This window comes from Gabonibacter chumensis (genome assembly GCF_024741215.1).
In the GTDB taxonomy this organism is placed as follows: domain Bacteria; phylum Bacteroidota; class Bacteroidia; order Bacteroidales; family Marinifilaceae; genus Gabonibacter; species Gabonibacter massiliensis.
The window spans coordinates 1-115,343 of record NZ_JANSKB010000003.1; the positions used below are offsets into that span (position 1 = coordinate 1).

Here is a 115,343-nt window from a genome sequence, read left to right on the forward strand (position 1 = left end):
TGGAGCCGAGCAAACCGTAAATACCGTTCTTGGTGATCTCGAAATTGATATCCCGGATCGCCCACTGGATCGTGTAACGATGAGACAAATTTTCTACTTTTACAATCGATTCTTCCATACAATAGATTTACTTTAATATATAACTCACGTGTTATTCGTTTCGAGAAAAACGATAAACTTTTCACAAAAAATCAACACAAAATCAATTATTTATTATTCAACAACTTATGCATCTTATACAACATATACTCGTAAGGCGACTTGGTAGCATCGGTACTTGTTCGTCTACCGCCTTTTCATTACCATGCGCTCGATAACGCTACTCGTCCATTAACCGATCTGCCGTTCTCTCCGAAGATCAGCAATAATGCTATAAACAGGAGAGAATACTTATCGATCATCCTCATAATTATTGATTTTACACAATACACACACACGACGCATAAAAACGTCCCGCATTTTAAAATTTTGGATGTAGATTTTAAATCCACATCCAAAACAAATACTCATTAATAACGATCAAATACTAAGTTAAAGTAACCACCCCACTTCCAGGAGACACTTTTAATATTCCCCAATCCTGATACCTCGTGTTGAATACCGACGGCACCGGGATCCGGAGAACCCAAGATTTCGGCATCGGTAGCATTGATCAGGTAGAAATAACCCTTATCCGTGGCAACTCCCAACAGATAGTCGCCACCGGATGACGGACTCTCCATCAAATGGGTTATATTACCGCCGTCCGGAAGAGAAGCATATAACTTCACCGCTTTCGTGCTCATGTCGTAGAAATACAACCGGTTGCCCTCTCCGAAATAGAGGTAAGAAGCTTTACGCAATTTCCAAAATACGGTATTATCGGAAATTTTATCGCTACCGGCAAATTCTTCCTGAGAAGCATTCGTTACACTCAGGCTATTCATCCCTCCGGATAACTTATACGTTTGCATCAAATACTTACCCGTACTTTCCTGTTTCAAAATATTCACGTAATTCGTCCCGTCCGTGAAATCTCCGCAATAGAGTAATTTATACCCCTCCAGATTCAAAATATCGACAAACGTGGTCGGATCAATCGGATTAATAATATCCATTTTTCCTCCCAAATAGGAGTTTCCGGAGTTGAAACTCGTGTAGCAAGCTACAAACCTCTTATGAAGCTGGTCGTATCCCAAAATAAAGTTAGCCGCGTATACGTTAATATTGAAAAATTCGGAAATATCCGCTCCTCCACCGGGGAAATAAACAGCCACGTCCATAAACATCTGTTCATGTTTCATTTCTGTAGAGTTTGCATTTTTCCTCCAATAAAGTTTTCCGTCGGTTCCTAACACGAAATCACAATACCCGCCCCGGATAAACTGTTTGGCTTCGAACCCGACAGGATAAGCCCCTCCGGGGAATTCATCCTTAATTTCCAATACTTTCGAGAAATCCAAACCGTTCAACACGCTGGCCCTTCCTCCTTCATAAATCACAACGACCTCATCTTCCTCGTTGCCAACTACATATACATCAGATCTCACAGGAACTTCGGAAGCCAAAGGATCATTCGGATGCAACTGTGAGTACAAATCGATAAAATCGGTCCAATAATAATGAGTTTTATTATCGTCGTCTTTCCAGGAATCGCGACGAACAAAATTCAAATTGGTTTTACCGCCATTCTCACTTAAAATAAACCAACCCTTCAAATAAGGAGATTGTACCGTTACCGAAGTTTGATAGCGGGTGACCACTCCGGTCGCTTTTTCCGTAACATACAAATAACAAGGAAAATTACCGCACTCATCCGGGGTGTATTCCAACACCCGGGTCTTAGCTATGGTATCGCCACCCCAGGTATGCACCCAAACAAAATCGAACGCATTCTCGGTCGTATCCCGTTCCGGGTATTTCCAGGTTATTTTAGGAGTTATCTTCACGGACTCGCCTAAAACAACGGTTGTTTTCGTTTCTGCAGCAACCGTGGCAATTGTAATCTTGTTGTAATCCACGAGATCATAATTTCCCTTATCTTCATAACAAGCGGCCAATAAAGACGCCCACAATGCTATAATTACTATTCTTATTTTCATAATTCAAATCTTTAAAATCATCCACCTATCAGATTAACCGTCATTTCTGTTCCGTCCTCTTCCCTTACCGTACGATTGTTATCTTTCTCCCTCAACAGATAGTTTTTAAATATAATCGTGTAATAACGCAATTCATCCGCATTATTTGGGTCCAAATCCGCAACACCGGTCTCCTGAATAAACAAGGTGTACTTTTTATCCGAATAATCTCCAAGGTAACTACCAGTCACGGTCGAATTCCACCAATCCGGTTTGGATACCCTATTGGTGACATAAAGGATGTTTCCCAAGCAATCCGTTTGCCCCAACATGAAATCAGGCGTCGCTTCCAATTTTAAAGCCAATCTCAAAGCCTCGGTTTTAAGTTCGTCCGTTTTCTTAAACGTAACCCAACAGGTATCGATTACCTTTCCGGCCTTCATTACAAAACTGGCAGGCAAATCATAATTAGCAGTCGTAGCGTTCGTGTATTCGTCGGCCACTGTAACCTTATAACTCCGGTCCCGTGTGGAGGGCTTGCCTATAACCTCGACAACCACAGGAAAACGCAATTGATTATCGTTCGGGTAAGCTAAAAAAGAGCATGTCGAAGAATCAGTAAGACGTTTGACGAACTGAATATAATCGCTGGAGTCGTATAGCATGATGTCATCCCTGTTACAAGAGAGAGTCATCCCAAAACAAACGACTACAAGTAATAACGTGTATATTTTTTTCATAGTTTCTGCATTAGAATTGATAATCTGTTTCGCTTTGCGGTAATGGGACAGTCCATTTTTCCGAACTCATCTTTATATTTTCCTCTCCGTTAAAAATATCCCGGTTCAACCGTTTAAACATATAGAAGGTCTGTCCCATGGTCAAGGTCTCCCGGATAATATCCGTCACTAACCTCTCTTTCAGTTGGTCTGCAGCTATCGTTTCCGGAATAGTCGTTTTAGCTCCTCTTTTTTGTCTGATCGTATTCAACAACCCGACAGCATCAGCAATCTGATTTTTATTGATCATACACTCGATCAAGATATGGTACATCTCCGGGAAACTGATAATCGGAAGGTAAGGACCTTGATTCTCTGCTGTAGAAGTAGCCGTATAAGAAGTTCCGGCAGGTCTGATCCAGGTCAGATACCTCTGGTAACCATACCGATTGTAATATCCGACCAATCGATAATCATCTTCATCCCCCTTGAATAGATCTGACATATTTTTCATACGAAAAGCATAGTTACTCGTTCCGATCGTACTCTCCCAATTCTCATAATTATTATTATTGGAGAAAGCCATAAAGATCTCGTCCGGTTTTTTCGGATAAATATAATCTTTGTCCGTTATCAAACCCAAATAAGAAGCAGAGGTCCATTGAAACCAGTTCCGTTTATGAAAACTATAACAGATCGATGCATTCTTGTAAGCATTATCCTCATCTCCCATGTACAGGTATATACGTGCCAACAAAGCCGTAGCACCCCAGTAATTCATCCGATGGCCGCGATAGCTGAAAAAGTCGTTTGGCGGAGCAGTCGTCCAGGAACCCGTTTGACGTAAGCGAGCGGAAGTCGATTTACACCAGGATGCGCAAAAAACGGTATCCACTTTAGTCAAAAGAGCCTTGGCACGTTCCATATCCTCGATGATCAAAGCCTTTACCTCTTCGGCATTTTTGTGCACCGGTTGATGATCAGGATAGGTGGTCACGTAAGGAATCGTTGTTCCGCTATAATTCGTAACAGGTGCCGGTGCAAAAAGACGATAGATATCGAAGTGCAACATGGCGCGAACACCGTACATTTCTCCCAATATCATGTCTCTCTCGATACTTCCGAGTTCGAAGAAAGTCGTATCTTTCCCTTCCACGTGCTGAATGATATCGTTACAAGCCGCAATAGTATTATAGGCTTTACTCCAGATCTGTTCCGTAACGTCTTCGGCGTTCTCCCAATCGAATTGAGCCGCGTAATATAAAGAGGTCGGCAGATAAGTCGTACTGCTGGTCTCATAATTATGTCCGATAGCACTGGCAAACCCCCATGTCAAATTCTTACCGTACAAATCGGTAGAAGACAATGACTTGTAAACACCGTTTACCGCCATTCTTACTCCCGTAATATCCGAGTACAAATCCTCTTCGACAAGTTCCGTGTCGGACGTTACATCCAAGAAATCATTACAAGAGGTCAAAAACCCGAGTAATAGTATAAAAATCCATATTCTTTTCATAATCTCTCTTTGTTAGCATTAAAAACTGGCATTTAACGTGAACGTAAAGGTGCGGGCAAAAGGATAGGATAATCCCATCTCCTGCTTTATCGTAGAGAACGTCTTTATATCTTTCATGTTAAATTGTAATCTTAACATACTGAAACCAATCCTGTTGATCAAAGTCGGATTAAAGTCATAAGCTAAAGATAAAGAGTTGAAAGTCAGATAATTATTTTTTTGAACGAACCGAGAAGTGGCACGCGTCACGTAATACCGATCCTGAATAGCTTTCAACGGGGTCACGTCTCCCACCTGCTGCCATCTATCGGTCCATACGCGCCGATCCGCATTATAATCATTCAAATTCACGTTTTCAACATTATCGACTAAGGTTTGGTTGTATTTATCCCCTCCCCATTCATACAAGAACGTAGTATACAACGTGAATCGTTGATAACGGACATTCACTCCGAACGCACCTTGAGCGGTGGGCTCTTCGTCTCCGATTACCTGTTGCTCTTGAGGACTCCAGTCGTAAGTAATGGTACCGTCTCGTTTTTGATATATTTCTTTACCGTTTGCCGGATTAATACCCAAAGATTTCATTCCGTAAATAGCTGTCAATGAAGCTCCTTCTTCGTATTTCAAAAGAGGTTTGGCATACTCTTTATTGCTATTGCTCATCTGTAATACCCAAGAACCCGTATAATTTTCATGATTATACTCCTCGTAATAATCATTCACCCGCTCGTTATACTGTTTCAGATAATCCGAAATTTTGGTAATCCTATTCTTGTTATGAGATAAGTTCGCGAAAAGATTCACATCCAAATTTTTCGAAGTATAAGCGCGTACATTCAACACAACATCCACTCCCTTGTTTTGAATCTCTCCCATGTTATCCATGTAAGTCTTAAACCCGGAAGAAGAAGGAAGAGAAACCTCGGTAATACCGTCTTTGGTTGTTTTGTTGTAATAATCGATATCGAATTGAATCCGGTCATTCCACAAGCCTACTTCTGCACCGATACTCCACGAAAGCGTTCTTTCCCAAGTCAAATCTTTATTACCCATTGCCATCGGAGCCGCACCGATTCCAGTCGGATACCAGTCGTCCAACATCACATCCCAAACATTTTTCGCCATATAGGGTTGGAAATTAGCCTTACCGGTCTCTCCCACGTTTCCTTTCAATTTCAATAAGGAGACAAAGTTAAGCTGTTTCATAAAATCGTAATTGTGCATGTTTATTCCGGCACCGGCCGACCAGAAAGGAGCCCATTTACGATCCGCTCCGAATTCGGAAGACCCGTCGAAACGATAGGATCCATCCAAAAGGTAAATGTTATTGTAACTGTAGTTGAACGTGGCGAAACCACCTAACAACCGCGTCTCGTTATCCGAAAAAGAAGGCTTCGTCACGACTTCATAAGCGTAAGCAGGCTCATGTCGGTCAGCATCCGGAAAACCTCTGTAATGAGAATTCGAATACTCATCCTTAGTCGTACGGAGGTTAATACCCATACTGAAATTTATATTGTGCTTCCCGATAGACCTGTTGTAAGCACCGAACAAGTTAAGGTTTAACGTATTGGTACTGGTCTCCGACAAATATAAATCTCCTTTTTTGAAAAGATCTTCCCTACCGTAAGTTCCGGAAAGAGGATCCGTGAAAGAAGAGGTATTAGCTTCCTTAAGTGTCAGCGCCAACTGTCCTTTAATTAACAAATAATCGTTGATATACCAATTTAAAGAGAGATTATTGGTCCACTCTTTATAGCCGTTCTTGCTAAAATTACCGAGTACGGCCTCGTACAAAGGATTTTTGGAGCTACCGCCATAGTTCCCCCACTGAGTCGTATTCTGAAGCATCTCTCCGGTCTCTTCATCTGCCCATAAGTCATAGGGCTGTTTACTGGTGTAATCCCTGAAGTTACCGTAAGGAGAATCTTTCGCCTTCACCACGTCGTAATTGATCTGATTCTTTATTTGCAACCCTTTGTAACGATAATCCAACGTCAATCCGGCTCCGACACGATTACGATAGGATTCCTTCATAACCCCGTTTTGTTTGTCGTAACGCAATTCGACACCGAAACGGATACTTTCGGTACCGCCCTCTACATACACGCTGTGTTTATGATTCACCTCCGTGGTCAACGGTTGAGATAACCAATAATTATCGATACCCCGTAAAATCCGATTTCTTTTCTCTATATAATATCCCATCAAAGAGTTTAACTCGGACTCTTCACTTACGGAACCCAAGTTTTGTAACCTCGGTTGAAATAATCCGGCAGCCCACTCTGCAGCCAGTTTCTCCTCCGCATTCATCAAATCGTAACTACTCAAATCCGGAGCCGTGATATCCAAATTTCCGTTATAAGAGATACGCATTTCCCCCGGAGCGGGAGGAACCGTTTCGATCACAATTACACCGTTAGCCGCACGAGAACCGTAAATAGCAGTAGCAGCCGCATCCTTCAAAATATTGATATCCTTTATTCTATTTAAATCGAGGTCATACACTTTTTCCACGCTTACCTCAAATCCGTCCAAAATAAAGATAGGCAAGTTCGGGTTCGTAGACAACGCAAATTCGGAAACATCCCCGGCTTGCAATTTATCCAGCTCTTTCACTTGCGAAATTCCGGACCGACCGCGCACGTAAAATTCCGGCAACGTATTCGGATCGGATCCCATCTCGTTGTTTTTCACGATTCTCAAAGAGGGATCAAACACCTGAAGCAAATCCATCACGTTGCTGGTTCCCACCTTCATCAACTCCTCTCTCTTTACCTGAGTAACCGAACCGGTAAAACTGGATTTCTTCACGTTCGCGTAACCCGTTACAATAACATCCTCCAACTTCACATCCTCCTCCTTCATCACGACATTGACCGTATCTTTCCCCGCGTACTTAATCTCCTGAGTTTCCATTCCGATAAAAGAAAAAACCAATGAAAAATCCTTCATCTCAGGCAAGGTCAACACGTAATTTCCATCGGCAGTCGTAGATACTCCCAAAGTTGTCCCTTTTACCACAACCGTTACACCGGGAACAGGATTTTTCTTTTCATCCGTTACTTTTCCCTGAATTCTAATTTGCTTCTCTGTAGTCGCTTGTACACTCACTCGAGAGACAACAACCACCTGTTCACCCGAAATTTTATAGGTATATTTCGTCCCCTCAAATACCTTATCCAATACCTTGTCTAAGGTTTCATTCGTTACGGAGACCGAAATTTTTCCCAATGCTTTTTCCTGCTCGTCGTTATAAAAAAATTTGTACGAGGTCTGTTTCTTTATTTCCTGAAACAACATGGAAAGAGAAACATCTTTCAAATCCAAGGTCACCCGCTGGGGTTCGATCGGATTACCTTTTGCCGAAAAGCACAATAAATTTGTCCATAAGAAAGCCAATAAAAATATCCAACAGACATTTTTTACCGACGCGGACAGAGAATACCGCTTTTTTTTCATAATTTTGTAAAGTTAAGTTTATATTAAATACACGCTTAACATCAGGAGTATCTAAATGTGTTGGCGCACGACGGATACTCCTTTTGTTATCTGCTCAAAAAAATTCTACCTTTTTCCATAGAATAAGAAATATTCAGATTTTCACAAATAGTCTCAATAGCATGCTGGACATTCTCCCTGTCAAATTCTCCGCTAAACGACTGAGTAAAGACCACTCCGGTATTATTTTGAATATCTATACCATACCAACGCTCCAATTTCCGGACAAGATTGTCAAACGATTCGTTATCGATCACTAAAACACCATCCTTCCATCGTACCTTATTAGCAGCATCCACCTTCAGAATCTCGAATTTGCCGCTATTCGTATGAAAAAGGAATTTCTGGTCGGGATAAATCGTTTCGATACAATTACCCGCATATACCCTCACACACCCCTCCATGAGAGTTGTACTCACTTCGTCCTTATCCCCGTATGTATTGACTTCGAAAGAGGTCCCCAACACTTCGGTTTTTATCTCTTGAGCAACGACAATAAAAGGACGAGTCGAGTCTTTTACCACCTCAAAGTAGAGATTTCCCTGAACCTCAACCTCCCGGTTCACGTTACTGAAACAAACCGGATAACGCAATGAACTCTCCGAATTGAGCCATACTTTCGTCCCGTCCGACAACTGTACGAAAAAACGCTCTCCCGCACGCACGCTAATCTCATGATAGATTAATTCGGCAGAATCGATAAACCCCGAAGTATCTTGCCTCTCGTACACGATTCTTCGTTGATTTATTGTATGTAGCTGGGCTGATGTCCCTATTTCTTTTATCGCCAACAAAGAATCCTGCATCACGTCGATCTCCCTTCCGTCAGATAAGGTCAGGACAACCGCTTTATCCCGTCCTACCTTCACCATCTTCTCGGGCATCGTATCTCTATGCAACCAAATGACCGAAACGACACCTATCAATCCAATCACGATCACCGCTGCCACCTGCCACAACACCCGTCTCAGTTGTCGCTTCCGCCGCAAAGATTTTTCCATAAAAAGACGATAATCTTCTAATCCGATCTCTAATAATCTCCCATTGGCATGTATCCCCGAAGTCAAATGCCATATTTTTTTGAATTTTTCGAAATACTTCCGGTTTTCTTCCTCGCTTATCCACTGGAAAAAGGAAATAATCTCCTTCCGATCCGCTCGATTCGACAAAATACGAACCAACAACCGATCTATATTCAAATTTTTGAACTCCATCTTTTCTGTCTTCATACCCCAAAGACAGTTAAAAATGATTTTACCCCCAATGAAAAAAAGAAAAAAAACAAATCAACTGCAGCAACCAATCCAAATCATTTCTTAACTTACTCAAGGCTATAGACATATGACGTTCCACGGTCTTTTCAGAAATATTTAACCGCTCGGCAATTTCCCTGTTTTTCAATCCTTCTACCTTACTCAATAAAAATACTTCCCGGCATCTCTCCGGTAAAGAGTCTATAGCCTCCTGCAATGCCCGGCCGATATCGGACGACCATAATTCCATCTCAACCTCCGGCGACTGTATGATAGTAGAAAAATAGAAATCCGACAATTGTTCCCGTTCGTATTTCTTTATATTTTTCTTATGAGCCAACGTATTCAAGCTACCGTAATAAACCGATTTAAAAAGATAGGCCTTAACGGAAAGAGTAATTACCAACACGGCCCGGCCTTCCCAGATCTTATAGTATACCTGTTGAACCACATCCCGGGCTGTTTCCACATCATTTAACAAACGATCAGCATAATTTAATAACGCATCGTAATACGTGGTGTAGATATACACGAAAGCTGAAATCGTACCCTTTCTCAAAGAACATTGCAGTTCCTTATCATCTGAATAACTGTTAATCATCCAACTATCTATAAACGTGAATTCACATTTGACACACAAATAACCTTTGAGCTGACCCTTTTGTTTTTCTTTTCCTAAAAATTTATTCCGGATTGAGAATTCAAAAATAAATATATATTATAAATATCCAAAGAATGCAATATAAAAAAGTAAGGTCATGAATAACCCTACTTGCAATAAATGAATAAGCTCAGAAAAACAATTACCAACTGTTAACTATTTTCAGCTTTTTTTCCATGAGGGTATAATTCGTCCGCCTTAACTTGTATATCACCAGTTACCATTTTTTAGAAAATAGTTCGAGCAACCGATTCATTTTCACGGGTTTTGCAAAGAAGGCATTACATCCCGCCTCAATAGCACTAACTCGATCGGAATCAAAAGCATTAGCCGTAAGAGCCACAATCGGAATTTAGGTATTGAATTCACGGATTTTGCGTGTGCTGTATGCCTTACAGCTTGATGATGATCTTCTATGGCTGGCCAAAGAAGATAAATTGGGAAAAGCGTTACAGGATTTGAGTTTGAAGACAAGGAAACGAGCCTCGAAAAAGGGATAAAACTCATGTTTTCCTACACATAAATCGAAAATGGTTCTATTAGGATAAAAACAAGACTTGAAATTTTGTATTATGCTGTAAAATCATTATGTTCGCATTGCATAATAAATGAGACATATGAAATTCGTTGATAGAATAGATGAAGCAGCACGTCTGAAGGATGCTCTTGCGAGAGAGAAGTCCTCGTTAGTCGTAATGTACGGTCGCAGACGATTGGGAAAATCGACACTTATCAAAAGGATGTTGTCGAATACGGATGTTTATTTCCTCGCCGACCGTTCTGAAGGCCAACATCAGAGAGCGTTACTTGCTAAAGTAATAGCACAAGTGTTTCCGGATTTCGATAAGTTAACATATCCGGACTGGGAATCTATGTTTCGTGCGGTCAATTATCGAACAGACAAACGTTTTACTCTATGCTTGGATGAATTTCCGTATCTTGTGGAACAATCTCCTGAACTGCCGTCTGTGTTGCAGAAATTTGTTGATGAGAAGCTGTTGAAGTATGACCTTGTGCTTTGTGGCTCGTCACAAAATATGATGTATGGGTTATTCCTTGATTCTACTGCGCCTCTATATGGTCGTGCTGATGAGATAATGAGGCTTGCGCCGATACGTTTGCCGTATATTCAGGACGCTTTGAGTCTTGATGCGATGGATGCCATTGAAGAGTATTCCGTATGGGGAGGTGTACCGCGTTACTGGGAATTAAGGGAAAACAGAAGTTCGCTTGATGATGCATTGTGGCACAATATCCTTTCTGTAAATGGAACACTTTACGAGGAACCAGTCAAACTCTTTCAGGATGATGTGAAGGATATTGTCAAGACTTCGACAATAATGTCTTATATTGGGACTGGTGCAAATCGTCTTTCTGAGATTGCTGGACGATGCAATGAACCGGCAACTAATTTGTCGCGACCATTGAAGAAGCTTGTAGATCTCGGATTCTTGGAAAAAGATGTTCCATTCGGGATTGATGAAAAAAATGCGAAAAAGAGTCTCTATAAGATAGCCGATCCGTTTATGGCATTCTACTATCAGTTTGTTGTTCCGAATCGCTCGTTCATTGAACTTGGTCGTCGCTTGCCCATTGAACAGGCTTTGAACGCTCATTTCTCTGAGTATGTGAGTATGCAATGGGAAAAACTATGCCGAGATGCTGTAACAGGTAATCTTGTGGGTGGAGTGGTTTATGGTAAGGCAAAACGCTGGTGGGGTTCTGTTCTCAATGAAGACAAGAAGCCTGAACAAGTCGAATTTGATGTAATGGCAGAATCGCTTGATAAAAAATATTTGTTAGTTGGCAAATGTAAATGGACAACTCAAGAGAATGGCAAACAGCTAACAGCCGAACTTCTCCGCAAAGCTAATCTGTTGCTATTTGCCAAGAACTATACCATCGTTCCGATGCTGTTCCTTAAGAATGCTCCGAAAGATGATGTAGGAAATGCCATGTTGCCGGAAAATGTTGTTGAGTTAATGAGATAAAGAAATAACAAATTCGTGATTTGCAGATGTTGGATTTTAGAAAACAATTTCAAGAGATTATAGAACAATCCTATATTCCTTTCAATATAGATAAAACTGCGACTTCTGACGTATGGAGTAATATTTATAAGTTAGTACTTCCTAATATACCGAAAAAACTTTTTAGATATCATAGAATAGACGATAATGGCTATACTATTGAATCATTTAAATTTGAAACTATTTCATTATGCCATGCAGGAATGTTTCCGGATAAGTATATATTTATATATAGATCAAGATAAGATTCACAAAGCTCTAAAAGTTGCATTGAAAGATGCATTACGTATAACATTGTCGCATATAACACAGAAATCCCCTGATATAAGGGCGGAAAAAGCGACGAAAATATGTTATTATAGAGAATGCGGATATACGGATGAACAAATTATAGATAAAATATTGACAGATGATTATGTTGATTTTTGCAATAATATTGGGGCTGCGATAAAAAAACAAGAATCGCATTTTAGATATCCAAGAAATAGTGCAAAAATTGCCTGTTTTACAGAAAGTGTACAGTCTAAGTATATGTGGGATAGATATGCAGATGGATATAAGGGGTTTGCATTAGAATATGATCTCAGACAGTGCATTTTTAAATATAATTCCTTAGGAATGAATGTTAATCTCTTTCCTGTGATTTATACAGATTTAAGGCCGGACGTTACATTAGATGAGGGAAATATTCATACTTACGAATATTTCAAGCAAATTGGAGATAAAAATTGGTTAAACTTTTTGTCGTCTATAATATCTGTTAATCAATTATATTGGTATCGAGTTTATCTTTATAAGGACAGAAAAGAATACGAGCACGAACATGAATGGAGAATGATTTACTATAATTTAGAAGATGAGAATGATTATGTTGCAATTCCGGATGTTGGATGCTTGAAAGCAATCTATTATGGTCCAGATATATCACAAAAGGATAAGCAAGAATTGAATCAGATTGCAGTTAAAAAAGGACTAAAAGAGTATGATGTTGATCTTGACGCAGGTAGCCGTAGATATGATTTAAGAGTAACAGCAATTAAATAGGAATATTCTTTGCGCAAAAAAGAACTGATCAACAACCTGAAAGTTGTGCCATCTCAATTATTTATAGTACCTTTGTTTTATTTTGCAGGCAAAGGTATTTTTGATTTATACAATGGCTGAAGAAAAGATATACAACGCATTGGAAGTAAAAGAGGAAACAGTGGAAAGCAAAAGCGAAGATTGGATTTGTCATTCGCAGGCTATAGCAGCAATCATGTCGAACCGAATGGGAGAGCTTGGCATGACACAGCGAGTGCTGGCTGAGAAAATGAATTGTACTCAGCAATATGTCTCTAAAGTGTTGAAAGGTCGAGAGAATTTGTCATTGGAAACTTTGTGCAAAATAGAAAGTGCATTAGACATCAAGATACTGCAAGCCGGAATAAATAAGTAATAATACCATAACAGGGCACGGGAATATGTCAATACAGAGCGAAGCGGCATTGGAAGCCGGACTGATAGCCACACTTCGGCAAATGGACTACGAGTATGTCCAAATTACCGAAGAAGATAATCTTTATGCCAATTTCAAACGGCAGTTGGAGATTCACAACAAAAAACAACTGGCGGAAGTTGGTCGTAACTCATTTACGGATGAAGAGTTTGAGAAGATATTGATATATCTGGAAGGTGGCACTCGCTTTGAAAAGACTAAGAAACTTCGAGACCTATATCCGCTTGATACGGCGAATGGACTGCGCATTTGGGTGGAATTCCTTAATCGTACCCAATGGTGTCAAAATGAGTTCCAGGTGTCGAACCAAATCACGGTGGAAGGGAGAAAGAAATGTCGCTATGATGTGACGATTCTTATCAATGGTCTCCCTTTGGTTCAGATTGAATTGAAACGTCGAGGTGTAGAGCTCAAACAGGCATACAATCAGATACAACGCTATCACAAGACATCCTTTCATGGGTTGTTTGACTATATTCAGCTGTTTGTCATTTCCAATGGTGTAAACACTCGTTATTTCGCCAATAATCCCAATGGCGGATATAAGTTCACATTTAACTGGACGGATGCAGCCAATCATCCATTTAATGAATTGGATAAGTTTGCTGTCTTTTTCTTGGAAAAATGTACGCTTGGCAAAATCATAGGAAAATATATCGTGCTACACGAGGGCGACAAGTGCTTGATGGTGCTTCGTCCTTATCAGTTCTATGCCGTAGAGAAGATTCTGGATCGTGTGCAGAACTCTAACGATAACGGCTATATCTGGCATACAACAGGAGCCGGAAAGACATTGACTTCTTTTAAGGCTGCACAACTTGTATCGGAATTGGACGATGTGGATAAGGTTATGTTTGTTGTTGACCGACACGACCTCGATACTCAGACACAATCGGAATATGAGGCATTTGAGCCGGGTGCAGTGGATAGTACTGACAATACAGACGAGCTTGTGAAGCGGCTTCAAAGCAATTCCAAGGTTATCATCACTACCATTCAGAAACTCAATGCCGCAGTCAGCAAGACGTGGTACAGCAACAAGATTGAAACCATTCGTCATTCACGTATCGTGATGATATTTGATGAGTGCCACCGCAGTCATTTTGGGAATAGTCACAAGAAGATTATGAAGTTCTTTGACAATGCTCAAATATTCGGTTTTACGGGAACGCCTATCTTTACCGAAAATGCGGTGGATGGACATACTACTAAAGAGATATTCGGAAATTGTCTGCATAAATATCTTATTAAAGATGCAATAGCGGATGAAAACGTGCTTGGTTTCCTCGTAGAGTATTATCATGGCAACGAAGTTGTTGACAATGACAACCAAACTCGTATGGAGGAAATTGCAAAATTCATCCTTAACAATTTCAACAAGTCTACATTCGACGGAGAATTTGATGCCTTGTTTGCTGTGCAATCCGTGCCGATGCTTATGCGCTATTACAAGATTTTCAAATCGTTGAATCCCAAAATTCGTATTGGTGCTGTGTTTACCTACGCTGCCAATAACAGTCAGGACGATGAACAGACAGGTATGGGTACAGGGCAGTATGTAAAAGAGGGTGTGGGTGATGCAGATGAACTGCAAGCCATCATGGACGATTATAATGAAAACTTCGGCACATCCTTTACTACAGAAAATTTCCGTGCCTACTATGATGACATCAATCTGCGCATGAAAAAGAAGAAAGCGGATATGAAACCGCTTGACCTTTGTCTTGTTGTAGGTATGTTCCTTACAGGTTTCGACAGTAAAAAACTGAATACGCTTTACGTGGATAAGAATATGGAATATCACGGTTTGCTGCAAGCGTTCAGTCGTACCAACCGAGTATTGAACGAGAAGAAGCGTTTTGGTAAAATCGTTTGTTTCCGTGATTTGAAAAACAACGTTGATACAGCGATCAAATTGTTCAGCAACTCAGATAATCCCGAAGATATAGTACGCCCACCGTTTGAGGATGTAAAAAAGGAATATAAATACTTGGCAACAGAGTTCCTGAAAAAATATCCTACTCCCGGAAGTATAGATCTTCTTCAAAGCGAAAATGACAAGAAACATTTTGTGCTTGCATTTCGTGATATTATCCGTAAACATGCGGAAATCCAGATATACGAAGATTATAGCGAGGAGGCGGAAGACCTCGGTATGACTGAACAGCAATTCAACGACTATAAGAGTAAGTATCTTGACATTACGGTCGGGTTTATTGAACCGCCTGTGACCCCATCAGTCATTGCGGAAGATCCTGTCCCATATGGGAACAATCAAGGATTGGAAGATATAGATTTCTGCCTTGAGCTTTTGCATAGCGACATTATCAATGTGGCATATATTCTTGAACTCATTGCGGAACTTGATCCATATCGTGCTGATTATGCGCAGCGCCGTCAGAATATCATTGACACGATGATTAAAGATGCTGAAATGCGTAGCAAAGCCAAACTTATTGATGGTTTCATTCAAAAGAATGTGGATGATGATAAGGAGAACTTCATGATGCAGCGAGGCAAGGTTGACGGAACAAGCGATTTGGAAGAACGGTTGAACCGCTATATTGCTGTTGAGAGAGAAAATGCTGTTAAGTCATTGGCTGAGGAAGAGGAAATATCATCATCGGTATTGAATCACTTCCTAAAAGAATATGATTACCTGCAAAAAGAGCAGCCGGAAATCATACAAAAGGCATTGAAAGAAAAGCATCTCGGATTGATTAAGACGAGAAAAGCATTGACGAGGATTTTAGACAGATTGCGTAATATTATACATACTTTCAGTTGGGATTAAAAGGAATAGAGATATGGTAAAGACAAACGAACCGGGATATGTGTATATCTTGACTAATCCAAGTTTTCGTGAGGATTGGGTCAAAATTGGTAAAAGTGCACGACCTGTTGACATACGTTCTAAGGAACTTGACAATACGGCGGTTCCATTACCTTTTGAGATTTATGCGACCATTCATACGGTCAAATATAACGATGTTGAAAAGCATGTACATAAAACTATTGATCGATTGACGGATTTGCGTATTCGTCAGAACCGAGAGTTTTTCAATGTACCGCCGCAAGTAGCTTTAGATATATTCAATGACATAGCCAAGATGATTGATGATGCAGTTGTTACGGTCTATGTTGATAATAAACCTATTTGTCATAATGAAAAAGAATCATTGCCTGTCGCACATAAACGAACTGTAAAGCGAGGACGTTTCAAATTCAGTATGGTAGGTATTAAAATAGGGGAATGCGTTACCTTTATTCCTACGAATACGGAAGTTAAAGTGGCAAGCGATGATTCCGTTGAATACGAAGGTCGTATTTATAAATTGTCCCCTTTTGTCGGTACATTTATGCCAGAAGAAAAACGAAATATGTCAGGTGCATATCAAGGGGCAAAATATTTCTCATATAAAGGGAATGTGTTAGATGACCTTAGAAGCATAATAGAGAGCAATATACCATTGCCGGAAAGTGATGTAATACAGAATAATATTGAGTAATAAAGATATGAGCGAAGAACTGCAACAAAAACTCCGTGACCAGCTTTGGGAGGTCGCAAACCGTTTGCGAGGCAATATGTCGGCAAGCGACTTTATGTATTTTACATTAGGTTTCATTTTCTATAAATACTTATCGGAGAAAATAGAGAAGTATGCTAACAATGCCTTAGTGGATGATGAAATAACCTTTAAGGAATTGTGGGAAATGGATGATACCGATGCGGTCGAGTTACAAGAGGAAGTAAAGAACCAATGCTTAGAAAATATAGGCTACTTCATAGAACCGAAATTTTTGTTTTCGTCCGTAATAGAGGCCATTAAGCGGAAAGAAAACATTTTACCAATGCTTGAACGTTCATTGAAGCGTATCGAAGACAGCACTCTTGGACAGGACAGCGAAGAAGATTTTGGCGGATTGTTTTCAGATATTGACTTGGCTTCACCTAAATTGGGTAAAACTTCCGATGATAAAAATACACTCGTCAGCAATGTGCTTCTCGCATTGGACGATATAGACTTTGGTGTAGAGGCATCACAGGAAATTGACATCTTGGGTGATGCTTACGAATATATGATTTCGCAGTTTGCGGCAGGAGCCGGAAAGAAAGCCGGAGAGTTCTATACTCCGCAGGAAGTCAGCCGTATCTTGGCTGAGATTGTTTCCATCGGACACAAGCGTTTGCGCAATGTATATGATCCGACTTGCGGCAGTGGCTCGTTGCTTCTTCGTGCTGCAAGTATTGGAAATGCTGTTGATATTTACGGACAGGAAAAGAATCCGACGACCTACAACCTTGCTCGAATGAATATGTTGCTTCACGGTATCAGATTCAGTAACTTCAAGATTGAAAACGGCGATACGCTTGAATGGGATGCCTTTGGAGACATTCAGTTTGATGCAGTGGTCGCAAATCCTCCTTTCTCTGCCGAATGGAGTGCTGCCGACAAATTCAATACCGATGACCGTTTCAGCAAAGCAGGGCGACTTGCGCCAAAGAAGACAGCAGATTATGCTTTTATTCTACATATGATCTATCACTTGAACGAAGGTGGTACGATGGCTTGTGTCGCTCCGCATGGTGTTTTGTTCCGTGGTAATGCTGAGGGTGTAATACGCCGCTTCCTGATAGAAAAGAAAAACTATATCGATGCTATTATCGGTTTGCCGGCTAATATTTTCTATGGCACAAGTATTCCTACTTGTATCCTTGTGATGAAGAAATGCCGTAAGGAAGATGATAACATCCTGTTCATCGATGCGAGCAAAGAGTTTGAGAAAGTCAAGACACAAAACAAACTACGTAAAGAACATATCGACAAGATTGTTGACACATATCGCGAGCGAAAAGAAATAGAAAAGTACAGCCATCTTGCCACTTTACAGGAAGTTGCTGATAACGACTATAATCTGAATATCCCTCGTTATGTAGATACCTTTGAAGAGGAAGAACCTATTGATATTAAAGCTGTAATGGCAGAAATCAAAGAGCTGGAAGCCAAACGTACCAAACTCGATAAGGAGATTGAAGTATATCTGAAAGAATTGGGACTGGTTGAATAGTAGTGTTATGGCAGAGATAGACAACATACCTGAAATGCGTCCTTCATTCGACAATATCCGTCGTCACGATGAGAACGAAAATGAATATTGGAGTTCACGTGACCTCTGCGTTGCTATGGGCTATTCGGCTTATTGGAAATTCCAAAAAGTCGTAGACAAAGCAATCAAAGTAGCTGGCGAAAAAGGCATGAATGTGGATGACCATTTCAACCAAGCGGTTGATATGGTGAAGATAGGTAGTGGCTCATTCCGTAAAGTCAGTATCTTCCGCTTGTCTCGTATGGCATGTATGATTATTGCTGAAAATGCCGATGCAAAAAAAGTATTGGTACAACAGGCAAGAGATTACTTTTCTCAAACCATATCTACCAACGAATTGGTGTTAAATTCGTTTAGTTCCAATCTATTACTATATAAAACCGCACAAGGTGAAGTTCGAGTAGAAGTAATATTCAATAGCGAAACATTTTGGATGTCGCAAAAGCGCATGGCGGACTTATTTGGCGTGGATGTACGAACCATCAACTATCATCTTGGACAGATTTATGAATCCGGTGAACTTACCAAAGAGGCAACTATCCGAAAAATTGGGATAGTTCAATCGGAGGGAGAACGGGATGTGGAGCGTACTCCGTTGTTCTATAATTTGGATGCCATCATAGCGGTAGGTTATCGTGTCAATAGCTATCAAGCCACACAGTTTCGTATTTGGGCTACATCTGTCTTGAAAGAATTTGTCATTAAGGGGTATATACTTGATGATGAACGCCTAAAAGAAGGGAAGCATTTTGGCAAAGATTATTTTGATGATTTGCTGGAGCGTATTCGTGAAATACGCACATCAGAGCGAAGATATTATCAAAAGATAACAGACATCTATGCGGAATGCAGTGCCGATTACGATCCGAAATCGGATTGTACCCAATTGTTCTTCAAGATGGTGCAAAATATGATGCACTTGGCTGTAACTAATCGTACCGCTGCCGAAATTGTATATGAACGTGCCGACTCTGAAATGCCCCACATGGGATTGACCACTTGGAAGAAAACTCCCGATGGTAGAGTCCAAAAGTCCGATACGATTGTGGCAAAGAACTATTTGTCAGATAAAGAGGTTTCCGAACTCAACGGCATAACTAACGCATTCCTTGAATTTGCAGAGCTTCGTGCACAACGTCACATCATCACGACGATGGAAGACTGGAAGCAACGTCTTGAACAGTTTCTTGTCACAATGGATTATAAAGCACAAGATACAGCTGGCAAAGTTTCACAAGAAGCAGCACGAGAGAAGGCGTATGGTGAGTACGAGAAATATAAAGTGATTCAAGACCATTCTTTTATCTCTGATTTCGACCGGTTTAATAATGGTGACAAATTGTTGCCGTTTGATATTAACCCTGATAAAGAATCATGATTATGGCAAATAATAACGAAAATAAAGTCCTCAATGTTCCAACTTTGCGTTTTCCTGAGTTTGAAGGGAAGTGGAAGCGAGCTAAAGTATCTGACATTTTATATTTCTATTCCACGAACTCACTATCATGGGAACAATTGGATTATGACTGTGGTAAAATCAAAAACTTGCATTATGGTTTGATTCATAAAGGAGTGCCAACCATGGTAGATGCAGCTAACGACAGTCTTCCCTACATCAAAGAAGGTGCTGTACCTAAATCATACACTTTCTTCAAAGAGGGAGATGTAGCATTTGCAGATGCTTCGGAAGACACGAACGATGTAGCCAAAGCCATTGAAATGGTTAATTGCGCTAATCAGCAAATTGTTTCAGGGCTACACACAATCCATGGACGGGATAATTCCAATTTGACTATTGTTGGCTATAAAGGTTATGCATTTGCTTCTAATTCATTTCACAAACAGATTAGAAGAATTGCTCAAGGCACAAAGGTGTTTTCTATAAGTATTCGTAATTTCGATGAAGTATATATCGGAATTCCTTCGAAAGAAGAACAAACCAAAATTGCAAAACTGTTAATAGCCATAGACAAGCGGATTGCTACCCAAATCAAAATCATTGAGGATTTGAAGAAACTAATGTCTGCAATTAGTTTGAATGTGCTTTACTCTGATACTTGGGAACAATTCAAAATCAAAGATATAGCAAAGATAGGACGTGGTAGAGTTATTAGCTCCATAGAAATTAGCCAGCAAAAGAATCCTACATATCCAGTATACTCCTCTCAAACATCAAATGATGGTATTATGGGCTACCTTGACGATTATATGTTTGAGGGTGAATACGTCAGTTGGACAACTGACGGTGCAAATGCAGGAACAGTATTTTATCGTGATGGAAAATTTAATTGCACTAACGTTTGTGGTTTGTTAAAACTCAGAAAAGGGTTTGATACTCATTTTGTTTCATTGGTTTTGGCAGAAGCTACAAATAAATATGTCTCTATAAATTTAGCTAATCCAAAACTTATGAACAATACAATGGGAAACATTCAAATACGTCTGCCAAAATTGGATGAACAGAAAAGAATTTCCATCATTTTCAGGAAGTTACAAAAACTATTGACCACACATAATAGTTTACTCGCCGAGTATACAAAGCAGAAACAATATTTACTCTCGCAAATGTTTATATGAACATTTGCGAGAGCAGGTATTGCTTCTGTTGATTGTATTGGTTAAGTATGAGTGATTCGTTATCAAGTTTTACATCGATACTTTGTAACATAGAAGCAATCTTAATGTTGTGACGATACTCATAATCAGGTATCATTATTCCACGAACAATATCGGCATTGATATTGCTTTGTGTTCCTGTTTCAAGATACTTATGAATATGCCTGCGCTTAAAATAGGACAAATAGTAATATAGATAATCTAACAGAGATATGTCTTTCAATAGCATTGAAAACATTGCTTGGCTTGTAGCTATGGGAACTTGATTTATGGTGACTAGCCCTACAGAAGCATACATTGACATAATTAAGCTATGTTTCGGTACTATCCAAGCTGAAGAATTGTCTAACCCGTTTTGACTTATATGGTTTTCTGTCTGCCAAATATACTTACCTTGTTTAGTAATGTCGTTGATACTTAAAAAAGGTATATCTCCGTCATAGAACTTCTTATTTGTAGATGTGGGTGTCCCTCCAGCTTTTCCTTTAACAAAGTAAGAATTTAATCTATTCCATACTATTGGTTCTTGAGAGAATAATTTTGCACTTATTGCAGACATTACTGATGCCAANATTGCAGACATTACTGATGCCAAATCCTTAATTAAAGGAATTGGACGTTCATGTGTTGTATTTACAGATAATATCGGGAAATGGGTGACACTCAAAGACATATGTCATATCACCACGGGAAAGCTAGATGCAAATGCTATGGTAGAAGGAGGAAAATACCCTTTTTATACATGTGCTGAAATTCCATTTGCGATTAATGAATATGCCTTTGATACTGAAGCATTACTTATTTCAGGTAATGGTGCAAATCTTGGCTATATCAACTATTATAACGGACGTTTCAATGCTTATCAACGTACTTATGTATTGGATGCTTTTACTGAAAATATTCATTTTGTCAAATGCGTACTAAAGGTAATGCTGCCTAAAAGAATAGCTATCGAAAAAAGCACAAGTAATACTCCTTACATTGTCATGTCGACTTTGGCTGAGATGAAAATCTTCTTGCCATCAAAAAAATGTCAAAATCATATAGCGAACCTAATGTGCAATTTGGAAATAAAGCTACATCAACAAACTACGATTCTCAAAAATTTTCGTCATATTAAATCATATCTACTCCAACAGATGTTTATATAAACATCTGTCTCAACAGATACTGCTTTTGCTGGTTGAACAATGTAATAAGTTCTTGTTCCAATAAGAGTTTGCTCTCCAATTTGCCAAGCACATTTGCAATACGCTTTTGTTCGGTAAGTGGAGGGCAATATATTTTCGCATTACCATAGTCTTTGAAGTAGATATGCGGTATGGCCATTCCTGTTTTGTACGGTTGAAAGTTGAACACTGACAGCGCAAAGTACAGATATCGCAAATCATTGTTGCCTATGACTGTAAGATAGTTGAGTGTGCCAATTACCGAAAATTTGCCTTGTACGTAGGTAACTGTACCAACACCCGAACCGTCCTTGATTACTAGTATCGCATCACCGTTCATTTGTGGCACATCTGTATAACCGACTAATCCATTTGCACCAAATACTTTATACAATCCATTAGATGAAACCTCGCTTTCTTGAAGTGTTGAGCTATGACACGCTAAACATTTAGAAATTGTAGTATTCGGCTTTCCTTTAATCGTTAGTGTAACCGTAAGTCCTTTAATTAAGGACTGTAGCTTGTCAATGATTTTGTTTTGGGTAGAAATACGTTCGTCCAACAAATGTAGCAAATGGCTGATTTTATTCTGTTCTTCTATATTTGGAGTTGAAAAAATATATTTCAATATCTGCTCTTTGTCCCCGCGTGGCATTTTCACGCCTTTAGCTCCAGACATAACGTAATTGATAAAAGTATCATTTGCCATTATGTAATGTAGAAATGAAGAAGAAATAGATTTGGCTCTAAACACGAACACATCCGCACTACACCCTCCATCACTGCTTGCTGCCCAAACTTTACGCAGGTAAGGACGGATATTGGATAGTAACACATCTCCTTTTTGATAGTGTATTACATTTGTGTTGTTTGGAACAGATGATGCTTGATTAATGCCACCAAAATCCGGATTCATATTTTCTGTTGAGACATAATTGTTTCTGGTGAGTTTATCTGCACCAATTCGTTCCTTTACGAAAGTTGTTACCTCACCCAAAGAAGATCTCTTCCATTCATCCGTAAACTCTGGGAATCTCAGATTTGGAACATTATCTATTATATTTCTCTAATTATTAGAACTATTGATTTTAAGATTATGATTCAGAAGACAATTAGAGAAATTTCGGAAGCATGGCGAGAGGACAAGCGTCCATATGTGAAGCAATCAACATTTGCCGCCTATATGTTGATTCTGGAAAACCATCTTTTGCCATATTTTGGCGAGAGTGAGGCGTTAAGTGAGAAAACGGTACAAGATTTTGTACTACAAAAACTCAATGGTGGCATGAGTGTAAAATCGGTAAAGGATATTCTTATCGTGCTCAAAATGGTGATGAAGTTCGGAGTAAAACACGAGTGGATGAACTATTCAGAATGGGACATAAAATATCCTACAACTGAAAAGAACAAAGAGTTGGAGGTGTTGACTGTAGCCCATCACAAAAAAATATTGGACTATATCCGTCAAAATTTCACATTTCGTAATTTGGGCATTTATATTAGTTTAAGCACTGGGCTTCGTATTGGCGAAGTTTGTGCTCTGCGCTGGAGTGACATCAATGTAGATAGCGGAACTATCAGCGTTCAGCGTACCATAGAGCGTATTTATATTATTGAAGGTGAAAAGAAATATACTGAGCTGATTATCAATACGCCTAAAACAAAGAACTCCTGCCGTGAAATTCCTATGAGCAAGGAGTTGCTTGCTTTGGTGAAACCACTGAAAAAAGTGGTAAATGCGGATTACTACATACTCACCAATGAACCCTCGCCCACAGAACCACGAACATATCGCAATTATTACAAGCGGTTGATGGAGCAACTTGGTATTCCCAAATTAAAGTTTCATGGGCTTCGCCATAGCTTTGCTACACGCTGTATAGAAAGCAATTGCGACTATAAAACAGTCAGTGTATTGCTGGGACATTCAAATATCAGCACCACGCTCAATCTTTATGTCCATCCAAATATGGAACAGAAAAAGCGTTGCATCGCCAAGATGTTCAAGTCGCTTGGCAAATAACATTTTACTGGTGAGTGTAGTTTTGAATAATTAACGATGATACCCCAAGTATAGTCTCAACCGAATAAGCTATCATCGGTTGAGACTCTTTCATTTTTACTTATCCAAAATTTTCGGTATGATTATCACCATGGCAATTCCTATAATAGCAATAAGGGTACAGTAGGCAACAGCTTTCCAAATCAGACTTGAATGTAATAGTTCGGCATTGACTATAATCATGCTGACGAAAAAAGAAAATAGGTCTACCAGTATGATAATCAAGATATAAAATGTCGTATATGGTATGAAAATATGGTTGTCGACCTTACAGATTTTCCGTTCAGTTTCATTACATTTGTATTGAATCTGATGAAGGAATTTATCAAGGACGATCTGCCCGAATTTTTCGGCTTGTTCCTGCGTTTCTTGGGTAATAACCAATTTATATTCCCGTATAGATTTTAGTAAAATTACCAGATTTACACTCATTTCATGCACATTGTCATTCAAGCTGACAAGTTCTTTTATATTCAGGTTGAGTAACTGTTTCTCTTCCTATAGAAATTCATTCTTGGGAATGGCTTTTATGGCTTCCGCTTCAGCCATTTCTGCGGAAAAGTCGAATTTCTTTTTCATGTTCAGTCATCGTTTTAATCCGGTTTTCGGTTCCTTTCCCAATAGGCGACTGGCAGCACGAGCGCATCTGCGTGCCCATTGTAAATCATCCTCGTCCATGTCTCTCTACGGAAGATCACTTTGTAAACTTTCACCGTCAGTTAACTGAATTTTTGACAATCATGATGAAATTATATATTATTGCTCAATATGTATAATATAATGTTTTAATTTGCTTTTGCTTTTAATTATTATATTTATCAACATATTTACTATCAATACATTATACAAGTTACTTTCCGATGCAAAAATTCTTAAAAATATTACCCAAAACTTCGTCGGTGGTAATTTCGCCGGTGATTTCGCCGAGGTAGTGGAGACATTCCCGGATATCCTGGGAAATGAATTCGCCGCTTAGGGTGGTATCGAGAGCGGTGGTAACTCGGCGAATAGCTTCGAGAGCGTGTATAAGGGCTTCGTAATGCCGAACATTACTGACAATGACATTGCCAAGAGCTTCCGTATTGACGGAGGAGGTCAACCAACGGACAAGGGCATCCATATTATAACCTTTCTTAGCAGAAATGGGAAGAATCGGTTCGCCGGAAATCTGAGTCTCTATCTCCTCCTTAACGGCATCCAGTACCTCCGTCTGATCCATTTTATTTAATAGAATCAATAATTTAGCACCGGGAGAGAGACGTTCTTTCACCTGCCGGTAGTAAGGAATAAACTGGTCGCTACTCCGGTTTACATCCTGCAAAAGCAATACGACTTTCGCCTGGGCAATTTTAGCAAAGGTACGTTCGATACCGAGACTTTCAACCGTGTCGGAAGTATGACGTATACCGGCTGTATCGATAAAACGGAATAGCATACCGCTTAAACTTATGGTATCTTCTATTACATCGCGAGTCGTTCCCTCTATATCAGAAACGATGGCCCGGTCTTCTTTCAGCAAAGCATTCAAAAGCGTACTTTTCCCGACATTGGTATTCCCTACAATGGCCACCGGAATGCCGTTTTTAATGACATTCCCGAGTGAAAAGGAGTTGCACAACTCGGCAATCATATTTTCTATTTTTACGGCAATAGCACGAAGTTCCGCCCGATCGGCAAACTCCACGTCCTCCTCCGAAAAATCAAGCTCTAACTCCAAAAGGGAGGTGATATGAAGCAATTCCGCACGCAATTTTATCAACTCCTTTGAAAACCCGCCCCGCATCTGATTCAACGCCATTTTATGAGCGGCAGAAGAAGAGGAAGCGATCAGATCGGCCACCGCTTCCGCCTGCGACAAATCCATTTTCCCGTTCAAAAAAGCCCGCTGCGTAAACTCGCCGGGACGAGCTAAACGAGCTCCACGGGAAACAAGCAACTGCAATATTCGCTGTTGAATATACACGGAACCATGACAGGATATCTCCACCGAATCTTCACCGGTAAACGAATGAGGTGCGTGAAAAACAGAGAGTAAAACTTCATCCACCAACTCCGTACCTTCCATTACACGCCCGAAATGTACGGTGTTAGGCTGTACGTCTGTCAATTTCTTAGCGGAAGGCGACAGAAAAATTCGGTCACATAAAGCGATAGCCCCTTCTCCCGACAACCGTATAACTGCAATAGCACCGCTTCCCGGTGCCGTTGCAACGGCACATATTACACTCTTATCAGTCATAATCTCTCTTTTCCGCAAAGATACGTTTTTTCACCGGAAGAGAAATAGCGGAAGTACAGTTTCCGGTTTCCAATCAAAAAAACATATATGGAGTCCGTAATTACAAAATTACCGAGATTAAATCATTGCAACAAAATCACAGAACCTTTATCTCACTCACGCGGTCATTTAATACTCTTTTCCCTCATCCCAAACCCATTTTATCGCATCGGCATACACTACCTGATTGTCCGAACTTCCCTTATCACTAAGCACGACAGAGGACACACCGGAGGAGAAATAGAACCGCCCCAAAGACAACCAGCCTCTCCCGGAGAAAGGTATCTCTATTTCCACTTCTGACTCTTTATCCTCGTGACTAACGGTATAGTATTGCTTTATAGATTCCGCCTTTCCCGTTCTTGTAATCATCGAAGCAGATATAACAGAGGCGCCACTTCCTTTGTATTGATATTGAGTTAACTGCATATTATCCGGAATATAGGCAAAAACTTCATAGTATCCCGCTTTATCTATTTGCACAGACCACTCGGCCTTACTGTTCCCCTCCCCGCTCTTCTTCATCCAACCGCTACGCACATATCCCCCGTATAGATCCGAATGAGTGACGAGCATCCACTTATTGGTAGCCATAAAATTATTGTATCTGATTTCGGATGTATCGGCGCTTTTAAACCATTTACGTATTGAACTATCGGAAGAAGAATCCGATATCCGGAATTCTTTCGAATCATTATCCACGATCAACTCCCCTGCTTCGGGCATAAAACGGGCAGTATCTATCCTTTTTTCTCCTTCTGAAGGCTCTTTCGTTTTTTGCCGATAATTCCGAGGAATGGTTATTATAGCGGGAATATTTCTGGAAATATTGGTATTCAATGTAGCCGACATGATATTGCCTTCACATATAACAACAATTTCTTTGGCCTCCTTAGATCTTACCAATACATTTTTACTCTTACTATTGTCATTCGTTTGACCGGCATTCATTATAACTACTCCACCCACGTTTTTCAACCGCGAGGGCATAACAACATAGTTAAGGGTAACCACTCCGTCCACATCACTATCGTTATATACACTTGCCTGGATACGATATCTCCTGTGACCGCGATCTTTATCTTTTGTTTCGATCTCTTCAATAAGACAATCCCGGATCAAAAACGCGGGTATTCGATCTACCGTATACCATTCGGGTAATACTTCCAGCCAATCCATCTTAAAATGCTTTACAAATTCCCGGTTAAAATCGGAAAAATCCACTTGCCGGTATTTATGTTGCTCCATATACCCGTTGATAAACTTTATCAATTCGGCAGAAGGCACGACCCTACCTAAATATTGTTTTTGCAAAACCGTCGCTTTCATACTTAACACCTGACGCAACACGTCCGAAGGGATCTCCGGATCTTCAAGGGCCTCTTTTACGCTATGATTCTCAAGATAACGAACGGCTCTCCAGTAGGAACTGCTATATACCGGGGTAAATTGCTGCTGTCCCTCTTCCGGTTTCATCAAACCATTCAATATCAAATTCATTACCGGATAATCGGAGGAGTATAAATAACCCGAATAACTAAAAAACATGGGAGAAATATCAAACAGATTACCGTTTAATCTATACCCTTTTATCCCACCTTTCCGGGGAAGACGCCTCATCAAAGGATTTCCTTCTCCGAACCATCCGTATTCACCCATAAACGTATTTCGAATAAATTGTTCAACCCACAAGCGTTCCATGGCGACCCAATCCAATTCCGTCCCTTTCATCATCCGTACGTTATTAGCGTAAGATCTGCTGGACCCTTTAAAATTCATACTGAAGAATCCCACGCCACGTTCCGGCAAAAAAACCATTTCCGGTTGAACTTGTTCGCTCCCTCCTCTTTCATCCCGATAATAAGAGGTGAAAGAAGCCGGGGCTTCTATGGCCATAAAACGGCGATAAGGATACCTACGGCCCTTTGCATCTTCTATCTTGACTTTCATATCGGATAATATCGATTTCATTGAGTCTTGCACATGACTTATATAGGCCATAAAATCATCATGCCTTTTCGCCACGTAAAGTTCAAAAGAGACCGAATCCGCTGTTAACGAGTATTTCTTATACGAACCGATACACAAGGATAATCCCGGCAAAGGGTTTTCGTTTCGAAAAATAAGTGTATCGCCGGATGGTTCCGGATCACCCTGAGACAATATCGTTTTCTCTCCCCAACCGACAACCTTTAAAACATAAGAGGCAAAATTTTTCTGAACATCATACCTATTCGTCAAATTCACAGGAGAAATACTAACCGGATACCACAAGCATTCCGGTGTCAGAAGCGTGTAATCCGGTTCGACCATCGCATACTTTTTCCCGGAGCGAAAAAGAGAGGAGCCTATGGTTCTGCTGTCGAATACCAGTTCGTCCGGCTGGTCGACATAGCAAATCGACTCGTCTATCCGTCCTCCGTAATCCAAAACATACCTCACGCTATCTCCACTTTCTATTTTGTCGTCCAAGATTAATACCTGATGATCCCTGGAAAAAGAGACCTCTTTTCCCTCTTTTAATATCTTGTCTACCTTCAATCCGGGGTTTAGGTACAATAGCACAGCACTCACCTCCCGATCATGAGGGTTTACCAATTGCATCTCCGTTGTCGCCTCTATGCGATCCCCCTTTTGTTTATAAACCAAAACCTGAGACTTTTGAGTCAACTTAGGGCGTGCTTCGTACCGGTTATAACTCCTCCGGTACTCTTCCCGGTCATGCATGGATCTCCGCGTAGAGGAAAACAGGACAAACCAACAACATACACCGAGCACAACCAGTATTGTCGCAATCATCCGTTGCTTCATTCTGAGTCCCGGACGATTTGGGATTCGCTGTAAAAAAGCAATCGAATAACCGATACAGCCCATTCCCAAGAATAACCACGTCAAACGTTGCCAAACTACAAAGCCCGACTCTGGATACCCCGCTATATCGGAATAGGTATTCGGAATGGTCGTACCTAAAAAATCATAAAATCCCCGATGAATATTGCTTAAATAAAACAGGGTCAGAAAAACAAACCCAAGCATAAAAAGAGTTGTCAATGCTTTATTACGCAAGATGCTTACTGTTAAAAAGGTTAATCCTAAGATAAACACCAAGGAAGGAAACAGAAACAATACCCAATATAAAGGATACAAGAAAGCATTAAAGGGAGCATCACTGAAAAAAAGGTTTACCATGACTCCCAAAAGCAGAGAGACAATTGCTAATCCCATGAATACTCTAACACTTCCCCAAACTTTCCCTATTACATAATCCGCATTACTCATCGGACGAGCATGGAGAATCTCCATCGTGTCCACTTTACGGGTTTTATTTAAAAGCTCTCCCGCCAAAAAGATAACAGTTATCGACAACGTGATACCGAAAAGATAGACATTCATATAAGGAACGTAAGAAGACAACGCGATTTGATTCCATGATGTCCATCGTACCATATTCCCCTGTACCAACAGCTGAAAAAAGGTAATCCCCACCAAAGAAAGAATGGCCAGCATCCTGAACAACCAGGAGCGTCTCAGTATCTTTGCCTCGTAACGGGCTACGGTATTTATATTATGAATATTCATATTTGTATGTATAGTTTAGAAGCTTATCCCAAAGTAAAATTCGATATCTATTTTTCTCCTTCATAAACCCATTTCACCGCATCAGCATATATCACCTGATCCGGAGTACAATTCTTATCCGTCAGAATAACCGACGCCTCTCCGGGAGAAAAGTAAAAACGTCCTAATGATAACCACTCCCGTTGAACAAAAGGAATTTCCAACTCCACCTCCGACTCGCTTCCATCATGACGAACGAGATACAGCTGTTTTATCGGTGTTTGTTTCTGAATCCCGAAAACAACACTATGGGATGCTTTGATTTGAACCAAAGACAACTGATTGGGGATATAGGCAAAAACTTCATAGTATCCGGCCTTTTCTATCCGCGTAGACCACTCCACTCTGGAGCTACCGTCTCCCCCTTCTTTCCTCCAACCACTTCGTATATGTCCCCCGTAAAAACCGTCATGAACGCTAAGGATCCACTCTTCAGCAAAAGTCGCTTTATAAAAATCTTTGTATTTCGTTGTATCGCTCGTTTTAAACCATCTGCGCAATTGATTACCGGAAGGTACGTTTAAAACACGAAAGCCGCTCGACTCGTTATCCACGATTAGTTCCCCCTCCTTCGGGAAAAAACGGGAAAGATCTATATCTTTTATACCCGAAGAGGTTTCCCGTGTTTCCCTACCAGAACCATAAGGAGAAAGGGAAATAACGGAAGGAAGATTCCCGGAAATATTCATATTCAATGAAACTTGCGCCAATTGTCCTTCGCACAGAATAATAATCTCTTTAGCCTTCCCGGCCTCCACCAAAACGTTTTGGCTCCGGTTATTCATATCTTCGCTGGTATATGCCATCATTACCGTTCCGGCCTCCATTTTGGGCATTAGGGAATAATTGAGCGAAACTACTCCATCCACATCACTATTATTATATATACTCGCTCGAATGCGATAACGCCTCTTGCTATAGTCCGGTTCTTTCATATCCCCTTCAACCGTCTCAACAAAGCACTCTCTGATTATATATGAAGGAACCCGATTGACCGTATACCATTCCGGTAATACTTTCAGCCAGTCAATCCCGAAACGTTTAATAAAGTCTTCGTTAAAACGGACAAACTCGACCTGTTTGTATTTATGCTCATCAAAATACTGCTTGATAAAATCATTGAATTCTTTCTGATCTATCGTCAAGCCAAAATATTGTAGTTGTAATATTAAAGCTTTTAAGTTAACAATCTGATATAAAACATCGGAAGTAAGCTCGGAATTCTCCAGAGCATCCTTTATACTATGATTCTTCAGATAATGCATTGCTTTTTTATAGGAAGTACTATATGTTGAATAAGCCGTCCCCTGTGATTTTCCCCGTTTTAACTGACCGTTCAATATGATATTCATAATCGGATATTCTGAAGAATAGATATAAGTTACATAATTGGAGAATAATGGAGAAATATCATATTGGTTTCCATTCAACTCGTAGTCAAAACTCATCTTACTTAGCATAAAACGTCTTTTAAGGGGATTCCCTTCCATAGAACTACCGTATTCGCTCATAAATGCACTTTGGACAAATTGTTTGAACGCCTGACGCTCGCCATCCAACATCGACCCCATCGTCTTATTCACTTTTTGCATCCAGGCATACCCTTCCAATGTTTTCTTAAAATTCATACCCCAGAATCCGACACCCCGCTCCGGCAAAAAAGCCATTTCCGGTTGTATTCGCTCACTCCCTCCCCGTTCATTCCGATAATACGAAGCGAAAGAAGAGGGACTTTCTATTACGATAAAACGACGATAGGGATATTTACGATTCATTTTCTCTTCCGTTTTATATTTCAAATCCGACAAAACAGACGCCATCGAATCTTGTATTTCGGTAAAACTGGACATAAAATCATCGTGTCCCTCCGCTATATAAAGCTCAAAAGAAACCGAATCCGCCGTCACCGCATACTTTTTATAAGAACCTATACACAGGGAAATTCCCGGCAAACGATATTCATCCTGGAAAATCAATGTATCACCCGAAGTTTCCCGCACACCTTGGGACAATACCGTCTTATCTCCCATTCCCACCACGTTCAAGCGATAGTCCGCAAAATTTTTCTGAATATCGTATCCGTTTTTCAGGTTTACCGGAGGTATCGATACCGGATACCAAAGACATTCCGGAGTCAATAAGGTGTAATCTTCTCCCACGAGAGCGTATCTCTTTCCTGAACGAAATATAGAAGAACCCGTCGTACGGGTATCGAAGATATATTTATCATCCACATCCAAATAACATATCGAACCGTCGATTCGTCCCGCGTATTCCAAAGCAAGTAAAAGAGAATCACCGGGAGCAACCCTCTCCTTTATTTCAATTACCTGATTATCCCTTAAAAAAGATAACTCTTGACTTCCCTTTGTCAAACGTTTTACCTCCAAGCCGGGATTCAAATATAGTACGACGGAACCAACCTCCCTGTCATGTAGGTTTACGAGTTTCAAGAAAGCTCGTACCTCTATTCCGTCTCCTTCCTGGCGATAGGTTATCGTTTCCCTATCAAGCGTCAATTTATCACCTGCATGATACCGATCGTAACTCGCCCGATAGGCGGAACGTCTCTCTCTCTCCTGATAATTAGAAAAATACAACATTAAACCGCATACGACACTCACGAATACGAACAAAGTCGAAAGACCGTGTTGTATTATTCTGCGCCCCGGACGATTCGGAATTCGTCGTAATAAAGTAACCGAATAGCCTGTAAGTCCCATCCCGAGTGATAACCAAACCAAACGTTGTAGTAATACCGAGCCCAGATTGGGGTAGCCTGTCAGATCCGAAAATGTATTGGGTATCGTCGAACCCAAAAAATCATAAAGCCCCTGCCCTCTTTCACTCAGATAAAAGATCGTCAAGAACACGTAACCCAATAAAAATAATATCGTCAATGCTTTATTACGAACAACACTCGTAATCCAAAAAGTCAATCCCAAGATAAATACCAACGAGGGAAACAAAAAAACAATCCAGTAAAAAAGATAGATAGACCCGTTAAAAGGAGCATCGCTAAGAAAAAGATTGACAATTCCTCCCAACAACAAGGATATCAAGGCCAAACCCATAAATACACGAATAATTCCCCAGCTCTTGCCGATAACATAATCAGCATTACTCATAGACCGAGCATATATGATCTCCATCGTGTCCAACTTACGATCTCTGTTCAAAAGCTCTCCACCCAAAAATACCACTGTCACGGCCATTGCCATGCCAAACAGATACAGGTTCATATAGGGAATGTAGGAAGACATGGCAATCAGATTCCATGAAGTCCAAAAAGTTAACTTCCCTTGAATCATGATTTGAAAAGCAATGACACCTACAAGAGAAAGTACAGCCAATACCCTGAACAACCAAGAGCGTTTTAAAATTTTTGCCTCGTAACGGGCAACCGTGTTGATGTTAGAAAAGTTCATAATCGTGCATTATTTTTAGGATTTCACCAAAAATAACGTTTTAATTATTAATACTTTGATAAAGAAAAGTTAATATGCAAAATTATCGATGATTTTCACAAAACACTATAAAATATTGTTTTTCTGTATATTACTAAATACAAATACAGCTATGATAAAAAAGAACTATTCAATTTGTTAAATTTACAAAATAATATCTACCAGATTTCGCTCACCAACTCTTTATTAAAACATCACTACTCTCCAAATGTTTTTCTTGTCTGCTCTTTCGTTACGAAAGAGTAATCATACTTCCATATCCCTGAGCTAAAAATAAGACCCGTATCTGCGATTTAACAAATTATCATACTCATAGAATATCTCCAGAATCGAATTCATAATTATACCCCATCTCTTCGTATATTCGATCCTCTCCGTATTTTACCCAATTATAATGCCAACAGACAAGAAAAATTCTACAAATAATAGATCATACTGGTTTCAGTCCAAAGAACATTCAAAATCGCATTAAAATATTTTACTTTTCGGGTACCTTATTTTCTCCGTTAAAAACCCACTTCACGGCATCCGCATATATAATCTGGTCATCGGCACTTCCTTGATCTGTCAGCACGACAGAGGCTTCTCCCGATGAGAAATAAAAACGTCCCAAAGAAACCCAGTCCTCCAACGATACGATCGCCGCCGAAACTTCCGTTTCCAGCCCATCATGCCGTACAATGTAATTTTGTCTCAACTCTCTATCCGAAATTGACGAGGGAATAAAAAAACCTCCCGGCAATCTCTCCACCCGTTGCAAACTAACGTATTTTGGTATATGGACTAAAACTTCATAATATCCGGATTTCTCTATTTTCACCGACCACTTCGCTTTAGATGCCCCACTCCCGCAATTTTTCATCCAACCGCTCCTTACCCGTCTCCCGTAGAAACCATAATGTGTCACTAGCGACCACACCCCCGACGCCATCATAACATTATACGTGTCATAAGTATCCGCAAAAGAAACAGGTTTCAACCATCCAGGCGTACGATCTCCCGTCGCTGCCTGCCATATGCTGAATCCCCCCGATTCGTTATCTACAATCCATTCTCCCTCCCGTGGGAAAAAACGGGAGACATCAATATCTCGTACCCCTGGGTCTGCTTCATGTGTCACCTTCCCAGAATATTCTATAGGGATTAAGGCCGGTATATTCCCGGAAAGAATCGTGTTCAAAAAAACCGATGTAGGCTTGCCTTCCGTTACGATAACAATTTCTTTCGCCTTTTTAGCTTCTATTAAAACGTTTTTCGTATACACCGACATCATTTTACTGTTACTCCCCATTTTCGGCCATTTCGCATAAGTCAATACAACCGCCCCCTCCACCTCACTTTCGTTATAGACATCCACATGGATTCGGTAACGCCGATCCACCGAACTCCTATCTTCCTTCTCTGCAATCTCTTCCACGCATGCATCTTGGATCATGAAAGAGGGTATCCGCTTTACCGTGTACCATTCCGGTAGTACTCTCCACCAGCTTATCCCGAATCGTTCCATAAATGCTTTGTCAAAAGAGGTAAAATCAATTTTCTCAAATTTATGATCCTCCCAATATTGTCTTATAAACGCATTAAAATCAAAATAAGAGACTGTCAGCCCCAGATAGCTTTCTCTCAAAGCAACAGATTTTAATTTTATAAGTTGATATAAAACATCGGACGTGACTTCCGGATCTCTTAAAGCTTCCTTCAAACTATGACTTTTAAGATAATTTACGGCCAATTGATATGAACGACTACCGACTTCGAGATTATCGATCCAACCCAATTGCACCGTATCCGCCCCGTTCAACAAACTATTTAACACGGCATCCAAGATCGGGTATTCCCGTGAATACAATTGATTCACATGATTATAAAACAACGGAGTAAGAGTAAACGGACTGCCACTTAACGTATAACTACCGTAAGAATAGGGCAAGAAAAGTCTCATCAACGGGTTTTCCTCCATAAAACTACCGTATTCCGATATAAATATATGATTTAATAATTGTGTCAATACACTCCTCTCTACATTTTCCATCTTTTCCTCATTCGTTATTTTCCGGTATGTCTGCTTATTTTTCGCCAAATCCATGTTTCTGAAACCGACACCCCTTTCCGGTAAAAAGACCATCTCGGGCTGTACCTTTCCACCACCTCCTCTCTCGCTTTGGAAATAAGCGGCAAAAGCAACCGGAGTCTCCACAATCATGAAACGTTCATAAGGATACTTTCTATTATTTTTCTTTTCAATTTTATCCCTAAACTCACGTATGATACCAGTCATAGAATCCTTTACCCAATTAAAATGTTCCATAAAATCATCATGTCCCTCCACGACAAAAAATTCATAGGAAACGGAGTCCACCCGCATTTGATAACGCTTGTAATCGCCGATACACAAAGATATTCCGGGCAACCGATGTTCATTCCTAAAAATTAACGTGTCGTTCGACTCGATCCGGTCCCCTTGCGACAAAACCGTGCGATCGGTCTCCCCTACTACCTTCAAACCGTATTTCGTGAAGTTTTTTTCCACCGCATAAACATCGGACGGATTTACCGGGGGAACTGAAACCGGATACCAAATACACTCCGGAGTGAGTAAAGTATACTCTTTCTCTAATATAGCGTATCTCTTACCAGAACGAAAAAGCTCAGAGCCGATATTCCATGTATTCGCCACGTAATCGTCACATAATTGAAGATAACAAATAGATTCATCTATTCTTCCGGAATATTCTACTTCCAAGTCCAATAAACCTTTTCCTTCCACCGCCTCATTAAGCACGATCACTTGATTATCCCTGTAGAAATCAACTCTCTCACCGTCTATGCATATCCGGCTAACCCGCAAACCGGGATTCAAGTATAGAAGCACCGGATTCACCGTTTCCTTGTATTCATTTTTTAAACGAAGTCGTGTCTTTACCGTCAACTGGTCCTCCTCTTGTCGATAAGTAATAACTTGATTACACTGCGTCAATTTACGATTCGAACGGTATTTCTCGTAAGTCGCTCTGTAGTCGTCCCGGAGAGTGACATTTCGATATTGCCGCATGCATAACGAAAAACCACAAATAAGCCCCAGTACAACAATAAATGTCGACACACCGAGGCCAGCAACACGCCCCGTTCGAATCGGAATGCACTTAAAAAAAACACCGGAATAACCGATAAATCCCATACCCAAAAACAACCAACTCAAACGTTGTAACATGACACCACCTAAATCCGAATAACCCGAAATATCCGATAACGTGACAGGCACACCCCCTCCTAAAAAATTGAAAAGCCCCTGGCAGTAGTCGTCCAAATAATATAGAGTAATAAAGATATATGACAACAACTCTAAAACAAGTAACGGTTTATCTGAAACCAAACCTGTACATAAAAAAGTAAGACCAATAATAAACACCAGGGAAGGGAACAAAAACACGATCCAGTAAAACAAATACATCCACCCGTTAAAAGGAGCATTTGTGAAAAAAATGTTTATAATAGCTCCCGATAAAAGGGATAACAAAGATAAAGCCATAAAGACCTGAATCATCCCACAAGCTTTACCGATCATGTAATCCGCATTACTCAATGAACAAACACACGCAGTCTCTATCCTATTCCGATCCTTATCCCACAGAATAACAGTAAAAAAAACAACAAGCACAGCCTGAACGATGCCGAATAAATAAACATTAAAATAAGGAACATAGGAAGATAACGCAATCGTATTCCATGAAGTCCATTGCCTTATATTACCTTGCACCAGCACCTGAAAAGTTGAAACACCCACTAAAGAGAATGAAGCAAGTAATAGAAATGACCAAGTACGCCTTAATATTTTTGCTTCATAATGAGCGACTCTTTTGATGTTAGAAAAGTTCATACCCGTACATTTTATTCATGAATTTGTCAAAAATAACGTTTAAATCACAAACATCATGACAAGATAAAGTTAACATTATTAATTATATATGATCTTATATAAAAATCATATATCAGTTTCTTAATCTCTTTCAAGCGTTGCCAACTAATCACGGAAACACCCGATCACAAAATCCTTTTATACAATCGTAAATAAATAACCCTCTGTGCCCGTCCCCGTGTGCTATAGAGTAAAGCTAATATCCCAAATTTTCAAGGAGTTTTTCGGAAGGCTCCAACGGCTTATTTTTCTGTCGGTTATCAAAATCCATATGCTCTTTGTAAAAAAGAATCGTTTCATCCGTTAAATTTGTAAAAAGCCCGTCTACTAAATTTCGCTTTCCGACCCCCGTTAAATCATATTCATTTTCCAAGTATTTTCTCATCTGCTCCTTCGTGTCGAAAGAGTACGCGTGTATTTGCATTCCCGAACTAAAAACAAGAGCGGCCATCCAGGGCTTTAACAAGTCATCGTACTTATTCGGTTCGCCCCCGATACTGGGGCCTATAATTACGGCCCCCTGTTTAATCGCGTAATCGACCCACTTCGCGTAAGTCTTCGGATCATCACTCTTCATATCGGAATCCCCTAACCACAAGAGCTGACAGGTAGGGATCAAACGGGGAAAAGCTTCCCGCAATTTTCGCAACGATTCCTGAGAAAAAGTCTGCAAAATTACGCGTGCCGGAGTATTGGCAATCCCCACTTTTCCTTCCACTATTTCAATCGATTTCAGAGAATCCTTATCGACGGCATACCATCCCAACCGCTCCAATTCATTTCGCAAATCCCGTTCTATTCCGGGAAACAAGCGAGGTTCTTTGGTCTCCGGGTAGATTCCGGGACGATTCCCGCTATCTGCCGGATCTTTCTCGTACTGCATGATAATTTTCCCATTTTCTTTCCGGTAAAGACGCTTTCCGGTCGCATCCCGCAATATTCGGTTCCCCTCCGCAATACGGATTACATCTTCCAAGGTTAAAATATCCAATCCGGAAAAACCTCTCCTTGCCCGTTCCGGATAGGCCTTATTAAACCAGCTCCCGGCATCCAGCGTCAATAACTCTTCCAAGGTAAATTCAGATACCGGAGCATTTTTCCGCTCCGGGAATTTCTCGGCTATATCCGTTGTCCGTTGCAAATTTTCATCGTGCAAGGCTAACAAATACCCGTCTTTTGTCCGTTGTATATCACACTCCAAATAATCACCTCCCGCATTCCGAGCCCAACGCATGGCTGCCTCCGTCTCTTCCGGGGCCCAATAGGTCGTACCACGGTGTGAAATAACAATATCACGGGGCAGATATGCCAATACCTCTTTCTGCTCTCCGGATAAGGAAGTAAAACCCTTCGATGCGGAAGAACAGGAAACAACAGGAGTAAATAAAACAAGCATAACCGATAACATTAGAAATAAATTCATCTTTATCCGAATTTGTTCCAAACAAAGATATTTTATTTTTACGAATCTCACTCACGTCAAGTTCAGTCATCGTATAATTTATGATTCAGAACCTACTATCATTTTTGTACAATCGAAACATCGAATTGGCACGTTTACCCCGTCCCCAAGTACTAAGAAGAAAGTGCCTTCTCGTAAAGAGAAGACACTAACCCGACAAAAACACACCACAACTCTTTTATTGAAAAATAATTACAAATTAATCAGATATCTATTTTATTTAATTTCTTACTCACTAAATCCTTTAATCACAGCATCTTTTCATTCTTTAATCGTCAAGCGCTGCCAATTTATTTTTTATAAACGCTTGCATCTGGGGGCTCTTCAATTGAATGGCTAAAAGATAGGCTTGATTGTAACACTCTTTTGCCTTCTCTTTATCTTTCAATATAAGGTAACAATCCCCCATGGTGGTAATCACCTGTCCCTGGTTATCCGGCCCAAGTTTATAACCTAACAATTTTTGTAACCATTGGATACATTGTTCGGCTGCATTTTTGGTAATTTTCCCTCGCGTAGGCCCCATCAGATTCATCACCGTCCCATAGTATTCGTTCGGACCGGCATCCTCCCCCATCCGTTCCAAAAAAGCATTTTTAATTTTCACGTAAGCATCCGGATCTTTTTTAGCATAAATCTGGTAGAGGGCATCGGCCTCACTCGTCAATACGTCATATACCGGAATCTTACGAGTTTTTACCAGATCAAAAAACGGTTTCAGATCTCCGTTTACCCGATCGATCTCCTCTTTATACCCCAAATCTCCTTTCATGGCCAGTTCATTGATCAAAGAACTCTCGTAAGTCACGATATAGTTAGCCAAGATCTCCAAGGGGATTACAGCCTTAAACTCCTCCATACGCTTTACGATAAGATTGAAAACGGTATTATTTTTTTCTATTTTCTGATTGTAGGCGGTCACAATCCTGAAATCTTCGGTATTAATCAAATCGGCGGGATCTTTAACTTTTACATAGGAATCAAACAACTTTTCCACCCGACTTTTCCATAACTCGGCCTCCTTTCCTTGCTTCCCCCGTACAAAATCCGGAGCTTCCAACAAAATGGATTGTTGAACGGTCAGATCGCTTTTGTTCTTTTTATACTGTTCCCACAAGGCTTCAAAAACAGGAGCTTCTCCCAGGGCCTCCTTCGCGTCACGCAACAAACGGGTTGCCGGTATCAATCCCATCACCCGTTTTAACTCGTTACCTTCTTTATCCAGAAAAACCATAGTCGGCATCCCCGTAATCTTGTATTTTTTAGCCAACTCTTTCTCTTTATCCACATCTACTTTACAGGAAACGAAGCGAGTATTGAAATAATCACCCAATTTCTTATCCGGAAACACCTCGGCTGACAACTGCTTACACGGGCCGCACCAGGTTGCCATAAAATCGACAAAAATAGCCTTATTTTCTTTCTGGGCCTTTATTAAAGCGGCATCCAAGCCCCCCTCTATAAATTCAATACCCTGCCCGAAGGCTGATGCGGCCAGAAAAGCAACTACCGCCGTCAAATAACATTTTATCCATTTCATTCTTTTATTTTTTAGCGTATATGATGCTGTCCGTCAATTTCGCAGATAGCATCATACGATTATTAGTATTCAAAACATTAAGGCTCGACGATAAAGGTAAAAGCATTATTTACCACCTGAGTATAACCGGGATTGGTCAACCGTACGGAAATCACGTAACGCCCCGGAACAGCATCGTTATCGATAGGAAATAGCATCGTACCGGCTCCTCGGATCGACAAATTTTCTTTAAAATAACGAATAGCTTCCTCTCCAGCAGTCGAAGTGATGTTCTCGATCGAAAAAACGATCAACTCGGTACCCTCGTACCCCTGCATAGCCAGACTAACCCAAGGAGCCCGACTTTCAATACGAATAGAATCCAATTGCGGGTCCAATGTTTTGCGGATCACCATGGTATCCGGAAGATATCCGGCATCTTCCGTTAGAAGGTAGCCGATCGTTTTCTGGTGACAACTGCATATCAGGAGCAACAAGGCACTCCCTATGATTAACTTCATCTTCATATCTCTTTTCCATTTAAATTAAAATTACATATCTCCTAAAGTAAAACCGTAATAAAGAGAGTGCACCACGCAATGATCCGGTTCTATATTGCTGGAGGCTATAAAAATACGTTTCCAACTGTAAACCGTGAATCCCTGTATCTGCTTCGCTCCTTTTTCCGGCAAACCGCCATACGTCCCGCGGATCGTAAACAACCACACCGTCTGGCCGCTCAGCGTCGTGTAATCATCACCCCCGGTTCCCACTCCTATAGGCTCTCCCTGCTCTGTAGGGCGTCCCGCCGGAATATCGTCCAAATAGATCTTTCCTTTAAGCAAATGCTTCAATAACACGTCTTCACACCATTCCGGATCCAAATCGGATACCTGCTCATACCCGTTTTGTATCAAATACCGACGAACGGAGTGATTGGTCGGTCCTAAAAAAGTAATCTCCGGAAACTCCGGGTCTTTTCCCTCGAAAATACGAACCATACGAGGTCCTGCACGACGAACTAAAAGTACCGTGGAATCCCAATCATACGCATTCGCTTCCATGTACTCCAACAGGCTTCCGTTAAAACGCCCGTTACTCAATCCCGTGTCGATATAGTTATCCTTCAGGCAGGAAGCCATCAATACAACGACACTTATTAATCCTAACAAACGATATATTTTTTTCATAATTTATTACTGTATCAATTTATTACTGTATCAATTTATTCCAATACGTATTCTGTCGCATCAAATTATTGTTCACGAAAGCTCCGCCAAATACGGGATAATAAAGTGCGCCGTCTTTCAACTCTTCATCCGTCAACCTTCTATACGTTCCCGATAACTCCCGCCGCACGTAATCCCAACCGTTTCGCACCGCATCGTAATAGCGATGATCCTCAAAAATCAGCTCTTTTTCCCGTTCTTTGAAAATAGCATATTGTAAATCTCCTTCCGCAACCGAATAGTCGTGATTTCGATTTCCGTATGCCCGTTCCCGTATCCGGTTCAGATCTTCGGCCGCACCGGCTTTCCCCTGCCGAGCTCTACATTCAGCCCTTAACAATACGATATCAGCCAATCTCCAGATTACCTTATTCATATCCAACCCGCTGAACATCGGTTCGGCTTCATAATCATTCTGTTTGTAATAGGGAGTACGAAATTTATTCACGAATGCCTTTTCGATCATTCTGTTGTCATATAATCGAATGATATCGGACGGCAAGGTATCCACGGAAGAGGTATCGATCGGGATCGAATCCTGGGGCCAATCCGTTGAATCTTGCAAACCACCAGTCGTGTCCGAAGCCCGGGCAAGCACCCGGTATTTCCCTCCTAACGAAGCTAAGTTAATTTTAAAGAAAGGCTTTTCGTTCAAGTCTCTTTCCCCGGAATAATGTGCCTCGATTTTACCGTCAACACGTTTCAAGTAAATCGTATCGGCATCCAATGCCCAAAACCAGCTATCGCGGCGTAAATCTTCCCAATCATACATATCGTTTACGGTCGTTTTAAAAATTTCCGCGTAATAAACCCAATTCGGTTCAGTCTCCCGATCCAAACGAACCGGCCAACCGACATATTGCGTACCGAAATAGGGAGCACGCTCCATCCCTTCCTGTATGGAACGGAATATCTCAAAAATACTCTCTTTACTATTGCGATACATTGTTTTCTCCGCCACGAGTTCGGGATTCGACTCCAAATCATAAAAACCGACCTTTCCGTCAATGATCATGGAACAATACTCTTCCGCTTTTTCCCAATATTCCGGTTCATTTAAAACTCCCGCCCGCCAGGCACAAATATGAGCCAATAAAGCGGCGACAGCTCCCTTCGATCCGTATTGCTTCAAAATACGGGGATTTCCGGCATAATCCTTCAACTCTTCAAAAATCGGCAAATCCATGGCTTTCAATGCTAACTCTTCGGCTTCCTTCAGCACCTCCGCTACAGGGCTTTTAGCCAACGGGGTATATTTTTCTCCCCTGATAATAGGCACCTCACCCCAATCCCGTGCCAGAAAAAAATAACAGAGTGCTTTCGCAAAATAGCATTGTAACAAATAAGGTTTCAATTTCTCTTGCGAAAACGGGAAACGATGCGCGTTATCCAGAATTAAATTCGCCTTATCGATCGCATAGTAAAAAGAGGTCCATACAGAATTTTTATAAGTATCCGGACGCAAATTCAAAGCATTGTAATAATCCGGAAAACTGGTAGTATCCATAATTGCTCCCGCTATCGCGTGAAACCCGGGACCACCTAACAAACAGGTTCTGACCTGATCCATCAGGGCATTTAACAAAAATTCCGCATCCTGTTCCGAATCAAAGTAATTGTTGAAGGTGACGGAATTTTCCGGTCTCACGTCTAACATCCCCGTGCACCCCCAACAACAGGAAAGCACGATCAATCCGATCCCTATGTATTTTTTCATCATGTATTAAAAATTAAGCGTTAAACCTAAAGTCCATTTTCGAGGTAAAGGATAAGCCGTCCCACCATCCAATCCGCTATAAATATCCACCACTTCCGGATTTCCGCCGGAGTAATTACTCCAATAGAACAGATTTTCGCCGGTAGCAAAAAAGCGAGCCCCGGAAAAACCGATTTTTTCCATCACTTTTTTAGGCATATTATATCCTATGGTCAACTGTTTCAAACTAAACAAATTTACCCGCTCCATTTTAGAACGTACCTGGGGATAATACGGTCGACCTATCGCCGGCATATCCGTTTGATCCCCTTCTTTCTGCCAGAAGGTCAGTTTCCTTACATCCGCAAACACGGGCCCGTCCGTATCCGACAAAGAAGCATTTCGCATATTGATCATCTTGCGCCCCAAGGAATAATTGAATAAAATATTCAGATCGAAATCTTTATAGGTCAACTCGTTTACCCACCCTCCATACACCAAGGGCAAAGCCGATCCCAAATAATACATATCCTTCGGCTGTATATCGTAATCTCCGCTCGCATCCGAGATCCGCTGGGTACCGAGCAAACCGCTGACACCCGTGTAAGCTCCGACGCCACCTAAAAACAATTTATTTCCTTTAATATCGGTATAAACGGGTACCTCTCCCTCATTTTGATAATACCCCGTATCGTTAAAAGCGTAAATAGATCCCAAGGGACGCCCGATTACAAAACCGCTATATCCTCCCCCGATATCTTTACCGGTATAAGTCTTTTCCAATCGACTCCAATCCCTGGAAACATTCAGTTTCATACGCCATCCCAATTTGCTGGATCGTAAAATATGCGCTAACAATTCCAATTCGATTCCCTCGTTGGAGACCTCCATCGCATTCTCATCCCGATCTTCCGCACCCCATAAAGTTCCGGGAAGGATCACTTTGTACAAAAGGGAGCTGGTATACTTAAAATAGTAATCCATTTTCACGCTCAAACGGTAATCGAACATATCCAAATCCAAACCGATATTGTACTGACTGGATTTTTCCCAAGTCAAATTAGGACTAACGGGCTTACCTTGAATTACGGAAGGATTACCGTTAAAAGAAGTACCTGTCACAAATAAACCGTAAGCCATATACTCACTCGTGAATATTTGTCCGGAAGTCCCGTAGCTGCCGCGCAGTTTTCCCCAGTTTAACCAATAGGCCCACCGCATAAAAGGTTCTTCCGAAAAGGCCCATCCCAGAGCAAAAGAGGGAAAATTGGCCCAACGGTGATTCTCGCCGAAAGTGGAAGATCCGTCCCGACGGAAACCGACCTCGACCAAGTAACGTTGTTTGTAATTATACCCCAAACGCCCGAAATAACTGACCATGGTCTTTTCCCTGAAATCCGAATTATAGGAAGTCGTTGCTCTCCAGTCGGGATTTGTTTCGGTTCCATAATTGAATATAGGATTATAAGGAGGCGAATAATAATAGATCTTATCACTTGGCCCCCGCTTCCCGAAACCGGCGATCAGAAATTGTTGCTCTTTGTTTACGTTCAATCCTATTAAAAGATCGAAATTATGAGCCTCGTTGATGCTCTCTCTCCAATGCAACAACTCTTCCGTTTCCAACCGTACCGCTCTCCCGATCGAGCCATCCGACATGTTCTCTTTCTCGTCCGGATTCAATACGGAAGGTTTAAACTGATTTTTATTTCCCTGGGCATAATCCACGCTTCCGGAAGCCGATAAGGTTATCCCTTTCCAAACGTTGTACTGTACCAACATGCTGGCCATAGCCCGGTAATCATCTGTTCTGTCTCTCTGTAGATTGATATTTTTCAATAGTTCATCCTCCGCCAGCCCATCGTTCGGAAGAGTCGTACTCTGTTTCGACGGATCCACGGTAATCCCCTCGTACCGTCTCGTTCCTCCCATCCCATTATCCCTGCTGATACTACGATCCACGTAGGAAAGCATCACCCGGGCATCCACCCGTATCTTTTTCGTCGGTTGGGTTTGTAGATTGATCAACATATTGGCCCGCGAATAGTCAGAATTCAGCATGATTCCTTTTTCGTCGTACCATCCGGCCCCGATCATATACTGAAACCGTTCCGATCCGCCGGAAACCTGTAAATTGGCATTGACTACTTTTGCGGTACGGAAAATATGTTTCCACCAATTGGTCGAGTTATTATAAAACGGATTCAAACTATCTTGCAATACGGGGTTACCCAAAAGATCCGGTCTACCGTCTACCCACCATCCGTCATAAGTCCCTCCGCTTAAATACACCGACTCGTAAGAAGAAGGATAGTACGTCAATTGTTTGTTCCAATCATAACCGGTTGCCAGCTTATTTCGCATTACCTGATTACGAAACCATCGCTCCATACGGCCGCCTACTTGTAACGGATATTCCTGTACCTGAGAAACAGAATAAGAGATATTCGCCGTAAATTTGGTTGTACCGGCCTTTCCTTTTTTAGTCGTGATCAAGATGACCCCGTTACCGGCCCGGGAACCATAAATGGAGGCGGCAGCAGCATCTTTCAAAACCTCCACGGATTCAATCATGGCCGGATCCAAATCGGCCAACGTATTCGTTCCCGTAACGGGTGAAACAAAGGAGTGCATCGGGACCCCATCGACGACCCACAAAGGTTGTCCGTCACTGGCCCCGTCGACCAATAAGGAATTAAATCCCCGCACGGCAATAACCGAAGCACTGCCCGGTGCTCCAGATTGTTGAATGATATTGACTCCCGCCAAACGTCCCTGCAACATATTCACGATACTGGCCGTCGGTAATTCCTTCATCTCCTCAGCCTTCACGGAAGAGATCGCCCCTATGACCTCCCTTTTATTCTGCGTTCCGTAGGCCCGAACCACCACTTCTTCTAAGGCGGCCACATCCTCTTCCATAACAACGCGAAGCGTATCGTTTTTTTCAGTGAAATCGACCTTCTGTTTTTTATAACCGATAAAAGAGAACTCCAACGTTCCTTTCAAAACGGGTAAGGTAATGGCAAACCACCCCTTCGTATCCGTCGACGTTCCTAAACTCGTGCCGAGGAGTCTTACCGTAACTCCCGGCAAAAGTTCATCCTTTTTATCCCGTACCCACCCCCGGATCGTAACCGACTTTTTTTCATCTTTCGCAACAGCCTTGATAACAAAGACTCCTTCAATTCGCTCGTAATCGAAGGCCGTACCCGACAAAACTCGTCGCAACGCATCTTCAACAGGTACATCTTTCAAAACGATATCCTTACAGGTAATTCCGCGAAGACCGCTCACGTTATAGAGAATCTTTACTCCCGTTTGATCCTTAATCCGGGTCAATACTTCGATCAACGTGGAAGACTTTACATCGAGGGTTACGGTCTCGTGTTGGGAATAGACGGCAGCCGATGTCGAAATCGTCAACCATACCATCAGAATAAGACTCAATTTCATCACTAAAATTGTTTTTTTCCATTTAGCCGGCAATTTCCATCGGTCCGGTAAATTTTTTTTCATAAATTTGTCATTCATGTTACATGTTTTTAAGATATGTAATAAGGGAGGATGCGAAACAAAGTTGGTAGCTTGGGATTCGTATCCTCTGTTTTTTATTTTTTCCCGACCTTTATCCTATTCCCGACCCATTCGAAACGCACGTTCGCTCCGGCCTCGAAAAACTGAAAAAAGGTTTCGATGCGACTGTATTTATCCAAATTTCCACTAAACACCAGCTGTTTCAATTGCTCATCCTCAAACACGATGTCGACATCATACCAGCGAGACAAGGTTTTCATTATCTCCTCCAAAGTTTCATTTTCAAAAGAGAGCAAATTCTGCCTCCACGACACGTAGTTTTGAACCTTTACTTTACGAATGTCCGCTACACTTTCTCCCTCCCTATAACTCAACTGTTCGGCAGGAACAAGCTTTACCTCCCCGATCCGTTCGTTTGAAAAAGAGATGGCACCCTCGACCAAGGTAGCAGCAATCCGGTGCTCTTCCGCATAACACTTCAAATTGAATCGAGTCCCATACACTCGCACGTCCCCGATACCCGTTTTCACGATAAACGGTGAAGTCGAATCGGAAACCACTTCGAAAAAAGCCTCTCCTGTCAACTCAACCACCCGCTGATTCCCGGTAAAAACGACAGGATAGCGAAGACGGGTATCCGCATTCATCCAAACCTGTGTTCCATCAACCAAGGTGACACAATACTCTCCTCCCCGGGGAACAGACAAGCTATTATAAGAATGGACATCTGTTTCCGTCAAACGAGGGAGTTCCCCGTAAACAACCCCTGTCGAATCAACGACGACGGAGACCTCTCCTTTTTCCTTAAATTGATAAAAACTCTTACCCAACTCTACGCTATTTCCTCCGGACAGAGTTAAAACGGCCCTTCTCTCTCCAGGTTTTACCGGAGAATAGAACCGCTGTTCTGCCCGTCTCAACGCGGACCTCTTTTTTTCGGGCACGGAAACCAACGCCAGCATACCTATAACGATAAAACAAGCCGCGGCAACACTACCGACAAGTACATGTTTCATATACCTTTTTTTCGACCGGATTTTTAAATTACGACAGGCTTTCCTATAATCATACCGTTGTCTTGCCGCGTATTCTTTTTCAAAAAATTTCCGAACCTTCAAATGTTCCGCAACATCCCGAACATTATCAGGATAATTTTCCTCCGCATTATGTTCTCTCAATCGGTCTATTAAGCAACCTACGATTCGTATAGAGTTGGCATGTATATCTTCCCATTTCATCTTAAAATGACTTAAAATGTACAAACAAACACGCCGAACCCGAAAACGGGTGACAAAAAATCAAAAAAAGTGATCTATTATTTTAGAATCAGGCAAGATAATTGTTCGCAACGTTTCTTAATCTCGCAAATAATAAGAGGAAAACGGATGTAAAAACTTTTCCCAAATGCTCCCGAATGGCCTGATAAGCCCTCCTCTTTTGTGTCTTCACCGTATTTTCGCTAATAGATAACCGCCCTGCAATTTCTCTCACGGTAGCTCCCTCCAAGGCACCGAACAAAATTTCCTTTTGTTGACCCGAAAGCAGAGACAATACCTCGTGAAAACGGGAAATAGTCTCTTCCTCCAAAGCCATCTCCTTCCCCTTTTCCTCATCGACAATCTGCCGGTCGACCCATATTCTATGAATCGCATCAGACGACTTTTTATCCCGGATATAATTTAACGCCCCGTTATAAGTGAAACGATACATATAAGTAGTAATCGCCTTTATATCCGAAAAATCAAAAGAGGAATTCCACAATTTGATAAAACCGTTTTGAACAATATCCTCGGCCGCAACCGAATCTCCGGTAAGTTTAGCGGCATAACTGCATAAAGGAGCATAGTAATAACGATACAACTCTTCCCAAGCCGCATCCTCCTTATGATTTACTCCATGCAAAAATTGAAGGTTATCGATCATTGTTTTACCGCTATAGGGCAAAAATAGAAAAAAATCGAATGTTATTTATAAAATAAACAAATAAAATACCAAATAAGTCTAATATTGGAGCAGTCTCATAAAAAAGATTATTTTACATACCCTTTCAAAACCAATTTTAATGAAGCATGCCGAGGATCGTTACAGATCACGGTGACGGTCTTACGCTGCATTCCGCGTCTGCCTTCCGAATCAAAAACAACATTCATTCTTACGCTTTCACCCGGAGAGATTATCCTTTTTTCAGGAACAGCTGCCGTACACCCGCAAGTCGTTTCTATTTTACGTATAATCAAATCTTTATCTCCTTCATTTCTCAACACGAAAGCCGCCTCAACTTTTTCACCTTGGACGATAGTATCAACATCGACCTCCTTTTTATCCGCTACAATTTTAGGTAGTGACAATTTCCCTGTCGACACCGTATCAAAATGTTCGATCACGTTCGCCTCAAGCGAAACTCCCTGATTCGGATCTACCAGCACCCCATCGATTGAAAAACGTAAAAAGGTAAAAAAATACCCCAATTGACTATCTTTTGTCATTTGTACAACGACAAGCAAGGTATCCTGCCCCCGTGCCGCAATTTCCGCATCGCCCGACTGCCATTCCTGAAGAGTTCCTCCCGACATCCTACATTGCACTCCCGCGGTATATCCCCATCCCCCCAAACGGATCGTCTTCTCCGTGGGATTATGGACAATAATCGTATCCCGGTACTCCTCGTTCCAATAGATATCTCCCAGCTCCAGTTTATCCGTACTGAAACACAATTTGCCAACCGGATTTACACAGGCCGGACGTTTCCCCGAAGAACAAGCCGTTAATCCGGCAAATATTACCACTAAAACAAAAACAAAATTTCTCATACCGAAATAACGTTATCCGACAAATATAAGATTTTTACCCTAACACTCAACGTAATTTATGGCGATTAAAATGCGGTCCGGCTTTAAATTGGAAAAATAAAAGGGAAAGAACCGTCAGGCAGGCACCGAAGAAATAGGCATGACTAAAACCTCTAAAAGCCTGAGCGATAGAACCACCACACATTAACCCGACTCCAATACCCACATCCCAACTGGTCAAATAGGTGGAAGTAGCCGTTCCCCGCTGATTATTAGATGCTAAATTAACGAACAGGGTATTGAAGGCCGGAAACATCGTCCCAAACGACACCCCTTGCATAAAAGCAATAAAGAAAAACAGTCCAGAAGTCACCCGGGCATTCCATTTCATCATCTCTTCGCAGGCAGACAAGGCAAAAAGACTTATACCGGCCAAATACATTCCTAATAAAATAATTTGTATTATCCGACCCTTGTCTACCTGTTTTCCTGAAAAAATCCGGGAAACAGCCAAACCGACCGCCATAAAGGTAAAATAGAGTCCCGAATTACCTTGAATGCCGATCTCTTCGGCATACATGGCCACGTAACTGGTTGTCATACCATAAGGAATAGAAAGCAACAGAAGTGAAATCCCGGCAGGCAGTCCTTTTACTAAAAAAAAACGATCGAGAGAAAGAGGCTCCCGTTTAACCGGCTGTTTATAGGGAGTTTTAACCAACCCCGCCATCACAAAACCTAAACCTCCGGAAATCAGAGAGCAGGCAAAAATAACCTCATAAGGACAATGACCATGCATAAATAACCCGACCATAGGCCCAAAACTCATGGCGATATTATTGGCCAGACCGTAATAACCTAATCCCTCCCCTCTCCGAAAAGAAGGAAGAATATCAATAACGATCGTATTACCCGCCACCGAAACCATGCCGAAAGCCAGACCGTGAATAATCCGGAGCAAAATAAAAAGAAAGAGAGCGGTCGCTATCATATATCCCCCGAAAATCAAGGTAAAAATAAAATACGACAACAGGTATAAAGGTTTACGGCTAAACGTATCCAGCATATACCCTGAAAAAGGACGAATAGATAAACAGGCTATTGTATAACACGATAAAATAAAACCGATCATGGATTTACCAGCCATAAACTCCTCTCTCAGATAGAACGGCAACACGGGCAATAACAAATAGAAGGCAAAAAACAGCAAAAAATTAGCAGCAAGAATATGACAGAACCCCGCTGAAAAAAGTTTATCTCTTACCATAAGAACCTTTTAATTACAAACCAATATCTTCAACATTCTTATCTACAAAATTATAAAAAAAGAGACGGGTAACGGGCAATTTTACAAGATTATTCTAAAAATAGAAAAACAAAACATACGAAATATATCTATCTATAAAACAATTATTTACGCCTCGTGTTCACCTCCATCGAAAAAGAGTTTAAAATAGATAATAAATTAATAAAATAGTTTCTTTTTCAATACAAATTCGTATTTTTGTGTTATAAAACTACAAAATCAATACTTATTTATCTGTGTGAGGTATGTCTAAAATCAATTCTATTTTTCGGAGCGTATTTATAAATAAACCGTTTTTCTGCATTTTCATACTTTGTATGTATATCTCTACTTCTTTTGCTCAAAAAAACGCTCCATCCAAAAACGATTATATTCTGATAATTAACAGTTACACGGAAACGACCCCATGGAGTTCTTTTATCATTGATCCCATCATACAAATGGTATCCAAGAATCAAAAGTTGGATATATACATCGAACATATGAATATGTTTGTTGTCAACAAGCAGGAAGAATTAAATGAATTTACAGAACTTCTTTTTTCCGAATATTCGGAAAAACGTCCAAAACTTTTAGTCGTGGTAGGGAATTTTGCTTTACTCCTGAAAGACGAAATCCGAAATAGATGGAGAGATATCCCCCTTATCGTTTGTGCGGAACAGGACTACCTTGGAACACCGGAAAATTATTTGAACAAAACCATCATTAAACCCGAAGACAGAGTTTCTCTCGCTTCATTGGTCGACGAATATAACCTCACGTTACTCTATTCAAGACTATACCCCAAAGAAAATATAGATTTAATGAATGAAATGCTTCCCGATATGCAGAAGCTATTGATTCTCATGGACAAAAGGTATGTCAATCAACAAATCCAATGGGAAATATCCGAAATATTAAAAAAACATTATCCTCGCGTAGAATACAAAACCATATATGCCGAAGAAACAAGCATAAATCAACTTCTCGACACTTTAAAACTGGTAAACAAAGCGACCACTGGAGTCTTATTTTCTTCCTGGTTCCATGCTCAGCAATTTAACAGAAGAACACTCTTAATGATTAACTCCTTCCAAATCATATCCAACTCCTCCGTTCCCATTTTTACTTTGAGAAACGCCTTCATGAAACACGGGGGAATGATCGGAGGGTATATGTATGACGACACTGATTTTGAAAACCAATTGATAAAAACGATATCCGAAGTCCTAACGGGTACACAACCGAAAGACATTCCCTTTTATTACCCGGTAAAAGCAGCCCCTACGTTCAATTACAACACGTTACTCCTGAAAGGCATATCTCCCGACATTTGTCCTCCCGACAGCGTGTTTTATAACAAACCGGTAACTTTCTGGGAACAATACAAATACCTCCTGATCGGAATAATCGTATTCCTCGTCGTTACTTTATTGTTTTTAATTCAACAAGGTCGTATTATCGTACTGAACAGATTAAAAGAGATGCAGCAAAAAGAGATCGAATACGCCTCCGATTATCTGAATCTCTTCAATAACATGCCAATTCTTTACATGAAAGAGAAGATCATTTTAGACGAGGAAAACAACCCGGTCGATTCCGTCTTTGTTGAAGTAAATCGATTTTTCGAAAAAAGTTTCGGAGATAAAAAAAGCATTATCGGCAAAAAAGTCAGCGAGCTTTTCCCCGAGTCCCTCGCCACGTTTATACCGTTCTTCAAAATAGCGATAACAGAAAGAAGAACCATCACGTTCCCCTATTATTTCGAGGGAATCGGCATTTTCTATGACGTGGTTATAAGTTACTCCAACAAGCCGGATACCATCGATATTTTTTGCCTGGACAGCACGGAACTCCATCAGGCTCAAGAAAAACTCAGATCAACGAACCATAAGCTGGCAATGGCTTTGGAAGTAGCCAATATCGTTCCATGGAAATGGAACCTACGTAAAAAAACCATACTCTGCGATGTGAATCGTCCCATAGAGTTAAGCAACGTAAAGCATAATATCAACGAAGATCATCTATCCGTACCGGATTCTCAATATTTTTCCAAAATCATTAAAGAAGACCGCGAAAGAGTCAAAAAAACCTATCAATCTCTGATTGAAGGGAAAATTGACAAGATCAAAGAAGAGTACCGGGTGGTAACTTCCGACCATAACGGGCATCGAATCGACTGGGTCGAAGCACAAGCGACCGTGGATTCCAGGGATGAAAAAGGAGCACCCTTAACATTAGTAGGCTCTTCACTCGTGATCACAGAACGCAAAAAAATGGAGCAAGAGCTGATATCCGCGAAAGACCGGGCCGAAGAATCCAATCGTCTGAAGTCTGCATTTCTGGCAAACATGAGCCACGAAATCCGTACACCTCTGAATGCTATCGTCGGTTTTTCCGGTATATTGGCAACCCTTGAAGAAGAAAAGGAGAAACAGGAATACGTCAATATCATAGAAAACAACAATGAACTGTTACTGCAACTGATCAGTGACATTCTCGATCTTTCCAAGATCGAAGCAGGAACATTAGATTTTATCTATTCGGATATCGAGTTAAACAAACTCATGGGCACTTTGGAACAAACTCAATTTTCCAAAATAAACCCGGAAGCCGTTAAATTGCAGTTCGAACCGGGATTGCCCGCGTGTGAAATCAACACGGAAAAAAACAGGCTCACCCAGGTATTGACGAATTTACTCGCGAATGCCATCAAATTTACCACTGCGGGAAGTATTCGATTCGGCTACGAAATTCAGGATAAGTTTCTCTATTTTTATGTATCGGACACGGGCTGCGGAATCGCCAAGGAACAAAAAGAAAAAATATTCGACCGTTTCGTAAAACTCAACACCTTTGCCCAGGGAACGGGACTCGGGCTGTCCATTTGTCAGGTCATCGTTCAGCATATGGGAGGAACTATCGGTGTTGAATCGGAAGAAGGAAAAGGCTCCAAGTTTTGGTTTACCGTTCCCTACCATCCGGTAACGATAAATAAGAAACAGGAACAAACGGTAGAGCCTGTAAAAATAGAAAAGAGTAAATTGACAATCATGGTTGCGGAGGATGATCCGAGCAATTACAAGCTTTTCGAATCGATCCTCCGGTCCGAATACCATATCGTCCATGCTTGGAACGGCAAAGAAGCAGTGGAACTATTCAAAAAACACCATCCTAACATCATCCTCATGGACATTAACATGCCTGAAATGAACGGTTACGATGCGACACGCGAAATCCGTAAATTATCCACACAAGTTCCGATCATTGCGGTGACCGCTTTTGCTTACGCTTCCGACGAACAAAAGATCATGTCGAACGGTTTCGACGGCTATATGGCAAAACCGATTAATGCCAAACAGTTGAAATCGCAGTTAGCAAGCATCTTACAGGAGAGAATCATATTTTTATAGATACCCGATATTTTTTTACACCGTATCCTAAAACGAGCAGAATGAAAAAGAAAAACAAAATACCGCAAAAACTCACCCGGCAAATATTTTTCCAATATACGCTACCGATGATGTGTATATTACTCCTGTGGAATGAATACGGAGAAATGAAACTATCCGTGTCATATCTTTTTTTATTCATTATCGAATTTATCGTCGGGACAGGCATCGCTTATATACTGGCTGTCAGTTGGGCAAATCAAATCTCCAGAAGATATTTACCCAAAAAATAATACATCCACGTTAAGTCTATTCTTTACAAACGATCCATTCAATTAGGTTTACGAAACAAGTAATACCCTATGATAATAACAGTCGTTAACGCCTCCGACAACGGCATAGATAACCAGATTCCGACAATACCCATCCACTCCGGCAAAAATATAAAACTCAGGACAAGAAAAATAAAACCGCGTAACAAAGCGAACAAGGTAGCGGGTTTCACTCTCTCGAGACTCTGATAATAACCGATCGAAGCCAAATTGACAATAAAACATACAAATCCCATGGCGAAATACGGAAACCCTTCCGTGGCAATACGGGCAGCCGCATTATCGGAAGCGAGGAAAAATCCGACTAACACGTTCGGATAAAACATAAAAACAATCATAACCACCGTACCACAGGCAACCGCTGTGACAAGAGAAATTTTCCCGGCCAATACAGCCCGTCCCACATTCCCCATACCAAAATTATAACTGATGATAGGTTGCGCCGATTGGGCAATAGCATTACCAACCATAAACACGAATGGGGCATAATAACAAGCAATGCCGAACGCCCCTACTCCATCGTCCCCCAAATAATGCATAAATACCTGATTCCCCGTAAACATAAGCATTGCCAAGGTCGCCTCTCCCAATAAAGAGGAAAAACCGATACGGCATTGATAACCGATGTTCCGCAGTGAGAGCCGTAAACTTTTACGACTTCGTTTGACAGGATATAACCGTAAATGACGGGCAAAAAACAGTAAATAAGAGATCGCTATAAGTCCGCCTACCGTGATACTTATTGCCGTGGCAAAAGCGGCTCCCATCACTCCCCACCCCAAAGGAAAGATGAATAGCCAGTCCAAAACGACATTAATCAAAGCCGATATGACACTACACCACATGGCTAATTTAGGAGCGCCGTCCAACCGAATAACAAACAAAGAAACAGCTATCCACATTTGAAAAATCAACGACGGGACAAACCATAACAAATAATCCGTCACCATCGGCAGCAAATGTTCGGACGAACCGAGCAAATAAGCTGTTTGTCGCGGGAAAATCAGGATCAGTACGGAAGGTACCAAAGTAGCGATCGTTACGAATAACAGAGCTTGGGTTACATTCAAACGGGCAGCTTTCACTTTGCCTTTCGACAAATGGATGGAAGCAACAACCGAACTTCCGCCCCCTGCCATAAGACCTATCCCCGTAAAAAGCATCAGCATGGGTATACAAATATTGACAGCAGCGATTCCGTCACTCCCCACGCCTTGCCCGACAAAAATTCCATCTGCAACAGTAACCGCCGACATACTGAGCATCCCCAATAAGGTAGGTATAAACAACCTGCCGAATAATGTCGAAATTTTCAATGTCTCCAAATTAATAGCATCTCTTTCCATACTTCTATTGACTTTAGTTACTATCTACCCGCCCGGAGCACATAAAAATACCGGATAAGTCGATTGGTTTTACCCAGTCATCTTATCCGGCATTCTATTATGCCCTCCGATGAGGATTACAAAACTCTCTTTGGTTTTATATCGGATGCAAAGGTAAGAGTTTTCTCCGATTGTCCAATATTTTGAAAAATTTCCATCCGCTTCCATTCAAAAAAGTTATCTTATACCCGTAAAAAGGGAGACTCAATAATCAGGTAAGTATATAAAAGTAAATCGTGCTTGTAATATTACCTGCCAAACTCTATCTTTACATCAAAAGACAAGGAACCAACAGGTATCAATTAGCGTAATAAGAAATAAAAAACAAAATATAGAAATAACATGAAAGTATTATTGATTAACGGTAGTCCAAAAAAGAACGGGAATACCTATATCGCATTATCCGAGGTCGCTGCTGCCTTAGAAGCAGCTGGCATCGAAACGGAAATCGTTTCCATCGGAACCAAAGCCGTACAAGGTTGCATCGCTTGCAATAAATGTAAGGAATTAGGCAGGTGCGTATTCAAAGATGAACTGTATAACAGTATTAGGGCAAAACTCGGAGAAGCAGACGGAATCGTTATCGGATCTCCGACCTACTATGCCGGACCTAACGGTTCTTTATGCGCCCTATTAGACCGCTTGTTCTATTCTTGCGGCGATCTGTTGAAATACAAACCCTCTGCCTCCGTCGCAGTCTGCCGTCGCGGAGGAGCAAGCGCCACCTATGACCGTTTAAATAAATACTTCACTATAAACAATATGCCTGTAGTCTCTTCTCAATATTGGAATAGCGTTCACGGTATGTTGCCCGGAGAAGCCTCTCTGGATGCGGAAGGTCTGCAAACCATGAGGACACTGGGAAATAACATGGCCTGGCTACTTAAAAGTATTGAAAACGGGAAACAGGAAATACCGAAAAAAGAACCCGCAATAATGACCAATTTTATACGATAAAACAATAAATGCAAACCCCTTGTATACAAAAAGCTTACAAGGGGTCGATTGCATAATGTGATCCGGTTGGGATTCGAACCCAAGACCTACGGCTTAGAAGGCCGTTGCTCTATCCAGCTGAGCTACCGAACCGTTGTCGTTTCTATTTTGACGGTGCAAATATAGGGGTTTTCAAGATAAATACAAATTTTGCCGAATGCTTTTTCATAAAAAATAATAGATGCAAAATAATCCTTTATTTACTAACCTATTAATGGTTCGAAACGTAATATTAGAAATAATTGTGATTTTGCAAAAAAGAAATAAAAGCAGTACATTTGAATACATATTAATGACATATTAAAATCAAAAACAATGGCAAAAATAACATTACAAGGACACAGTATCAACACGAAAGGAAACCTACCCGCGGTAGGTACGGTCGCTCCTGAATTTTCATTGGTTAAAACGGATCTATCGGAACTTTCTTCTGATAGTTTAAAAGGCAAACGGATCGTATTGAATATATTCCCCAGTTTGGATACAAGCGTATGCGCCACCTCTGTTCGTACCTTTAACAAATTGGCAGCCGAAATGGACAACACCGTCGTTTTGGCGATTTCTAAAGACCTTCCGTTCGCTCACGCCCGTTTCTGCACGACGGAAGGCATCGATAAGGTTATTCCGCTTTCTGCATTCAGAAGTTGTTGCTTCGGCGACCGATACGGAGTTGAAATGACCGATGGCCCTTTGGCCGGTCTCTTAGCCCGCACAGTAGTAATCATCGATGAAAACGGAAAAATCATATACGAAGAGTTAGTACCCGAAATCGCACAGGAACCCAATTACGATAAGGCATTAGCAAGTTTAAAATAAACTTTTCAAAAATACTAACACGCGGGACCTGCGAATCATTCACACGTCCCGCATTCATTTTCGACATATCGATACAAAAAAACGAGCAAATGGAAGCATATGAATAATCAATGCACAGATTTTAATCCTATAACCCCTATCAGTATCAATGATACAAACAGAAGTTTGAATAAATTTACGGCATCCTGAAAAAAGAGGATTCCTATAAAGACAGTCCCTACAGCGCCAATCCCCGTCCAGATAACATAAGCAGTACCGATAGGAATCGTCTTTTGTGCCAGATAGAGAAAAAATCCGCTCGCACCCATCGAAATAACAGAGAAAGCGATGAAAAAGCAGAAATATTTTTCATGTGTACTCGCTAATTTAAATCCCAAAGGCCATCCTATTTCTAATATTCCGGCTACTAATAATAACATCCATGCCATATCCGACCCATTACTATTTCAGCAAAGTTACGGGATTAACGGAGGAAATGAATTGATAAAAATCAATTAAATATAAAATAGTTATATTTGCAATACAAAACGGTCGTACATGAACATAACATCATTTTCCAAGGCCATAGAAGATAAGCTCAAGCTTATTGGCGAAGAGATTTCCTACCCCAAAGGACATATCCTATTCAATAGCAACAGAGTGGAACGCAACATATACATCATACGGCAAGGCACTGCAAGAGCTTTTATTGAAACAGACGGGAAAGAAATCACGATCTGGTTCGGGCAAGAACACGATATAATTCTGTCTGCCAACGGATACGTAAACGGAAAAAGCGGATACGAGACAATGGAACTATTAGAAGATTCCGTTTTATTTAAAATAAATCTGATTTCATTAGCTAAGCTGTATCAATCAGATATTGAAATGTGTAACTGGGCACGACAGTTGATCGAGAAAGAGTTTGTCCGTACAGAACACCATCTCATTTCCATATTATCTCAACCCGCATCAGAACGCTACTCACAACTTTTACATGAAAAACCTGAAATCTTACAACGGGTAAAATTACGACACATTGCCTCTTATTTAGGAATAACATCCGAACATCTAAGTCGAATACGCGCAAAGAAATTCTGATTCAATCAACCTAAATCCTTAAAAAACAGTGAATAAATCACCGCTTTTTTATCTATTCCTTATCTCTTCAATAACCATTTCTATCGCTTTCATCGTCGCTTTTCCGATATTCCGTTCACGGGTAAAGGAAAAAGCATACTTACGTGCAATCGTTCTTTCCGGAGTCGCAAATCCGATCCAGACCGTACCTACCGGTTTTTCCGGAGTTCCTCCGGTCGGACCGGCTATTCCCGAAGTAGAAACGGCATAATCCGTTTCCATAAGACGACGTACGCCTTCCGCCATCTGCACCACGACCTGTTCGCTAACAGCCCCGTAAGCATCAATAGCATGAGGATCGACTCCTAACACCCGCTCCTTTACCTCGTTGGCATAAGCTACGACGCACCCTTTAAAATAAGCCGACGCTCCGGCAACTGACGTAATCTGTTGGGCTACATTTCCTCCCGTACAACTTTCCGCGGTAGCAATAGTCTTTCCCTTTATTAACAGTAATTCTCCCAACTCTCTCTCCATACAATCTTCTTCCCCGATCGTAAAGCGTAACCCTTGTAACACCTCTTTTAAAGTCTCAAAAAAAAGATCCAGATTATATACCCCCTCTCCCTTGGCCGTCAAACGCAATTTAATAAAGCCGGGAGAGGGTAAATAAGCTAATCCCAACCCTTTCGGCAATTTTTCCTCCCAGCTTTCCAAACGAATCGCCAGCTCCGATTCCGGAATATCGTACACCTTCAGCATTCTGTATTCCAGCATTAAATGAGGATACCTTTTCCTCAATTCCGGAATAACAGTACGGGTCATCAGGTCCTCCATTTCAAAAGGAACTCCAGGCAACGAGATCAAAACTTTGCGGTCCCGCTCAAACCACATTCCGGAAGCGGTCCCCTTATGATTAAGCAATATTTTACAATTTTCGGGCAAAAAAGCCTGCCCTCTATTATTTTCATTCATCCTCATCCCTCCGTTTCGCAATAATTTCTCGATCCAGGAATAAACCTCTTCATTCAACACCAGATGCGTATCGAAATACTCCGCCAACACCTTTTTGGTAACATCATCTTTCGTCGGCCCCAGTCCGCCTGTAACGACAACTAACTCTGCATGCCGCATCGCGTAATCGATCCATTCCCTGATCTTATCTCCCTGATCGGGAACAGACAATATATCCACCACCTCCGCTCCAAGACGGGTCAACTGTTTCGCGATATATTGCGAATTGGTATCTAATATCTGTCCCAACAAAATCTCATCCCCGATAGTAATAACAATTGCATCCATATGATTTGAAATTTGAAAACAAACCGGATCTCATCCGTTCTGTTTATATTATACATGATCGTTTATTTTTGAAATCGCATCAATCCTTTTCAAAAGCGAGGGATGCGAATAATAGACAAATTCGTATAACGGATGAGGTGTCAAATTACTCAACGCTTTCACCGAAATTTTTTTTAAACCGGAAATCAATTCATTTCCATTATAACTTACGGCAGCATAAGCATCCGCCTCGTACTCGTTCTTACGCGACCAGCTATTCATGGCAATCCCTAAAACCGTGCTGATCGGAGAATAGAGAATAGCAAACGCGACTACCCCTAATTGAAAATAAGCCCGGTCTCCCCCAAGGGCCAGGGACAAAGAAGTATTATTCACGAAAAAAGAAAAAAGCCCCAGCATAACTCCCATCTCCAAAACGGATACGAACATACCCTTTAAGGTATGTCTCTTTTTATAATGTCCTATCTCATGAGCCAATACGGCCACGATCTCTTCTTCTGTCAATTCTTTGATCAACGTATCATACAAAACGACCCTTTTTTTGGGACCGACACCTGTAAAATAGGCATTGGCTTTCGTGGAACGTTTCGATCCGTCGATCACGTAAATATTATCCAATTTAAACCCTACCCTTTCAGCATACGATTGGATCTTATCCCGCAAGCCTCCCTCTTCCAACGGGGTTTGTTTATTAAACAACGGAACAATCAACTGAGAATAAAACAAAGACATAAATAAAGAGAAGAGAGTAATACCTCCCCAGGCATACAACCAAAAATATACTCCGGCCCACGTGTAGAACCAGGTAATCAAAACCAACACGACTCCCCCCATTAACAGCGAAATACATATTCCTTTTAATTTATCCGTCCAAAAAAGAGTTTTTGTAGAAGTATTAAAACCATATTTCTCTTCGATCTTGAAGGTTGCATAATAATCAAAAGGAATATTCAATACCGAGGCTACCAAAGACACTCCCAATATAAATATAGCCGTCTGTCCTATGACGCTCCCCGTCAGGGATACTACCCAACCGTTATACCACCCGAAACCGCCTAATACCAAAAAAGAGATCATAACTACAAAATCGAATACCGAACTCCAGAAATCCAGCCGGCCGTTCCGCCGTTCATAATCCTGAAAAGAACGGTATTCCGTTTCGTTGTATATTCCGATCAAAGCTTTTGGCAAACAAGGAGACATATGTTTCAGATTCACGTATTCCAACCCTCTCTCCCATACAAAATCAAAACAAAGAAAAAGTACAATTATTAAAAATATCAAATCAGACGTCATATCCTTGTATTTTAATCGATAGACAAAGGTATACAAAATAAACCGATTTGTTATCCGGGATTTCAGTTTTACCCCTCCCTTACGAGATCTTATTTAAACCATCGGACGAAAACTCTTTTTCGTTCATTTTATCCGGGAAGCAGTTGGACTTCTCGTTTATTAATTTTAATTTCGTTGCCGAATTAGAGAAATTTTTCCGTTATGGAAATCTAAAATACAAAAACACTTTAAACCATAAACGATCATGGCAGATTTCAAGTATCAAGAACCGTTTCCGATACAAAAAGATTGCACGGAATACCGTCTGTTAACCAAGAATTACGTAAAAACCGTAGAGGTAGAAGGACGAAAAATATTAAAAATTGAAAAAGAGGGCTTGGAACTATTGGCCCGCGAAGCCTACGCCGACGTCTCTTTTTACTTACGTGCTTCTCATTTACAAAAATTAGCCGATATCCTAAAAGACCCGGAAGCTACCGACAATGATAAATTCGTTGCCCATACGATGCTATTGAATCAGGTCGTTTCGGCGGAAGGAGAACTTCCGACCTGCCAAGATACGGGAACAGCCATCGCGATCGGTAAAAAAGGTGAAAACGTATGGACCGGGTGTAACGATGCCGAAGCTATCAGCAAAGGGGTATTTGAAACATACAGGGACAGGAACCTACGCTATTCTCAAGTGGTTCCCTTCACTATGACCGAAGAAAAAAATACCGGTACTAATTTACCGGCACAAATCGACATCTACTCCACGCAAGGCAACAAATACGAATTTCTGTTTATAACCAAAGGAGGGGGATCTGCCAACAAAACTTTCCTGTATCAACAGACGAAAGCTCTATTGAATGAAGAGACACTGACCAAGTTCATCAAGGAAAAGGTAAAAGACTTGGGAACATCGGCATGTCCTCCTTACCACCTTGCTGTTGTCATCGGCGGAACTTCTGCCGAGGCTTGCCTTGCCACGGTGAAAAAAGCATCTGCCGGATATTACGATAATCTTCCGACACAAGGAAACGAGGGAGGTCAGGCCTTCCGAGATTTGGAATGGGAAGCCAAAATCCAGAAAATATGCCAGGATATGGGTATCGGTGCTCAATTCGGCGGAAAATATTGGGTACACGACGTACGGGTAATCCGTCTTCCCCGCCATGCCGCATCCTGTCCCGTGGGCATCGGAGTAAGTTGCAGTGCAGACCGGAATATCAAGGCCAAAATTACGGAAGAGGGTATTTTCCTGGAACAACTGGAAAAAAATCCAGCCCGTTTTTTACCGGCTGAAGCTCCCCATCTGGCTCCCGCGGTAAACATCGACTTGGATCAGCCGATGGAGAATATTTTAAAAGAGCTGAGCAAATACCCGATCAAAACCCGTCTAAACCTATCCGGAACCCTGATCGTGGCACGCGATATCGCCCATGCCCGTATCAAAGCAATGATCGATGAAGGCAAACCCATGCCCGAATATTTCAAAAAACACCCGATCTACTATGCGGGACCGGCTAAAACCCCCAAAGGAATGGCTTCCGGTAGTTTCGGACCTACCACGGCAGGCCGCATGGACCCTTATGTGGATCTGTTCCAAGACCACGGGGCCTCTATGATCATGGTCGCCAAAGGAAATCGTTCACAAGCCGTCACTGACGCCTGTAAAAAGCACGGAGGTTTCTACCTCGGTTCCATCGGCGGCCCGGCAGCCATTTTAGCAAAAGAGAGCATCAAATCCGTCGAAATCGTCGATTTTGAAGAACTCGGCATGGAAGCCGTTCGCAAAATCCGGGTGGAAAACTTCCCTGCCTTCATCATTGTGGACGACAAAGGAAATGATTTTTTCGCAGAGTGGTCACATTGACGATGTAAATTAGGTGATTAGGCAATAACATTTACAATCTAAAGTTTATAGATAAAAATGCTGTTCTATTTCCGAACAGCATTTTTATTATTTCGCTTACCTTCTTTTGTTTTCAGTTGTTCTAAAAAAAATCTCACCAAAGCTTTTGAAAGCTAAGGTGAGAATTACACAAGATAAAAATCTCTTTATTCTTCCACAGGCTCAAAATCTTCCTTGCCTACCCCGCATAAAGGACAAACCCAATCATCGGGAAGATCTTCAAATGCCGTTCCGGGTGCTATACCACTATCCGGATCTCCTTCTGCCGGATCGTAAACGTAACTGCATACAGTGCAAATGTACTTTTTCATAACGCTTTTCTTTTATAAGGTTTCTACTATGGATAGTTAACTATCCGTTTGCTAATTTAAAAATTTTTTTATCCAATTCACTTTATACGGCGGATAGCGTAAAGGGATATCCATCCAGGAAAAAGAACGTAGGATTGCCCGACGATTACTGAATAACTCAAAACTGGCTTTCCCGTGATATTTTCCCATTCCGCTTCTCCCGACTCCACCGAAAGGTAAATGAGAATTAGCCAAATGCATAATCGTATCGTTAATACATCCTCCCCCGGAAGATGTCGAACCCACTACCTGTTTTCCTTCCTTTTCATTACCAAAATAATACAAAGCCAAAGGCTTATCCCGCTTATTGACAAATTCAATGGCCTCTCCTATATATTCGTATCCGATAATCGGTAATAAAGGACCGAATATCTCTTCCTGCATAATCGGGCTATCCGGCTCTATTTCATCTAATAATGTAGGGGAAATATACCTATCGACTATACTATATTCTCCTCCGTATATAACTTTTCCCGAAGAGTGCATCAGATTAATCAATCTCTTTGTCCCGGCTTCATGTACTATTCTACCGTAGTCCGGACTATTTTTCGGTTCTTCTCCCCAAAAAGAGAAAACAGCCGATTTCATTTGTGTTATAAAATTATTTTTCAAATGACTGGGAATCAATACATAATCGGGAGCAACACAAGTTTGTCCTGCATTCAAAAATTTTCCCCAGGCAATCCTGCGAGCCGCTAATTTCATATTACATCCTTCTCCTATAATACAAGGACTCTTCCCCCCTAACTCCAGTGTGACAGGAATTAATTGCTTGGCAGCAGCTTCCATCACTTTTCGTCCAAAACGAATCCCACCCGTAAAAAAAATATAGTCGAAACGTCCTTTCAACAAAGCCTCCACCTCTTCCTCCCCTCCATTGAAAACAGAAACGTGTTCCTGTCGAAATACCCCGTTTAGAATCCGAGAGATCACTTTCGAAACGGCAGGAGCATAAGGCGAAGGTTTTAATACCGCAACATTTCCGGCAGCAATAGCCCCGATCAAAGGCATCATCAACAACTGAAACGGATAATTCCATGGGGCAATAATCAATACGATTCCGTAAGGCTCAAACAATATTCTACCCCGCGAAGGAAATAAAAACAATGGAGTGTTTACCTTCCGCTCTCTGCTCCATCGACGTAAATTCCTTATACAATCTCGGATTTCATTTAAAACAATTCCGGTTTCCGTAAGATAGCCCTCTCCTTCCGATTTATGTAAATCGCTCCACAAGGCGCGGCTTATCTCATGTTCATGTTCTATAATCACTTTCTTCAAGCGTCGTAATGCCTCTACCCTGAAATTAAGATCACGCGTGACACCGGTTGCATAATATGCCCTCTTACTCTCTATTTGAATCCGTTCTTCTGTCATATAGCTGATTTCGTCCTTAAATTATACGGATCTTATTTAACAAAGATATGATTTCAAAAGTTTTTTTACATAAAATACCCTGTTTTTTTTACTTTGACAGTAAAAAACTTTTTCCTCGCGTTATCGTTACAGTTAAAAATAGATAAAGAGTTTTGAATGTAAAAGCCCTTTACACTTAATTGAGAATTAATGAATAATCTATGAAAATAGGAGCTTTGTTCGCTTTACTAAGCGTGATTACCTGGTCCGTCAATAGTGTCGTCACCCGATATTGTCTGCTAAACTATGATATTAACATACTTGTGTTTACATCACTACAAATATTTTCCGGAGGAGTAGCCTTACTTATTATCCGGGAACCGGTCACCACGCAAAGTTGGAAATCCGGAGTCAAATACTCATGGTTGTACACTTGGCTACAAATTTTCCGGAATTTCTTTTTAGCAGCCATTTATCTATATATCAGCAGTACCGAAACCAGTCTACTGATCAATTTGGAAGTAATTATCACGACCATTTTGACCTATTTTTTATTCAAACGCACACCTAATGGCAGCGATATCATCGGCATGCTGGTTATCCTCACCGGAATCGTTCTTTTTCTCCTGTCTCTTCCCGAAGCCATTCGAGGGAAAATAGCAATACTTGTTGTTTTAGCAGCTTTTGCCAGTTGCATCCGGGCCGTAATCGTAGAAAAAACGACCATCACGAGTCCCAACACGACCACACGTCAAAAATGCGGTATATCCGGTTATACGATGTTTTGGGGCGGATTTTCGGTTATTTGCATATTAAGCGGTATCGCTTTATTCGAGCATTTCTTCGCGAAAGATTTAATGAACCTCCCCTTATCCACTCTTTACCTGCCCAAAATAAAAGATATCATTAATCCGGCAGGTATCATAAGCGCATGTCTCACCGGCCTCTTGCTCACATCACTTTCCACTTACTTATATTATGCAACCCTACAAACCGCTACAGCCGAAACCTTTATGACTTTCAGAGCTTTTCAGCCCATGCTCACTTATAGCTTAGAAGTCTGGGCCGCTACTTATTATTTCGCCATGCGTCCGGATTTAAGCACAAAGGATTTTATTTTGGCCGGAGTCATTATTTTCGGATCATTTTTAATCCTGATCACGCCCCCGAAACGGGATCAAAAGCAATATATGACAAATTAAAAAATTGCCTAACGACAATTGCAAAATAAAAGAAGTGCTCATTGACGATCTCGAATTTTTAATTTCCAACTTAAAAACGACAAGATCAGACCTTATGCACGAATCAATTTACAAATAGAAGATTTTGAGGTTACGTGATGAAGTGATTTACAACAAAATCAAGTATCTCCTGTTTTTGAGAGGGATGAAACCAAGTGATGCTCGTATCCCGGCGAAACCAAGACAATTGTTTCTTGGCATAACGACGAGTATTCCGTTTGATCAGACGAATAGCTTCTTCCCGATCGGTTTTTTCATCGAAAAAATCAAATAACTCTTTGTATCCTACCGTGTTCAAAGCATTTAAATACCTCAAAGGATACAAAGAACGAGCCTCCTCTTCCAAGCCCTGTCTAAACATTTCGTCGACCCGGGCATTAATGCGGGCATATAATTCATCCTTATCCCTATTCAGTCCTATCTTTATAATGGAGAAATCCCGTTCTTTCCGAATTCCGGTACGTAAGGAAGAATAAGACTTGCCCGTCGTCAAACAGATCTCGACGGCATGCATTACCCGCTTCGCATTTTTCAGATCGACCATACCGTAAAAAACGGGATCCAATCTTTTCAACAAGAGTCGCATAAATTCCAGTCCCTTTTCCTGATACATCTGCATAACCGATTGCCGAACCTCCGGGTCCACATCAGGAATCTCATCTATTCCCTGGCACACAGCATCGATATACATCATAGAGCCCCCTGTCATAACAACAACGTCTCTCTCCAAGAAAAGCTCTTTTATCCGGCACAAAGCCTGTTGTTCGAATTCCCAACAATTAAAATAATCTTTTACAGAAACAGACTGGACAAAAAAATGAGGAACCGCCGCCAATTGTTCTTGATCGGGCACGGCAGTTCCAATATGCATCTCTTTAAATAATTGCCGGGAATCACACGAGATAATAACCGTCTGAAAATAAGTCGCCAGCTCTATACTCAGATCGGTTTTTCCCACCCCTGTCGGTCCGAGTATCACTAACAACGTTTTCTTCATCCGATGAAATAATTAAAGCCTGTCAATATAATCATCCAGACTCTCGTAACGATCTTCCCGAAAATCCTCTTCGTCGTATCCCCGATCTTCCCGGTCCTCATCCCCGTAACTATCGTTCCCGAACTCTTCCATGAAGCTATCGTCATATTCATCGTCAAACTCCTCCTCCGGCTTATCGAACTCCCAATTATCATTACCTTCATCAAAAGAAAATTGTTCCGGAATATCCCCGTCACAGAACACGCACACGGGCATAACATCGGAAGAATCACGAACATATTCCCCGGCATACTCCACCCTGAAATAACGATTCGTAAAAAAATCAAAAACATACTCCAACTCTAAACAACCCGGCTTTATGATATCACTGATTTTCGTACTATCCATCACTAAGGTATCACTCTCTTCTTCATCCGTCGCCATATCCATTAGCGCTATCTCTTTTCCCCTATTCCCCATTTTGTCAATCGTAAAAAAAGAAGCCATTTGTGAATTGTCGTAATTCAATACATCCACGATTTTATCATGAAACTGTTGAAACGTTTGGTCTCCACCAATTGCGATTTCACATCTAAAATCCGAACTATTCGGTAAGCTGATTTCAAATCTGTAATCCATATTCTATTTCATTTATCCTACATCATTGAAGAACCCAAGCCTATTGCGGCTATTCCCAACACCATTAGAATTATTAACACAACCATAGCAAGAGAGATACAAAGCCCTATGATAGCACATACTCTTCCTGCATTCAAATTTTTATAAGAACTTTCCGTATAAAGCTGCGGGTTTTGCAGATACATCTTACGAGGTTCTGAAGCCAAAACGATAGCAATAATACCCAGTATGACCCCGATTATACTCCCGTAGCACATCCAACAGAATATAAGTGATAAAATCCCCAAAACCAATATTGCCGTCGCATTAGGCAAATTCATTTTTTTCAATTCCTCTACTTCCATTCGTTTGTATTTTAGATAGACATTAATTTAAACAAATATGATATTAAAATTATAATCAAACAAGCAAACCCGCTAATTTTTAATAGGCTTGTCTCAATTTTCTTTATTCCTACTATTCTTCCTATAATCAGCAAGATAAACCACATAAACGGAAGTAATGCCGGATAGGTTACGATCGACTCCGATACCTCTCCTTTCATCAATAACAACATAGCTGTCTGAAAACCACATCCGGGACAATCCATGCCGCATAATGCCTTTATCCAGCATGACAATTGATGTACTTCAAACCACTCCGTCATTACAAACTCGCTTCAAAGGCCGATATCATATATTGTGAACAACCGTCTCCAATATGTCCATAGCCTCTTTCACCAAATTCATATTAGCCTGAGATCCCATATGTCCTATACGAAATACTTTGCCGGCCAAACAGCTGTAATTTCCTCCCACGACCATATTCTGTAAACGTAATTCGCTATCCAATTTTTCCCACGTCATATGTTCAGGAACATAAACGGCCGTAACCGTAGGAGAACATATCGCATCTTCGAGCGGATAAAGCTTCAACCCCATCTCCTTAATCCGTCCCCGACAATATTCCGCCACCATATGATGACGATTAATGCAATTTTCAAGCCCCTCCTCAAATATTAATTCGCATGCCTTACGCAACTGTGCAATACCATGCCAATAAGGCGTATAAGGGAAATACCCCGTTTCAACTGCTTTCAGAAAAGGCAATAAAGCCTCGTAACCGGGATAAGCGACTTCTTTGGCAATTTCCCACGCTTTTTCGCTCACGGAGAGGAATGCCATGTTCGCCGGTGCAGATAAGCATTTCTGTGAACCGCCCAACGCCAAGTCCACGTTCCAACCGTCAACGTCAATACAGGAGCCCCCCAAACCGGATACGATATCAACACACAACAACGGGACATCGTATTTCATCTTCAAATCACCAATCTCTTTGACCGGATTCATCGTTCCGCTCGGAGTTTCGTTTTGCACCAAAGTGATCATTTTAGGTTGAAAATCTTTTATTGCCTTCTCAATCAAATCAAAATCCGTTATCGTTTCATCGAATCCAAAAGCCAAAGTTTTTACTTCACAACCAATGGATTCCGCCATTTCGCCAAAACCATAACCAAAGATACCCGTAGAAATAACCAATACCCGATCTCCTGACACTAACGTACTTTTCAATGCTGTCCACAAAGCCAGCATACCTTCTCCCGTTTGAATGACGACATGATTTTTCGTATTCATCATTTTCTGCAGCAATCTTTCCGTTTCCCGGTACATGGTCAAGAATTCCGGTTCCAAATCGGCAGAACCGTAATTAAAGGTCGCAACATTCAAAACTTCCTTAGGAACTGAAACCGGCCCCGGCACTAATGGTATAAGATATTTCTCCATTTCTTTTCATTTAAACTTAAAACGACAATATTTCGAGTCATTCTTTAAGAATGCGAGAAAATAAGTTCACCTATTTTCTCTATTCAGGTTTGCAAAACTATAAATAAGATTTGTTAAATACACGGCTTCTCTCCAAAAACTTTAACAATTTGTATATTATTTTCAACCCCATTTTCTATAACTTATTTTACTGTCAAATCGTCAGAATAAATGAGGAAATAATTTTAGGTACATTTTTTGATAGAAATCAAGAAGAGTCCCTCCAAAACCTTTTAAGTTTAAATAAAAATGTATATTTGTACTGGATTTTAAAACTATTTTTAGAATGAGTGGAGCAGAAAAAATTGTGGAGAATGTAGTAAAAACACTGGATGATCATAAGGGTGTCGATATCGTTAAAATTGATCTAAGAAAAATAGAAAACTGTTTTTGTAGTTTCTTCGTAATATGTCATGGAACATCAAACTCGCATGTCGCGAGTTTAGCGGACTATGTTCACGATTCGGTTCGAGAGGAACTGAAAGAAACGCCCATACATAAAGAAGGAGAAGATCAAGCCCAATGGATCGTACTGGATTACGGGGATGTCGTGGTGCATATTTTTCAAAAAGAGCAACGGGACTATTACCAACTGGAGGACTTTTGGGTGGACGCAAAAATAACAAGATTAGAAGAGAATTTAACAATAAATTATGGCAGAAAACAATAAAAATGAAGGATTTAACTTTCCTCCCGTAGGAGGAAAAAACAATAAAGGATCCAAATTCAGCGGATACTGGATGTATATTATAATCGCCGCTATCATTATCGGTTTCAACTTCCTCAGCATGCCTACCAGTCCGGAAAGGACGACTTGGCAAGAGGTCAAAACTCAAATGTTGGAAAAAGGGGATGTTAAGGAATTCGTGGTGATCACCAACACGGGACGGGTAAACGTATACTTACAACCTGACAAGATTGAAAATTACAGTAAATTAGTTTCCAAAGGATTCAAAAACAATGAAAACGGTCCTCAATTTTATTTTTCAATAGGTTCGACTGAAACCTTTGAAAAAAACATGGAGGAAGCTCGCAAGGAGATCCCCGGAGCCATGGATGTTACCATTGACTATAAACAAGAATACAACTGGTGGAGTGATGTCATATCCATTATTTTTCCTCTGGCTATCTTAATCTTTATTTGGATTTTCTTCTTCCGGAGAATGAGCAAAAACGCCGGAGGCGGAGGAGGCGGAGGAATTTTCAACGTGGGAAAATCAAAGGCGAAACTTTTCGACAAAGAATCCAACGTGAAAGTAACCTTTAAGGACGTGGCCGGATTAGCGGAAGCTAAACAGGAGGTTGAAGAGATTGTCTCGTTTTTGAAGAGTCCGGACAAATACACGAAATTAGGAGGGAAAATACCCAAGGGAGCTTTGTTGGTCGGTCCTCCGGGAACAGGTAAAACGTTGATGGCAAAAGCTATGGCCGGAGAAGCAAACGTACCTTTCTTCTCCATGTCGGGTTCCGATTTCGTAGAGATGTTTGTCGGCGTCGGAGCTTCTCGCGTTCGGGATTTGTTTAAACAAGCTAAAGAAAAAGCTCCTTGCATTGTCTTTATCGACGAGATCGATGCTATCGGACGTGCCCGGGGTAAAAATCCCAACATGGGTTCAAACGACGAACGAGAAAATACACTGAACCAACTGTTGACGGAAATGGACGGTTTCGAAACCAACTCGGGAGTCATCATCATCGCCGCGACAAACCGGGCCGATATTTTGGACAGTGCCCTCTTGAGAGCCGGACGTTTCGATCGTCAGATATACGTTGACCTACCGGAACTAAAAGACCGGGAAGAGATATTTAAAGTTCATTTGAAACCTTTGAAATTGGCTGATAATGTGGACTACTCTTTTTTGGCTAAACAAACTCCCGGATTCTCAGGCGCAGATATCGCCAATGTGGCTAATGAAGCCGCTCTTATCGCAGCCAGAAAAGATAAATCCGCCGTGGAAAAACAAGATTTCCTGGATGCCATCGACCGAATCGTAGGTGGCCTTGAGAACCGGAGCAAAGTAATAAAAGTCAGCGAAAAGAAAGCGATTGCTTACCATGAAGCCGGTCATGCTACCGTTTCTTGGCTATTACAGCATGCTCATCCCCTTTTGAAAGTGACCATTGTCCCGAGGGGCAAGGCCTTAGGAGCTGCCTGGTATTTACCCCAGGAAAGACAAATCACCACGAAAGAGCAGTTGTTAGATCAAATGTGTTCCGTACTGGGAGGAAGGGCCGCGGAAGAACTCGTTTTCGGGCAAGTTTCGACAGGAGCCCAAAATGACTTAGAAAGGGCTACCAAACAAGCATATGCGATGGTATCTATCTACGGTATGAGCGACAAGATCGGGACCTTAAGTTTTTACGACTCCACGGGACAAAGCGATTTCAGCTTTACAAAACCCTATTCCGAAAAGACGGCAGAACTTATCGATGCCGAAGTGAAGGAGATGGTCAGTGCTGCCTACGAACGCACCAAACAGTTACTTAGGCAACATCAGGAGCAACATAAACAAGTAGCGGAATTATTAATCGAAAGGGAAGTAATTTTCAGCGATGATTTGGAAAATATTTTAGGAAAACGTCCCTGGTCTGACGAGGAGGAAGAGGTGAAGCCGCAAGAAGACCCCAATGACAACATAGACTAATTTAACATGTAAATCCATGGACAATTGGGTATCTGTTTTTACAACAAATGAAGAATTTGAGGCGGAAAGGATCACAGAACTATTAAGCGATTCGAACATTCCTGCCGTGATTTTAAACCAAAAGGATTCTTCTTATATCATGCTCGGAGAGATAAATGTAATGGTGAACAAAGAGCATAAAGAAGAGGCAGAAAAAGTAATTAAAAACAAGAACGATCGTGAGTAATTTCTGGAAAAGAGCCATTAGCGGACTGTTGTTCGTATTCATTTTAACAGGGTGTATTTTCATACACCCCATTTGCTTTTATATACTCTTTTTTATCATCAATATATTGGGGATTATCGAATTCGGAAGAATGGCAAAAAAAATGAACATCCACATTAATTTTCCGTTCTGCATCCTGTGCGGCAGCGTACTCTTCACGGTAGGATTTCTGCATAACTACATTGATTATAAAGACGGATATCTATTCTTTTTCCTGTTGACCTTTCTGATGGCCATCCGGGAATTATACCGAAAACAAGGAAACGGTTTTCAGAACATAGCTTTTTCCTATTACGCCTTATTGTATATCAGTCTGCCTTTCACTCTATTGATCTACCTTCCTTACATGACTTCCGGTCAATGGATGCCGGAAATTATCTTTTTCCCATTCTTGCTCGTGTGGATCAACGATACATTCGCCTACCTGTTCGGTTCTCAATTCGGGAAACATAAATTATTCCCCAGAATATCACCTAAAAAATCCTGGGAAGGAGCTATCGGCGGAGGAGTCACTACCATTCTTGCCGCTCTTTGTATAGCCCCACACATCGAAGGATATACCATCATAGATACGGCCATCATAGCCTGTATCGTAGTCGTATTCGGAATATACGGGGACTTATTGGAATCCCTTTTTAAGCGAAGCATCGAGATAAAAGATTCGGGCAATATATTACCGGGACACGGGGGGATTTTGGACAGATTCGATGCAATTATCTTCGCAATCCCCGCTATTTTTGTTTATATGGAATTCATGTATTAACTTTGCGACTTGTTTTGATATAAAATCATAATAAGACTAATAAAGACCAATCGCTCTTTGCGAACTAAAATATTACCCGATGAAAATACATAAGGCTGGCTATCCGTTACTATTCAAAGTTTTCGTGTTTATTGCTTTTATAAACGTATTGATCTATGTCTTCATTCCAAGTGGTCTTATTTTTCGGATCATACTTGTATTAAGCGCCGTCATATACCTGCTGATCGTAAACTTCTTTCGATTTCCCCATCGGCATATTCAAGTAAACGATAACACGATTTTAGCCCCCGCAGACGGAAAAATCGTGGTCGTAGAAGAAACATACGAGCCTGAATACCTGAAAAGTCGATGTATTCAAGTATCTATTTTTATGAATATTTTTAACGTGCATATCAATTGGTTTGCCATAAACGGCATCATCAAATATTTTAAATACCATCAAGGAAGATACATGGCCGCCTACCTGCCGAAATCTTCCACGGAAAACGAGAGGACAACCATTGCCATCGAGGCTCGAAACGGGCAAGAGATCGTTATGCGACAGATCGCGGGAGCCATGGCTAAACGAATTGTTTCTTATGCCCCCGTGGGAGGAGAAGCTCGCCAAGACGAACATGCAGGATTTATTAAATTCGGTTCAAGAGTGGATCTTTTTTTACCTCTCGGAACCCAAATCAACGTAAAATTAGGTCAGAAAGTGACCGGTTCACAAACACTTATCGGAACATTTCAGAACCCTGAATCCAAGTGATACGTCAGCGGATTTACAAATCAGAATGCAATGTCAGTTCAAAGGAAAGTAAAAAGAGTCACTACCCATGTTTTATCGGAGATGAAACTAAAGGGCGAAAAAATAAGCATGTTGACGGCCTATGATTTCTCTATGGCCCAAATCATTGACCATGCAGGAATAGACGTTATCCTTGTCGGAGATTCGGCTTCGAACGTCATGGCAGGACACGAAACGACTTTACCGATCACTCTCGATCAAATGATCTACCACGGAGCCTCCGTGGTCAGAGGGGTAGACCGCGCTCTGGTTGTTGTCGATATGCCTTTCGGCAGCTACCAGGGAAACAGTAAAGAGGCCTTGTGCTCCGCCATACGTATCATGAAAGAGACCAGTGCCGATGCCGTAAAATTAGAAGGAGGTGCAGAGATACTGGAATCCATTGCCCGCATTCTTTCTGCCGGAATACCTATTATGGGACATTTGGGATTAACCCCACAAAGTATTCACAAGTTCGGAACCTATGTAGTTCGGGCTCAAGAAAATGACGAGGCTGAAAAATTGGTAGCAGACGCCCACTTGTTGGAGGAGGCAGGATGCTTCGCACTTGTTTTGGAGAAAATACCGGCCCAATTAGCCGCCCGCGTCGCCAAAGAGTTAACGATACCGGTTATCGGCATCGGTGCTGGCGGTGGTGTTGACGGTCAGGTATTGGTTATACACGACATGTTAGGTATCAATCAGGAATTCTCCCCTCGTTTCTTACGCCGCTATCACAATCTGTACGCGGAGATCAGCGGAGCTGTAAGCAATTACATCAACGATGTAAAAAGCAGAAACTTCCCGAACGAAAGGGAGCAATATTAAATTTGAAAAGAATAGAAAAAATGAGTTTGGAAATTTTATACGAGGATAATCATATCATTGCCGTCAATAAAAAAAATTCCGACATTGTACAGGCGGATAAAACCGGAGACGAACCTCTCAGCGAGCAGGTAAAAGCATACATCAAAAAGAAATACAACAAACCGGGAGATGTATTTCTCGGAATTCCCCACCGGGTAGACAGACCCGTAAGCGGCGTCGTCCTCTTTGCCAAAACAAGCAAGGCCCTAACCCGCTTAAATAAAATGTTCCAGGAACATGATAACGAAATAACTAAAATTTACTGGGCGATCGTAAGCGAACTGCCGCAAGAGGACGAAGCACGCTTAGTCCATTATTTAGTACGCGATACGGAGAAAAATAAATCTTCCGTGTACACCCGCCCTCGTCAAGGAGCCAAAGAGGCTATCTTGGAATACAAGTTAATCAACGGAAGCCAAAACTATTTCCTGTTAGAAGTAAAACTCTGCACGGGCAGACATCATCAAATCCGTTGCCAGTTAGCTAAAATAGGGTGTCCCATCAAGGGCGACCTGAAATACGGTTCACCTCGTTCCAATCCCGGAGGAGGCATCAGCTTACATGCTCGTAGCATTAGTTTTATGCATCCCGTGAAACAGGAGATGATCACCATCACGGCTACCCCGCCATTGGAAGACAACCTTTGGAATTTCTTCTATAATAACTTAAAATAATCCGAATTCTTCGACATTATATAACGGGATCCTACAAGCGATCCCGTTTTCGCTGTAAATAGATTTTCTCTATCCCCTCATAAATAGATAATATCGAATCTTATATGAATCTTTTAAAAAAAATACTTTATCTTTGAAACGCACACAAAACAGTAAAATAATATAATCTTATGAGCGAGGAAATAACCTGTAACTGTTTTCAAGTATCAAAGGCCGATATCGTAAAAGCGATTCGGGAACAAGGTTTAAAAACAGTAGAAGAAGTCGGTGACGCTACAAATGCAGGATGTGGGTGCGGTGGCTGTCAAGATGAAATCCAGACCATTCTGGATGAAATCAACAAGTAAAAGGTGCTTTTTAAAAGCACCTTTCTCAATAGACTGTTTTATTTTCGTTCTCTTTCCATAGCCGGAACTCCTCTCCGCTTCCCTCCTCCCGTTTATTGATAAAGGGAATAAAACGATCGGGACCGTCCAAGGCTATCTCTTTATAGATAAAAGAGTCGTCGAATCCGCCGTCGGCCGCATCTTCTTTGGTAGAAGCATAATAAAGACGATCGGGACGTGCCCAATAGATGGCTCCTAAGCACATCGGACAAGGTTCGCAACTGGAGTAAATATCACACCCTTTCAATTGAAAAGAATCCAACTGCTTACAAGCTTTTCGTATGGCATTCACCTCGGCATGAGCTGTCGGATCGTTATCCGGAACAACCGTGTTACCGGATGTAGCGATAATTATTCCGTCACGTACGACAACCGCCCCGAAAGGTCCTCCCGTTCCGTTTTTCACGTTATCCAAGGCTATACGAATCGCCTCTTTCATAAACTCTTTATTGTATGCAGCCATATGAATGAATAATTTACATATAAAAACGAACTAATTCAATTTTTTGCCTTACCTTTTTTCCGGCTACTGTACCATATCATAAATGCTCCGAACAGGACGAAAGGAATACTTAACCATTGTCCCATCTTCAATGCCATTTCCGCCTCCCAGGGTTCCTGTACCTCCTTAAAGAATTCGATGATAAAACGAGCCGTAAAGATCAATACGAGAAACATCCCGAAAAGATACCCCTCCCTCTCTTTCACCTTCGTTTTCCAATAGAGATGCATAAGTACGGCAAAACTAATCAAATAACAGATCGCTTCGTACAACTGGGCCGGATGCCTGAGGAAATGAAGACCCGTACGGGTCTTGGCAATAATCCCGTCCTTCAGGTAGTGTGCAATCTGTTCCGTGGAAAAAACGGCCTTAATCCACTCGCTATCATCCACCCGCAAAAAATGAAATCCCCAGGGTACGGCTGTCGGAGCCCCGATAATCTCCGAATTCATAAAATTTCCCATCCGAATAAAGAATCCTGCTAACGCAATCGGCACGACAGCCCGGTCCAATATCCAGAATATGGATTTTTTACTTACCTTCTTAGAGTAATACCATAATCCGACAATAATTCCGATAGCAGCCCCGTGACTTGCCAGTCCTTGGTATCCCGTAAAATGGAATCCACCCTCAAAACGTACCGGTAGAATGATCTCAAGAGGATGACTGCTGTAATAATCCCAATCATAGAAAAAACAATGCCCTAAACGAGCACCTATCACCGTGGCTATGGCAACATATATCCATAGCTTATCCAGCCATTTCTGACTCAGACCTTCCGATTGGAACATCTTTTCTTCAACCTTATAGCCAAATATAAAGGCTAAGGCAAACAATAATCCGTAATAACGGACAGAAATGCCTCCCAAATTAAATATCTCCGGACTTACGTTCCAATCAATATAAAGTGAAATCATGTTTTCGATTTAAAGATTATATAGAGAATGAAATCCGGAGATCAATAAACCAACCTCCGGATTTCCTCATTCGTTTATTACTCTTCTTTCCCGTGACAATTTTTGTATTTTTTGCCGCTCCCGCAAGGACAAGGATCGTTACGTCCGACCTTCGGCCCCACGTGTACCGGTTCCTGTTTGCGTTGTTCCCGGTTGGCTTGAGGAGCCATATCCGAACGTCCGGTTTTCATCTTACTCAAATCCGTACGTCTCTCTTCGGCCTGACGTACATCTTCCGGCGCTTCGAAAGGAATCTGTCCTTTCATCAGTGTGGAAACCACGCTTTTGTTGATTTTGTCGACCATGGATTTAAACAGGTTGAACGACTCGAATTTATAGATCAGCAACGGATCTTTTTGTTCATAAGTAGCATTCTGCACGGATTGTTTCAAATCGTCCATCTCTCTCAAATGCTCTTTCCACGCGTCATCGATATGGGCAAGCATGATTGATTTCTCGTATGCCCGAACCAGCTCTTCTCCACCCGAATGATAGGCTTTTTCCAAATTGGTAACGACATTATACATCTTCATTCCGTCCGTGAAAGGCACTATAATATTCTTAAACAACTCTCCCCGCTGTTCGAATACATTCTTAATCACCGGGAAAGCCTGACGGGAGATACTTTCCACTTTCCGGGTGTATGTTTCCCGCATCTGCCGATACAAATCTTCCGTAATATCAGCTACCGATTTTTTCTGGAAAACTTCAGGAGTGATCTCGTAGTTGACGGAAAGATTCTTCAACACGGCTAAACGGAACCCTTCCAAATCGTTTGCCTCTTTATATTCCTCAACCAATCCCTCGCAAACATCATACATCGTATTGGCAATATCCACTCCAATCCGTTCGCCCAACAACGCATGACGTCTCTTTTTATAAATAACTTCCCGTTGTGAGTTCATCACGTCGTCATACTCCAACAAACGCTTACGGATACCGAAGTTATTCTCTTCCACCTTTCGTTGAGCTCTCTCGATAGATTTTGTAATCATGGAGTGTTGAATCACATCTCCCTCCTCATGTCCCAAACGATCCATCACCCGAATAATCCGCTCGGAACTGAACAAACGCATCAAATCGTCTTCCAGGGAAACGAAGAACTGAGAAGACCCCGGATCTCCCTGACGTCCCGCACGACCGCGTAACTGCCGGTCAACGCGACGAGAATCATGACGTTCCGTCCCCACAATAGCCAAACCTCCGGCAGCCCTCACTTCCGGGCTCAATTTGATATCGGTACCACGCCCCGCCATATTGGTTGCAATGGTAACCACTTGCGACTGACCTGCAACCGCCACAATCTCTGCCTCTCGTTGATGCAACTTGGCATTCAATACATTATGCTTGATACCTCTCAATTTCAACATACGGCTTAGTAATTCGGAAACCTCTACCGAGGTCGTACCGACCAATACCGGACGTCCTTCTCCTACCAAACGGGTAATTTCATCGATAACGGCATTGTATTTTTCGCGTTTGGTCTTATACACGTAATCGTTGGCGTCCTTACGGACCACCGGACGGTTGGTCGGAATAACCACTACATCCAATTTATAAATATCCCAGAACTCTCCCGCTTCCGTTTCTGCGGTACCGGTCATACCGGCCAACTTATGGTACATCCTGAAATAATTCTGTAACGTAATGGTAGCAAATGTCTGAGTAGCAGCTTCAACCTTTACATTTTCCTTTGCTTCGATAGCTTGATGCAGACCGTCCGAATAACGGCGTCCTTCCATAATACGTCCCGTCTGTTCGTCCACGATCTTCACCTTATTATCGATCACCACGTACTCCACGTCAAGTTCAAATAAGGTGTAGGCCTTCAATAATTGATTTACCGTATGCACTCGTTCCGATTTGGCCGCATATCCCTGGATCAGCTCATCCTTTTTAGCAATCTTATCCTCGTCCGACAATCCCATCTTATCGATCTCCGCTAATTCCGATCCGATATCCGGCAAAATAAAGAAATCAGGATCCTCACCCGCAGCCGTAATCGTATCATGTCCTTTATCTGTCAGGTCAATGGAATTCTGTTTTTCATCGATCACAAAATAAAGATCATCGGTGATCTCCGGCATCCGGCGATTATTCTCCTGCATATAGATATTCTCCGTCCTAACCAAAATCGCCTTATTTCCCTGTTCACTCAAAAACTTAATCAACGGCTTATACTTAGGCAATCCTTTAAAAGCCCTCAATAAAAGAATGGCTCCTTCATCCACTTTCTTTTTATCATCACTGGCCAAAAGCACTTTTGCCTCATTGAAAATACGGGTTACCAAATCCCTCTGCATTTTAACCAACTTCTCCACGCGAGGCTTATACTCGTCAAACATCTGATCATCCCCTTTGGGAACCGGACCCGAAATAATCAACGGGGTACGGGCGTCATCGATCAACACGGAGTCTACCTCATCGACAATGGCATAATTGTGTTTCCTTTGTACCAGATCTTCGGGATGAATAGACATATTATCCCTCAAATAATCGAAACCGAATTCATTATTCGTTCCGAAAGTAATATCTGCCTGATACGCCTTTCTACGTTCCGAAGAGTTGGGTTCCGTTTTGTCAATACAGTCCACGGACAATCCATGGAACATATAGAGCGGCCCCATCCATTCCGAGTCACGTTTAGCCAAATAGTCATTCACGGTCACGACATGCACCCCCCGTCCGGTCAAAGCATTCAGGAAAACAGGTAGGGTTGCCACCAAAGTTTTACCCTCGCCGGTAGCCATCTCCGCAATTTTTCCCTGATGCAATACGGCACCACCGATCAACTGCACATCGTAATGTACCATATCCCAGGTAACCTCGTTTCCTCCTGCCATCCAAGAATTGAAATAGATAGCCTCGTCGCCGTCAATCTCCACAAAATCTTTCGTAACGGCTAACTGGCGATCGAAATCATTCGCTTTGACCACAATCTCTTTATTCTCGGTAAACCGTCGGGCCGTATCTTTCATGACGGCAAAAGCCGTCGGCATAATCTCGTTTAAAACCTCTTCTATCTTTTTATCGATCTGCTCCTCTAACTTATCAATCTTCGTGTAGATATCCTCCCGTTCTTCTATGGAAGGTTTCTCATCTTCGATCTTTGCTTTTAACGTTGCAATCTCGTTTTCTTCCTCCTTCACGTAGGCGTGTACCTTGGCCTTCAAGTCTGCCGAAAGTGCACGAAGCTCATCATCGCTTAATTTTTTTACCTTTTCCCACTCGACATTTACCTTAGCCACAATAGGCAACAACTCTTTTAAATCCCGATCCGATTTATTACCGAAGAGTTGTTTTAATATATCATTAAAACCCATATTTCTTTTGTATTTATGAAAACTGATTATTTATATTTAAGATGGCTCTACACGATCGCATCACCTATCGCAATCGAAAACCATAAAGACTCAAACCTTGGATTGCCGTGTCTTCCCGGGTGCCCGGATCGGATTGGCCGCCACATCAGGAGACTTAAATCCGGGAAGCGCAACCCACGAACAAGAAAAACGATCTGCAATCAAATCGGATATTGTCGTTAAGCTTTGGGTTCCAAACACATCAAAAGCCAGTTCATCAACTGACTTCTTCTCCAATGCAACGGTAATAATCTTTTGAGTAGAAGATATCAATAACCTGTAACCATCCCTTCCGACAGGTACACTTTCATTACGTCCACCGGAAGGTATTGTCACGACACATCCGGCCACGACATAAAGTGCTGCTAACAGGTATTTATTCATTTCCACAAGCCAAAGATAATACAATAAAGTTAAAAACTAAACGTTAACAAAAAAAGATAGAGAAAAATCGCTTCACCTTCTTATAACTTTTCTCCAAAAGCCAAATCCCCCGCGTCTCCGATTCCCGGATCGATATATGATTTATCGGTCAACCGTTCATCGATAGCCCCAGTCCACAAAGTAACCGGTTCCTCTTTTAACGCTTCGGTCACATGTTTCAACCCTTGTCTACTGGTTATAATTGCTGCGATATGGGTATGATCGGGTTTTCCGCCTTGTTTCAACAACTCACGATAAGCAACCACAAGCGAGGCTCCCGTGGCCAACATAGGATCGACCAACAACAGTTGTTTCTTTCTCAGATCCGGCGTATATATCGAATCAAACCGGATCTCAAAGCTGTGATCACCTCGGTAAGCACGTCGGGCCGAAATAAAAGCATTCTCCGCACTGTCGAAATAGTTTAAAAAGCCTTGATGAAAAGGAAGTCCCGCCCTCATGACAGAAGCAACAACAACCTTATCCGTCGGCAACATAACCTCAGCCACATCAATCGGAGTACGTACCTTATACGTATCGTAACGAAAGGTCTTACTGATCTCGTAAGCCATAATCTCCCCCACCCGTTCCAAATTCCGACGAAAACGCAAAGAATCCTTCTGAATGTTTATATCCCGTAACTCTGCCAAAAAACGATTATAAACAGAATTTTCTTCATTGATTACCTTTACCATGATACTTTGTAGATCTTTTTTATTCTGCCACAAAGAAAACAATAAAATTCGAGAACGTGAAAAATTCAGTTATCCTCTTTGATCTCTTCGTAATCCGTATCTTCGATCTCCCCGCCACCCATCTTCTGGCGTTGTTCTTCCTCTTGTCTCTGCTTACGTAGTTTATTAATATTATACTGATTGATCAAATCGGTCACTCCGTAAAAGACAGTGGTAATTCCGAAGAAAGTGATGATCCCTTCTTTGGCCGAGAATGGATTGGCAAATACAATAAATCCGGCCAACAGAATCAACACGGGAAACAAATAATTTACAGCAGAAATCGGACCGAATTTCCGTGCGGACGTCAATAATACCAACTGTCCGATACCGGCAACAAGCAGAATAAATCCCAACAAATACATCAACATATTGGTAAAGAAATCCGCCATAAACCATAACAAAAGGCCCAGAATAATACTTCCGATTCCATTAAAGGATGTCAATCCGCCTGGAGAATCTTCACCCTTGTCTCTATAGGAGACAATCAGTGACACCAATCCGGTTATAAAAAATACGGCCCCGATAATTTTCACCGTATAGTTCAACACCTCCGTAGGCCATAATACCAGAATAAGTCCTAAAACGATCGCGATAATTGACTTTATTACCGATCTTTTGTAGCTTGTTGAAGAATAAATAATCTGCATAGAGTTATGTATAAAATGACATCAATTATGTTTAACGAAGATAGTTCTTTTTTGTTTTCCCATAACAAAAAATAAGCCGGATTTTTATCCGGCTCTTTCTTTATTCTGATCATTTAATCAATTCTATGCTTCTTTTTACAAACTTATTCAATGCTTCACCCTTCAACAGGCCATTGGCAAGAAGAGCCAAATCTATCAACTGCCCCACGATCTTATTCCCGCGTCCGTACTCTTCCAACAAAGTCGTTTTTTGTTTCTTTAAATCGGCAATGGCCTTATCGTATTCGGTTTTCCGGTCTTTATCCACCTGAGGAATTTCTTCCTCTTTTTTTCCTTTATTCAATTCATCCAACTCCGTTTTCTTGCTTTCGGTCTCTTTGATCTCGAAGTCCAAGGGTTCCAATTTAGCATTCATCGCCTTTTTCTCTTCCTCTAAAACCTCGTTGACCAACTTATGGTCCGTATTTACAACCAAAGTATACTGGTCTCCCATCGCCCCGTAAAAGCTCATTCCCGGATTCATGGCAGCCATCTCTTTCATCCGGCGCATAAATTCGGCACGGGTAACGACAACCGGTTCATTATCCTCTCCCATAGCTTCGAAAGAGACCATGAACATACCGTTATCCTTGGGAAGTTGCGAAGAGAAAACGGTGCGAAGTTCCTCTTGTTCGACAGCACTCCAAGTCGTCTCTTTCGTCTCGGATTTTTGAATCAATTTATCTATGACATCCGCATCTACCCGTACAAAACGATGATCTGGATTTTTTTGCTCCAGGTGATTGATAAAATGGGTATCCAGCTGACCGTTCATCAAAAGCACACTGTATCCTCTATTCTTGGCTTTTTCAATATAAGTATATTGCTCATGTACGTCCGTAGCATACAAATAAACGATCTTATTATCCTTATCCGTCTGGTTCGGTTTGATCAAATTTTCGTACTCTTCAAGCGTGAAATATTTTCCGTCGGTATCCCTGAAAAGAAAAATAGCCTTGGCTCTCTCATCGAATTTTTCATCCGTCAGCATGCCATATTGGATAAAAATCTTCAAATCATCCCATTTTTTCTCGTACTCTTCCCTGTTGCTCGAGAAAATATCGCTCAGGCTATCCGCAACTTTCTTCGTGATATGATTGGAAATTTTTTTCACGTTACGATCGCTTTGCAGATAAGAACGGGAAACATTCAAAGGAATATCCGGAGAATCGATTACCCCGTGTAGCAAAGTCAAATACTCGGGAACGATACCCTCGACCGAATCGGTTACATAAACCTGATTCGAATAGAGTTGGATCTTGTTTTTCTGTATTTCGAATTTATTATCAATTTTAGGAAAATAAAGGATACCCGTCAGATTAAACGGATAATCCACGTTCAAATGGATATGGAACAACGGATCCTGGGCCATCGGATACAGTTGATGATAAAATTTCAAGTAATCCTCCTCTTGCAAGTCCGAAGGTTTACGTGTCCAGGCCGGATTAATATCATTGATTACATTATCCTCTTCCGTATCTTTGTATTCTCCGTCTTTCCACTCTCTTTTCTTTCCGAAGATAATTTCGACAGGCAGGAACCTACAATATTTGGTCAGCAATTCGTTAATTTTATTATCCTCGAGAAAATCTTTCTCCTCTTCATTGATATGCATGACAATATCCGTACCCCGCTCCGTCTTCTCCGTCTCCTCCATCGTGTATTCGGGAGTTCCGTTACAAGACCATTTCACGGCTTTTGCCCCTTCTTTATAAGATTTGGTGATAATCTCCACCTTATCGCTCACCATGAAGGAAGAATAAAAGCCCAATCCGAAATGACCGATAATTGCTGCCCCGTTATCCTTGTATTTTGCCATAAACTCCTCCGCTCCGGAAAAAGCGATCTGATTAATATACTTTTCGACCTCTTCTCCCGTCATTCCGATACCATTATCGGAAACCGTCAATGTTCCTGCCGCTTTGTCAGCCTTCACTCTTACTTTCAACTCTCCCATTTCCCCCTTGAACTCTCCGTTTGTGGCTAACACTTTCAATTTTTGGGAAGCATCCACCGCGTTAGAGACAATCTCTCTCAAGAAAATATCATGATCAGAATATAAAAATTTCTTGATAATCGGGAACAAATCCCCCGTTGAAACACCAATCTTTCCTGTTGACATAGTTCTATATTTTTAATTTAGTTATTCTTGAATTTACGCAATCTTTCCGGCAATTGTTATGCCAAATCCAAACAAATGACGATTTGACAGTTCTTAATACATCCGTATAACTTTTTTCTTTCGTTTATCGTTAATTAGTCGATATTCATTAAAATAAACAGAAACACTTATGAGTAATATAAAAGAACAATACTGGAAATATTCGCTTATCATCATTATCCTCGTGTTAGGAATCATCTTGTTTATCAAATTCATTCCCTTTTTAGGCGGTATTTTAGGTGCGATAACCATATATATTCTTCTCAGACAACAAATGTTGTACCTGACAGAAAAAAAACATATGAAACGAGGGCTAATGGCATTTCTCATGCTATGCGAAACCATCCTTTGTTTTTTAATTCCGCTATTTCTGGTTATCTGGCTACTTGTAAATCAATCGCACGCCATAAATCTCGCCCCCCAAACGCTTATCGCCCCCATTGAACGGCTGGCGGATCTCATCCAGCAACACACGGGCTATTACCCCTTAAGTAAAGACAATATCGCCTCTATGGTCTCTATTTTACCCAAAATAGGACAATTTCTCATGGGAAGTATCAGCAGTTTTACCATGAATGTATTGGTTTTGCTTTTCATGCTCTACTTCATGTTAATCGGCGGAACCAAAATGGAAGCCTATTTCAATGATATTCTTCCTTTCAACAAAAAGAATTCCCGGAATGTATTGCATGAAATCAACATGATCGTAAAATCAAACGCGCTCGGAATTCCTCTATTAGCCGTCATTCAGGGAGCTATCGCCATGTTAGGATATTATATCTTCGGAACCCCCAGCCCGTTGATATTCGGTATACTGAGTTGCTTCGCGACGATCATTCCCGTCATAGGTACAGCATTGATCTGGATTCCGTTAGCCCTATACATGGGATTAAGCGGAGACTGGGGACACGCGATCGGATTAACCGTTTACGCCATCATCGTCATTGCTAACGTGGACAATCTGATCCGTTTTGTATTACAAAAGAAAATGGCCGATACCCATCCGTTAATTACCATATTCGGAGTAGTTATCGGCCTTTCTTTATTCGGCTTTATGGGCGTAATCTTCGGTCCTCTTCTCTTATCTATCTTTATTCTTTGCGTAAATATATTCAAAGAAGAGTATTTAGACAACTGATTATTTCACCCATACATTTACGATTTCGCCGATATAAACTTTATGCAGTTGCTTACCCGCCCATTTTTCTTTCAATTGCTCGTCGAAGATAGCTTCCGGAGTTATAGACTGAGAAATCATCTTACGGCATTCGATAATCATCCACGCCTCGGAAAATGCCTTACTCCCGGAAGGAGTTGTAATCGGTGTTAATCCGCTTTCCTTAACCTTATCGGCATCTTTTCCCGAATGATTCCCACAATATTCCAAAACTTCCCTATAAGTCTCCGTGAAAAAAGAGATCGTGTAAGTGTCTCCTTTTTCCATCAGTTGATAGGTATAACGAGTAGGATATATAAAACTAAACGCTACAGGTTTATTATACAGATAACCCAAACCGCCCCAACTGGCCGTCATCATATTGAATTTTTCGTCATTGCCGGCTGTAATCAAAGACCAACCTTCTGAAAGCATTTTGATTATATTTCCGGGAATTTTATCCGGAGCGATCTGTTTATACCCCTCCAATTGACTGGACGAGCGGGTCATGTCTGCCTCCATCTCCCTGGCGATCTCGACCGGGGCAACCGCCTTCAACGAAGTATTGGCGTTTGTTTTCGTCTCACCGACGTTACCTCCCAATACCTTTACGATATCGTCGTACATACGATCCACCAAATCGATCGTATGAATTCTAAATTTACCGGTCGCCCGAATTAATTTATCTTTCTTTTTGGTCAAGGTATGCTCGTCCGTGATCGTACTCTCGGCCCGCAACAGCTCCATACCGTTCGTACGTCCCGTATTATACGAATAGATAATAGAGCTGATCTTCATGTAACAATTTCCGGAGAAACTCGTCAATGATACCTGATAAGTCATTACCGCACGGTCTAACGCTAATAATTTATCGGCAAATATCAAATACTCCTGTCCTTGACAAACGATAGTCCCACCCTGAGGATCCATATATAAAACCCGGCTCTCCAACTCTTTATCGGCTACGAATCGTTTTTCCGCCCACTGACTTAATTTTTCATAAATTTGATCTCGAGTAAGTCCGGGCGCTTCAATTACTTTGGTAAAAGTAACCATACCATCTACTACCGGAACCGCTCCGGCCAAGTATTTTTTATCGGTTTTTCCCTGTGCGAAAAGTATTGTCGGCACAAACAAAAGTAAAAATAAAAGCTGTTTCATAGATTTATTACTTAATGATATGTAGCAAAGATAACAGGAGTTAACGACATTTCCGGTTTAGAAGCGTTAAAATTGATCACTTTATTTTCGACGAGCTAAACGCCAGCGTATTGCGTTATTCCTTGACAAAACCAACGAATCTGCATTTAGTTTTATAATATTCAACGTATCTTGTCCTTCGATTGTCTGTCCGTTACCTACACTCTCGTATCCCAATATCAACACTCCATCGTTCAGACCCCAATTCCTTATCTCTAAGGTAGCCATACCGATAGAGGATGCGGTCCCGTCCTGATTCAACGTAAACCCCTGTTGATCATCAGCATCTATCGGATTCGGCTCGAGCCAGGTTCCCTGAATGTAATAGTATGGCGAATGTGCGGTCACGATAAGTTGCCGAGCCTTTAAAACAGTCCCGTTACCCATTCGTTCTTTCCGGTAAGAGATCTTGACGGAATCATCAATCAGTACTCCAGGAACTTTGGCAGGATCTGCATCCATCGTACTGATATCGACCGTATCGCCTTTCGTCGTAATCACGATAATATTATTCATCGATGCATCAAAAACGACGCCGCTAAGCGTTTGAATCTTACCGGGAGATTGGCAACCGCCCGCCCCAAATACGATCAACAGAGACCAAAACAAAGCCAGGTAAATCACTTTTTTCATATTCAGATTATTTCCATCGTTCTCGTTTTTCAGATATACAAAAATACGAAAATTATCCGGAGATATCCTCCCTGAACAATTCTTTCGTTAAATATTCCTTTTCTTGCTTTTTTAATAAAATTATGCTTAGCTTTGTCTTGAATTTTTCAACAAGGGGTGCCTAAGAAATGAGATAATTTCATTTCTATCTGTAAACACAGATCAATACAACGGGCTGAGATTATACCCTATAACCTGATCCGGGTAATGCCGGCGTAGGTAGAGTGCATTCCCTTTTTGAATTTTAATTAATAAAAAAACGGTCGGAACTCACGTTCAACCGAACAAAAACAACGAGGTTATGCAAATTTTCATCAACGACAAAGCAACACATTGTTCTCCGGAAAACACCTTAAAAGAGGTATTGAGCAACAACGGTATTCCATTCGAAAATATTGCCGTTGCCATTGACTTTTCCGTTATTCCCAAAACCGAATGGGAAAATACGAAACTACAAGACGGAAATAAGATCATCATCATCAAAGCCGTACAAGGCGGCTGAGAATATCCTTGGATCGACCAAAACAGAAAAATCATCAAATCAAAATCATATTATGGAAAAAGAAATGGAAGTTTCCTGCGGTCCGCTGCCAGGATCTGAAAAATTTTACGTGAAAGGAGAGGTATTCGATATTGAAGTACCCATGCGCAGAATCAATCTCTCCCCGACCATAGATTTGAATGGCCAAAAAGTAGAAAACGAACCGGTTGTCGTGTACGATACCTCCGGACCCTATACGGACCCCGCCTACAAAGTCGACCTGAATAAAGGTCTCCCGAAAATCAGGGAACGATGGATCAGAGAAAGAAACGATACCGTACAATTAGAAGGATTAAGCTCCGAATACGGACAAATGAGGCAAAACGACCCCTCGCTGGATCACCTTCGTTTCGAACACGTGAATACGCATCCGCGAGTAGCTAAGCCCGGTCAGAGCGTAACGCAAATGTATTATGCCAAGAAAGGAATCATCACTCCGGAAATGGAGTTTATTGCCATCCGGGAAAATCAACAGGTAGACCAAATCCGGGAAAACTATAAAAGAGAGAAAGGAGAACCTTTAGGGGCTCACGTTCCGGCATACATCACGCCGGAATTTGTTCGGCAGGAAGTAGCGGCAGGAAGAGCCGTCATCCCGGCCAACATCAATCACCCGGAGAGCGAACCGATGATCATCGGTCGCAATTTCCTTGTCAAGATCAATGCCAATATCGGAAATTCTCCGATCACATCGACCATTTCGGAAGAGGTTGAAAAAGCCGTATGGGCTTTCCGTTGGGGAGCCGACACGATCATGGATCTCTCCACCGGCAAAAACATTCATGAAACCAGGGAATGGATCATCCGGAACTCCCCGGTTCCCGTGGGGACCGTACCCTTGTATCAGGCCTTGGAAAAAGTACGGGGAAAAGTGGAAGAGCTAAATTGGGAAATATACCGCGATACCCTGATAGAACAAGCCGAACAGGGAGTCGATTACTTTACAATCCATGCCGGCTTAAGGTGGCATCACGTACCGCTTACCCTAAAGCGTCTTACGGGAATCGTTTCCCGGGGAGGAGCGATTATGGCACATTGGTGTACCACCCACAAACAAGAAAGTTTCCTATATGACCATTTCGAAGATATATGCGAGATTCTGGCTAAATACGACGTGGGTATATCCATCGGAGACGGACTCCGTCCGGGATGTATTGCAGATTCCAACGACGAGGCACAGATTGCCGAATTAAAAACACTCGGTGAACTGGCTAAAATTGCCTGGAAGCACGACGTACAAGTACTTATCGAAGGCCCGGGACACGTTCCTATGCAAAAAATTCGAGAAAACATGGAATTAGAGCTGGACTATTGCAGCGAAGCTCCTTTTTACACACTCGGTCCCCTCGTGACGGATATTGCCCCGGGATACGATCATATTACGTCCGCTATCGGCGGTGCTATGATCGGCTGGTACGGAACTTCCATGCTCTGTTACGTGACACAAAAAGAACACCTCGGTTTACCCAACCGGGACGATGTCAAGGAAGGTGTTATCACGTTCAAATTAGCCGCTCACGCGGCAGACTTAGCCAAAGGACATCCCGCCGCTTACTGGCGGGATTATGCCATGAGCAAGGCTCGTTTCGAATTCCGTTGGAAAGACCAGTTTCATTTAGCCTTAGATTCGGAGAAAGCTTTACGTTTTCACGATGAGACATTACCGGCCGAAGGTCATAAAGAGGCTCATTTCTGCTCCATGTGCGGAGAACATTTTTGTTCCATGAGGGCAAGCGAAAAATTAAGAAAGAAAATAAATCAATAACATGAACGAAGGAGAGATATCAATCATATGTATCTCTCCTTCCCTAAGGAAAACTCTATGATTATTGTTATAACTCCTCCCGAATTTATTCCCCACGAAGAGTCGATAATAAACAGACTTTTTGAAAACGGATTACATCTGTTACACCTGAGAAAACCGGGAGGAAGCCTCGAGGATTACGAAAATTTCATCCAAAAAATTATTCCCGCGTTTCGGAACAGAATCGTCATTCATGACCATTTCGGTCTGGTAAAAACATACGGGCTAAAAGGTGTTCACTTAAAATACGAACAAGTCGCTCAATGGAAAGAGAAAAACGCGTATCATCATGTTAGTGTTTCCTGCCATACCGTGGAAGAAGTAGACCGCATACCGTTTCACACTGACTACCTCTTCTTAAGTCCCATATTCGACAGTATATCGAAATACGGTTATCGGTCAAAGTTTGATCCGGATACTTTAAAAAGCTTCCTAAACTCCACGGACAAACAGATCATAGCTTTAGGAGGAGTCGATGCGGATCGTGTTTCATCCTGCCGCCAAATGGGTTTCGCAGGTGTAGCCCTGTTGGGCTATTTATGGAATAAACCCGAAGAAGCCATTTTTCGCTTCCTGAAATTATTCCCCACTCCGGTACTAAGTATGGCCGGATTCGATCCCAGTTCCGGAGCCGGAATCAGTTCCGATATCAAAACGTTTGAAAATTGCGGGGTATACGGACTGGGAATCTGTACGGCCATCACATTTCAGAATCAAAACGAATACCTTGGAACCCATTGGTTGACATTCGAGGAGATCACCCGACAATGCGATATCATTCTACAAGAATTCTCACCTCGGGTTATCAAAATCGGACTGATTAAAGATTTTAATCTTTTGGATCAGATCGTCACTTACTTGAAGCAAAAACTTCCCCAGACAAAAATAATTTGGGATCCCATTCTAAAAGCCAGCGCCGGATTCGAATTTCACCGGCATGACGACCGCAAAAAATTGATGCGTATTTTGCGAAAAATTTACTTAATTACCCCCAACGCAGAAGAATTAAGTAAATTATTCTCTCTTCCGGCAGAAAATTATAACGAGCATATCACCCGATTGCAAACTGTTTGTCATTCCTTACGAACAAACATCTTATGGAAAGGCGGTCATAACCGGGAAGAATACCCTACCGATCGGTTGATAACGACGACGCATGAATACTCGGGTTCCGTTTCCCGTAACAAACACGACAAGCACGGTACGGGATGTGTTCTTTCGGCCGTTATCGCTTCCCGATTGGCACAAGGCTACTCCTTACCGGTAGCCTGCCGGGAAGGACAACTATATGTCTCCGATTTCATTCAATCCAACGATACCCGTTTAGGAGTACACCCTTCGCGGTATGCTCCCCTTTTTAAAACCGACCTACGCCGAATTCCGCTACAATACATCACCGACTTCAAAGAGGGGATGAGTATCCCGGAGCAGGTCGAAGCCGCATGTAAAGGAGGAATACGCTGGATTCAATTGCGGATGAAAGAAACCGATCGATCCGAATACATAAAAACCGGATCAGAAGTAAAAGCCATTTGCCAAAAATACAACGCCCTTCTCATTATCAACGACCGGGTCGATATAGCTTTGGAATTAGATGCGGACGGGGTACATCTGGGGAAGGAAGATATGAACCCACTCGAGGCCCGCGAGTTACTGGGAAACGATAAAATAATCGGAGCCACGTGCAACACGTTCAAAGATATAATGACCCGCTCCGTTCAACGGGTCGATTACATCGGTTTAGGGCCGTTTACCTATACTACGACCAAGAAAAAATTAAGTCCTGTTCTGGGATTGGAAGGGTATCGAAACATCATGGAATCTTGTCGAAAAGCAGGAATAAACGTTCCGGTATATGCTATCGGAGGAATCAAAGAAAAAGATATTTCTCCTTTATTTTCCACGGGTATATCCGGAATAGCTCTCTCCTCTCTCATCAAAAACAGTGAGAATCTAACAAGTAAAACAGAAGAAATCATAAATCTTATAATCAATAAAATTTAGCGGCATGGAACCACTTAAAATAGCTGATAAAGTGTTTACTTCACGATTATTTACCGGCACCGGTAAATTCTCGTCCAACGCTTTAATGGAAGAAGCCATTAAAGCATCCGAGTCCCAATTGGTAACGGTTGCTCTTAAAAGAGTAGATATGTCAGAAAAAGAGGACGATATCTTAATGCATTTAAAAGCTCCCCATATCACTCTTTTACCGAACACATCAGGGGTTCGAACGGCCAAAGAAGCTGTTTTCGCCGCCCGACTTGCCCGGGAGGCCTTGGGAACGAACTGGTTGAAATTAGAGATCCATCCGGATCCCAAATACCTGTTACCGGACCCCATCGAAACCTTAAAAGCAACCGAAGAACTGGCAAAATTAGGCTTTGTCGTTCTTCCTTACATTCAAGCCGATCCTGTACTCTGCAAACACTTAGAGGAGGTCGGAGCAGCCACTGTTATGCCTTTGGGCGCTCCTATCGGCACGAACAAAGGGTTAGTCACGAAAGACCTGTTAGAGATCATCATCGAACAAAGTAATATTCCGGTGATCGTGGATGCCGGAATCGGAGCTCCTTCCCATGCGGCGGCAGCCATGGAGATGGGTGCAGCGGCCGTATTGGTAAATACGGCAATTGCCGTCTCTCCCAACCCGGTAGAGATGGGGCGGGCTTTTAAATTAGCCGTGGAAGCCGGCCGGATGGCATTCGAAGCCAAGTTAGCCAAACAATACCGACACGCACAAGCCAGTTCACCGTTAACCGAATTCCTGAATCTATAAACGTTTGCCAGAATCACTAAATTACAGCATCAATTATGTCTTTTTATGATACCCTACAAACCTACGACTGGGAAGATGTGAAAAAAAACATCATGGACAAGTCGAAAAACGATGCCATAGACGCCATCAACAACCCGCACCGCACCTTGGATGATTTTATGGCTCTTATCTCTCCTGCAGCGGCTCCGTTGCTGGAAGATATGGCACAGGAAGCCAATCGACTGACATTGGCCCGTTTCGGAAATACGATCCAACTCTATATTCCCCTTTATGTTTCCAACTACTGTACCAATTTCTGTGTTTATTGCGGATTCAATCACGATAACGAACTTCATCGCAAAATGTTAACATTAGAAGAGGTGGAAGCAGAAACCCAAGTAATCACCCGATGGGGATTTAAACATATCTTACTCGTATCGGGAGAGGCTCCCGCCAAAACCGACACTGATTATTACGAACAAGTAATCCGTTCCATCCGGGATAAATTTTCACAGATAGCCTTGGAAGTACAACCTTTAGAAGAAGCTGAATACGCCCGTTTAGCCGAAGCCGGACTCAGTTTCGTCTGCGTATACCAAGAAACTTACAACGAGAAACAATACCCTCTGTATCATCCTAAGGGTCGAAAAGCCAATTATCGGTATCGTCTGGAAACTCCCGATCGGGTATGCCGAGCCGGAGTTCAAAAAATGGGAATAGGGGCTTTACTCGGATTAGAAGATTGGCGAACCGATTCGTTTTTCACGGCATTACACTTGAAATACTTGGAAAAAACCTATTGGCGAACCAAGTATTCTATCTCTCTTCCCCGTCTACGCCCACATGCAGGAGCTTTTACGCCCAACGATCCGATCAATGACAGGGAGATGGTCCAATTAATATGTGCCTATCGCCTGTTGGATCAAGAAGCGGAAATATCCATATCTACCCGAGAAAGCAGAGCATTCAGAGACCATGTCATGCACCTCGGCGCAACCTCCATGAGTGCCGGATCGAGTACCGAACCGGGAGGGTATGTCGTTCCCCATAAGGAGTTGGAACAATTTGCCATTAACGACAGCCGTACGCCTCAGGAGATGGTGGAAGCCATCAAAGCACAAGGCTATGAACCGGTATGGAAAGATTGGGATAAATGGATGTAAATAAAAAATAGGATGATTTGTTGTTTTCAAATCATCCTATCCAACACTAAATTATCTATAAAACAAAACGTGCCAAAAATGAATTCCGGTTCTATTCCGTTTTTCATCATTTACTCAAAACCGAAATTATTTTCGGCACGATTTAACTTTTATCTTCCCCTCCTGCGGATCCAGATAAAGAGGGCCATAAAGATCAGGAAGGCGGTCAACACACCCATAAAACCGATCTTCGTGGCAATAGCACCGGCCTCACTCACGTATAATTCGGTATCCGTCGTGCTCGGACGGCGAATGTCGATCGGCACCTCTTCATGAGACAACCAATAGAAAGAACCGATGATGACAGAGTAATTCATGGCTCTCACGTCTTTCCTGCTCATACTGACCTCTCCGTTACTGATACAATCGGCATCCCCCAGAATGACAATACGCTGCTCTTTGTCTCCTATTTTTCTTGAAAGAGCAAGAGCGGTAGGATAAGCTTGTTCCGTCTCTCCCGTTTTTTCATCTATGGTAGGAATATCATCGATAAAATCGGTGGTCTGCAACTCATTCCAGCTTCCCACGGTATCGCTCATGAAAAGAGGTGTAACCGTGTATCCTTTATCTTCCGTGTACGCCAAAGCGCTACTACTGGGCATGGTCACACACCCTTCCCATCTCCGAATCCCGTCGAAATGATAACATAGCTCACAAGCTGCCTGGGTCGGAGTTACCATAATCAAATCGGGTTGGAAATTCTCGCTTTTTTTCACCAATACTCCCGGTAAAATCTGAACGCCAAACGGTTCAACTATCGGATTCATAAACTCCCGACGTTTGGGTTCCGAGATGATCAACAAATCTCCACCTCTCGCGACGTACGCATCCAACCTGGCCTTTTCTTCCGGAGTAAGCGCCTGTTTCATTTCGGCTATCACCAAAATACGTACATCGTCCGGAATATCCTGATCCAACGTAACCTCTTTGGCATCAAAACCTTGATTGATCAAAGCATAACGGAATTTTTTATCTTGGGCAAAACGTTTATAGTCCCGGTCTCCCTCCTTGTTGATATCCCTCTCCCCGTGTCCTGTCACAAAGCCGACCGTCGGCAAGTCCATTACCAGTCGCTTCAACGCCGCCGTAATTTCACTCTCTCCCGGGAATTTCCGCATATCGTCATAAACACGCAAAAACGTCTTTTCTCCGCTTTCACGCTCTATCAAACGCACGAACCGATTTCCTTCCGGTTGCAGATCCACCATTTCCCGAATCTTTTCCGGCGGTAAAAACATATTGGAATCCAAATCCCAAATCTCACACAACTTCTTAGCCCGTTCCTTATCGCTCAAATTCGGATAACGCTCGTCCAGATGTTTGTTTTCCGCTTTATCGTAATAATAGACGTATTTGATTTTAATCTCCGGTTTAAAACGCACGTAGTCTTCAAAATGTCCCCGGTTCATATTCATCATTCGAGGCAGACCGAAACGGTAATCCTCATCCAACAGATTGACGTAAGTCGTGATCGTCAAACCGCCATTCAAACGCTTCACGATATCCTGACTATTGGGAGTCAAGGTATTACTTTTGGTGGAGGTAGCATCATAATACCCCATCAATACCGGACGAGAAGAAAAATACCCCAACAACATAGCGATACAAACCACTCCTACATATTTGCCCCAACGAACGCAGAAAGAAATCTTTTGTCTCCGTGTTTGCAAACGCAAAATACAGAGCATTAAGAACATGGCTATTACGATGACGAAATAGAGAAAATCTTCACTGCATATCATTCCCCTCAGGAAAGTACCGACGCGTCCTCTCATGGACAACCAATAGGTAATATCCCTTACAAAATCAATATCCTGCCATAAATTTCCCACCATGTTCAAAACAGCCAATATAGCCAAGGTTCCCATTGCCGCAACGACCTGATAGGAAGTTATGCTGGACATAAAGAGTCCGATAGCCGCGTAAGCACAGATTAACAGATAAATTCCCAGGAACTGGGTCAAAAGGGTTCCGATCTCCATATCCTTAATGGTAAACACACCATAAAGGAAGAACAAGAATAAAACACCGATTAAAACCAAGGCGTAAATCATCATGGAAAGAAATTTTCCCAAAATAATTTGAGCGTTGGTCACGGGCGAAGAATATAATAATTTAATAGAGCCGCTCCCCAATTCACGACTCATCAATCCCATGGTTAACAACGGAATATAAAGATAAAGGTACTCCGTCATTTGCCATAACATATACCCGAAAGCTCTTCCTGTTACAGATCTCAAAGGATAACCCAAAGAGACACTTTGTACCATACCGGATATACTTTCAGTAAACATCATGCTTGCCTGAAACGTGTATATAATCAGAATCAACCAAGCCACAGGCGAATAGAAGAGGGTCTGCAATTCTGCTATCGCTAATTTATAGATTGTCTTCATCAACTTTGTTTTAATTAATAATTTTATTTTTTATCTCACAACAACCGAAGCTCTAATAAGTTCCGGGATCACGCACTTTCCCGGAAACTTATATACAAAAACACCTACGGTATCATCTTCCCCGTCTACGTATCCAAATAAACAGAGCGAAGAATATTAAAATGGCAGGAAAAACTCCCAAAAATCCGATTTTCGCAACAGACATCCCGATTTCACCAACATAAACGGCATTATCGGGAGGAGTCGGCCGTCGCATATCAATAGGAACTTCCTCATGCGACAACCAGAAGAAAGATCCTGTAATGATATTGAAATTCATTGCCCAAACGTCTTTCCGTTGCATACCCAACTCTCCGTTACTGATACAATCGGCATCACCGAAAATGATAATTCTTTGCTCCTTTTCTCCCACTTTCCGAGACAAAGCCAAGGCTATCGGCAAGCTCTCCTCTTTCTCTCCTTCCAAAAGATTCAAGGTAGCGACGTCATCGATAAAATCGGTCGTCTGCAATTCATTCCAGCTCCCCGCCGTATCGCTCATGAAAAGAGGAGTCACGCTATATCCCTTATCCGCCGCGTAAGCCAAGGCCGAACTTCCCGGAAACGTTACACATCCTTCATAATCGATGATCGTCTGGAAAGGATAAGAGAGTTCACCCGCCTCTTTTGTCGGAGTCGTAATGATCAAATCCGCCTGAAAATTCTCCGTAGGCTTCACCAAAACCCCAGGTAAAAATTTTACTCCCAGGGGTTCCACAATCTGATTCATAATATCCCTACGTCTCGGCTCCCCTAAAATCAATAAATTTCCTCCCCTTTCGATATAAGCATCCAATCTCATTCTCTCCTCCGGAGTCAGCGCTGATTTCATCTCGGCTATCACCAGTATCTCTATATCCGGAGCAATATCTTTATCCAAAGTTACCTCCGCAACATCAAAACCTTGATTGATCAAAGCATAACGAAACCACTTATCCTGAGAAAAACGATTATAATCCCTGTCTCCCTCCTTTTTCGGATCACGTTCCCCGTGTCCTTGCAAAAAACCGACAATGGGCAATTTCATGATCAGACGTTTGAAGGCCGCCGAAATCTCCCCTTCACGCGGGTTCCGATCAAATCCCTCGTAAAAACGCAAGAAGATCCGTTGTCCGTTCTCCCGTTCCACCAAACGAACAGAGTGGTTTTTCTCCGCTTCCAAGTCGATAATTTTCTTTATCTCTTCCGGAGGAAGTACGATCGTGGAATCGATCCCCCAACACTCTATCATTTTCCGGGCTCTCTCCTTATCCGTCATATTCGGGTACATCTTATCCAACTCTTTGTTTTGAGCATCAGCATAGAAATAAACATACTTCATCTTTATCTCCGGCTTAAAACGCACGTATTGTTTGAAAACCTCCTTATCCCAATTAACATTTTCGGGTAAAGTACTGTAAAAATCATTATCCAAAATATTGGTAAAAGTAGTAATCGTCAATCCCCCGTCCAATTTTTTGACAATTTCCTGACTATTGGGCGTCAGTGTATTGAATTTTGTCCGGGAAGCATCGTAATAACTCATAAACACGGGACGGGAAGAGAGGTATCCCAACAACATGGCAATACCGACAACACCCAGGTATTTCCCCCAACGAACGATCCAAGATATCCTTTGTCTTCTGGCTTGCAAACGCAGGATACACAACATTAAAAACATTGCGATCACAATGACAAAATAGAGAAAATCCTCACTACATATCAACCCGCCGATAAATTCATCCGCCCGTCCGTCTATGGATAACCAAAATGTAATATCTTTTACAAACTCTATGCCTTGCCACATTCCTTTTACATAGCTCAACACGGCAAGAACCGCCAAAGTTCCCATAGCGGCAACCACTTGATACGAAGTTATACTGGACATAAAAAGCCCGATAGCCGCATAAGCGCACAACAACAGATAGAGTCCCAAAAGACCGCTGAGCATATATGGAATATCCACCATTTTAATCGTACATACACCAAAAAAGACAAATACGATCAAAACACCTATCAACACGAAACAGTAAAGCATAAGGGAAAGATATTTTCCCAATATGATCTGAGTATTGGTAACCGGTGAAGAATACAATAATTTAATCGAACCGCTCCCCAACTCTCTACTCATGATCCCCATGGTCAACAAAGGAATGTAAAAATAGAGATATTGTTGCATGGCTCTGAAAAATGGAAAATAAGTTCCCGCAGTAACATTGTACACAGGATAACCTAATGATTGGGCACGTACCAAGCCTCCGAAAAGATTGGTATAGACCATTCCCGCCTGAAAAGTAAAAATAATCAGAATCAACCAGGCTACCGGTGAGTAGAATAACGTTTGTAATTCCGCCAACGCCAATTTATATATGGTCTTCATCGTCTCTTACTTTTTGGATAATTCGGCAAATACGGCATCTAATGAGCTCTTCTCCAGATGTATATCATTCAATCGCCATCCTCTGGCCACACTTGTCTCTACCACACGTTCGATAACATCCTGGTTATCGGAAAATTGTAACCTGAATTTCGTTCCTCCCAACTCCTCCACGTTAACTACTCCCGGAACCTTAGCCAATTCATCCACGGCAGGCGGAGCGATCAATGAAACAAATATGGTATTCGGTATGATATAATTATCGAACTCGTCTACCGTCCCGGCAAAAACCAATCTACCCTCTTCAATCATGCGGATATAATCACAGGTAGCCTGAACCTCCGGTAAGATATGTGTCGAAAGGATGACAGTACGTTCCTCTGCAATCTCTTTGATCAAATGACGCACTTCCACGATCTGGTTCGGATCCAACCCGTTCGTCGGTTCGTCCAACACTACAAATTCCGGATTATGAATAATAGCTTGCGCTATTCCCAATCGTTGTTGGTATCCCCCGGAAAGGTTACGTACCAAACGCTTATTAAAATGAGAAATACCGCAACGTCCCATAGCATCTTTTACAGCATCTTTCACTTCCTTAGATGGCATTAAACGCATATTGGCACAATGGGTTAAGTACTCCTCTACCGTCATATCCATATGCAAAGGCGGTTTCTGCGGTAAAAAACCCAAATGTTTCTTAGCCTCTACGGGATTTTCCCGCATACTGACTCCCTTTATATAAACGTCTCCCTCCGTCTGTTTTAAAACGCCACACATGATATTCATCGTGGTCGACTTTCCGGCCCCGTTGGATCCGAGAAGACCATATATACCATTAGTATTGATTTCAAAATTAATATCCCGGATAGCCCACTGAACCGTGTAGCGATGGGATAAATTTTCAACTTTTACGATCGATTCTTCCATACAATTATTAAATTTTAGTTATTGAACATCCTTTCATCGGGTTTTCCTTGTCGTCATTCTAAATTTCATGAATAACGACAAGGAAAAACTAAAGAAGAAACATTAATTTAGAGCCTGTTCCAATTTATGGATCAGTAATTTATAATGAAGCCGAGTGTCTGAAGAACCGGTCATCGCCTGGTTTTTCAACAGATTCAACGTCTTTTTCATTAAATCGTAATAGTAAGGAGCCATATCCGCATTACCCATCTGAATATCTACGTAATAGCTGAATCCCTGCTTATCCGCCGGCCCTTTATTTCCCATCACCTGCCCGTAATATTCCAGACTTTTGGCCCTAACGTTCTCGGGAACCTCTACAATCATGCGCCCGCGACCTCCTCCATCTTTAGAGTTTTTTTCCACGTTGGCACCGCCGATCACCTGACTCAAAAGAGCCAATTGCATTTTCTTTTCGACGTTAGACAAGGTTTTTCCTTGTTTGGTAGGCATAAAAATAAAATCATACAAATCGTTTAAATAGTCTGAAGACGTGTATACCTGATTGGCAGGAGCCTTCTCCGCACAATAAGCGACAGCCTCCAATCGTCCTAAAATCCCGCTCATAATTTTATCTTCCAACTCCCTGGAAATATTTCCCATCAAAGGCATCTCTTTTTGAAAATCAGGATTCTCCAACCATCCGGCATCCTTTATCTGATTTAATAAAAATCTCAACGCCCGTTTTTGTTTCTCACGCGGAACAAAAGCGTAATTCGGACGTTTATCTCCCTGATAACTCTCATTCAAATAAATTCCTCCGATATTGGCAGCCACATGATTCAGATAACGTACATACTGGTATACGATCTCGTTATACATCCTTTCTCGGAAAGAGTAATCCAAATCTTCCCCGGCCGTCCACTCGTTTAAATGAGCCAGTACATATTTAAGATTCTTTACCCCATAAGTCGCTGATTTGATTGCATCGTCTCCCAAATCCTCCTCGAACGAACTCGGATCATAATGTGCCCAAATTTGTTGTTTTCCATAACGATAAATCGGGTCTCCCGATTTATCGGAAATCCAACGTTCCAATGTCGGAAGCTCATCCTTAGCCGTTTGGGCATCCGGAAGGAACGTATACAACCATTTGATGGCATAATAATCATATAATCCCAAATTAGGGGGTGTCATCTTCACACCACGAGCAGCATCTCCCGGTTGAGCCACGTAATTGTTACGGGCATAATCCATAATAGAATAAGTCGTGCCGTACTTCTGCGTGAATGACGGGGAACGCAAAGAATCCGTCGGGATAGCCGCCGAAGCTGCCATGTTATGCATTAATCCTAAACAATGGCCTATCTCATGAGCAATTACGTAACGAATACAATCTCCAACTGTAGCGTTGTCCAATTGCATCTTACGGACAGAAGGATCCGCCGGAGACGTCTGTAAGAAACGCCAATCCTGCACCAATTGGATGAGGTTATGATACACCGATACGTTAGCTTGCAGGATCTCTCCGCTTCTCGGATCTGTCCAAGAGGGCCCCATGGCGTTGGCAACAGAGGAAGGAGAATAACGTACACACGAGTAATTCAGATTCTCCGGATCAAAATCGGGATCGTCTTTAGGAAAATCCTTGGCAATAATCGCATTTTTAAAACCGATTTTTTCGAAAGCCGCCTGCCATTCCTCGATACCAGCCTTTACATATTCCTTCCACGTCGCAGGGAAATTATCGTCCACATAGAAAACAATGGGTTTTATCGGTTCAACTAACTCACCCCGTTTATAAGCCTCCACATCTTTCGGTTCCAAACGCCAACGATTGGCATCATAAACCACTTCCACCCCCCTATCCTTATCTCCATACAAATACTTTCCTCCGAAGAATATTCCAATCCGGGGATCGGCAATACGGGAACGCATCGGTTGTTCCGGTAACAAAAGGAACGTCCGGCTCATGGTTGCCGTATAAGGCATTTTATAAAGCCAATACCAGCTATCGGCATTAATACTTACCGTATAAGTAAAAGAGGTCTGTACGTTCACGTTATTTTCAAACGCACTGATTTTCCCGATCTGGGTATGTTCTTGCTGAAACTCTTTTTCCAATCTGGCATCTCTCCAATACTCCATTAAAATCGGCATCCATGGAGAAAAAGGATCCAACTTCTCATTTTCATTAGTCAAAAAATCCGTCATATCGATGACCACGGCCGTACTATCCGGAGAATAAGCTTTTATTTCAAAATTCTTAATAACGGCCTGAATAGCACTTAACTCCACGTTTTTACGCATCCGTTCGTTATCCGTCGTATGCATGGAGTTTGCCTCACGTAAATTCAATAAAGAATCCGTACGAGTAAAAACAACGTGAAGAGGTTCATGCGGTTTTTCTCCCACCGCCCCGAACAAACTACTCGAATTCTCGGCAATCGCAGATCCGATCAACATCTCTTTACCCAACAAATTCAAAGGTATCTCAAAATAAACCCTACCGTCTATTTTATGAACCGTCATCAACCCTTTCGCACTCTCGTGAGCTTTATCCTTAAAAAGTTTGTCATAAGCCGATTCCTTCTTAGGTGCTTTTACCTCTTGCTCTATTTCTCCTTTACCCTTCTTCCCCTTCTTTTTCTGAGCCTCTGCAAGGAATGGCATCAACAAAACAACTAACAGTATAATAATCGTGTTGTTTTTCATGATATTTCTTTTTTTAACTTTATTACCTATTGTTTATTTCTTAGACATGGCTTTACGAATACGGTATAACAAGTATTCGTAATGGGCTTTCGTATCGCCGCTACTGGAAAGAACAGCCCCTTGCAATAATTTTTGGATTCGCACCAACATAGAATAATATTCCGGAGCCGCATTGTATCCTTTCGCTGTTGCGACATAACCATGATAGCCGCTACGTTGCGATGGCAAATAATTGTTCCTCCACTTTTGCTCCATTCGATTAAATTCTCGCGTATCCGGTTTCCAGCAAACCAAGTTTTGACTGGTAATAAAGGGGAATCTCTGTTGTTCTTTTTCAAAAGAAGCCGGAGATTCAGCAACAGCGGAAGAAGCCATAACCATACCAACAAAACTCCTCTGTAAAAATCGCTCATCCTCTGTCAATACACGTTTCTTCAACGTTCCCTCCCAAATATAGGCATATAGGTCATCCAAAAATTCATCCGGAGTATAAGCATCGTCCGATTTTTCAGCACATAATTTCAGATCACCGACCTTACCGAGCAAACCACCGATAATAGCTAACTGTATCTCCTGGGAAGGAACCGTTGCATAACCCAATCCGGTCTCTTTTATATACTCTTTATCATCCATCCATCCGAACTTTTTAGATATATCCAAAACATAACGTACGATCTCTTGTTGACGCTCCTTGGGCACAACGGTAAAAGTCGGCATATCCTCGTCTGCAGTAACCTCATTCAGGTAGATTCCCCCCACGTATCCCAATAAGTTATTCATTTCATTCGATATCAGACTGGAAAAAGAGGAATGAAGAGAAGTCCTTATACGCAAATCTTTATCATCATCCTTGAACCACTCCCTGAAATGTTTCATGGCATATTTGACATTACTGATCCTGTATTCGAGGGATTTCATCGGATCGTCTCCCAAATCTCCCCAGTTTCGGCGAGGATCTCCCAACAAACGGTAGAAACTCCATATCATGGGACTGTACCTATAATTGAGTTCTTTTTTAGCATCGATAATCCACCGGTTTAATACCTCTGTTTCATCCTGCGGTTTCACTGTCCCGTCTATAGGTTGATACAACCATTTAACGGTAAAATAATCAAACTCGCCTATTCCTTTGGAAAACATACGGACCCCTTTTTCCATATCTCCGGGTTGCGCGATATAGTTACAAGCCACGAGATCCATAACGGAAGGCGTCAATCCGTGGGTTTGAGTAAACGTCGCAGAACGCAACGAATCTACCGGATAGACAGAAGAAGCCATGAAATTATCAGTAAATCCTAAACAAATCCCCATCTGTTTAGCTACATCGGATTTAATCACATCTCCATAAACCTCTACCGGAATATAATTATTACGAACTTGAGGATTGACAGACATCATACTCATTTTCAATTCATAAGTAGGAACATAACCCACCGGAATAAGAATAGAAGCCGATAAAATCTCTCCCGTACGAGGATCACAATATTTCTGAGATTTTACATCATACATCTTAATCGGAGCATACAAAATAGTAGAATGACTCACGTCTGCCATATCGAAATCAGGGTCATCCTTCGGACAATCTTTCACTTGAATCGCATTTTTAAAACCGATTTTCTCAAAAGCTGCATTCCACTCCTTAACACCGGCTATCACGTAAGGTTTTATAGATTCAGGCATTAACGTATCGATATAAAAAACAATGGGTTTTTTAGGTTCCACCGTCTTTCCTTCCCGGTAAGCTTCCGGATCAGAAGGTTCCATACGCCAACGATTCGTGAAATATACCGATTTCACGCCCTTCATGGAAGATTCGAAACCGCTTTCCCGGTTATATTCCACATTTACACGGTAATCCGCCAGACGAGGTAACATCACTTCTTCCGGCAAAAGCATCAATATCCGATTGGCCTCGATAGATACCTTCATATCTTTTGCCATAAGGAACATACCGAAAAAGTAAATATCCACATTGTATCCCATCTCACAAGTCACCGCAACATTCGTCGGATAAGCTTTTACTCCTTTCAAAAAATTACGATCTTCCTGAAATTTATGATCCCGCACGGCAAAACCAAAAAATGAATTTCCGGCATAGTCCGTAAAGGGCGTCGTATAAACACTGTGAGACATAAACAATGAAGTCATATCCACCACTACGGCACTACTATCCGGAGTCCACGCTTCGATCTTATAACTCCCGTATACTCCGGGCATCGCCGAGCGATTAAAGGCTTCGTTGACACCTAAATCGTCCGTCATGTTTCTTAAAGGATTCATAAGCAATAACCTGGCCTGAAGAACAGAATCCATACGGGTAAATTTCAATGGTACTCCGGGGCCGGAAAACTCTCCCACGGCACTCTCTCCGCTATCGCTGATTCTTTCCACGGAAGAGGTAAACAACATCTCCTTATTCAACAAGTTCATCGGAAATTCCACGTAAACTTTATCGCCGATTTTATGAAGGGTCATTAAACCACGAGCCGTTTGAACCTGCTTACCATCGAATAGTTTCTGGTAGGCGGTCAACTCTTTTTTCTTTTTGTTTTCTTTTTTCTTCTTTCGTTCCCCGGCAGAAGCATCACACACGCCAAACGCAAGAGTAAAAAGAAACAGTATATATATGATCTTTTTCATAACTTTCTATTTTATACCTCAATCATTGAAAATATTATCCATTTGACGCACCATTAATTTATAGTATTGTTGCATCTCAGGAGTCCCTACGTTTTGTTTACCCTTAAAAGCGGAATACATTTTCCGTAACAAAGAGTAATTATCCGGTTCCATCGGAAAAGTTTTAAAGAGGAAGAAAGGATTTCCAAATCCGGAAACCTCTGCCGGACGTTGCATATTCCGTTGTTCACCCCATGTTCTTCTGTTCGTGAAACGTCCCATCACATCCTCTCCGATCTCCCCATATTTCTCCCTGCTCAAAGCTTTTACGCTTTCCGGCACCCGTACAAACGGCGTTTTCAGGTTCCATCCGAAAGGATTCATCCCCATGTCTTTTTTCTGTGCACCGGATGCCTCCAGCAATGCCGCTAACAAACCTTTTTGCAGACTCTGTTCACCCTTCGTGAGTTTCTTCCCTTGCAAGGTCGGAGTCATTACAAAATCATACAGATCGTTCAAATACTCCTCTCTACTGAAAGGTTTCTTTTCGTCGGAAAAGGTTTGTGTCATCGCAACCTTATGGATAATCATAAGAAGACCGCGAAGAATATCTTTTTGAAACTCTTCCGCAACTTCCCGTCCTAAAGGCAATTCCTTCATATCATCCAACCAGGAAAGATCCCGGGCCTGTTCCAGCATAAAACGCAAGGCATTCTTTTGTCTTTCCCGGGATACCACACCGTAAGCCGGGACCTTATCGTTTTCATATCTTTCGTTCAAATAAAGACCACCCAAATTACACATCACATGATTCAAATAACGGGCAAATTGATAACGCACTTCATTCAACATATTTTTACGGAATCTGTAATCCTTATCCTCATCCTTTACCCATTCGTCCATATGCTTTAAAACATATTTCAAGTTTTTTACTCCATAAGTGGCAGATTTCACGGGATCTTCCCCTAAATCTTCTTCCATGGCCCGAGGATCGTAATAATCCCAAAATTGTTGTTTACCATAACGATAAACAGGATTATCGGACCTTTCCGTAATAAACTGATCCAAAACAGGAATCTCTTCTCTGGCAGTCCTTATATCAAGCAGGGGCTTATATAGCCACTCGATAACATAATAATCATACAATCCCAAATGCGGAGGTGTCATTTTCACGCCGCGAGCGGCATCTCCAGGCTGGGCCACATAGTTATTACGGGCATAATCCATAATAGAATAGGTTGTTCCGTATTTCTGTGTAAACGACGGAGAGCGTAAAGAGTCCGTCGGAATAGCTGCCGAAGCAGACATATTATGCATCAAACCCAACGTATGCCCGATTTCATGAGCCAATACATAACGCAAACATTCACCGAAATCCTTGTCATCCAACCGGATTTTTCTGACGGAAGGATCTGCGGCGGCAGTCTGTAAAAACCGCCAATCCTGGACCAGCTCCACCAAATTATGATACACGTACACGGAAGCATTTAAAATCTCTCCCGTACGAGGATCCGTCCAGGAGGGCCCCATGGCATTCGCAACGATAGAAGGAGAGTAACGAATACATGAATACTTCAGGTTATCCGGATCAAAATCAGGATCGTTTGTCGGAAAATCTTCCGCACGCATTACATTCTTAAACCCTATTTTCTCAAAAGCAGCATTCCACTCGCAAATACCTTCTTTAATGTATTTTTTCCACTGATCGGGAAAGGCATTATCCACGTAAAATACAATCGGCTTTTTAGGTTCCACCAACTCACCCCGCCGGAAAGCCTCCTCGTCGGTAGGTTCCAATCTCCAACGGGTGGCATAATACAAAACATCCATTCCTTTCTTCGGATCTCCCATTTCATACATTCCCTGATAGAATACACCGATACGCGGGTCTGCATAACGAGGACGTGCAGGAGTTTCGGGCAAAAGGATAAAATTACGAGTCATGATCTGCGTAACCGGTTTGTCCGAACAATAACGGAAATACGAAGTTTCAGCAGATAAGCGGAATGCCAATTGGGATTGAACCGTTACGTTATCCTCGAAAGCTTTTATCTTCAATACCTGAGACTCTTCCCGCATAAAATTCTTATTCAGAGGGCTCCCCCACATCATGGACAAAATCGGAGACCAGGGAGAAAAAGAGGGTAATGTCTCGTCATCGCTCAATAAAAAATCCGTCATATCGACAACAACTGCCGTACTATCCGGAGTATAAGCCTTAATTTCGAAGTTTTTAATGACCGCCGGAATATTTCCCCGATTCATACGATCCTTCAATTTTTCATTCTCGGTCATGTAAGTCGTCTGAATCAAACCCAAACTGACCAAGGTCGAATCTTTCTGAGTAAAGGTTACCAACAGAGGATCTGAAGGGCGTTCTCCTATACTACCGAACATATTGTCCGTGGTTCCCGAAATCGTGGATCCCAATAACATTTCCCGATTCATCAATTTCGTGGGAATTTCAAAATAGATCTTGCCGTCTACCTTATGCAAAGTAAGCAAGCCTTTCACCGTTTCGCAGGCCTTATCTCTGAATAACTCCTCGTAACGGTTGTCTTTTCTTTCCGTTACTGCCTCTTTCGGATTCTCCTTTTTCTTCCGAGCATGCGCCATACAAGGCAGTAACAAAACAATTACCAATAAATATATTATTCTGCTTCTCATTTGTTCATTTATTTAAACATTTTACCCGTTAACTATTTCTTCTCTAAAGATTTCTTAATCTTATAGAGTAAGTAATCATAATGCTGTTTTGTCTCTCCCGAACTTTTTACGCTCGCCTTTTTCAATAAGTCTTGTACCTGCAAAACCATCGCATAAAATTCATGAGAAGTCGGGTAATCCGAAACACGAATCCACCAAGGCAGCCAATAAGCCCCTACTTCACGGACCGGATTTTCCATTTCGAATCTATTTTTATGAATAGGACTATTTCCTTTCATCCGCATCTCGTTTTTCAAACTGGTATTCCAGGCCAACTGGTTTGTTGTAAATAACCTATCGCCTGAAGCTTTCAAGGTTGCAGCCGATTCGCCCAAAGTCGAATTCTTCAATGCCATCGCCAAATAAGAAGTTTGTAATTTCATCTCCTCTTTGGTCAAAGGACGATTCTTTAAAGTCCCTTCCCAGACGAATTGATAAATATCTTTCAAAAGTTCATTCGAAGTATACGCATTCGCGAACTTGGCTTCACATAGTTTCAAACGCCCCATTTTAGAATAGAGAAGACCGAAAACCGTACTATGCATAGCATCCACCATAGAACCGCGCCCCGGTCCCATTTGACGGATCAGATCCAGATCTTCCAGCCAGGAAAGATCTTTAGAGAAATTCAATAAATAGTGCACCATCTTCCGTTGTTCTTCTTTCGGAAGCATTTCGTATTTCTTCACATCTTCATCCGCATTGGCCTCAATCATCCGGATTCCACCTATAAAACTGGATAATTGAACCAGTTGATTTCCACCTAAATTCGAACACAAACCTTCATAAATACCTGCCCGTTTCGACATATCCCTGTCATCTTCTTTATACCACTCGTAAAAATGAGCCAGCGCCCCTTTCATATTCTGAAGAAAATACTCGAACGCCTTAACCTGATCGTCTCCCAAATCGGAAAGGAACACGGAAGGATCAAAAGCACCGTAATATTCAAACAAACGATAACGGCAATTCGGATTATTCCTGGACTCTTTGATCCAACGGTCCAAAGTAACCTTTTCATCTTGAGGGGTCCGGGCTCCTTCTATCGGTTTATACAACCATTTAATAGCATATTCATCGTATTCGCCGATACCTTTATTCGTCATCCTTACCCCCTTCTCGACATCTCCCGGTTGAGCGATATAATTACTCGGAACGATATCCATAACGGAGGGACTCAACCCGTACTTTTGCGTAAACGAAGCCGAACGTAAAGAGTCGACAGGATAGACGGCAGAGGCCGCACAATTGTATATTAAACCGAGATTAAATCCCATGATAGAAGCCATCTCCAAACGAATCATCTCCCCCAACTGCTCTTCGGTCAGTTTCGCCCGACGTACGGAAGGATCCGCATTCATCGTGGAAAGAACCCTCTCTCCGTACAAACCACCGATAAAATTATCCGGAATACAAATAGACATACTTAAAATTTCTCCCGTACGGGGATCCACGACCCTATGGTTCATTGCCACAAACCAATTAACTGGAACATAACGAATTACAGAATATTCAATATTAAGCGGATCAAAATCCGGATCGTCTTTCGGGAAGTCCCGAACCTCTATCACGTTTTTAAAACCGATTTTTTCAAAAGCTCCGTTCCACTCTTCCAATCCCGCTTTGATGTATTTTTTCCATGCCTGAGGCATAATCGTATCCATATAAAATACAATCGGTTTCGTAGGTTCTACCAATTCGCCTCTTTTGTAAGCCTCCGGATCGGAAGGCAGAATCCGCCAACGACTGGTATAATACACCCTTTCCAATCCCTTCATCGGACTGGTAAAATCATTACTCATCACGTAATTTACACCGATACGGGAGTCCGAAAGGCGAGGCATCATGGGTTCTTCCGGCAATAACATCAATATTTTGTTACTAATTACCGAAATCTTCACGTCCTGTGCCAGATAACCACCGAAAAATCCCAAATAATCCACATCGTATCCCTGTTCGCATTTTACCACGATGTTGCTGTCATAGGCTTTAATCCCTTTCAAACGCGTACGGTTCTCCTGCAACTTATGTCTCCGCCCGATAAAACCGAACATCGCATTCGGTGCATAGGGAGGAAACGGATTGGTATAAATGGAATGTTTCGTAAACAAAGGGGTCAATTCGATAACCACGGCCGAACTATCCGGAGTCCAGGCCTCGATCTTATACGTACCAAAGACTCCCGGTAAGGAGGATTGCTCCAAGGCTTTCTCTATAGCCGGATCTTTACTGCTATTGGAAGGAGCTACCGGTAAAAAATCCGTTTCAACAGCCATCCGTGCCTGAATAACGGAATCCCGACGTATAAAACGCAGGGTAAAACCTCCTCCGACAAATTCTCCCACGGAACCTTCGCCGTTATCGGTAATCTTGTCTATAGTAGAAGCCAATAACATATCTTTCTCCAACAAGCGAAGAGGAAATTCCACGTACACCTTTTTATCTACCTGGTGTACGGTCATCAATCCTTTTACGGTAGTTACTTTCTTATCTTTAAATAATTTCTGGTATGGAGTCAATTCCTCTACCTGCTCTTTATCTTTCTTCTCTTTTTTCTTTTTACGGTTACTCGCGTCGACTTCCATTGAAAACGCAAAAAGAAGAGCAAAAAGAGATATGACATATATAACTTTTCTCATAATTTCTACTTATTTTATTCACTTTATTTTTCGCATTCATCCGAAAAATCAAACTCTGCTGAATCTATTCGATGATTATTTGCCTAAAGCTTGTTCTACTTTATGAATCAGTAACTCGTAATGTTGCCGGGTCTCTTTTGAACCTGTATTCGCTCTGGTTTTCAATAAACTTAACGTTTGTTGCAAAGTCGACAAATAAAGAGGTTCCATTGAATAGTTCTCTATAGGCAGTTGAACCCAAAAACTGAATCCATTTATTCCCACCCGAGGAGTATCGAACCGATTCTGCAACTCATTTTTTACCATGAAACGATTCCGCAGCAATCCCGAATCGTACTCCCCTGTAAATCCATAGGTATCTCTGCTCTTCGCAAGTATAGTTTCCGGAACGGTGATCAGATTCCGATCCCGGAATCCTATGCCTCCACCGGATCCTAATTGAGTGCTTGTTGCTCCGGATCCCTTGATCAATTCCGACAACAACGCCATTTGAAGTTTCCGTTCCGCCCCGGTCAAATCTTTACCTGCTTTCGTCGGGGCAAAAACAAATTCATAAATATCATTGAAATACTCTTCAGGAGTATAGGGTTCAATCTCTTTCGTATACTTCGTCCCGAAAGCCACGATTCCAGTACGATTCAAAACGGCAGGCAATACGATATCCTGAATGGTCTGCGCAAAAGTCCCCATAATCGGCATCTCTGCCTGAAAATCCTTATCGTCAATCCACTCCATATCCCTTACTTGTTCGAGCATGAAACGAAGGGCTTGTTTTTGTCTCTCCTTCGCCACGATAGCAAAACTCGGACGCAGGTCTCCGTCATAACGTTCGTTCAAATATACTCCACCGATATTGGCCAATACATGATTCATGTAACGGATATATTGATACAACAACTCGTTGTACATATTTTGCCGGAAACTGAAATCCTTATCATCGGCAGCCGTCCATTCATTCAAATGTTTTAGGATATACTTCAAATTTTGCACACCATAAGTAGCCGACTTAACTGGATCCTCACCCAAGTCTTCTTCGAAGGAACTCGGATCATAATGCGCTAAAATCTGTTGTTTCCCGTAACGGTAAACAGGATCTCCCGATTTTTCAGAAATCCATCTGTCCAGTACAGGAACCTCTTCTTTTGAGGATCGAGCTGAATATATAGGTGTATACAACCAATGGATCAGGTAATAATCGTAAAGTCCCAATACGGGAGGTGTCATCCGCACGCCGCGGGCGGCATCGCCCGGTTGTGCCACGTAATTGTTACGGGCGTAGTCCATAATAGAATAAGTCGTACCGTATTTTTGCGTGAAAGACGGAGAACGCAAAGAGTCCGTCGGAATGGCAGCCGAGGCAGCCATGTTATGCATAAATCCCAAAGTGTGTCCCACTTCGTGAGAAATAACATAACGGATACAATCTCCCAATGTCTCTTCATCCATATCCACCTTTCTGACCGAAGGATCAGCTGCGGCTGTCTGCAAAAAACGCCAATCCTGAACTAACTGGATCAAATTATGGTAAACCGAAATGTTAGCCTGGATGATCTCGCCACTTCTCGGGTCTGTCCAAGAAGGTCCCATAGCATTAGCTATCGGCGAAGGAGAATAACGCACGCAGGAATACTTCAGATTGTCCGGATCGAAATTCGGATCGTCTGTCGGAAAATCTTTGGCTACAATAGCGTTTTTAAAACCGATCTTCTCGAAAGCAGCCTTCCACTCTTCCACTCCTTTTTTCACGTACTTTTTCCAGTTTTCAGGGAAAGCGTTATCCACATAAAAAACAATAGGTTTTATCGGTTCTACCAACTCTCCCCTCTCGTAAGCCTCCCTGTCCTTAGGCTCTAATCTCCAACGAGTAGCATAATAATCAATTTGGGTCTGTTCTCCCTCGTTAAAAGCATATTTCCCTCCCACGAAAATACCGATACGAGGATCAGCCGGGCGAGGACGCATCGGAGTCTCCGGTAAAAACAAAAAACTACGGGTCATAACGACCGAAAAAGGCATCTTGTATAAATAATAAAACCATCTGTCCCGCACACTCATCTCGTAAGTCAACAAAGACTGAACACTAAAATTATCTTCAAAAGATTTAACCTCACCGACACAGGATAGTTGATTTTTATACTGTTTTTCCATCTTCATATCCCGATTCATCATCAAGATCGGACTCCACGGAGTAAAAGGACTCAACTCCCCCTTATCGCTAAGCAGGAATCGCGTCACATCTATGACGACGGCAGAACTGTCAGGAGTATAAGCTTTTACTTCAAAACTCTCCATGGTTGCCGGCATACTTCCTTCGCTCATCAATTTCTTGTACCGCTCGGTATTGGTAGTCTGAATAGAATTAACCTCCCGTAAACTGACGGTGGCCGAATCATCCTTTACAAACACCACATGAAGCGGATCGAAAGGTTTCTCTCCCACACTACCGAATAAATTACTGGTAATCTCCGTGATCGTGGAGCCCAGTAACATCTCTCTCCCCAATACCTGTAAAGGAATTTCAAAATAGACCTTATCGTCCATTTTGTGAATAGTAATCACCCCCTTTACCGTCTTATACTTTTTATCCTTAAATAGCCGTTGGTAAGGAGTCTCTTTTTTAGTCTTTTTGTCTTTTTTACTACCTGCCATACCGATACAGGGCAATAAAAATGCAACGATCAGAAAAAAAATCGTCTTGTTCCTCATACTTTTTTATTTAATAATTTTAACAGTTAATTCCGGTTCTATTACCAGAAAATCGATTCACATAACATACACGCACCCGATATTGAAATAGGGAAAGAGCATAAAGCTCTCTCCCTTCTATTTTTACCACTGATTACTATTTGTTCTTAATTGTCTTATAAACTGAATATCACCGAAATCTTGAGGATAAAAATCAATGTAATCCTCTGTAACACCATTGATAAAAGCATCGGCTGCAATGCCCATTTCACACAATTTCCCGTTCGACAAACCAATTCCTATGTACACGGCCCGACTCGATAGGTCAGTTACCTCGATACTTTTAATCGTGGCTCCTTTAAAGTCATAAAGCAATCTTGCGTTGGCAACACCACCCTCGTCTCCCGAAAACATATAACCATACAACTTATCATGCTGATCACCTCCCGAAAACAGGAAATACTGTTTCTCTCGAGGAGAAATTGCGAATACATTCTTTCCATCTAACAACTCGCTACTCGGGAAAACTTTTTCTATCAACGGAATTACTTCCCACAATCCGGTTTCCCAATCTCTATGATACTTGAATATCATATAGTAATATTTTCCATCCTTTCCCGGATTGTTATTTTTATACATAACGAAATATCTCAAGTCGTCCCCATCTTTATAACTACCGTAATAAAGCATCTCCACATCACCCATATTATTCATCATGGTAAACTCCTCGGACGGTGCCTGATACACCTGAGAAATCACACCGCCCTCAACAGCTCCGTCATAATATTCGAAACGATCCTGTAACATCAGGAAGCGATTGTTTTTCTTATCGAATGTCAAACCAACCAACTCATCATAGCGATAAGAGGCAAACGGGCCGGCATCCATTCCTTTTTCGATAGCTACAGAAAAATCCGGGAATTTTCCGGTGAAATAAGCATCCGGATCATCTTTTCTTCTCAAATACACTTGTCCGTCATCGGTAAGCAGAATAGTTCCTTTCGGTTTATCGTAAGCCCTGGCAAAATTCACCCCCTGCGGTAAACTTGCTCCCACAAATTCATCTGCCAAGGATATACTCTTTTGGAAAGTCGCACCGTCAACATAAACCGGTCCGATACCCCCCTCCTGCAAGATCAAAACCTGGCAAGGCGTCATAAAACCTCGCTCCACGAAGAAACACTCGAGATCCTTTATCTCTCCGCCCAATTCCAATCCCATATTTCGTTCCGCAAAAACATTTTCGATGGTATAAGGTACGGCAACATACTCACCTGTTACCGGATCACGACGATGTTCGATATTGGCATAGTCAATCACGTAGTCACCGTTCCGTTTAGTTACAATCATCCATCCGCCCGTCAAATCATCCGACCGAATGTACAACTGCAATCCTGCATTTGCATCATTGGAATATATACCGGACACGAATTCCAAACCGCTCACGCTATCCTGGATAATAAGATAACAGTCTCTCCCAGAAAACCATCCGGCCGTATCGGCAATCCACACCAATTCTCTCTCCCTGCTAACCACTTCACCGAACAAAACCCATTGAAAGCCCAAACGCACATTCTCTTCATCCAATGCAAATGTCAATTCGGGAGAGACTTTTACCGTAGAACCGATCGAATACCCCCCCTCAGAATCGTAATCCGATTCATTCGTTATAAAACTCGTTATTTGAACTTCATTGATGGCCTTGTAATTATAATTCCCTTTATCTTCATAACAGCTATAAAGAGAAACAAAAAGGAATAAGGCTAATAATATTCTCATTTTCATATCATATCAATTTATAATTAACCCAAAACAGGAACTGTCATCTCTACATTTCCTTCATCCATAACCGGCTTACCCGTCTCATTCTTGATATTAATCAAATAATATTTGAACTTCAATGAATAATACCTCTTGT

83 protein-coding genes, 1 tRNA gene, 5 pseudogenes and 1 riboswitch (1 of these 90 running past the window's edge) are annotated in these 115,343 nt (G+C 41.7%); of the genes and pseudogenes, 32 read left to right on the forward strand and 57 right to left on the reverse strand.

Translation table 11 applies throughout. The annotated features are described in order from the left end of the window. From NVS78_RS09525 to NVS78_RS09560, 8 genes and pseudogenes are all read right to left on the reverse strand, one after another. Positions 1-118: pseudogene (locus NVS78_RS09525) on the reverse strand (ABC transporter ATP-binding protein); the annotation flags it as partial. A gap of 391 nt (positions 119-509) precedes the next feature. Continuing rightward, entirely contained in the window at positions 510-2,081 is a 1,572-nt protein-coding gene (locus NVS78_RS09530) for a PKD-like family lipoprotein (RefSeq protein WP_286359003.1), read from the reverse strand. A gap of 17 nt (positions 2,082-2,098) precedes the next feature. Next, positions 2,099-2,800 carry a DUF4843 domain-containing protein gene (locus NVS78_RS09535; protein WP_286359004.1) on the reverse strand — a complete coding sequence of 234 codons (702 nt, stop codon included), beginning with the start codon at positions 2,798-2,800 and terminating at the stop codon, positions 2,099-2,101. Positions 2,801-2,810: 10 nt separating this feature from the next. Continuing rightward, the gene (locus NVS78_RS09540; RefSeq protein ID WP_286359005.1) at positions 2,811-4,298 is read right to left on the reverse strand and encodes a RagB/SusD family nutrient uptake outer membrane protein; all 1,488 of its coding nucleotides are present in this window, start codon (positions 4,296-4,298) and stop codon (positions 2,811-2,813) included. An 18-nt stretch (positions 4,299-4,316) separates the two neighbouring features. Next, entirely contained in the window at positions 4,317-7,763 is a 3,447-nt protein-coding gene (locus NVS78_RS09545; RefSeq protein ID WP_286359006.1) for a SusC/RagA family TonB-linked outer membrane protein, read from the reverse strand. Between the two features lie 86 nt (positions 7,764-7,849). After that, on the reverse strand, positions 7,850-9,031 hold the full coding sequence (locus NVS78_RS09550) for a FecR family protein (protein ID WP_286359007.1): 1,182 nt from the start codon (positions 9,029-9,031) through the stop codon (positions 7,850-7,852). A gap of 25 nt (positions 9,032-9,056) precedes the next feature. Then, entirely contained in the window at positions 9,057-9,656 is a 600-nt protein-coding gene (locus NVS78_RS09555) for an RNA polymerase sigma-70 factor (protein ID WP_286359008.1), read from the reverse strand. Between the two features lie 277 nt (positions 9,657-9,933). Next, positions 9,934-10,101 (reverse strand): annotated as a pseudogene (locus tag NVS78_RS09560) (response regulator); the annotation flags it as partial. Between NVS78_RS09560 and NVS78_RS09565 the strand changes: the two are divergent. The 9 genes and pseudogenes from NVS78_RS09565 to NVS78_RS09605 form a co-directional block, all read left to right on the forward strand. Continuing rightward, positions 10,091-10,216 (forward strand): annotated as a pseudogene (locus NVS78_RS09565) (transcriptional regulator); the annotation flags it as partial. The pseudogenes NVS78_RS09560 and NVS78_RS09565 overlap by 11 nt on opposite strands. Positions 10,217-10,333: 117 nt before the next feature. Beyond that, positions 10,334-11,707 (forward strand): ATP-binding protein, encoded by a 1,374-nt coding sequence (locus NVS78_RS09570; RefSeq protein WP_286359009.1) that lies wholly within the window; start codon positions 10,334-10,336, stop codon positions 11,705-11,707. Positions 11,708-11,893: 186 nt separating this feature from the next. Then, the gene (locus NVS78_RS09575; protein ID WP_286359010.1) at positions 11,894-12,790 is read left to right on the forward strand and encodes a DUF2971 domain-containing protein; all 897 of its coding nucleotides are present in this window, start codon (positions 11,894-11,896) and stop codon (positions 12,788-12,790) included. Positions 12,791-12,902: 112 nt separating this feature from the next. After that, positions 12,903-13,184, forward strand: a complete 282-nt coding sequence (locus tag NVS78_RS09580; RefSeq protein WP_286359011.1) for a helix-turn-helix domain-containing protein — start codon at positions 12,903-12,905, stop codon at positions 13,182-13,184. 25 nt (positions 13,185-13,209) lie between these two features. Beyond that, the gene (locus tag NVS78_RS09585; protein WP_286359012.1) at positions 13,210-16,038 is read left to right on the forward strand and encodes a type I restriction endonuclease subunit R, EcoR124 family; all 2,829 of its coding nucleotides are present in this window, start codon (positions 13,210-13,212) and stop codon (positions 16,036-16,038) included. A gap of 13 nt (positions 16,039-16,051) precedes the next feature. Then, a complete protein-coding gene (locus NVS78_RS09590) occupies positions 16,052-16,753 on the forward strand; it encodes a GIY-YIG nuclease family protein (protein ID WP_286359013.1) in 702 nt (233 codons plus the stop codon). A gap of 7 nt (positions 16,754-16,760) precedes the next feature. Beyond that, positions 16,761-18,314, forward strand: a complete 1,554-nt coding sequence (locus NVS78_RS09595) for a type I restriction-modification system subunit M (RefSeq protein ID WP_286359014.1) — start codon at positions 16,761-16,763, stop codon at positions 18,312-18,314. A gap of 7 nt (positions 18,315-18,321) precedes the next feature. After that, positions 18,322-19,731, forward strand: a complete 1,410-nt coding sequence (locus tag NVS78_RS09600; RefSeq protein ID WP_286359015.1) for a virulence RhuM family protein — start codon at positions 18,322-18,324, stop codon at positions 19,729-19,731. Positions 19,732-19,733: 2 nt separating this feature from the next. Further along, the gene (locus tag NVS78_RS09605) at positions 19,734-20,930 is read left to right on the forward strand and encodes a restriction endonuclease subunit S (RefSeq protein ID WP_286359016.1); all 1,197 of its coding nucleotides are present in this window, start codon (positions 19,734-19,736) and stop codon (positions 20,928-20,930) included. Here the strand turns inward: NVS78_RS09605 and NVS78_RS09610 are convergent. Then, positions 20,923-21,528, reverse strand: a complete 606-nt coding sequence (locus tag NVS78_RS09610) for a restriction endonuclease subunit S (RefSeq protein WP_286359017.1) — start codon at positions 21,526-21,528, stop codon at positions 20,923-20,925. The genes NVS78_RS09605 and NVS78_RS09610 overlap by 8 nt on opposite strands. Positions 21,529-21,625: 97 nt before the next feature. Here NVS78_RS09610 and NVS78_RS09615 point away from each other — a divergent pair, with 97 nt between their 5' ends. Next, positions 21,626-22,120, forward strand: a complete 495-nt coding sequence (locus tag NVS78_RS09615) for a restriction endonuclease subunit S (RefSeq protein WP_286359018.1) — start codon at positions 21,626-21,628, stop codon at positions 22,118-22,120. Here the strand turns inward: NVS78_RS09615 and NVS78_RS09620 are convergent. Further along, entirely contained in the window at positions 22,113-23,198 is a 1,086-nt protein-coding gene (locus NVS78_RS09620) for a restriction endonuclease subunit S (RefSeq protein WP_353620736.1), read from the reverse strand. The genes NVS78_RS09615 and NVS78_RS09620 overlap by 8 nt on opposite strands. Positions 23,199-23,234: 36 nt before the next feature. Between NVS78_RS09620 and NVS78_RS09625 the strand changes: the two genes are divergently transcribed. Then, entirely contained in the window at positions 23,235-24,161 is a 927-nt protein-coding gene (locus NVS78_RS09625; RefSeq protein ID WP_286359019.1) for a tyrosine-type recombinase/integrase, read from the forward strand. Positions 24,162-24,257: 96 nt separating this feature from the next. Here the strand turns inward: NVS78_RS09625 and NVS78_RS09630 are convergent. The 16 genes and pseudogenes from NVS78_RS09630 to NVS78_RS09705 form a co-directional block, all read right to left on the reverse strand. Beyond that, positions 24,258-24,779 (reverse strand): annotated as a pseudogene (locus tag NVS78_RS09630) (hypothetical protein). Positions 24,780-24,785: 6 nt separating this feature from the next. Next, positions 24,786-24,914, reverse strand: a pseudogene (locus NVS78_RS09635) (relaxase); the annotation flags it as partial. A gap of 136 nt (positions 24,915-25,050) precedes the next feature. Further along, the gene (gene mnmE, locus NVS78_RS09640; RefSeq protein ID WP_286359020.1) at positions 25,051-26,439 is read right to left on the reverse strand and encodes a tRNA uridine-5-carboxymethylaminomethyl(34) synthesis GTPase MnmE; all 1,389 of its coding nucleotides are present in this window, start codon (positions 26,437-26,439) and stop codon (positions 25,051-25,053) included. Positions 26,440-26,607: 168 nt separating this feature from the next. After that, positions 26,608-30,057, reverse strand: a complete 3,450-nt coding sequence (locus tag NVS78_RS09645; protein ID WP_286359021.1) for a golvesin C-terminal-like domain-containing protein — start codon at positions 30,055-30,057, stop codon at positions 26,608-26,610. A gap of 47 nt (positions 30,058-30,104) precedes the next feature. Then, positions 30,105-33,524: a golvesin C-terminal-like domain-containing protein gene (locus NVS78_RS09650; RefSeq protein ID WP_286359022.1), complete on the reverse strand. Its 3,420-nt coding sequence runs from the start codon at positions 33,522-33,524 to the stop codon at positions 30,105-30,107. A gap of 517 nt (positions 33,525-34,041) precedes the next feature. After that, positions 34,042-37,440 (reverse strand): carbohydrate-binding protein, encoded by a 3,399-nt coding sequence (locus NVS78_RS09655; RefSeq protein WP_286359023.1) that lies wholly within the window; start codon positions 37,438-37,440, stop codon positions 34,042-34,044. A 235-nt stretch (positions 37,441-37,675) separates the two neighbouring features. Then, the gene (locus NVS78_RS09660; RefSeq protein ID WP_286359024.1) at positions 37,676-38,902 is read right to left on the reverse strand and encodes a glycerophosphodiester phosphodiesterase; all 1,227 of its coding nucleotides are present in this window, start codon (positions 38,900-38,902) and stop codon (positions 37,676-37,678) included. A 307-nt stretch (positions 38,903-39,209) separates the two neighbouring features. After that, complete coding sequence (locus NVS78_RS09665; protein WP_286359025.1) at positions 39,210-40,481, reverse strand: thioredoxin family protein; 1,272 nt, start codon at positions 40,479-40,481, stop codon at positions 39,210-39,212. Between the two features lie 77 nt (positions 40,482-40,558). Next, a complete protein-coding gene (locus NVS78_RS09670; RefSeq protein ID WP_286359026.1) occupies positions 40,559-40,987 on the reverse strand; it encodes a hypothetical protein in 429 nt (142 codons plus the stop codon). A gap of 24 nt (positions 40,988-41,011) precedes the next feature. After that, positions 41,012-41,650, reverse strand: a complete 639-nt coding sequence (locus NVS78_RS09675; protein WP_286359027.1) for a hypothetical protein — start codon at positions 41,648-41,650, stop codon at positions 41,012-41,014. A 22-nt stretch (positions 41,651-41,672) separates the two neighbouring features. Continuing rightward, the gene (locus NVS78_RS09680; RefSeq protein ID WP_286359028.1) at positions 41,673-43,409 is read right to left on the reverse strand and encodes a RagB/SusD family nutrient uptake outer membrane protein; all 1,737 of its coding nucleotides are present in this window, start codon (positions 43,407-43,409) and stop codon (positions 41,673-41,675) included. Positions 43,410-43,412: 3 nt separating this feature from the next. Further along, positions 43,413-46,919, reverse strand: a complete 3,507-nt coding sequence (locus NVS78_RS09685) for a SusC/RagA family TonB-linked outer membrane protein (RefSeq protein ID WP_286359029.1) — start codon at positions 46,917-46,919, stop codon at positions 43,413-43,415. Between the two features lie 77 nt (positions 46,920-46,996). Then, positions 46,997-48,160, reverse strand: a complete 1,164-nt coding sequence (locus NVS78_RS09690) for a FecR family protein (RefSeq protein ID WP_286359030.1) — start codon at positions 48,158-48,160, stop codon at positions 46,997-46,999. 88 nt (positions 48,161-48,248) lie between these two features. Beyond that, the gene (locus NVS78_RS09695) at positions 48,249-48,845 is read right to left on the reverse strand and encodes an RNA polymerase sigma factor (protein WP_286359031.1); all 597 of its coding nucleotides are present in this window, start codon (positions 48,843-48,845) and stop codon (positions 48,249-48,251) included. Positions 48,846-48,952: 107 nt separating this feature from the next. Further along, on the reverse strand, positions 48,953-49,732 hold the full coding sequence (locus tag NVS78_RS09700) for a DUF1573 domain-containing protein (RefSeq protein ID WP_286359032.1): 780 nt from the start codon (positions 49,730-49,732) through the stop codon (positions 48,953-48,955). Between the two features lie 46 nt (positions 49,733-49,778). Continuing rightward, positions 49,779-50,978 (reverse strand): MFS transporter, encoded by a 1,200-nt coding sequence (locus NVS78_RS09705; protein ID WP_286359033.1) that lies wholly within the window; start codon positions 50,976-50,978, stop codon positions 49,779-49,781. 356 nt (positions 50,979-51,334) lie between these two features. Here NVS78_RS09705 and NVS78_RS09710 point away from each other — a divergent pair, with 356 nt between their 5' ends. Together NVS78_RS09710 and NVS78_RS09715 are read left to right on the forward strand one after the other, a co-directional pair. Then, the gene (locus NVS78_RS09710; RefSeq protein ID WP_286359034.1) at positions 51,335-54,409 is read left to right on the forward strand and encodes a response regulator; all 3,075 of its coding nucleotides are present in this window, start codon (positions 51,335-51,337) and stop codon (positions 54,407-54,409) included. Positions 54,410-54,450: 41 nt separating this feature from the next. Further along, entirely contained in the window at positions 54,451-54,681 is a 231-nt protein-coding gene (locus NVS78_RS09715) for a hypothetical protein (protein ID WP_286359035.1), read from the forward strand. 38 nt (positions 54,682-54,719) lie between these two features. Here NVS78_RS09715 and NVS78_RS09720 read toward each other — a convergent pair whose 3' ends face one another. After that, a complete protein-coding gene (locus NVS78_RS09720; RefSeq protein ID WP_286359036.1) occupies positions 54,720-56,066 on the reverse strand; it encodes an MATE family efflux transporter in 1,347 nt (448 codons plus the stop codon). Between the two features lie 381 nt (positions 56,067-56,447). Here NVS78_RS09720 and NVS78_RS09725 point away from each other — a divergent pair, with 381 nt between their 5' ends. Then, positions 56,448-57,062 carry a flavodoxin family protein gene (locus NVS78_RS09725; protein WP_286359037.1) on the forward strand — a complete coding sequence of 205 codons (615 nt, stop codon included), beginning with the start codon at positions 56,448-56,450 and terminating at the stop codon, positions 57,060-57,062. A 58-nt stretch (positions 57,063-57,120) separates the two neighbouring features. On the opposite strand, the gene NVS78_RS09730 is transcribed toward NVS78_RS09725, so the two are convergent. Further along, positions 57,121-57,194, reverse strand: a tRNA-Arg gene (locus tag NVS78_RS09730). Positions 57,195-57,416: 222 nt separating this feature from the next. Here NVS78_RS09730 and tpx point away from each other — a divergent pair. Beyond that, on the forward strand, positions 57,417-57,917 hold the full coding sequence (gene tpx, locus NVS78_RS09735; RefSeq protein ID WP_286359038.1) for a thiol peroxidase: 501 nt from the start codon (positions 57,417-57,419) through the stop codon (positions 57,915-57,917). Positions 57,918-58,024: 107 nt separating this feature from the next. Here tpx and NVS78_RS09740 read toward each other — a convergent pair whose 3' ends face one another. Continuing rightward, positions 58,025-58,345, reverse strand: coding sequence for a DMT family transporter (locus tag NVS78_RS09740; RefSeq protein ID WP_286359039.1), 321 nt, complete (start codon positions 58,343-58,345; stop codon positions 58,025-58,027). 109 nt (positions 58,346-58,454) lie between these two features. On the opposite strand from NVS78_RS09740, the gene NVS78_RS09745 reads away from it, so the two are divergent. Further along, entirely contained in the window at positions 58,455-58,997 is a 543-nt protein-coding gene (locus NVS78_RS09745) for a Crp/Fnr family transcriptional regulator (RefSeq protein WP_286359040.1), read from the forward strand. Between the two features lie 48 nt (positions 58,998-59,045). Here NVS78_RS09745 and NVS78_RS09750 read toward each other — a convergent pair whose 3' ends face one another. Beyond that, positions 59,046-60,278, reverse strand: a complete 1,233-nt coding sequence (locus NVS78_RS09750) for a competence/damage-inducible protein A (protein WP_286359041.1) — start codon at positions 60,276-60,278, stop codon at positions 59,046-59,048. A 48-nt stretch (positions 60,279-60,326) separates the two neighbouring features. Further along, the gene (locus NVS78_RS09755) at positions 60,327-61,574 is read right to left on the reverse strand and encodes a M48 family metallopeptidase (protein WP_286359042.1); all 1,248 of its coding nucleotides are present in this window, start codon (positions 61,572-61,574) and stop codon (positions 60,327-60,329) included. A 244-nt stretch (positions 61,575-61,818) separates the two neighbouring features. Between NVS78_RS09755 and NVS78_RS09760 the strand changes: the two genes are divergently transcribed. Next, complete coding sequence (locus tag NVS78_RS09760) at positions 61,819-63,429, forward strand: fumarate hydratase (RefSeq protein ID WP_286359043.1); 1,611 nt, start codon at positions 61,819-61,821, stop codon at positions 63,427-63,429. Positions 63,430-63,614: 185 nt separating this feature from the next. Here the strand turns inward: NVS78_RS09760 and rd are convergent, their stop codons facing one another. Both rd and NVS78_RS09770 read right to left on the reverse strand, forming a co-directional pair. Further along, a complete protein-coding gene (gene rd, locus NVS78_RS09765; RefSeq protein ID WP_286359044.1) occupies positions 63,615-63,779 on the reverse strand; it encodes a rubredoxin in 165 nt (54 codons plus the stop codon). A 51-nt stretch (positions 63,780-63,830) separates the two neighbouring features. Continuing rightward, entirely contained in the window at positions 63,831-65,195 is a 1,365-nt protein-coding gene (locus NVS78_RS09770; RefSeq protein WP_286359045.1) for an aldehyde dehydrogenase, read from the reverse strand. Between the two features lie 200 nt (positions 65,196-65,395). On the opposite strand from NVS78_RS09770, the gene NVS78_RS09775 reads away from it, so the two are divergent. Then, positions 65,396-66,376 carry an EamA family transporter gene (locus NVS78_RS09775; RefSeq protein ID WP_286359046.1) on the forward strand — a complete coding sequence of 327 codons (981 nt, stop codon included), beginning with the start codon at positions 65,396-65,398 and terminating at the stop codon, positions 66,374-66,376. A 130-nt stretch (positions 66,377-66,506) separates the two neighbouring features. Here NVS78_RS09775 and miaA read toward each other — a convergent pair whose 3' ends face one another. The 5 genes from miaA to NVS78_RS09800 are packed head-to-tail and all read right to left on the reverse strand — an operon-like array spanning position 66,507 to position 69,793. After that, positions 66,507-67,412 (reverse strand): tRNA (adenosine(37)-N6)-dimethylallyltransferase MiaA, encoded by a 906-nt coding sequence (gene miaA / locus NVS78_RS09780; RefSeq protein ID WP_286359047.1) that lies wholly within the window; start codon positions 67,410-67,412, stop codon positions 66,507-66,509. A gap of 12 nt (positions 67,413-67,424) precedes the next feature. After that, the gene (locus NVS78_RS09785; protein WP_041502012.1) at positions 67,425-68,030 is read right to left on the reverse strand and encodes an IS1096 element passenger TnpR family protein; all 606 of its coding nucleotides are present in this window, start codon (positions 68,028-68,030) and stop codon (positions 67,425-67,427) included. Positions 68,031-68,047: 17 nt separating this feature from the next. After that, a complete protein-coding gene (locus NVS78_RS09790; protein ID WP_052634323.1) occupies positions 68,048-68,374 on the reverse strand; it encodes a CCC motif membrane protein in 327 nt (108 codons plus the stop codon). Positions 68,375-68,385: 11 nt separating this feature from the next. Beyond that, the gene (locus NVS78_RS09795) at positions 68,386-68,676 is read right to left on the reverse strand and encodes a DUF2752 domain-containing protein (RefSeq protein ID WP_353620729.1); all 291 of its coding nucleotides are present in this window, start codon (positions 68,674-68,676) and stop codon (positions 68,386-68,388) included. A 25-nt stretch (positions 68,677-68,701) separates the two neighbouring features. Then, positions 68,702-69,793, reverse strand: a complete 1,092-nt coding sequence (locus tag NVS78_RS09800; protein WP_286359048.1) for a pyridoxal-phosphate-dependent aminotransferase family protein — start codon at positions 69,791-69,793, stop codon at positions 68,702-68,704. 325 nt (positions 69,794-70,118) lie between these two features. Here NVS78_RS09800 and rsfS point away from each other — a divergent pair, with 325 nt between their 5' ends. From rsfS to NVS78_RS09840, 8 genes are all read left to right on the forward strand, one after another. Then, entirely contained in the window at positions 70,119-70,502 is a 384-nt protein-coding gene (gene rsfS / locus NVS78_RS09805; protein ID WP_286359049.1) for a ribosome silencing factor, read from the forward strand. Beyond that, on the forward strand, positions 70,486-72,477 hold the full coding sequence (ftsH, locus tag NVS78_RS09810; RefSeq protein WP_286359050.1) for an ATP-dependent zinc metalloprotease FtsH: 1,992 nt from the start codon (positions 70,486-70,488) through the stop codon (positions 72,475-72,477). Before rsfS ends, ftsH begins: the two co-directional genes overlap by 17 nt. Before the next feature lie 16 nt (positions 72,478-72,493). Continuing rightward, complete coding sequence (locus NVS78_RS09815) at positions 72,494-72,703, forward strand: putative signal transducing protein (RefSeq protein WP_286359051.1); 210 nt, start codon at positions 72,494-72,496, stop codon at positions 72,701-72,703. Then, complete coding sequence (locus NVS78_RS09820; protein ID WP_059025717.1) at positions 72,696-73,505, forward strand: phosphatidate cytidylyltransferase; 810 nt, start codon at positions 72,696-72,698, stop codon at positions 73,503-73,505. Before NVS78_RS09815 ends, NVS78_RS09820 begins: the two co-directional genes overlap by 8 nt. Before the next feature lie 79 nt (positions 73,506-73,584). After that, the gene (locus tag NVS78_RS09825; RefSeq protein WP_286359052.1) at positions 73,585-74,256 is read left to right on the forward strand and encodes a phosphatidylserine decarboxylase family protein; all 672 of its coding nucleotides are present in this window, start codon (positions 73,585-73,587) and stop codon (positions 74,254-74,256) included. Positions 74,257-74,286: 30 nt separating this feature from the next. Next, positions 74,287-75,102, forward strand: coding sequence for a 3-methyl-2-oxobutanoate hydroxymethyltransferase (panB, locus tag NVS78_RS09830; protein WP_286359053.1), 816 nt, complete (start codon positions 74,287-74,289; stop codon positions 75,100-75,102). Positions 75,103-75,128: 26 nt separating this feature from the next. Further along, a complete protein-coding gene (locus NVS78_RS09835; protein WP_286359248.1) occupies positions 75,129-75,815 on the forward strand; it encodes an RluA family pseudouridine synthase in 687 nt (228 codons plus the stop codon). Positions 75,816-75,985: 170 nt separating this feature from the next. After that, positions 75,986-76,162, forward strand: coding sequence for a (2Fe-2S)-binding protein (locus NVS78_RS09840; protein WP_286359054.1), 177 nt, complete (start codon positions 75,986-75,988; stop codon positions 76,160-76,162). A 25-nt stretch (positions 76,163-76,187) separates the two neighbouring features. On the opposite strand, the gene NVS78_RS09845 is transcribed toward NVS78_RS09840, so the two are convergent. From NVS78_RS09845 to htpG, 7 genes are all read right to left on the reverse strand, one after another. Next, positions 76,188-76,664: a nucleoside deaminase gene (locus tag NVS78_RS09845; RefSeq protein ID WP_286359055.1), complete on the reverse strand. Its 477-nt coding sequence runs from the start codon at positions 76,662-76,664 to the stop codon at positions 76,188-76,190. Between the two features lie 35 nt (positions 76,665-76,699). Further along, a complete protein-coding gene (gene lgt, locus NVS78_RS09850; protein WP_286359056.1) occupies positions 76,700-77,620 on the reverse strand; it encodes a prolipoprotein diacylglyceryl transferase in 921 nt (306 codons plus the stop codon). 77 nt (positions 77,621-77,697) lie between these two features. Then, entirely contained in the window at positions 77,698-80,982 is a 3,285-nt protein-coding gene (secA, locus tag NVS78_RS09855; protein WP_286359057.1) for a preprotein translocase subunit SecA, read from the reverse strand. Positions 80,983-81,072: 90 nt separating this feature from the next. Next, positions 81,073-81,411, reverse strand: a complete 339-nt coding sequence (locus tag NVS78_RS09860) for a hypothetical protein (protein ID WP_286359058.1) — start codon at positions 81,409-81,411, stop codon at positions 81,073-81,075. A gap of 74 nt (positions 81,412-81,485) precedes the next feature. Then, positions 81,486-82,139 carry a uracil phosphoribosyltransferase gene (gene upp / locus NVS78_RS09865; RefSeq protein WP_286359059.1) on the reverse strand — a complete coding sequence of 218 codons (654 nt, stop codon included), beginning with the start codon at positions 82,137-82,139 and terminating at the stop codon, positions 81,486-81,488. 65 nt (positions 82,140-82,204) lie between these two features. Beyond that, the gene (locus NVS78_RS09870; protein WP_286359060.1) at positions 82,205-82,828 is read right to left on the reverse strand and encodes an HdeD family acid-resistance protein; all 624 of its coding nucleotides are present in this window, start codon (positions 82,826-82,828) and stop codon (positions 82,205-82,207) included. A gap of 109 nt (positions 82,829-82,937) precedes the next feature. Next, the gene (htpG, locus tag NVS78_RS09875; protein ID WP_286359061.1) at positions 82,938-84,989 is read right to left on the reverse strand and encodes a molecular chaperone HtpG; all 2,052 of its coding nucleotides are present in this window, start codon (positions 84,987-84,989) and stop codon (positions 82,938-82,940) included. Positions 84,990-85,158: 169 nt separating this feature from the next. Here htpG and NVS78_RS09880 point away from each other — a divergent pair, with 169 nt between their 5' ends. After that, positions 85,159-86,166, forward strand: a complete 1,008-nt coding sequence (locus NVS78_RS09880) for an AI-2E family transporter (protein ID WP_286359062.1) — start codon at positions 85,159-85,161, stop codon at positions 86,164-86,166. Here the strand turns inward: NVS78_RS09880 and NVS78_RS09885 are convergent, their stop codons facing one another. After that, the gene (locus NVS78_RS09885; RefSeq protein ID WP_286359063.1) at positions 86,167-87,345 is read right to left on the reverse strand and encodes a DUF4468 domain-containing protein; all 1,179 of its coding nucleotides are present in this window, start codon (positions 87,343-87,345) and stop codon (positions 86,167-86,169) included. It lies immediately after the preceding gene. Between the two features lie 81 nt (positions 87,346-87,426). Beyond that, on the reverse strand, positions 87,427-88,017 hold the full coding sequence (locus NVS78_RS09890; RefSeq protein WP_286359064.1) for a lipocalin-like domain-containing protein: 591 nt from the start codon (positions 88,015-88,017) through the stop codon (positions 87,427-87,429). A gap of 142 nt (positions 88,018-88,159) precedes the next feature. Next, positions 88,160-88,295, forward strand: a riboswitch (TPP riboswitch). A gap of 62 nt (positions 88,296-88,357) precedes the next feature. On the opposite strand from NVS78_RS09890, the gene thiS reads away from it, so the two are divergent. Genes thiS through thiH form a run of 5 tightly spaced genes read left to right on the forward strand, consistent with a single transcriptional unit; the run spans position 88,358 to position 94,322 of the window. Further along, positions 88,358-88,558 (forward strand): sulfur carrier protein ThiS, encoded by a 201-nt coding sequence (thiS, locus tag NVS78_RS09895; protein WP_286359065.1) that lies wholly within the window; start codon positions 88,358-88,360, stop codon positions 88,556-88,558. Between the two features lie 52 nt (positions 88,559-88,610). Beyond that, positions 88,611-90,362 carry a phosphomethylpyrimidine synthase ThiC gene (gene thiC, locus NVS78_RS09900; protein WP_286359066.1) on the forward strand — a complete coding sequence of 584 codons (1,752 nt, stop codon included), beginning with the start codon at positions 88,611-88,613 and terminating at the stop codon, positions 90,360-90,362. A gap of 57 nt (positions 90,363-90,419) precedes the next feature. Further along, positions 90,420-92,405, forward strand: coding sequence for a thiamine phosphate synthase (locus NVS78_RS09905; protein WP_286359067.1), 1,986 nt, complete (start codon positions 90,420-90,422; stop codon positions 92,403-92,405). Positions 92,406-92,409: 4 nt separating this feature from the next. Further along, positions 92,410-93,180, forward strand: coding sequence for a thiazole synthase (locus NVS78_RS09910; protein WP_286359068.1), 771 nt, complete (start codon positions 92,410-92,412; stop codon positions 93,178-93,180). Positions 93,181-93,215: 35 nt separating this feature from the next. Next, a complete protein-coding gene (gene thiH, locus NVS78_RS09915) occupies positions 93,216-94,322 on the forward strand; it encodes a 2-iminoacetate synthase ThiH (RefSeq protein ID WP_286359069.1) in 1,107 nt (368 codons plus the stop codon). A 149-nt stretch (positions 94,323-94,471) separates the two neighbouring features. Here the strand turns inward: thiH and NVS78_RS09920 are convergent, their stop codons facing one another. From NVS78_RS09920 to NVS78_RS09965, 10 genes are all read right to left on the reverse strand, one after another. After that, a complete protein-coding gene (locus NVS78_RS09920) occupies positions 94,472-96,757 on the reverse strand; it encodes a Gldg family protein (RefSeq protein ID WP_286359070.1) in 2,286 nt (761 codons plus the stop codon). Between the two features lie 112 nt (positions 96,758-96,869). Beyond that, on the reverse strand, positions 96,870-99,155 hold the full coding sequence (locus tag NVS78_RS09925; RefSeq protein WP_286359071.1) for a Gldg family protein: 2,286 nt from the start codon (positions 99,153-99,155) through the stop codon (positions 96,870-96,872). A gap of 6 nt (positions 99,156-99,161) precedes the next feature. Beyond that, complete coding sequence (locus NVS78_RS09930) at positions 99,162-100,082, reverse strand: ABC transporter ATP-binding protein (RefSeq protein ID WP_059025705.1); 921 nt, start codon at positions 100,080-100,082, stop codon at positions 99,162-99,164. Positions 100,083-100,184: 102 nt separating this feature from the next. Next, positions 100,185-102,776, reverse strand: coding sequence for a zinc-dependent metalloprotease (locus NVS78_RS09935; RefSeq protein ID WP_286359072.1), 2,592 nt, complete (start codon positions 102,774-102,776; stop codon positions 100,185-100,187). A 33-nt stretch (positions 102,777-102,809) separates the two neighbouring features. After that, positions 102,810-105,416, reverse strand: coding sequence for a zinc-dependent metalloprotease (locus NVS78_RS09940; protein WP_286359073.1), 2,607 nt, complete (start codon positions 105,414-105,416; stop codon positions 102,810-102,812). An 18-nt stretch (positions 105,417-105,434) separates the two neighbouring features. After that, the gene (locus tag NVS78_RS09945; RefSeq protein WP_286359074.1) at positions 105,435-108,062 is read right to left on the reverse strand and encodes a zinc-dependent metalloprotease; all 2,628 of its coding nucleotides are present in this window, start codon (positions 108,060-108,062) and stop codon (positions 105,435-105,437) included. Between the two features lie 32 nt (positions 108,063-108,094). Then, positions 108,095-110,740, reverse strand: coding sequence for a zinc-dependent metalloprotease (locus NVS78_RS09950; RefSeq protein ID WP_286359075.1), 2,646 nt, complete (start codon positions 110,738-110,740; stop codon positions 108,095-108,097). A gap of 75 nt (positions 110,741-110,815) precedes the next feature. Further along, positions 110,816-113,446 (reverse strand): zinc-dependent metalloprotease, encoded by a 2,631-nt coding sequence (locus tag NVS78_RS09955; protein ID WP_286359076.1) that lies wholly within the window; start codon positions 113,444-113,446, stop codon positions 110,816-110,818. A 123-nt stretch (positions 113,447-113,569) separates the two neighbouring features. Next, a complete protein-coding gene (locus tag NVS78_RS09960) occupies positions 113,570-115,210 on the reverse strand; it encodes a PKD-like family lipoprotein (RefSeq protein WP_286359077.1) in 1,641 nt (546 codons plus the stop codon). A 17-nt stretch (positions 115,211-115,227) separates the two neighbouring features. Beyond that, on the reverse strand, positions 115,228-115,343 hold the 3' end of the coding sequence (locus tag NVS78_RS09965; RefSeq protein ID WP_286359078.1) for a DUF4843 domain-containing protein. 577 nt of this gene lie beyond the right edge of the window; the window shows 116 of its 693 coding nt (coding positions 578-693); the start codon falls outside the window, past its right edge; the stop codon is at positions 115,228-115,230.

Coding starts and splice junctions, on each gene's coding strand:
- NVS78_RS09920 (WP_286359070.1), bottom strand. CDS start 96,757: ATGAAGACAATCTATAAATTAGCGATAGCAGAATTGCAGACCCTCTTC.
- NVS78_RS09715 (WP_286359035.1), top strand. CDS start 54,451: ATGAAAAAGAAAAACAAAATACCGCAAAAACTCACCCGGCAAATATTT.
- NVS78_RS09905 (WP_286359067.1), top strand. CDS start 90,420: ATGATTATTGTTATAACTCCTCCCGAATTTATTCCCCACGAAGAGTCG.
- NVS78_RS09530 (WP_286359003.1), bottom strand. CDS start 2,081: ATGAAAATAAGAATAGTAATTATAGCATTGTGGGCGTCTTTATTGGCC.
- NVS78_RS09690 (WP_286359030.1), bottom strand. CDS start 48,160: ATGAAATGGGAAGATATACATGCCAACTCTATACGAATCGTAGGTTGC.
- NVS78_RS09840 (WP_286359054.1), top strand. CDS start 75,986: ATGAGCGAGGAAATAACCTGTAACTGTTTTCAAGTATCAAAGGCCGAT.
- NVS78_RS09720 (WP_286359036.1), bottom strand. CDS start 56,066: ATGGAAAGAGATGCTATTAATTTGGAGACATTGAAAATTTCGACATTA.
- NVS78_RS09550 (WP_286359007.1), bottom strand. CDS start 9,031: ATGAAGACAGAAAAGATGGAGTTCAAAAATTTGAATATAGATCGGTTG.
- NVS78_RS09755 (WP_286359042.1), bottom strand. CDS start 61,574: ATGACGTCTGATTTGATATTTTTAATAATTGTACTTTTTCTTTGTTTT.
- NVS78_RS09930 (WP_059025705.1), bottom strand. CDS start 100,082: ATGGAAGAATCGATCGTAAAAGTTGAAAATTTATCCCATCGCTACACG.
- NVS78_RS09650 (WP_286359022.1), bottom strand. CDS start 33,524: ATGAACTTTTCTAACATCAACACGGTTGCCCGTTACGAGGCAAAAATT.
- NVS78_RS09580 (WP_286359011.1), top strand. CDS start 12,903: ATGGCTGAAGAAAAGATATACAACGCATTGGAAGTAAAAGAGGAAACA.
- NVS78_RS09770 (WP_286359045.1), bottom strand. CDS start 65,195: ATGACAGAAGAACGGATTCAAATAGAGAGTAAGAGGGCATATTATGCA.
- NVS78_RS09545 (WP_286359006.1), bottom strand. CDS start 7,763: ATGAAAAAAAAGCGGTATTCTCTGTCCGCGTCGGTAAAAAATGTCTGT.
- NVS78_RS09570 (WP_286359009.1), top strand. CDS start 10,334: ATGAAATTCGTTGATAGAATAGATGAAGCAGCACGTCTGAAGGATGCT.
- NVS78_RS09885 (WP_286359063.1), bottom strand. CDS start 87,345: ATGAAACAGCTTTTATTTTTACTTTTGTTTGTGCCGACAATACTTTTC.
- miaA (WP_286359047.1), bottom strand. CDS start 67,412: ATGAAGAAAACGTTGTTAGTGATACTCGGACCGACAGGGGTGGGAAAA.
- NVS78_RS09585 (WP_286359012.1), top strand. CDS start 13,210: ATGTCAATACAGAGCGAAGCGGCATTGGAAGCCGGACTGATAGCCACA.
- NVS78_RS09710 (WP_286359034.1), top strand. CDS start 51,335: ATGTATATCTCTACTTCTTTTGCTCAAAAAAACGCTCCATCCAAAAAC.
- mnmE (WP_286359020.1), bottom strand. CDS start 26,439: ATGACTGATAAGAGTGTAATATGTGCCGTTGCAACGGCACCGGGAAGC.
- htpG (WP_286359061.1), bottom strand. CDS start 84,989: ATGTCAACAGGAAAGATTGGTGTTTCAACGGGGGATTTGTTCCCGATT.
- lgt (WP_286359056.1), bottom strand. CDS start 77,620: ATGATTTCACTTTATATTGATTGGAACGTAAGTCCGGAGATATTTAAT.
- NVS78_RS09800 (WP_286359048.1), bottom strand. CDS start 69,793: ATGGAGAAATATCTTATACCATTAGTGCCGGGGCCGGTTTCAGTTCCT.
- NVS78_RS09540 (WP_286359005.1), bottom strand. CDS start 4,298: ATGAAAAGAATATGGATTTTTATACTATTACTCGGGTTTTTGACCTCT.
- NVS78_RS09660 (WP_286359024.1), bottom strand. CDS start 38,902: ATGAATTTATTTCTAATGTTATCGGTTATGCTTGTTTTATTTACTCCT.
- NVS78_RS09590 (WP_286359013.1), top strand. CDS start 16,052: ATGGTAAAGACAAACGAACCGGGATATGTGTATATCTTGACTAATCCA.
- NVS78_RS09665 (WP_286359025.1), bottom strand. CDS start 40,481: ATGAAATGGATAAAATGTTATTTGACGGCGGTAGTTGCTTTTCTGGCC.
- NVS78_RS09955 (WP_286359076.1), bottom strand. CDS start 113,446: ATGAGGAACAAGACGATTTTTTTTCTGATCGTTGCATTTTTATTGCCC.
- ftsH (WP_286359050.1), top strand. CDS start 70,486: ATGGCAGAAAACAATAAAAATGAAGGATTTAACTTTCCTCCCGTAGGA.
- NVS78_RS09950 (WP_286359075.1), bottom strand. CDS start 110,740: ATGAGAAAAGTTATATATGTCATATCTCTTTTTGCTCTTCTTTTTGCG.
- NVS78_RS09600 (WP_286359015.1), top strand. CDS start 18,322: ATGGCAGAGATAGACAACATACCTGAAATGCGTCCTTCATTCGACAAT.
- NVS78_RS09675 (WP_286359027.1), bottom strand. CDS start 41,650: ATGAAAAAAATATATCGTTTGTTAGGATTAATAAGTGTCGTTGTATTG.
- NVS78_RS09745 (WP_286359040.1), top strand. CDS start 58,455: ATGAACATAACATCATTTTCCAAGGCCATAGAAGATAAGCTCAAGCTT.
- thiC (WP_286359066.1), top strand. CDS start 88,611: ATGGAAAAAGAAATGGAAGTTTCCTGCGGTCCGCTGCCAGGATCTGAA.
- NVS78_RS09680 (WP_286359028.1), bottom strand. CDS start 43,409: ATGATGAAAAAATACATAGGGATCGGATTGATCGTGCTTTCCTGTTGT.
- rsfS (WP_286359049.1), top strand. CDS start 70,119: ATGAGTGGAGCAGAAAAAATTGTGGAGAATGTAGTAAAAACACTGGAT.
- NVS78_RS09700 (WP_286359032.1), bottom strand. CDS start 49,732: ATGAGAAATTTTGTTTTTGTTTTAGTGGTAATATTTGCCGGATTAACG.
- NVS78_RS09760 (WP_286359043.1), top strand. CDS start 61,819: ATGGCAGATTTCAAGTATCAAGAACCGTTTCCGATACAAAAAGATTGC.
- NVS78_RS09575 (WP_286359010.1), top strand. CDS start 11,894: ATGGCTATACTATTGAATCATTTAAATTTGAAACTATTTCATTATGCC.
- NVS78_RS09880 (WP_286359062.1), top strand. CDS start 85,159: ATGAGTAATATAAAAGAACAATACTGGAAATATTCGCTTATCATCATT.
- NVS78_RS09645 (WP_286359021.1), bottom strand. CDS start 30,057: ATGAATATTCATAATATAAATACCGTAGCCCGTTACGAGGCAAAGATA.
- NVS78_RS09655 (WP_286359023.1), bottom strand. CDS start 37,440: ATGAACTTTTCTAACATCAAAAGAGTCGCTCATTATGAAGCAAAAATA.
- NVS78_RS09795 (WP_353620729.1), bottom strand. CDS start 68,676: ATGACGGAGTGGTTTGAAGTACATCAATTGTCATGCTGGATAAAGGCA.
- thiH (WP_286359069.1), top strand. CDS start 93,216: ATGTCTTTTTATGATACCCTACAAACCTACGACTGGGAAGATGTGAAA.
- secA (WP_286359057.1), bottom strand. CDS start 80,982: ATGGGTTTTAATGATATATTAAAACAACTCTTCGGTAATAAATCGGAT.
- NVS78_RS09870 (WP_286359060.1), bottom strand. CDS start 82,828: ATGCAGATTATTTATTCTTCAACAAGCTACAAAAGATCGGTAATAAAG.
- NVS78_RS09815 (WP_286359051.1), top strand. CDS start 72,494: ATGGACAATTGGGTATCTGTTTTTACAACAAATGAAGAATTTGAGGCG.
- NVS78_RS09725 (WP_286359037.1), top strand. CDS start 56,448: ATGAAAGTATTATTGATTAACGGTAGTCCAAAAAAGAACGGGAATACC.
- NVS78_RS09925 (WP_286359071.1), bottom strand. CDS start 99,155: ATGAAGACCATATATAAATTGGCGTTGGCGGAATTACAAACGTTATTC.
- rd (WP_286359044.1), bottom strand. CDS start 63,779: ATGAAAAAGTACATTTGCACTGTATGCAGTTACGTTTACGATCCGGCA.
- NVS78_RS09825 (WP_286359052.1), top strand. CDS start 73,585: ATGAAAATACATAAGGCTGGCTATCCGTTACTATTCAAAGTTTTCGTG.
- NVS78_RS09705 (WP_286359033.1), bottom strand. CDS start 50,978: ATGGTAAGAGATAAACTTTTTTCAGCGGGGTTCTGTCATATTCTTGCT.
- NVS78_RS09750 (WP_286359041.1), bottom strand. CDS start 60,278: ATGGATGCAATTGTTATTACTATCGGGGATGAGATTTTGTTGGGACAG.
- NVS78_RS09695 (WP_286359031.1), bottom strand. CDS start 48,845: ATGATCGATAACCTTCAATTTTTGCATGGAGTAAATCATAAGGAGGAT.
- NVS78_RS09595 (WP_286359014.1), top strand. CDS start 16,761: ATGAGCGAAGAACTGCAACAAAAACTCCGTGACCAGCTTTGGGAGGTC.
- NVS78_RS09535 (WP_286359004.1), bottom strand. CDS start 2,800: ATGAAAAAAATATACACGTTATTACTTGTAGTCGTTTGTTTTGGGATG.
- NVS78_RS09945 (WP_286359074.1), bottom strand. CDS start 108,062: ATGAGAAGCAGAATAATATATTTATTGGTAATTGTTTTGTTACTGCCT.
- tpx (WP_286359038.1), top strand. CDS start 57,417: ATGGCAAAAATAACATTACAAGGACACAGTATCAACACGAAAGGAAAC.
- upp (WP_286359059.1), bottom strand. CDS start 82,139: ATGGTAAAGGTAATCAATGAAGAAAATTCTGTTTATAATCGTTTTTTG.
- NVS78_RS09605 (WP_286359016.1), top strand. CDS start 19,734: ATGGCAAATAATAACGAAAATAAAGTCCTCAATGTTCCAACTTTGCGT.
- NVS78_RS09845 (WP_286359055.1), bottom strand. CDS start 76,664: ATGGCTGCATACAATAAAGAGTTTATGAAAGAGGCGATTCGTATAGCC.
- NVS78_RS09960 (WP_286359077.1), bottom strand. CDS start 115,210: ATGAAAATGAGAATATTATTAGCCTTATTCCTTTTTGTTTCTCTTTAT.
- NVS78_RS09935 (WP_286359072.1), bottom strand. CDS start 102,776: ATGAAAAACAACACGATTATTATACTGTTAGTTGTTTTGTTGATGCCA.
- panB (WP_286359053.1), top strand. CDS start 74,287: ATGTCAGTTCAAAGGAAAGTAAAAAGAGTCACTACCCATGTTTTATCG.
- NVS78_RS09785 (WP_041502012.1), bottom strand. CDS start 68,030: ATGGATTACAGATTTGAAATCAGCTTACCGAATAGTTCGGATTTTAGA.
- NVS78_RS09555 (WP_286359008.1), bottom strand. CDS start 9,656: ATGATTAACAGTTATTCAGATGATAAGGAACTGCAATGTTCTTTGAGA.
- NVS78_RS09940 (WP_286359073.1), bottom strand. CDS start 105,416: ATGAAAAAGATCATATATATACTGTTTCTTTTTACTCTTGCGTTTGGC.
- NVS78_RS09790 (WP_052634323.1), bottom strand. CDS start 68,374: ATGGAAGTAGAGGAATTGAAAAAAATGAATTTGCCTAATGCGACGGCA.
- NVS78_RS09775 (WP_286359046.1), top strand. CDS start 65,396: ATGAAAATAGGAGCTTTGTTCGCTTTACTAAGCGTGATTACCTGGTCC.
- NVS78_RS09890 (WP_286359064.1), bottom strand. CDS start 88,017: ATGAAAAAAGTGATTTACCTGGCTTTGTTTTGGTCTCTGTTGATCGTA.
- NVS78_RS09670 (WP_286359026.1), bottom strand. CDS start 40,987: ATGAAGATGAAGTTAATCATAGGGAGTGCCTTGTTGCTCCTGATATGC.
- NVS78_RS09910 (WP_286359068.1), top strand. CDS start 92,410: ATGGAACCACTTAAAATAGCTGATAAAGTGTTTACTTCACGATTATTT.
- NVS78_RS09685 (WP_286359029.1), bottom strand. CDS start 46,919: ATGAATGACAAATTTATGAAAAAAAATTTACCGGACCGATGGAAATTG.
- NVS78_RS09610 (WP_286359017.1), bottom strand. CDS start 21,528: ATGTCTGCAATAAGTGCAAAATTATTCTCTCAAGAACCAATAGTATGG.
- NVS78_RS09740 (WP_286359039.1), bottom strand. CDS start 58,345: ATGGCATGGATGTTATTATTAGTAGCCGGAATATTAGAAATAGGATGG.
- thiS (WP_286359065.1), top strand. CDS start 88,358: ATGCAAATTTTCATCAACGACAAAGCAACACATTGTTCTCCGGAAAAC.
- NVS78_RS09625 (WP_286359019.1), top strand. CDS start 23,235: ATGATTCAGAAGACAATTAGAGAAATTTCGGAAGCATGGCGAGAGGAC.